Source organism: Photorhabdus sp. RW14-46 (assembly GCF_963887965.1).
GTDB classification, from domain to species: Bacteria; Pseudomonadota; Gammaproteobacteria; order Enterobacterales; family Enterobacteriaceae; genus Photorhabdus; species Photorhabdus laumondii.
In genome coordinates, this window is record NZ_CAWPHH010000002.1 from 141013 (window position 1) to 256355 (window position 115343).

Annotated in this window: 99 protein-coding genes, 4 tRNA genes, 3 rRNA genes and 1 pseudogene (1 of these 107 running past the window's edge); 45 read left to right on the plus strand and 62 right to left on the minus strand. The window is 43.6% G+C overall.

The features are described 5' to 3' along the window. The 5 genes and pseudogenes from AACQ38_RS23995 to AACQ38_RS02435 all read right to left on the minus strand — a co-directional run. On the minus strand, positions 1–38 hold the 5' portion of the coding sequence (locus tag AACQ38_RS23995) for a lariocidin family lasso peptide (protein WP_434086433.1). 76 nt of this gene lie to the left of the window's left edge; 38 of the gene's 114 nt are visible here — the first part of the coding sequence; the start codon lies at positions 36–38; its stop codon lies off the left edge, out of view. A 348-nt stretch (positions 39–386) separates the two neighbouring features. Next, a pseudogene (locus AACQ38_RS24000) lies at positions 387–533 on the minus strand (ISAs1 family transposase); the annotation flags it as partial. 173 nt (positions 534–706) lie between these two features. Further along, positions 707–1195 carry a GlcG/HbpS family heme-binding protein gene (locus AACQ38_RS02425; protein ID WP_165577336.1) on the minus strand — a complete coding sequence of 163 codons (489 nt, stop codon included), beginning with the start codon at positions 1193–1195 and terminating at the stop codon, positions 707–709. A 107-nt stretch (positions 1196–1302) separates the two neighbouring features. After that, on the minus strand, positions 1303–1929 hold the full coding sequence (locus tag AACQ38_RS02430) for a response regulator transcription factor (RefSeq protein ID WP_165577337.1): 627 nt from the start codon (positions 1927–1929) through the stop codon (positions 1303–1305). Further along, a complete protein-coding gene (locus AACQ38_RS02435) occupies positions 1929–3266 on the minus strand; it encodes a sensor histidine kinase (protein WP_165577338.1) in 1338 nt (445 codons plus the stop codon). The genes AACQ38_RS02430 and AACQ38_RS02435 overlap by 1 nt, the downstream gene beginning before the upstream one ends. Before the next feature lie 718 nt (positions 3267–3984). Between AACQ38_RS02435 and AACQ38_RS02440 the strand changes: the two genes are divergently transcribed. Beyond that, a complete protein-coding gene (locus AACQ38_RS02440) occupies positions 3985–4680 on the plus strand; it encodes a pirin family protein (RefSeq protein WP_165577339.1) in 696 nt (231 codons plus the stop codon). Positions 4681–4727: 47 nt separating this feature from the next. Here the strand turns inward: AACQ38_RS02440 and pckA are convergent, their stop codons facing one another. The 4 genes from pckA to AACQ38_RS02460 form a co-directional block, all read right to left on the minus strand. After that, positions 4728–6347: a phosphoenolpyruvate carboxykinase (ATP) gene (gene pckA / locus AACQ38_RS02445; protein ID WP_165577340.1), complete on the minus strand. Its 1620-nt coding sequence runs from the start codon at positions 6345–6347 to the stop codon at positions 4728–4730. 239 nt (positions 6348–6586) lie between these two features. Then, complete coding sequence (gene hslO / locus AACQ38_RS02450) at positions 6587–7459, minus strand: Hsp33 family molecular chaperone HslO (RefSeq protein ID WP_165577341.1); 873 nt, start codon at positions 7457–7459, stop codon at positions 6587–6589. Between the two features lie 22 nt (positions 7460–7481). Further along, complete coding sequence (gene hslR, locus AACQ38_RS02455; RefSeq protein WP_011144504.1) at positions 7482–7898, minus strand: ribosome-associated heat shock protein Hsp15; 417 nt, start codon at positions 7896–7898, stop codon at positions 7482–7484. 67 nt (positions 7899–7965) lie between these two features. Beyond that, positions 7966–10098, minus strand: coding sequence for an intracellular growth attenuator family protein (locus AACQ38_RS02460; protein ID WP_011144503.1), 2133 nt, complete (start codon positions 10096–10098; stop codon positions 7966–7968). A gap of 476 nt (positions 10099–10574) precedes the next feature. On the opposite strand from AACQ38_RS02460, the gene nudE reads away from it, so the two are divergent. Continuing rightward, positions 10575–11123: an ADP compounds hydrolase NudE gene (gene nudE, locus AACQ38_RS02465; protein ID WP_011144502.1), complete on the plus strand. Its 549-nt coding sequence runs from the start codon at positions 10575–10577 to the stop codon at positions 11121–11123. A 43-nt stretch (positions 11124–11166) separates the two neighbouring features. Here the strand turns inward: nudE and mrcA are convergent, their stop codons facing one another. Then, complete coding sequence (gene mrcA / locus AACQ38_RS02470) at positions 11167–13695, minus strand: peptidoglycan glycosyltransferase/peptidoglycan DD-transpeptidase MrcA (protein WP_165577342.1); 2529 nt, start codon at positions 13693–13695, stop codon at positions 11167–11169. A 119-nt stretch (positions 13696–13814) separates the two neighbouring features. On the opposite strand from mrcA, the gene pilM reads away from it, so the two are divergent. The 12 genes from pilM to trpS all read left to right on the plus strand — a co-directional run bounded on the left by pilM (position 13815) and on the right by trpS (position 23390). Beyond that, a complete protein-coding gene (pilM, locus tag AACQ38_RS02475) occupies positions 13815–14645 on the plus strand; it encodes a pilus assembly protein PilM (protein ID WP_011144500.1) in 831 nt (276 codons plus the stop codon). Positions 14646–14647: 2 nt separating this feature from the next. Next, positions 14648–15199 (plus strand): PilN domain-containing protein, encoded by a 552-nt coding sequence (locus AACQ38_RS02480; RefSeq protein WP_109791228.1) that lies wholly within the window; start codon positions 14648–14650, stop codon positions 15197–15199. Beyond that, the gene (locus tag AACQ38_RS02485; RefSeq protein WP_165577343.1) at positions 15186–15731 is read left to right on the plus strand and encodes a hypothetical protein; all 546 of its coding nucleotides are present in this window, start codon (positions 15186–15188) and stop codon (positions 15729–15731) included. Before AACQ38_RS02480 ends, AACQ38_RS02485 begins: the two co-directional genes overlap by 14 nt. Beyond that, positions 15724–16758, plus strand: a complete 1035-nt coding sequence (gene pilQ / locus AACQ38_RS02490; RefSeq protein WP_165577344.1) for a type IV pilus secretin PilQ — start codon at positions 15724–15726, stop codon at positions 16756–16758. Before AACQ38_RS02485 ends, pilQ begins: the two co-directional genes overlap by 8 nt. Before the next feature lie 369 nt (positions 16759–17127). After that, positions 17128–17649, plus strand: coding sequence for a shikimate kinase AroK (aroK, locus tag AACQ38_RS02495; protein WP_011144496.1), 522 nt, complete (start codon positions 17128–17130; stop codon positions 17647–17649). A 47-nt stretch (positions 17650–17696) separates the two neighbouring features. Continuing rightward, positions 17697–18797, plus strand: a complete 1101-nt coding sequence (gene aroB / locus AACQ38_RS02500; RefSeq protein ID WP_109791226.1) for a 3-dehydroquinate synthase — start codon at positions 17697–17699, stop codon at positions 18795–18797. Between the two features lie 23 nt (positions 18798–18820). Continuing rightward, complete coding sequence (locus AACQ38_RS02505) at positions 18821–19186, plus strand: hypothetical protein (RefSeq protein WP_125026196.1); 366 nt, start codon at positions 18821–18823, stop codon at positions 19184–19186. Then, positions 19090–20016, plus strand: coding sequence for an SPOR domain-containing protein (locus tag AACQ38_RS02510; protein WP_011144494.1), 927 nt, complete (start codon positions 19090–19092; stop codon positions 20014–20016). The genes AACQ38_RS02505 and AACQ38_RS02510 overlap by 97 nt, the downstream gene beginning before the upstream one ends. 84 nt (positions 20017–20100) lie before the next feature. Continuing rightward, positions 20101–20913: an adenine-specific DNA-methyltransferase gene (gene dam / locus AACQ38_RS02515; RefSeq protein ID WP_011144493.1), complete on the plus strand. Its 813-nt coding sequence runs from the start codon at positions 20101–20103 to the stop codon at positions 20911–20913. 60 nt (positions 20914–20973) lie between these two features. After that, entirely contained in the window at positions 20974–21654 is a 681-nt protein-coding gene (gene rpe, locus AACQ38_RS02520; RefSeq protein WP_011144492.1) for a ribulose-phosphate 3-epimerase, read from the plus strand. Continuing rightward, positions 21644–22348, plus strand: coding sequence for a phosphoglycolate phosphatase (locus AACQ38_RS02525; RefSeq protein WP_011144491.1), 705 nt, complete (start codon positions 21644–21646; stop codon positions 22346–22348). The genes rpe and AACQ38_RS02525 overlap by 11 nt, the downstream gene beginning before the upstream one ends. Positions 22349–22352: 4 nt before the next feature. Continuing rightward, positions 22353–23390 (plus strand): tryptophan--tRNA ligase, encoded by a 1038-nt coding sequence (gene trpS, locus AACQ38_RS02530; RefSeq protein WP_011144490.1) that lies wholly within the window; start codon positions 22353–22355, stop codon positions 23388–23390. A 265-nt stretch (positions 23391–23655) separates the two neighbouring features. Here trpS and AACQ38_RS02535 read toward each other — a convergent pair whose 3' ends face one another. Continuing rightward, the gene (locus tag AACQ38_RS02535; RefSeq protein ID WP_207631767.1) at positions 23656–23841 is read right to left on the minus strand and encodes a hypothetical protein; all 186 of its coding nucleotides are present in this window, start codon (positions 23839–23841) and stop codon (positions 23656–23658) included. A 250-nt stretch (positions 23842–24091) separates the two neighbouring features. Between AACQ38_RS02535 and AACQ38_RS02540 the strand changes: the two genes are divergently transcribed. Genes AACQ38_RS02540 through AACQ38_RS02555 form a run of 4 tightly spaced genes read left to right on the plus strand, consistent with a single transcriptional unit; the run spans position 24092 to position 26535 of the window. Then, the gene (locus AACQ38_RS02540; RefSeq protein ID WP_011144488.1) at positions 24092–24385 is read left to right on the plus strand and encodes a BufA1 family periplasmic bufferin-type metallophore; all 294 of its coding nucleotides are present in this window, start codon (positions 24092–24094) and stop codon (positions 24383–24385) included. A gap of 27 nt (positions 24386–24412) precedes the next feature. Then, positions 24413–25336, plus strand: coding sequence for an MNIO family bufferin maturase (gene bufB, locus AACQ38_RS02545; RefSeq protein WP_207631768.1), 924 nt, complete (start codon positions 24413–24415; stop codon positions 25334–25336). Continuing rightward, positions 25305–26054 (plus strand): HvfC/BufC N-terminal domain-containing protein, encoded by a 750-nt coding sequence (locus AACQ38_RS02550; protein ID WP_165577346.1) that lies wholly within the window; start codon positions 25305–25307, stop codon positions 26052–26054. The genes bufB and AACQ38_RS02550 overlap by 32 nt, the downstream gene beginning before the upstream one ends. Position 26055: 1 nt before the next feature. Further along, positions 26056–26535 (plus strand): DoxX family protein, encoded by a 480-nt coding sequence (locus AACQ38_RS02555; protein ID WP_165577347.1) that lies wholly within the window; start codon positions 26056–26058, stop codon positions 26533–26535. A gap of 10 nt (positions 26536–26545) precedes the next feature. Here the strand turns inward: AACQ38_RS02555 and AACQ38_RS02560 are convergent, their stop codons facing one another. From AACQ38_RS02560 to sodA, 4 genes are all read right to left on the minus strand, one after another. Then, entirely contained in the window at positions 26546–26746 is a 201-nt protein-coding gene (locus AACQ38_RS02560; RefSeq protein WP_112878422.1) for a hypothetical protein, read from the minus strand. Further along, on the minus strand, positions 26739–27329 hold the full coding sequence (locus AACQ38_RS02565; RefSeq protein WP_058589614.1) for an RNA polymerase factor sigma-70: 591 nt from the start codon (positions 27327–27329) through the stop codon (positions 26739–26741). The genes AACQ38_RS02560 and AACQ38_RS02565 overlap by 8 nt, the downstream gene beginning before the upstream one ends. Positions 27330–27713: 384 nt before the next feature. Continuing rightward, on the minus strand, positions 27714–28385 hold the full coding sequence (gene yiiM / locus AACQ38_RS02570; RefSeq protein WP_011144482.1) for a 6-hydroxyaminopurine reductase: 672 nt from the start codon (positions 28383–28385) through the stop codon (positions 27714–27716). A gap of 118 nt (positions 28386–28503) precedes the next feature. Further along, positions 28504–29130, minus strand: coding sequence for a superoxide dismutase [Mn] (sodA, locus tag AACQ38_RS02575; protein WP_011144481.1), 627 nt, complete (start codon positions 29128–29130; stop codon positions 28504–28506). 373 nt (positions 29131–29503) lie between these two features. Here sodA and acs point away from each other — a divergent pair, with 373 nt between their 5' ends. The 4 genes from acs to AACQ38_RS02595 all read left to right on the plus strand — a co-directional run bounded on the left by acs (position 29504) and on the right by AACQ38_RS02595 (position 35343). Then, positions 29504–31459 (plus strand): acetate--CoA ligase, encoded by a 1956-nt coding sequence (acs, locus tag AACQ38_RS02580; RefSeq protein ID WP_011144480.1) that lies wholly within the window; start codon positions 29504–29506, stop codon positions 31457–31459. A gap of 64 nt (positions 31460–31523) precedes the next feature. Further along, complete coding sequence (locus AACQ38_RS02585; RefSeq protein WP_011144479.1) at positions 31524–31835, plus strand: DUF485 domain-containing protein; 312 nt, start codon at positions 31524–31526, stop codon at positions 31833–31835. Beyond that, positions 31832–33481: a cation/acetate symporter ActP gene (actP, locus tag AACQ38_RS02590; RefSeq protein WP_058589612.1), complete on the plus strand. Its 1650-nt coding sequence runs from the start codon at positions 31832–31834 to the stop codon at positions 33479–33481. The genes AACQ38_RS02585 and actP overlap by 4 nt, the downstream gene beginning before the upstream one ends. Before the next feature lie 278 nt (positions 33482–33759). Continuing rightward, entirely contained in the window at positions 33760–35343 is a 1584-nt protein-coding gene (locus AACQ38_RS02595) for a phosphoethanolamine transferase (RefSeq protein WP_165577348.1), read from the plus strand. A 550-nt stretch (positions 35344–35893) separates the two neighbouring features. On the opposite strand, the gene rrf is transcribed toward AACQ38_RS02595, so the two are convergent. The 5 genes from rrf to gmhB all read right to left on the minus strand — a co-directional run bounded on the left by rrf (position 35894) and on the right by gmhB (position 41873). After that, positions 35894–36009: ribosomal RNA gene (gene rrf / locus AACQ38_RS02600) — 5S ribosomal RNA — on the minus strand. A 119-nt stretch (positions 36010–36128) separates the two neighbouring features. Beyond that, positions 36129–39037 (minus strand): 23S ribosomal RNA (locus tag AACQ38_RS02605). A gap of 187 nt (positions 39038–39224) precedes the next feature. Continuing rightward, a tRNA-Glu gene (locus AACQ38_RS02610) sits at positions 39225–39300 on the minus strand. Positions 39301–39382: 82 nt separating this feature from the next. Beyond that, positions 39383–40927 (minus strand): 16S ribosomal RNA (locus tag AACQ38_RS02615). The 16S, 23S and 5S rRNA genes sit together here with 1 tRNA gene alongside, the layout of an rRNA operon. Positions 40928–41306: 379 nt before the next feature. Further along, positions 41307–41873, minus strand: coding sequence for a D-glycero-beta-D-manno-heptose 1,7-bisphosphate 7-phosphatase (gene gmhB, locus AACQ38_RS02620; protein ID WP_011145074.1), 567 nt, complete (start codon positions 41871–41873; stop codon positions 41307–41309). Between the two features lie 195 nt (positions 41874–42068). Here gmhB and metN point away from each other — a divergent pair, with 195 nt between their 5' ends. The 6 genes from metN to proS all read left to right on the plus strand — a co-directional run bounded on the left by metN (position 42069) and on the right by proS (position 47716). Beyond that, entirely contained in the window at positions 42069–43100 is a 1032-nt protein-coding gene (metN, locus tag AACQ38_RS02625) for a methionine ABC transporter ATP-binding protein MetN (RefSeq protein WP_011145073.1), read from the plus strand. After that, complete coding sequence (locus AACQ38_RS02630) at positions 43093–43746, plus strand: methionine ABC transporter permease MetI (protein ID WP_011145072.1); 654 nt, start codon at positions 43093–43095, stop codon at positions 43744–43746. The genes metN and AACQ38_RS02630 overlap by 8 nt, the downstream gene beginning before the upstream one ends. Positions 43747–43811: 65 nt before the next feature. Beyond that, positions 43812–44627 (plus strand): MetQ/NlpA family lipoprotein, encoded by an 816-nt coding sequence (locus AACQ38_RS02635; RefSeq protein WP_011145071.1) that lies wholly within the window; start codon positions 43812–43814, stop codon positions 44625–44627. Between the two features lie 142 nt (positions 44628–44769). Next, a complete protein-coding gene (gene rcsF / locus AACQ38_RS02640; RefSeq protein WP_011145070.1) occupies positions 44770–45168 on the plus strand; it encodes an Rcs stress response system protein RcsF in 399 nt (132 codons plus the stop codon). Further along, positions 45165–45872: a tRNA (N6-threonylcarbamoyladenosine(37)-N6)-methyltransferase TrmO gene (tsaA, locus tag AACQ38_RS02645; RefSeq protein WP_165577349.1), complete on the plus strand. Its 708-nt coding sequence runs from the start codon at positions 45165–45167 to the stop codon at positions 45870–45872. Before rcsF ends, tsaA begins: the two co-directional genes overlap by 4 nt. Before the next feature lie 125 nt (positions 45873–45997). Continuing rightward, positions 45998–47716 carry a proline--tRNA ligase gene (gene proS, locus AACQ38_RS02650; protein WP_165577350.1) on the plus strand — a complete coding sequence of 573 codons (1719 nt, stop codon included), beginning with the start codon at positions 45998–46000 and terminating at the stop codon, positions 47714–47716. Between the two features lie 107 nt (positions 47717–47823). Here proS and nlpE read toward each other — a convergent pair whose 3' ends face one another. After that, complete coding sequence (nlpE, locus tag AACQ38_RS02655; protein ID WP_165577351.1) at positions 47824–48489, minus strand: envelope stress response activation lipoprotein NlpE; 666 nt, start codon at positions 48487–48489, stop codon at positions 47824–47826. 334 nt (positions 48490–48823) lie between these two features. Here nlpE and rof point away from each other — a divergent pair, with 334 nt between their 5' ends. Continuing rightward, positions 48824–49090: a Rho-binding antiterminator gene (gene rof / locus AACQ38_RS02660; RefSeq protein ID WP_011145066.1), complete on the plus strand. Its 267-nt coding sequence runs from the start codon at positions 48824–48826 to the stop codon at positions 49088–49090. Between the two features lie 32 nt (positions 49091–49122). On the opposite strand, the gene tilS is transcribed toward rof, so the two are convergent. The 18 genes from tilS to rpsB all read right to left on the minus strand — a co-directional run bounded on the left by tilS (position 49123) and on the right by rpsB (position 70510). Then, the gene (gene tilS / locus AACQ38_RS02665; RefSeq protein ID WP_165577352.1) at positions 49123–50451 is read right to left on the minus strand and encodes a tRNA lysidine(34) synthetase TilS; all 1329 of its coding nucleotides are present in this window, start codon (positions 50449–50451) and stop codon (positions 49123–49125) included. A 340-nt stretch (positions 50452–50791) separates the two neighbouring features. After that, positions 50792–51751, minus strand: coding sequence for an acetyl-CoA carboxylase carboxyl transferase subunit alpha (gene accA, locus AACQ38_RS02670; RefSeq protein ID WP_011145064.1), 960 nt, complete (start codon positions 51749–51751; stop codon positions 50792–50794). Positions 51752–51764: 13 nt separating this feature from the next. After that, complete coding sequence (gene dnaE / locus AACQ38_RS02675) at positions 51765–55247, minus strand: DNA polymerase III subunit alpha (RefSeq protein ID WP_165577353.1); 3483 nt, start codon at positions 55245–55247, stop codon at positions 51765–51767. A gap of 53 nt (positions 55248–55300) precedes the next feature. Further along, complete coding sequence (rnhB, locus tag AACQ38_RS02680) at positions 55301–55891, minus strand: ribonuclease HII (RefSeq protein ID WP_011145062.1); 591 nt, start codon at positions 55889–55891, stop codon at positions 55301–55303. Next, complete coding sequence (gene lpxB / locus AACQ38_RS02685) at positions 55891–57075, minus strand: lipid-A-disaccharide synthase (RefSeq protein WP_165577354.1); 1185 nt, start codon at positions 57073–57075, stop codon at positions 55891–55893. The genes rnhB and lpxB overlap by 1 nt, the downstream gene beginning before the upstream one ends. Positions 57076–57079: 4 nt before the next feature. Beyond that, on the minus strand, positions 57080–57868 hold the full coding sequence (lpxA, locus tag AACQ38_RS02690; protein ID WP_011145060.1) for an acyl-ACP--UDP-N-acetylglucosamine O-acyltransferase: 789 nt from the start codon (positions 57866–57868) through the stop codon (positions 57080–57082). 3 nt (positions 57869–57871) lie between these two features. Next, complete coding sequence (gene fabZ / locus AACQ38_RS02695) at positions 57872–58324, minus strand: 3-hydroxyacyl-ACP dehydratase FabZ (protein ID WP_011145059.1); 453 nt, start codon at positions 58322–58324, stop codon at positions 57872–57874. Positions 58325–58471: 147 nt separating this feature from the next. Continuing rightward, entirely contained in the window at positions 58472–59500 is a 1029-nt protein-coding gene (gene lpxD, locus AACQ38_RS02700; protein WP_011145058.1) for a UDP-3-O-(3-hydroxymyristoyl)glucosamine N-acyltransferase, read from the minus strand. Positions 59501–59503: 3 nt separating this feature from the next. Further along, positions 59504–60001 (minus strand): molecular chaperone Skp, encoded by a 498-nt coding sequence (gene skp, locus AACQ38_RS02705; protein WP_011145057.1) that lies wholly within the window; start codon positions 59999–60001, stop codon positions 59504–59506. 110 nt (positions 60002–60111) lie between these two features. Beyond that, entirely contained in the window at positions 60112–62505 is a 2394-nt protein-coding gene (gene bamA, locus AACQ38_RS02710; protein ID WP_011145056.1) for an outer membrane protein assembly factor BamA, read from the minus strand. A 34-nt stretch (positions 62506–62539) separates the two neighbouring features. After that, positions 62540–63895, minus strand: coding sequence for a sigma E protease regulator RseP (gene rseP, locus AACQ38_RS02715; protein WP_207631769.1), 1356 nt, complete (start codon positions 63893–63895; stop codon positions 62540–62542). Between the two features lie 28 nt (positions 63896–63923). After that, positions 63924–64772 (minus strand): phosphatidate cytidylyltransferase, encoded by an 849-nt coding sequence (gene cdsA, locus AACQ38_RS02720; RefSeq protein ID WP_165577355.1) that lies wholly within the window; start codon positions 64770–64772, stop codon positions 63924–63926. A gap of 9 nt (positions 64773–64781) precedes the next feature. Continuing rightward, positions 64782–65477, minus strand: a complete 696-nt coding sequence (gene ispU, locus AACQ38_RS02725; RefSeq protein ID WP_242685507.1) for a (2E,6E)-farnesyl-diphosphate-specific ditrans,polycis-undecaprenyl-diphosphate synthase — start codon at positions 65475–65477, stop codon at positions 64782–64784. A gap of 283 nt (positions 65478–65760) precedes the next feature. Continuing rightward, the gene (gene ispC / locus AACQ38_RS02730; RefSeq protein WP_011145052.1) at positions 65761–66957 is read right to left on the minus strand and encodes a 1-deoxy-D-xylulose-5-phosphate reductoisomerase; all 1197 of its coding nucleotides are present in this window, start codon (positions 66955–66957) and stop codon (positions 65761–65763) included. Positions 66958–67223: 266 nt separating this feature from the next. Continuing rightward, positions 67224–67781, minus strand: coding sequence for a ribosome recycling factor (gene frr, locus AACQ38_RS02735; protein WP_011145051.1), 558 nt, complete (start codon positions 67779–67781; stop codon positions 67224–67226). A 118-nt stretch (positions 67782–67899) separates the two neighbouring features. Then, a complete protein-coding gene (gene pyrH / locus AACQ38_RS02740) occupies positions 67900–68628 on the minus strand; it encodes a UMP kinase (protein WP_011145050.1) in 729 nt (242 codons plus the stop codon). A 154-nt stretch (positions 68629–68782) separates the two neighbouring features. Further along, the gene (gene tsf, locus AACQ38_RS02745) at positions 68783–69634 is read right to left on the minus strand and encodes a translation elongation factor Ts (RefSeq protein WP_011145049.1); all 852 of its coding nucleotides are present in this window, start codon (positions 69632–69634) and stop codon (positions 68783–68785) included. Positions 69635–69784: 150 nt separating this feature from the next. After that, complete coding sequence (gene rpsB, locus AACQ38_RS02750) at positions 69785–70510, minus strand: 30S ribosomal protein S2 (protein WP_011145048.1); 726 nt, start codon at positions 70508–70510, stop codon at positions 69785–69787. Between the two features lie 431 nt (positions 70511–70941). Between rpsB and map the strand changes: the two genes are divergently transcribed. From map to AACQ38_RS02770, 4 genes are all read left to right on the plus strand, one after another. Beyond that, positions 70942–71739 (plus strand): type I methionyl aminopeptidase, encoded by a 798-nt coding sequence (gene map, locus AACQ38_RS02755; protein WP_011145047.1) that lies wholly within the window; start codon positions 70942–70944, stop codon positions 71737–71739. Between the two features lie 137 nt (positions 71740–71876). Further along, a complete protein-coding gene (glnD, locus tag AACQ38_RS02760; protein ID WP_165577356.1) occupies positions 71877–74525 on the plus strand; it encodes a bifunctional uridylyltransferase/uridylyl-removing protein GlnD in 2649 nt (882 codons plus the stop codon). 171 nt (positions 74526–74696) lie between these two features. Beyond that, complete coding sequence (dapD, locus tag AACQ38_RS02765) at positions 74697–75521, plus strand: 2,3,4,5-tetrahydropyridine-2,6-dicarboxylate N-succinyltransferase (RefSeq protein WP_113025512.1); 825 nt, start codon at positions 74697–74699, stop codon at positions 75519–75521. Between the two features lie 214 nt (positions 75522–75735). Continuing rightward, on the plus strand, positions 75736–76122 hold the full coding sequence (locus AACQ38_RS02770; RefSeq protein WP_011145044.1) for a DUF3461 family protein: 387 nt from the start codon (positions 75736–75738) through the stop codon (positions 76120–76122). Between the two features lie 57 nt (positions 76123–76179). Here AACQ38_RS02770 and AACQ38_RS02775 read toward each other — a convergent pair whose 3' ends face one another. Next, complete coding sequence (locus AACQ38_RS02775) at positions 76180–76629, minus strand: flavodoxin (RefSeq protein WP_011145043.1); 450 nt, start codon at positions 76627–76629, stop codon at positions 76180–76182. Between the two features lie 370 nt (positions 76630–76999). Between AACQ38_RS02775 and AACQ38_RS02780 the strand changes: the two genes are divergently transcribed. Continuing rightward, positions 77000–78184, plus strand: a complete 1185-nt coding sequence (locus tag AACQ38_RS02780) for a hypothetical protein (RefSeq protein WP_165577357.1) — start codon at positions 77000–77002, stop codon at positions 78182–78184. A gap of 103 nt (positions 78185–78287) precedes the next feature. On the opposite strand, the gene truC is transcribed toward AACQ38_RS02780, so the two are convergent. The 3 genes from truC to syd form a co-directional block, all read right to left on the minus strand. Then, a complete protein-coding gene (gene truC, locus AACQ38_RS02785; RefSeq protein WP_165577358.1) occupies positions 78288–79058 on the minus strand; it encodes a tRNA pseudouridine(65) synthase TruC in 771 nt (256 codons plus the stop codon). A 1-nt stretch (position 79059) separates the two neighbouring features. Further along, entirely contained in the window at positions 79060–79392 is a 333-nt protein-coding gene (locus AACQ38_RS02790; RefSeq protein WP_011145040.1) for a YqcC family protein, read from the minus strand. 523 nt (positions 79393–79915) lie between these two features. Continuing rightward, positions 79916–80470, minus strand: a complete 555-nt coding sequence (gene syd / locus AACQ38_RS02795) for a SecY-interacting protein (protein ID WP_011145039.1) — start codon at positions 80468–80470, stop codon at positions 79916–79918. Between the two features lie 145 nt (positions 80471–80615). Here syd and queF point away from each other — a divergent pair, with 145 nt between their 5' ends. From queF to xni, 3 genes are all read left to right on the plus strand, one after another. Further along, a complete protein-coding gene (queF, locus tag AACQ38_RS02800; protein ID WP_165577359.1) occupies positions 80616–81464 on the plus strand; it encodes an NADPH-dependent 7-cyano-7-deazaguanine reductase QueF in 849 nt (282 codons plus the stop codon). Between the two features lie 122 nt (positions 81465–81586). Then, a complete protein-coding gene (ppnN, locus tag AACQ38_RS02805; protein ID WP_165577360.1) occupies positions 81587–82954 on the plus strand; it encodes a nucleotide 5'-monophosphate nucleosidase PpnN in 1368 nt (455 codons plus the stop codon). A gap of 63 nt (positions 82955–83017) precedes the next feature. Further along, positions 83018–83776: a flap endonuclease Xni gene (gene xni / locus AACQ38_RS02810; RefSeq protein ID WP_165577361.1), complete on the plus strand. Its 759-nt coding sequence runs from the start codon at positions 83018–83020 to the stop codon at positions 83774–83776. On the opposite strand, the gene AACQ38_RS02815 is transcribed toward xni, so the two are convergent. The 9 genes from AACQ38_RS02815 to AACQ38_RS02855 form a co-directional block, all read right to left on the minus strand. Next, positions 83773–85149: a TolC family outer membrane protein gene (locus AACQ38_RS02815; protein ID WP_165577362.1), complete on the minus strand. Its 1377-nt coding sequence runs from the start codon at positions 85147–85149 to the stop codon at positions 83773–83775. The two genes, xni and AACQ38_RS02815, sit on opposite strands and share 4 nt — an antisense overlap. After that, the gene (locus AACQ38_RS02820; RefSeq protein ID WP_041379910.1) at positions 85149–86477 is read right to left on the minus strand and encodes an HlyD family type I secretion periplasmic adaptor subunit; all 1329 of its coding nucleotides are present in this window, start codon (positions 86475–86477) and stop codon (positions 85149–85151) included. The genes AACQ38_RS02815 and AACQ38_RS02820 overlap by 1 nt, the downstream gene beginning before the upstream one ends. A gap of 66 nt (positions 86478–86543) precedes the next feature. Further along, positions 86544–88274 (minus strand): type I secretion system permease/ATPase, encoded by a 1731-nt coding sequence (locus AACQ38_RS02825; protein WP_011145033.1) that lies wholly within the window; start codon positions 88272–88274, stop codon positions 86544–86546. A 59-nt stretch (positions 88275–88333) separates the two neighbouring features. Further along, entirely contained in the window at positions 88334–88738 is a 405-nt protein-coding gene (locus AACQ38_RS02830) for a protease inhibitor Inh/omp19 family protein (protein WP_207631770.1), read from the minus strand. A gap of 54 nt (positions 88739–88792) precedes the next feature. After that, the gene (gene prtA, locus AACQ38_RS02835; protein WP_265737285.1) at positions 88793–90247 is read right to left on the minus strand and encodes a serralysin; all 1455 of its coding nucleotides are present in this window, start codon (positions 90245–90247) and stop codon (positions 88793–88795) included. Between the two features lie 395 nt (positions 90248–90642). After that, entirely contained in the window at positions 90643–90774 is a 132-nt protein-coding gene (locus AACQ38_RS02840) for a hypothetical protein (RefSeq protein WP_255562947.1), read from the minus strand. 645 nt (positions 90775–91419) lie between these two features. After that, the gene (rlmM, locus tag AACQ38_RS02845) at positions 91420–92520 is read right to left on the minus strand and encodes a 23S rRNA (cytidine(2498)-2'-O)-methyltransferase RlmM (RefSeq protein ID WP_165577363.1); all 1101 of its coding nucleotides are present in this window, start codon (positions 92518–92520) and stop codon (positions 91420–91422) included. Beyond that, the gene (locus AACQ38_RS02850) at positions 92513–92908 is read right to left on the minus strand and encodes a DUF423 domain-containing protein (RefSeq protein WP_011145029.1); all 396 of its coding nucleotides are present in this window, start codon (positions 92906–92908) and stop codon (positions 92513–92515) included. Before AACQ38_RS02850 ends, rlmM begins: the two co-directional genes overlap by 8 nt. A 60-nt stretch (positions 92909–92968) precedes the next feature. Further along, positions 92969–93889 (minus strand): transcriptional regulator GcvA, encoded by a 921-nt coding sequence (locus AACQ38_RS02855; protein WP_011145028.1) that lies wholly within the window; start codon positions 93887–93889, stop codon positions 92969–92971. A 335-nt stretch (positions 93890–94224) separates the two neighbouring features. On the opposite strand from AACQ38_RS02855, the gene AACQ38_RS02860 reads away from it, so the two are divergent. From AACQ38_RS02860 to csdE, 3 genes are read left to right on the plus strand one after another with little or no spacing between them, the layout of a single operon-like run. Further along, complete coding sequence (locus AACQ38_RS02860) at positions 94225–94407, plus strand: hypothetical protein (protein ID WP_041379909.1); 183 nt, start codon at positions 94225–94227, stop codon at positions 94405–94407. Between the two features lie 34 nt (positions 94408–94441). Further along, the gene (csdA, locus tag AACQ38_RS02865) at positions 94442–95710 is read left to right on the plus strand and encodes a cysteine desulfurase CsdA (RefSeq protein ID WP_165577364.1); all 1269 of its coding nucleotides are present in this window, start codon (positions 94442–94444) and stop codon (positions 95708–95710) included. Between the two features lie 20 nt (positions 95711–95730). Then, a complete protein-coding gene (csdE, locus tag AACQ38_RS02870) occupies positions 95731–96186 on the plus strand; it encodes a cysteine desulfurase sulfur acceptor subunit CsdE (RefSeq protein WP_011145026.1) in 456 nt (151 codons plus the stop codon). Between the two features lie 2 nt (positions 96187–96188). Here csdE and tcdA read toward each other — a convergent pair whose 3' ends face one another. Together tcdA and mltA are read right to left on the minus strand one after the other, a co-directional pair. Next, a complete protein-coding gene (gene tcdA / locus AACQ38_RS02875; protein ID WP_165577365.1) occupies positions 96189–97001 on the minus strand; it encodes a tRNA cyclic N6-threonylcarbamoyladenosine(37) synthase TcdA in 813 nt (270 codons plus the stop codon). 48 nt (positions 97002–97049) lie between these two features. Further along, positions 97050–98147, minus strand: a complete 1098-nt coding sequence (gene mltA / locus AACQ38_RS02880) for a murein transglycosylase A (protein ID WP_011145024.1) — start codon at positions 98145–98147, stop codon at positions 97050–97052. A gap of 223 nt (positions 98148–98370) precedes the next feature. Between mltA and AACQ38_RS02885 the strand changes: the two genes are divergently transcribed. From AACQ38_RS02885 to AACQ38_RS02900, 4 genes are all read left to right on the plus strand, one after another. Further along, positions 98371–98447, plus strand: a tRNA-Met gene (locus AACQ38_RS02885). Between the two features lie 89 nt (positions 98448–98536). Beyond that, positions 98537–98613: transfer RNA gene (locus AACQ38_RS02890), tRNA-Met, on the plus strand. A 29-nt stretch (positions 98614–98642) separates the two neighbouring features. Then, positions 98643–98719, plus strand: a tRNA-Met gene (locus tag AACQ38_RS02895). Positions 98720–99008: 289 nt separating this feature from the next. Next, positions 99009–99224, plus strand: coding sequence for a hypothetical protein (locus AACQ38_RS02900; protein ID WP_242685504.1), 216 nt, complete (start codon positions 99009–99011; stop codon positions 99222–99224). 196 nt (positions 99225–99420) lie between these two features. On the opposite strand, the gene amiC is transcribed toward AACQ38_RS02900, so the two are convergent. After that, a complete protein-coding gene (gene amiC, locus AACQ38_RS02910; RefSeq protein WP_011145021.1) occupies positions 99421–100665 on the minus strand; it encodes an N-acetylmuramoyl-L-alanine amidase AmiC in 1245 nt (414 codons plus the stop codon). 244 nt (positions 100666–100909) lie between these two features. Between amiC and argA the strand changes: the two genes are divergently transcribed. Next, a complete protein-coding gene (gene argA, locus AACQ38_RS02915) occupies positions 100910–102256 on the plus strand; it encodes an amino-acid N-acetyltransferase (protein ID WP_011145020.1) in 1347 nt (448 codons plus the stop codon). A gap of 231 nt (positions 102257–102487) precedes the next feature. Here argA and AACQ38_RS02920 read toward each other — a convergent pair whose 3' ends face one another. From AACQ38_RS02920 to AACQ38_RS02950, 7 genes are all read right to left on the minus strand, one after another. Beyond that, a complete protein-coding gene (locus AACQ38_RS02920; protein ID WP_165577366.1) occupies positions 102488–108838 on the minus strand; it encodes a S8 family serine peptidase in 6351 nt (2116 codons plus the stop codon). A 44-nt stretch (positions 108839–108882) separates the two neighbouring features. Next, positions 108883–109413 carry a DUF5625 family protein gene (locus AACQ38_RS02925; RefSeq protein WP_165577367.1) on the minus strand — a complete coding sequence of 177 codons (531 nt, stop codon included), beginning with the start codon at positions 109411–109413 and terminating at the stop codon, positions 108883–108885. Positions 109414–109471: 58 nt separating this feature from the next. Then, on the minus strand, positions 109472–109990 hold the full coding sequence (locus AACQ38_RS02930) for a DUF5625 family protein (protein ID WP_165577368.1): 519 nt from the start codon (positions 109988–109990) through the stop codon (positions 109472–109474). Between the two features lie 48 nt (positions 109991–110038). After that, entirely contained in the window at positions 110039–110569 is a 531-nt protein-coding gene (locus AACQ38_RS02935; protein ID WP_165577369.1) for a DUF5625 family protein, read from the minus strand. Between the two features lie 48 nt (positions 110570–110617). Further along, positions 110618–111139: a DUF5625 family protein gene (locus AACQ38_RS02940; protein ID WP_165577370.1), complete on the minus strand. Its 522-nt coding sequence runs from the start codon at positions 111137–111139 to the stop codon at positions 110618–110620. Between the two features lie 109 nt (positions 111140–111248). Next, a complete protein-coding gene (locus AACQ38_RS02945) occupies positions 111249–112664 on the minus strand; it encodes an HlyD family type I secretion periplasmic adaptor subunit (RefSeq protein WP_165577371.1) in 1416 nt (471 codons plus the stop codon). Positions 112665–112805: 141 nt separating this feature from the next. Continuing rightward, entirely contained in the window at positions 112806–114941 is a 2136-nt protein-coding gene (locus tag AACQ38_RS02950; protein WP_165577411.1) for a type I secretion system permease/ATPase, read from the minus strand. Positions 114942–115343: the final 402 nt, after the last annotated feature.

A 115343-nucleotide genomic window follows, 5' to 3' on the forward strand; every position in this document is an offset into this window, starting at 1 on the left:
GAGCCATAAATCTTAACTAAAGGTTTTTGAGTTTTCATAATTTATACTCCAGATTAATTTTAATGTAAGAACCTTAAAATCAAGTTCAAGGTTAAAGTACAATAATTCTTATCAGAGATCTATCTTAAATTGTATTATTTTTATGACACTTTTATGACTACTGCGAGTTATTTTTATATTTCAACTTAAAAACATAAGGGGCATCAATGAATGATCAAATATTATCCAGATTAGAAAATCCCGCTTATAATACTTGTTCCAGAAATTAAGTTTTCATCCAGGCTCGTATACGTTTCTTTCTTATACTTAATTTTCTGCCTTCTTATTTCAGTATATTCGATTCAATTCGTTTCAATATCGCGATATTTTCCACTGCATTTTCTCGGTTGAGTTTCTAACGCCTTTTGAATCGCTCGGTGGAGATGTTTTTGATTATCTTGGACACTTAACAAATAATCTGCCCCGGCATCAAGGAGTTCCCGCGCTATCTGGGTTTGACACTCCATAGTATCGATAGAAACCAGCGCCTCTTTCCCCGATATCCCCGTCCGCACTGGACGGGGGTTTACAACGGTTTTTGCTAAGAAACTTAAATTTATTTTTAATTTTTCATCCTATGAAAAAATATTATCTTGTAAGATATTAATTCCCTATAATAGATTAATGACATTTTAATATTATTATTAAAATTGTAGGAATTAATATTTTAGTCCAATGAAACCTTTTGAATTGCATCAAAAGCACACTGTTGATCTAAAGAGCCACTCGGAGCGCCACCAATACCGATTGCACCAATCACTTGATTATCACTAGATTTAACAGGAACACCACCACCAAGTAATAGGAAGCCTGGAATATCCCCTAAATATTGAGCACCAAGATTTGATTGCGCCGTTTTCATTACGTCCTCTGACGTTCTCTGAGTAGATAACGCGGTATAAGCTTTCATTTTGCTCGCATCAACGGTATGCAATCCGGCTTTATCCATACGCTGAACCACTTTCAGAACCCCACTTTTATCAACAACAGAAACCGTTACGTTGTAGTTATTAGCCGCACAAGATTGAATTGCTTCAGAAGCTAATTTATTTGCTACCTCAAGAGTAATATTACGTTCAGTAATTAGTGATGAAGCAAAAGCAGATTGAGCGAATAAACCTGCTACCAAAACAGTATAGAAAAGAGAATGTTTCATAGGTAAACCTCATTAAGTTTAAGTTGATGAATTATCCTGTTCTAACTTAATGAGATTTATCGGCTATAGCTATTCGGCCAATTACTTATTCGACTCAGTAGAAATACTTAGTCATAAGATAATGACTTAAATAATTCATACTCTTTGACTAACTGTGGTAAAGAATGTATATCCAATTTATGAAATATATTGGCACGATGAACCTCAATAGTACGTGGTGATAACGATAACTGTTGAGCAATTTGTTTGCTGGTTTTACCTTCCAAAATAATTTTCATCACTTCCCTTTCACGTTCAGATAATTGGCTAAATTTCGTTTTCAACTGCTCATATATCTGACGTTGCCTAAATACTTTCTGATGAAATAATAATGCACTTGAAACTGTTTCAATTAATAAATCTGCATCAATAGGTTTGGTTAAAAACTCGAAAGCACCGTTTTTAAAAGCGCGACGACAAATATCAATATTTCCGTGTCCGGTCATGATAATAACCGGTAATGTACTATTAAATTTTAAAAGATCGGCCTGCAATGCCAATCCAGGTTTTCCCGGCATACGAATATCCAATAAAATACACCCCTGAAGCACTGCAATATTCTCGCTATCAATTCTATCAAGAAATTCTTGCGCACCAGGAAATGAACTTACCTGCCAATTCATTGTTTCTAATAACATAGATAATGAGTCACGGATTGCTTCATCATCATCAATAAGATAAATTACTGTCGCCATTATTTCTCCTTACCTTTATTAGTTGGTAACCAAATAATAAAACGCGCTCCTCCTGTTTCACAATTTTCAGCATTAATATCGCCACCAAGTTTATGAATTAATGTTTCTGTTAACGTCATTCCCAACCCCATACCTTGCTGGCGTGTTGTGAAGAATGGAATAAACACGTTCTTTAAAGCTTCATCACTTAATCCAGGGCCACCATCTGTTATCATGATTTTTATCATGTCATCGATATAGGTGATATCAATACAGATCCAATTTTGATATTCTGACCGACCTTGCTCTTGCTGTGCCTGAATGGCATTGCTGATTAAATTATGAAATATTTGTTCAATCCACAGCGGTTCGGCAGATATCATTGGTAGTTCATCACAAATATGCTTTATTATCTTGATCTTACCGACCTTAATTTCATTTTCGAGCAATATCTCAACTCGACCTAATATCGTTTGAATATTCACAGGTTGTAAAATAATATTACCGGTCGTCAGTTTTTGACGGTATTGCGTTAATAAATTTGCGATGCGTTGAGTTTGCAAAATTGATGAATCCAATATTGGCGTCACTTTATCATATTGCTGCTTTTTCATTAACCGCAATGCGGTTTGGTTATAACTCATAATCGCAGTCAAAGGCTGATTTAATTCATGAACAACACCTGTTGCCACTTCATCCATTGTATTTAATCGGGTAAATTCAAAGAAATGTGCTCGTAAATCAGAAATTTTCCTCAACCTTTTATTCTTCTGAATTAAAAAGATAAAACAGATAATCACTGCCCATAAAAAGCTCAGACAAGCAATATAACCCCACGGAATTTTAGACCATTGTTGATCGTTACCCACTTTAAGCACAAAAGGCTGAAAACGATTGGTTAACTTTTTCTCCCAGCGCCAAAAATAGTGATCTTTCTCCAGTCCATACGTAATCAATGGGCGATTATTCCAATCCAGTTGTACCATTCGAAATTGTGACAATAATGATAGATCTTTTATCAGGATATTAAGATCTATTAATAACCGGATATTATCACGTTTACTATTAAGCCAATATCTTCCCTCTTCCTCTTCACTGATTATAGGGAATATTAATACATTCATTGGCATCTCTTGTAATCCGACGATTTGTGGAAAGTTTTCCTGTAGCTGCTCCAATTCGATATTAGTATCCGTTAGCGATACAATCGCGTCATGTTGTGCCAGCTTTTCACTCAGCTCTCGATAAAGAATATTAAATGAAACTGTTTGTTGTTGATAATTCTGATTTAGTGAATGATTAATCATTCCCCAAATAGTCAAACCTGTTAACACAATCCACGCCAAAAAATGCCACATATGATTACCTGAAAAAAATATCTTTCATGACGTTAAAATACAGTCAGAATATATAAAGGAAACGGCTATTAAACAGAATGAGTTGAATTCTAGAGAACATTTGGCATTGAGCAGCATATTAAAATTCATTATAGCGTGATTATTTCATCAAAACATTTCTTAAAATAAATAGTTGGCTATGGTAAATGAAACTCCAGCTCTAGCTTATTTTGTCTAAGCATATTTTAGCTCCTGATCAAATTATTTCGACAGATAGACCCCAGATATGGGTTTACGATAACCCCTGTCAAAGCTCTTAATATCATGTCAAATTTACTGAATAATATAAGATAATCACCCAATAAATCGACTTGGTGAAAGGTTTTCTTTCCCTTGGGTATCACACCGATATTTATAAAAATAGCAATATTTATCAATAAGTTGAGATGAAACCTCATCATTATTCTATATTTGACCAGAAAAAACGCTTTACAATCGATAGTGATAATTATTATCATTCGTATCGCTTTCAGATGAACTGCCTTCGGGGTACAGATGAAAGCACGACATTGCTCACATTGCTTCCAGTGTTTACTTTAGCCAGCCAAGTGCTGGCTTCTTTTTATTAATTCATCCAATCATCCATTGTTCAAAATATTTGAATTTTTAAGTCAAGTTTTTAAGCTTTAATGCTATCTCTTCTCAATTAGACTGTAAAAACCATTGAGGAGATTTGAATATGATCCATTTACGCAAAGCATCAGATCGCGGCCATGCCGATCATGGCTGGTTAACTAGCTGGCATACCTTCTCATTTGCCAGCTATTACGATACTAATTTTATGAATTTCTCAGCATTGAGAGTCATTAATGAAGATTTCATCGAAGCAGGTCAAGGTTTTGGTACCCATCCGCATAAAGATATGGAAATACTGACCTATGTTCTTTCCGGTACCGTTGAACACCAGGATAGTATAGGAAATAAAGAGCGGGTACCTGCTGGTGAATTCCAAATTATGAGCGCAGGTACCGGCATTCGCCATTCAGAATACAATCCGAACAGTGATTGCCAATTACATCTATATCAAATTTGGATCATCCCAAGTAAAACGGGTTTAACACCGCGCTATGAACAACGTCGCTTTGATGATGTACAAGGCCGCCAACTGGTGCTCTCGCCTGATGCACGGGATGGTTCACTGAAAGTATTTCAGGATATGACTTTATGGCGTTGGATACTTAAGGATCACGAAACCGCCGAATATGTCGCAGAAAAAGGCCGTTATATTTGGATACAAGTCATTCGTGGCGAAGTGACGGTTAATGGTGTCAAAGCCACCACCAGCGATGGTCTGGCTATCCGAGATGAAATCAATCTTCAACTTAGCAGCAGCAACGATAGTGAAATATTGTTGTTTGACCTTCCCCCGACATAAATATCAAATAAGCCTCACCCTAACGGATGAGGCTAAAAAATTCACAATTACAGTTTAGGACCCGCTTTCACTAAAGCTTCCCCCGCCGGGGTATCGGTATATTTATCAAAGTTGTTGACAAAACGATGAGCCAAATCTTTCGCCTTCTCTTCCCATTGAGATTTATCTGCATAAGTCTTACGTGGATCAAGAATGTCGGTATCAACACCCGGCAACGCTGTCGGAACCGCCAGATCGAAAATAGGTAATGTAATGGTATCAGTTTCTTCAATATCACCATTTAGGATGGCATCAATGATCCCACGGGTATCCTTAATCGAGATTCGTTTACCCGTCCCATTCCAGCCAGTATTCACCAGATAAGCCTTAGCACCTGCGGCCTGCATACGTTTTACCAACACTTCTGCGTATTGGGTTGGATGCAAAGTCAGGAATGCGGCACCAAAACAAGCAGAAAATGTAGGTGTTGGTTCAGTCACACCGCGTTCGGTACCTGCCAATTTTGCCGTAAAACCAGATAGAAAGTGATATTGAGTCTGTTCGGGTGTCAAACGAGATACCGGAGGTAACACACCAAATGCGTCCGCCGTCAGGAAGATGACCTTAGTTGCATGGCCCGCTTTAGAAACCGGCTTAACAATGTTTTCAATATGGTTGATAGGATAAGAAACACGGGTGTTTTCAGTTTTTGAACCATCATGGAAATCAACCGTGCCATCTGTCAGTACAGTAACATTTTCCAGCAACGCATCACGTTTAATCGCATTGTAGATATCAGGTTCCGCCTCTTTGGACAGATTAATGGTTTTCGCGTAACAACCACCTTCAAAGTTGAATACACCGTCATCATCCCAACCGTGCTCATCGTCACCAATCAGCTTACGTTTTGGATCAGTAGAAAGTGTGGTTTTACCTGTACCAGACAAGCCGAAGAAGACCGCAACATCCCCTTTCTCACCCACGTTGGCAGAACAGTGCATCGAGGCAATACCTTTCAGTGGCAACAGGTAGTTCATCATAGAGAACATCCCTTTCTTCATTTCGCCACCGTACCAAGTACCACCAATAAGCTGCATACGCTCTGTCAGGTTAAACGCAACAAAGTTTTCAGAGTTCAAACCCTGTTCTTGCCATTGCGGGTTGGTGCATTTTGCACCGTTCATCACAATAAAATCTGGTTTGAACTCAGCCAACTCTTCATCTGATGGGCGGATAAACATGTTCTTAACAAAGTGGGCCTGCCACGCAACTTCTGTGATAAAGCGGACCTTCAGTCGTGTATCTGCATTAGCACCACAGAAAGCATCAACTACAAACAAACGTTTGCCTGAAAGCTGCTTAGTTACCAAGCCTTTCAGATATGTCCATGTCTCCTGCTGTAATGGTTTGTTATCATTTTTACCTTTTCCCTGGTCAGCCCACCATACGGTGTCACGGGTGACATCATCACGAACAATGTACTTATCTTTTGGGGAACGACCCGTGAAGATCCCCGTATCGACAGCCACAGCCCCCAGGTTGGTCAGAGTGCCACTCTCGCAGCCTTCGAGTGAAGGTTTGGTTTCTTCTGAAAATAACAACTCATAGCTTGGATTATAAATAATTTCGTTAACATCATGGATTCCGTAGCCCGCGAGTTCCTGCGGGGTAATGCCTTTAACACTCATGTCATTGCTCCTGGTGGGTAGTCACACTTTTTCTGTGAGCAATAATAAATAGTTATGATTAATTAACAGCGATAGTTATCAAAAAATTGAAAACCCACCATTTTTTTAAGTTTGATCTTGGGCCAAAGGCACGAAAACAGTTTTGAGTATTATGATGGATTTGATAGAAAGGCGCGGATCCGCGCCTTAAAAGGTGAAAAAGTGTGTTTATACCCTATGGAACGGATATAGATAGAATATCAATGGAGCCGGTTCTTTTTTTCTATTCTGATCGCAGCAAGATCATCAGCATCAAAAATATAGTGCGTGCCGCAATACTCACACGCCATATCAATGTTGCCATCTTTCTGCAAAATATGATTAACATCCTCATCGGAAAGTGTCACTAATGTGTCAGCACAACGTTGGCGAGAGCAAGTACAACGGAATTCAACCGCTTGCGGTTCATATAATATGACATCCTCCTCATGATAAAGGCGGTGCAAGATCTCCTTAACTTCCAATGAAAATAACTCTTCACCTTTAATGGTTGCAGTAAGTTGCACCAGATGATCAAAAGCTTCTGCACTCCCCTGTTCCGCTGTTGGCAGAATCTGTAACAACATCCCACCAGCAGCAACTCTGCCATCTTGAATGCCAGTACGGATAAAGAGACGAGTCGGTAGCTGTTCAGACTGTCTGAAATAATCATCAAGACAATCCGCCAATGTTTCACCTTCCAGTGCAACCACTCCCTGATAACGCTCACCATGAGTTGGCGTAATGGTAATAACCATATAGCCCGTACCCACCATCTGTTTCAAGCTGCTATTTTCAGCCACTAATCCATCAATACGAACAACACCACGCATTTGTTGCTGATGATTACCATTAATAACGGCTAATTTGACCGGGCCATCTCCCTGAATCTGGACCGTAATATCGCCATCAAATTTCAGGGTTGCAGTTAATAGGCTGGTTGCTACCAACAGTTCTCCCAATAATTGCTGTACCGGCTGAGGGTAATCATGATTTTCCAAAATATGCTGGTAAGTTTCACTGGCTAAAACCAGCTCACCACGTACAGAATAATTCTTAAATAAAAAGCGGTGTAATTGGTCTTGTTTAAACATAACAATCTCTCATTCGAGCAGGTTATTCCTGCCCATTTAATTTGGTGTTTTTAAACTTAATCAGCGTGCGTCTTTCTTTTTTATCCGGCCGGCGATCAGGATGAGGCATAGTTAATGCATTCATTTTTCGAGCAATTGCCATTTTTTCCCGGTTAGTCATACTCGCTTCCGTCTCTTGGTAAAGTTGTTGCGCCTCCGGCGCACCGCGCCGATGATTGCTTAGTACAAGAACTTCAACTATACGTTCATCATTACCCTGACGCAGTTTAATTTCAGCCCCTAGCTCAACCAATTTACTCGGTTTACTTCTTTGACCATTATAGTGAACTTTACCACCGTCTATCATTTCCCGTGCAATAGCCCGTGTTTTATAAAAACGAGCCGCCCACAGCCACTTATCCAGACGGACAGCTTGATCGGAGTCTGAATTACCCTTCATTTTTCCTCCTACTATCAGCTTTGATCAGCTTTGGCAAATAACCCAAAGCCTAACATACCATTGTCGATTATCGCCAACGCGTAGGCGGAAAAAGTGTATTAAAGCAGTTATCGTAATATTGCTTGATTTTGTTTAGACGTTGTTTGTTCTGCCTATTTTTCTTAACAACCAGCACAAAATTAATGATTAAGGTCGTAAAAAGAGCCAAGAATAAAATAGTGGTACCAATACAACGAGCAAGTGTCATGGCATCTAGTTCACTATGCAGCACAATCCGACGGGTTCCATGACTATCTACGGACAATTCCGTGACAATTCCCGTTGTCTCAAAGGGTGTTTGCAATACCATATCCGATAACCGCTGTAACTCACGCCATTGTTCCAACGCACTATGGTCTTCCAACACACTATGGTCATAAGAGATGATGGCCGGCGTTATATACTCAACCAGTTGTTTGCCTTCATCACTGATAAGTAGAACTCCGCCAGGAGAAGGGCTATTAAGCAGCATTGCGACTTTATCTATTTCCCGGTAGATAAATGATGATGTCGTCGCATCAACCAATTTCCCCAAAGCTTCAGCGCCTGCCGGACGCAATAAAACATGAGTGCCATCCAGTTTGCCACTTTCTGCATTCTTTAACAAAGTTAGCCAATCAATAGCACTACCCAGGTTAACCAAAGCATTTTTCAATCGTAAACAGTCTGCTTCTTTCTCACATAATTCTTTAGTTTTCAATACAATATCAGAGAAATTATCCAATAAGATCATACCAGATTTGAAAATCTCCTGGGGAAGGTCTGGATTTATTACATCGTTATTTTCCTGTAAACGTAATTGCTTATTAACAGTTGCAATCAGTTTAGCGGCATTTTCTATAATTTCTGATTCTGGTATTGGCAGTGGATTAACTCTATTCCAATATATCCCCGAGCAATCGAACGGAGAAAAATAGGTGTCGCCTTTACCGTTCATATTGTTTGGGGGCATATAACACATACCAACCCCTTTTGCTTTCAGGATATCCCCAACTCGCAATTCCATCCCTTCCATCATATTAGCGTCAGTAATAACTTTTGTGCTGCTGCCATGCAACCAAGCAAAACTGAGTTTCATCGGTACACTAACCGGCTGATAAAAATAGAGTAGTAACATAATAAGCAAGCAGCTAGCGATCATCATGAGATTTTTTCCATAACGGCGATAAGGGTAATTTTTCTCTTCATCATGCAAAGAGAGATAATGCCCTTGCCTGACTACCTGACCGTTAGTGTAAATATCAATACTGGTTTTCTGATCAAAATAGTAAGCAACATAGGGTTCCCAATGAGGAGGATAGATTAAATCAATCCCACCAAGAGAAATATTACTCATTTGCCCTTGTTCAAATTCGCCAAATAATCCCCATCGTTTGGGTATACCGGTAAAACAGTGAATATCCTGGCGCCTGCATATTGAAAGTGGGCAAAGTAATGGCCAAAAACTGACAACGACTAAACTACCTGCAATCAACATCAGCCACGGCAAAAGCAGTGCCGGTGAAAGTAACGCAAAAAACCAAATGAAAAATCCGAAACACAAAAATCCCCCTTCCCAAATACCCGATGAGTGATTCAACCGGTATTCTTCCAAGGTCTCTTTACGAATATTTTGTAACTTTACGCTGGTTTCACCATTTTTTTGGATCGATGCCTGCTGATGCGATATATCTGCGATTACCGGAGCAGAAGGAAAATCCTGTTGAAAATCTTTCAGAAAGTGACCATTAATCGAAATAACCAGTGGTATTGTCGCGGTGTGAATAACATCAATAATATTCTGCTGTTTAATAAAAGGCTCAAGGAAAAACGGCAAATGAATTTCTGCCATATCAATATAATAACGCCAGCTATGTCGTTCATCTGAGGCAACAGAAAACCGGGTAATGGAATGACAGATAGTATAAACCATATCATTTTTACCCATCAGAATTGGCCAACTTGTTTTATTAATACGGTTTGTTACAACTGGCGGCAACACTCGATTCAAATAACATTCAATAGCCTGGTATTCATCAGCATTAAGTTTACGATAGGTCGGTGCAGCAACAGAAGGCAGATAGCGGTCATTATCATGTAGCTTCCATTTGAAGATCAGAAAGGAAGCCATGACAATCAAGCTAATTATCAAGATAGCCAATATAACGACTGTTACGCTCATTTTATCCCCATACCCATGACAATCTTACTATTGTTGTTTGCAAATTAGCGACTACACATTAAGTTCTGAATTAGGTTATTTCTATTTATTTTTTTAATTTATTTTACAATGAGTTATACCCTATGGATTTCAAGATGCATCGCGACGGCAAGGGAGTGAATCCCCGGGAACATAGATAACGATGTGACCGGGGTGAGCGAGCGCAGCCAACAAAGAGGCAACTTGAAAGATAACGGGTATATATGATAACTCGCTAAACTATATACAACATAGATCTATTTCCAGAGAGGATAAAGATAACAGTAACAACAATAACCAGCGATAATCACTATCATTTATCAAAATAATCGGCCATATTTAGTCAAGCTATGGAGTGTACCTAATTTCATCATAAAATCTAAGGTTAATGAAATAATTTAAGACGTAATAATGCACAGGCACTCAACTCAACCAATATTAAACCATCAGGGGCAATTATGAATGACCTGAAAAACCCTAAAATCCTCAACATAGAGGACATTGCCCATTCACGTTTATTTCATATTCAGTCAGTTGATCTCGAATTTAGTAACGGTGTAAAACGCGTTTATGAACGGATGCGTCCGGCCAATCGGGAAGCTGTTCTGATAATCCCGGTCATTGGGGAGGAATTGTTGCTTATTCGTGAGTATGCAGTCGGCATTGAGCAGTACGAATTGGGCTTTCCTAAAGGCGCGATCGACCCAGGGGAAAGTATCTTTGAAGCCGCTAACCGTGAATTAAAAGAAGAAGTCAGTTTTGGTGCCAGAAAAATAGAACAATTAGCCAAACTCACTATGGCCCCATCCTATTTTTCTAGCAAAATGAACATTGTTATTGCCGAAAATCTCTATCCAGAAAGCCTGGAAGGGGATGAGCCTGAACCGCTATCACAAATACGTTGGCCAATAGCAGATATGATGTCATTACTGGATCACGCTGATTTCAACGAAGCACGCAACGTCTGCGCCCTATTTCTGGCACAAAAATACTTAATACACCGTTGAAGTTCACAGGCACAACAGCGCTTCCGTTGTGCCTGCTCTATCATCAGAATAGCTCCTGACTTTCACCATTCTCAATTAAAATTGTGCCAACTTCCTGCACCGCACTTTCTGTAGGTTGAGTGCCGTCAATGAAGTATTCACTACGGGTATCTCCGCCGCCGCCAGCAAGTTTACCTGTTTTACGATCTATCACGGCAGAAACAATCCCCGGAGGAGGTGTAACTTCTTTTTCAGGAACCCCCTCCAGTGCAATTTTCATAAAATCATCCCAAATGGGCTGCGCACTCTTAGCACCCGCCTCACCGCCACTGGCTGCTGTACGACCAAGGCTTCTACGGTGATCATCAAAACCAATCCAAACCGTCGTGACAATATCCGGCCCATAACCTGAGAACCAGGCATCTTTTGAACTATTAGTTGTCCCAGTTTTGCCACCAATATCACGACGTTTCAGATCGCGCGAGGCGCGCCAACCCGTACCAGACCAACCCGGCTCACCAAAAATATTGCTATTCAAAGCATCATGGATCAAAAATGCCAACTGAGTACTGATAACATGAGGAGCATATTCTTGCGCACCTTCACGGCCATCAATGACCGGTGCTCTTTCTAATTCAGGTAACGGCAATATCTCTTGCTGGCCAACATGAGATTGAGCAACATTCTCAATCGAGTTTTCAGAAAGTTCGATTGAACGTACCGTATCCCCATAAATTACTGGAATATCGCACTGCGGACATGCAATTTTCGGTTTAGCCTCAAAGAGAACATCGCCATCTTCGTTTTCAATCTTAGTAATGAAGTAAGGATCGATCAGATAGCCACCATTGGACATGACCGAATACCCTCGTACCATTTGCATTGGAGTGAATGATGGTGATCCCAAAGCCAGAGATTCGGTACGTACAATATTTTGTGCCGGAAAACCAAACCGTTGCAGGTAATCAGCGGCATAATCGACTCCCATTGCTCGCATTGCTCGCACCATCACGACGTTCTTCGATTGCCCTAATCCCTGACGCAAACGGATTGGCCCAACATAAGCCGGTGGTGAGTTTTTCGGACGCCAGTCAGTACCAGCTCCTGCATCCCAACGACTAATGGGTAAGTCATTCAACAATGAAGCTAATGTCAGCCCTTTATCCATCGCTGCGGTATAGAGAAATGGTTTAATATTAGAACCAATTTGACGTAATGACTGAGTGACACGGTTAAATTTACTCAAGTTGAAATCAAACCCACCAACCAGCGCTTTCACAGCACCATCATTCGGATCAATAGAGACCAAAGCAGCATTAGCTTCCGGCACTTGTGCCAACCACCAAATATCCTTTACTTTCCGAACCCAAACCTGTTCACCCACTTGAACCACTTCATTCACACTACGAGGAGCCGCACCCTGTGCACTATCAGATTTGAACTTTTTGGCCCAACGGACACCCGCGATGGGCAATTCTACACTGCTGCCATCAGGCAACATCACTATCGCCTGATCAGTACCTGCTCTGGTCACTACAGCCGGCATTAACGCCCCATAATTTGGTAAGGTCTTAAGCTTCTTGACAATTTGTTCCCGATCCCAAGCAGGTTCGCCCACTTTCCACAAAACTTCCTGCGCCCCACGGTAGCCATGACGCACATCATAATCAATGAGGTTATTACGAACCGCATCCACGGCAGCTAACTGAAGTTTACGGGTAATCGTGGTATAAACCTTATAACCGTCGGTGTAAGCATTCTCACCATAACGTTCAATCATCTCCTGACGCACCATCTCGGACAAATAGGGCGCAGAGAAAGCGATCTGGGGCGCATGATAATTCGCTACCAGTTTTTCACTTCTAGCTTGATTATATTGCTGCTGAGTAATATAGCCCTCATTGAGCATACGGCTCAGAACCACATTCCGGCGGTTAATCGCTCGGCCATAAGAATAAAGCGGGTTAAACGTAGAAGGTGCCTTTGGCAAACCAGCAATCATGGCGATTTCACTCAGTGTCAACTCATTGACACTCTTACCAAAATAAACTTGAGCCGCAGCTCCAACACCATAAGCCCGGTAACCAAGGTAAATTTTATTGAGATAGAGTTCGAGGATCTCATCTTTATTCAGCAATTGCTCAATCCTGATGGCCAGAAAAGCTTCCTTGACTTTACGCATCAACGTCTTCTCAGGAGTGAGAAAGAAATTTCTCGCCAGTTGCTGAGTAATGGTACTTGCCCCTTGTGATGCATGACCTGAACTCATCGCGACAGAAGCTGCCCGGATAATCCCTACAGGGTCAACCCCGTGATGTTCATAAAAACGGCTGTCCTCCGTTGCAATGAACGCCTTCACCATAATGGGTGGAATTTCGGGCAGCTCAAGAGGCATACGGCGCTTTTCACCATATTGAGCAATCAGCTCGCCATCTGCACTGAACACCTGCATTGGTGTCTGTAATCGAACATCCTTTAATGTCGCCACATCAGGTAACTGAGGCTCGATATATTTATACATACCAAAAATCGAGGCCGTTCCCAGAAAAATGCAACTCACAACAAAGACTAGAAAATACTTTACGAACTTCACCTGAAATTTCCCATGCCATGTTAGTCGGGTGGTTTATAAACAATCGGCGCGTAGTATAAAGGTTACACAGCACCTTGAATATGGTCTTTTATTAAAATTACTGATATGGAGATCGATATATGTATTCACCAAAATGGTATGTCGGATTAGACATCCAAAATGGCATCCTTCGCGCCGTCGCAGCTATAAAACGCCGAGATGGCTGGCAGCTTCGCCACTGCTGGCAATATCTTTTATCTGATGCGGTCATGCCAGAGGGCCGTTTACAACGGCCAGAAATATTATGTGATATTTTAAATCAATGGCGCCAAGAATTACCTAAAAAAATCAGTTTCAGGCTCGCCCTACCTGTACAACAAACATTGCAGAAGAGTCTGATTTTACCTCCAGATATCAATCTTAAAGAGCCGGAACAAGGCTGGTTTATCAACGCCAGTGCCGAGAAACAATTCCCCTTTAATACCCGAGAACTGGCGCTGGATTACCGTATTATTGAACAAAACGCCTACATCAGTGCCGCTCGCCAGAAAGATCTCAACCTCTGGCTACAATGTCTTGCACAAGCAGGAATATTTCCAGACGCCATTGATATTGCCCCTTGTGCCCTACGCTATATAGCGCAATATGCCGGCGTTCCCGCTGATAGTTGGCTGTTACATAGGCAACAATCTGGTTGGCTATGGGTATCTCCTGCCAATGCCCCCTTCGCTTATGATTTAGTATCAGCAAATACGGCTGTTTCTCCACAGCAGATTATCCGTCAATTATCTGCTTCATCTATGGCTGAACAGCCGGTTTACTACAGCAGCTACCAACAAGAAGCCCTACCTGAAGGAACTTATTCTTGGGATATGTTGACAGCATTTCGTCACTATCAACCACCACTGCCAATCCAACTGATGGAATATGTGATAGCCGGTGGTTTAGCACTCAGACCGGATGATAAGTAACGATGTATCAGGTTAATTTTCTACCTTGGCGCCAAACCCGGCTAAGACATCGTTATCGTTGGTGGGCGATTCTTCTCTTATTGCAATTGATGTTGTGGCTGACAGTACTCGTCTGGATGTTATTAAAACAACAGGAAACGATTAACCAGTATCAAAGACAATGGCAGCAACTCAACCAGCAACAATTATATTTGCAACAACAGATAACTCAGACAGAGGAGGCGGTCAATCTTCACAACAAACTGGCCGATAAATTAAAACAACAACAAACGTGGCTGAAACAGAACCAACAACATTGGCAATTATTTAATGAATTACCTGAATTATTACCAGAAGGAAGTTGGTTAACCGCTTTCGATGATCAGGCAGGCCAATTAAAACTGGTTGCTAATAGTCTGGATTATTCCAGTATGACGTCTCTGCTGGATAATCTTGAAAACAACGGGCAATTGTCTGAAATTCAACTAAAAAAGATGACCACTATCGAACAACAAATCAGGCAATTTATTATTGACGCTAACTGGCAGACGGAGATATCCGATGATAAAAAGTGACTATCTATGGTGGTTTGCCAAACCAACCTGGCTGCTCTTTATCTGGCAGCAAGCTATCATCATGCTATTTCTGATTCTGTTTTATCTTTTCTTCTGGCAAGAAAGAACTGAACAACGAAGTAGCCTGGCGCAAAAAATAGCAGCCCAACAAATCAATACCAAAGCAGCCAATGAACGGCTAAATCAGCTACCGCTATTGGAAGGTATACGACAACACATCAACCAAATAGAAAATAAACTCAGTAAGCCGCGACAAAATGAGGTAAAAATTACCGCAATAAAACAATTACAACAGCCATTGATAAACTCTGGTGCGCAAGTTCTTGAGTGGCAACGTAAAAAAGAAGGGGAAAAAACGCTCTGGCAAATCACAATTTATTTGAACTACGAACAGATGCTGAGTTTTCTTGAGGCGTTACAAACGTTATATCCACCGCTGCTAATTAAACAGCTTTCCATTTCACCATCAGGTGAATCTCTAAACGTCAAAATCACCCTGTCAGAAGCCTCACATGAGGAATTTTATGACTAAAAAATTTATTCTATTCATCCTTTTTCTGCCCGCTATTGTTGTTGCAGAAATAAGAAATCCTTTTGTTCCCCCGATGATAGAGACAGAAGAGCCATCGGTTGAGTTATTTGATCAATCAGTCAATGAGACCGAAATTCAGTCCCTTTCAACCGTATTACAATATGCAGATGCAGAAAGAATCGCCATGAATCTCAGGCAAAATACGCCCGCACTGATAACAAAAGAGGGTAAAGTTGATTTTGATCCTGAAACTAACAGTCTGATTTTACAGGATACCCCCATCGCCATCGCACAGATAAAAAGCTGGCTGAAAGAGATAGATACACCACAGCAACAAGTGCAGATTACTGCACATATCGTGACCAGTAGCCGAGAAGCATTACATGAACTCGGCATTTACTGGGGTATGCCGATAGGAGAGCAGATTAATACATCAACGGGTATAAACCGCCTCAATATCAACCAAGCAGCCAACGATAACATGCATCGATTTGCGTTCAATATTGCCCGCATTCACACCAGTTTGCTGGAAATGGAGCTCAGTGCCTTAGAACAAGAAAACCAACTAGATATTATCGCTAGCCCAAGACTAACCGCCTCACATCAACAGTTAGCCAGCATCAAGCAAGGCTCTGATATTCCCTACGTCAGCCAAGAAAAAGAGAAAAGTACCGTGCAATTTAAAGAAGCTGTACTAGGAATGGAAGTCACGCCCCATATACTGAGAAAAAACAAAATCAGACTCTCTCTAAAAATCAGTCAAAACATGCCAGGGATCTCAATAAGCCAAGGAGGAGGTGAGAATTTAACCATCGACAAACAGGAAATAATAACTCAAGTTACTGTAAAAAATGGTGAAACACTTATTCTCGGTGGTATTTTTCAACAGAAAAAAGGCGAGCAAACCCAGAAGATCCCTTATCTATCAGACATCCCACTACTCGGCTCATTATTTAACCAAAAAGCTCATAAACACAGCCGACGTGAGTTAGTCATATTTATCACACCTCAATTGATGGACATTTGATCAAAAATAAAAATATAACCGTTATATCAGTGAGTTGGATATAAAAAACTTAACTATTCCGTATGATGATGCGCAGATTTTTCCAACTAATCCTGTTTATAGATTTGACGCTGAGTCCAATTTAGCATACAAGAGTTAACTAATTGAGTGGTCGGGTTTAACATCACAATAATCAGCCAATGAAACCAGAGCTTCCGTCACAAAAAGCTCGTCGTTGATTTATATAGTTGCAAAACTGGCTGATGTACTGAGATAATTTTGTTATCTGATCTCACATTACCGCTCATGAGGTTTCAGTTTAGGTCCCGCTGCTGATTTGATTAGCGGGGCGGGTTATCATTAACGAATAGTCTTAGTAATACCAAAAACATGGCAGAGAAACGTAATATCTTTCTGGTTGGGCCTATGGGTGCCGGCAAAAGCACTATTGGTCGTCAGTTAGCTCAGCAACTCAATATGGAGTTTTACGACTCCGATCAAGAAATTGAGCGACGTACCGGAGCTGACGTGGGCTGGGTATTCGATGTGGAAGGCGAAGAAGGCTTCCGCGAACGCGAAGAAAAAGTGATTAACGAACTCACGGAAAAACAAGGCATTGTACTGGCGACTGGCGGAGGTTCTGTGAAATCCAGAGAAACCCGCAATCGTCTGTCAGCCCGTGGGGTCGTGGTCTACTTGGAAACCACCATTGAAAAACAGTTAGCACGCACTCAGCGCGATAAAAAACGTCCCTTACTTCAAGTTGATGCACCAGCACGTGAAGTTTTAGAAAATTTAGCAAACGAACGTAATCCTCTGTATGAGGAAATTGCTGATGTCACTATCCGTACCGATGAACAGAGCGCTAAAGTTGTCGCTAACCAAATCATTGAGTTACTGGAAAAAAACTGATTCAAGCAAGTCTGTACAGCGATAAATAATTAAGGCGAAGGCTGCTTATGGAAAAGATCACTGTCACTTTAGGGGAACGTAGTTACCCAATTACCATTGCAAAAGGGCTATTTGACGATCCTTCTGCTTTTGCACCATTAAAAGCAGGCCAGCAAGTTATGCTGGTGACGAATCAAACCCTAGCTCCGCTGTATCTGGCAAAAGTAAAAGCTACTTTGCAACAAGCCGGGATTCGGGTAGATGAAGTGATTCTACCTGATGGTGAACAGTACAAATCTCTTTCTGTATTAAATGACGTATTTTCTGCTTTGCTGGAAAATAGCCACAGCCGGGACACAACACTTATCGCTCTCGGTGGCGGCGTAATCGGTGATTTAACTGGTTTTGCCGCTGCCTGTTATCAACGTGGTGTCCGTTTTATTCAAATGCCTACCACCCTTCTTGCCCAAGTTGATTCCTCTGTCGGAGGAAAAACCGCAGTAAACCATCCCTTTGGCAAGAATATGATAGGTGCATTCTATCAACCAGCCTCTGTGATGGTCGATCTCAACTGCCTGCAAACGCTTCCAGCCCGCGAACTCTCTTCCGGTCTGGCAGAGGTCATCAAGTACGGTATCATTCTTGACAGCGCATTTTTTAGCTGGCTTGAAGATAATATGGATAAACTCCTGGCTCTTGACAACCAAGCAATGGCTCACTGCATCCGTCGTTGCTGCGAATTGAAAGCTGAAGTTGTCGCCGCAGATGAGAAAGAATTGAGTGGCTTGCGTGCCCTGCTGAATCTTGGTCACACCTTCGGTCACGCCATCGAAACAGAAATGGGATATGGTGTCTGGTTACATGGGGAAGCAGTTTCCGCCGGAATGGTCATGGCAGCAAGAACAGCTCAACTTATTGATAATTTCTCTGAACAGGATACTCAACGTATTATCCGATTGTTGGAGCGAGCAAATCTGCCGGTACACGGGCCACAAAACATGCCACCAGAAGCCTACCTCCCACATATGATGCGAGATAAGAAAGTTATAGCAGGTAAATTACGACTGGTTCTTCCAACAAAAATAGGTAAAGCTGATCTTCGCTCAGATATTGAACACAACTGTGTTGTTGACGCTATCCTTCAGTGTTTACCGTATGAAAATGTGTAAATTTTAAGTAAGTTGTATGCTTATTGTATCATATCCTATGGATTTCAAGATGGATCGCGACGGCAAGGGAGCGAATCCCCGGGAGCATAGAGAACTATGTGACTGGGGTGAGTGAGCGCAGCCAACAAAGAGGCAACTTGAAAGATAACGGGTATAAATGTTTTTTTGCATACATCTGGTTGTTGTGTCATAAAATAACGACTCTATCAGACAAATTTCTATCTTCGTTAAGTCAGCCTGCCGGACTGACTTCAATTGCAATTGGCAGTACTTGGCTCTGTTTGGAGGGCATATGGACGAATTCAAATCAGAAAATGAACAAAGAGCAAATAACGAGTTTAGGCCAGATACCTCAGATCGCCGTCCTTCACGCTCGCGTCAGCCATTAAACAAACCCAAATTTGCAGTTTCACGTCAGCAAATGATGCTCGGCATTGGGATTTTAGTGCTGCTACTGCTGATTATTGCTATCAGTTCTGCCTTAAAAGCCCCAACTGAACATGAAAAACAGCAATCGCCAAATGTTGCTGAGAAGAATATTGATTTATCAAATTCATCATCCAACAACGATGATAATCAATCCATAACATCAGAGAATACCACCACAGATACAATCAACAGACCACAGGAAATCCATGTTCCTCCTGTCAGTGGTACTTCAACTCAACCTCATCAGCTTCAAACTAACAATGGCAAAACCCAAAATCAGCGCATTGAATTACCAGGAAATATTCCTGATGCACTGACTCAACAACAGAGTAATATAAATCACGCAGTACAGAATCTGAATCAAGCCCAACAATCACAGCCAGTAACACCACCACCGGTGGTACAGCAGAAATCAGAAAATATCCGTCCACTGAAATCAGAAACACCGGCTAAATCAAAACCATCGACAAGTCATGCTAGCAGTAAAAACAATGTGGTCAGTAGCACCAGTAGTGATCAATTAAAAACCCCGGCAAACCACTACACTTTGCAATTAAGTAGTGCCAGCCGCTCAGATACACTGACCGCTTTTGCTAAAAAGCATAATCTTACCCATTACAAAGTTTATGAAACTAAACGTAATGAAAAAGTTTGGTTTGTTTTAATTCATGGTGATTACCCTTCCGTTTCTGAAGCCAAACGGGCTGTTTCATCTCTACCGGCCGAGATTCAGGCGAAAAAACCTTGGGTTAGAACGATGCAGCAAGTGCAACAAGATCTAAGAAAATAAAACAATATTTATTAGGCGCTGATATGCTGTCCTAAACAGAGTACAATCTGCGGCTCTGGAATGATTGAGTAATTAATTGACAGCATGAAAAAAAAACGCGCTTTCTTAAAATGGGCCGGTGGAAAATACCCGTTGGTAGATGATATCAAACGTCATCTGCCAGCCGGTAGTCGTCTGATAGAGCCATTTGTTGGCGCAGGTTCTGTCTTTTTGAACACAGACTACGATTCTTATATCCTCGCTGATATCAACAGTGACCTGATTAACCTGTACAACACAGTAAAGCTCAGGGCTGATGAGTTTATAGTCCACACACGCCCTCTGTTTACCCAAGAATACAATACAGCCGAACATTTTTATCAGTTACGGGAGCAATTTAACCAAAGCACTGACCCGTTCCATCGCAGCGTATTATTCCTTTATCTCAATCGCCATTGTTACAACGGCCTCTGTCGTTATAATTCTCATGGTAAATTTAACGTACCTTTTGGCCGTTATAAAAAACCCTACTTTCCTGAAGAAGAATTACACTGGTTTGCTGAAAAAGCCCAAAATGCGACTTTTATCTGCGAGCACTACCAACACACGTTGAACGAAGCACATAAAGACTCAGTTATCTATTGTGATCCCCCCTATGCTCCTTTGTCAGCAACAGCAAACTTTACGGCGTATCACACCAATAGTTTTAACATTGCAGATCAGGAAAATCTGGCAAATATTGCATTTAAGTTATCATCAGAACGTGCAATTCCTGTTTTGATATCCAACCACGATACGCCAATGACGCGAAAATGGTACTATCAGGCTTCACTTCATATTGTCAAAGCACGTCGTACTATCAGCAGGAATATCCTTGCTCGCAGTAAGGTAGACGAACTTTTGGCATTATATCGCTGATTTATCCACTCCCCTTTTGCCTGGCAATTAAGGGATGATAGAAACGATTTGGAGAAGATAATGAAAGACTTTCTGATTGCCCCATCCATTTTATCTGCAAATTTTGCGCGGCTGGGTGAAGATACAGATAAGGTGCTGGCAGCAGGGGCTGACGTTGTTCACTTTGATGTGATGGACAACCATTATGTCCCTAACCTGACTATCGGGCCGATGGTCTGCCAGGCTCTAAGAGATTATGGTATCACTGCACCAATCGATGTTCATTTGATGGTAAAACCGGTTGACCGCATTATCCCTGATTTTGCCAAAGCAGGAGCAACTTACATTACCTTCCACCCAGAAACCAGTGAGCATATTGACCGCAGTTTACAACTCATCAAAGAGCATGGTTGTAAAGCTGGCTTGGTATTCAATCCTGCAACGCCTCTGAGTCATCTCGATTATGTCCTGGATAAACTGGATATCATTCTATTGATGTCGGTAAATCCCGGTTTCGGTGGCCAATCTTTCATCCCTGGAACACTAGAGAAACTGCGTCAGGTTCGCAAAATTATTGATGAAAGTGGTTATGATATTCGTCTTGAAGTAGACGGTGGCATTAAAGCTAGTAATATTGCCGCAGCAGCAACCGCAGGAGCAGATATGTTTGTTGCTGGCTCAGCTATTTTCAGCCAGCCTGATTACAAAACTGTTATTGATAATATGCGTAGTGAATTGTCAAAGGTATCTCATGGCAAGTAAGGTATTAAAAGGTATTCGTGCTATCGCTTTTGATCTGGACGGCACACTGGTAGACAGCGCCGGTGGTTTGGCTGATGCACTGGATCAAGCGCTGTTAGCCAAAGGTCTCCCTGCTGCGGGAAAAGAACGAGTTGCAGCTTGGGTCGGTAATGGCGCAGACATTATGGTCGAACGTGCGTTGACATGGGCTAGAACCAAATTGACTGCGCAACTGCATAAAGAAACCCGTGAGCTGTTCGACCGTTTCTATGAAACAACCGTAACAACAGGCAGCCAACTGTTCCCGGAAGTCAAAGTTACATTGGCTGAACTGGCAAAACACAACTTGCCAATGGGTATCATCACCAATAAACCAACACCTTTCATTGCTCCTCTGTTAGCTTCTTTAGACATCAGTGAATATTTTTCATTAGTGTTAGGTGGTGATGATGTTAAAGAGAAAAAGCCACATCCGGCACCTATTTATTTAACAATGGGCACATTCGGACTGCGTAAGGAAGAACTGCTCTTTGTCGGTGATTCCCGTAATGATATTTTAGCAGCACAAGCGGCTGGTTGCCCTTGTGTTGGTTTAACTTATGGATATAACTACGGTGAATCTATTGCATTAAGCAATCCAGATTGCATATTAACGAATTTTTCGGATCTACTATCCACAATTGGCCTCCCATCTTTAAAACTTCAGGAAGCATAATAAAATGAATGAACCCACTGTATCTGAAACACTAAACTCCCAAAAACCTATTGTATTCAGCGGCGCACAACCTTCCGGTGAATTAACCATCGGTAACTACATGGGGGCGTTACGTCAGTGGGTTAAAATGCAGGATGATTATGACTGCATCTATTGCATTGTTGACCAACATGCAATTACAGTGCGCCAGGACCCAAAAGAGTTGAGAAAACGCACTCTGGATACACTGGCGCTCTACCTGGCTTGTGGCATTGACCCAGAGAAAAGTACCATTTTTGTCCAATCTCATGTCCCACAACACGCTCAGTTAAGCTGGATTCTAAACTGTTATACCTATTTCGGTGAACTCAGCCGCATGACTCAGTTTAAAGACAAATCAGCTCGTCATGCCGAAAACATCAATGCAGGCTTGTTTGACTATCCGGTACTGATGACGGCGGATATTTTGGTATACCAAACAAATCAGGTTCCTGTAGGCATCGATCAGAAACAACACCTTGAATTGAGCCGTGATATTGCTCAACGATTTAATGCCATCTACGGCAATATCTTTGCTGTACCAGAGCCGTTTATCCCAACCGGTGGTGCCCGTGTTATGGCTCTTCAAGACCCAGAAAAGAAAATGTCCAAGTCAGATGATAACCGCAACAACGTTATCGCTCTGTTGGAAGATCCAAAATCAGCGGCTAAAAAGATAAAACGCGCGGTCACAGATTCAGAAGAACCTCCTCGTGTTCGCTACGATCTGGAACAAAAGCCGGGGGTTTCCAACTTATTAGATCTCCTCGCGGGTGTTACTGGCAAAACCATTCCCGAACTGGAAGCAGAATTTGAAGGCCAGATGTATGGTCATCTAAAAAGTGCTGTTGCTGATGCCGTTTCCGGTATGTTGACTGAGCTACAAGAGCGTTTCCACTATTTCCGTAATGATGAAATCCTGCTGAACAAAATCATGGCAGAAGGTGCAGCGAAGGCAAAAGCCCGTGCCCAAATTACGCTAGATAAAGTGTATGAAGCTGTTGGCTTTATTGCTCACCCTTAATTAAAAGATAAAATGTGCACGTTTACTACGTGCACATTTCAGACTACAGAAAAATCCATTTAAAAAACGAGGCGTATTTTTACATCATCGATGATAAAAAGCCTGGTAGCTTAATCAGACAGAAAAGCAATACGATTGGGCAGATTAAAACCGTGTAAAGCAAGCTTAAGCTGACCTATTTAAGGTATTCATATTTTTCATATTCGATTATTTAACTGGTTTATTAAAAAATTTATTCTGCGGTTGAAAATATTATTAAAGCGGTTTATTTTCCATTAATAGTTTTATGATGGGTAGATTTTAAACCATGATTAAAGGCCGTTGTTTTACCTTCTAGTTTTAATCGGTATAAGGTTTTGACCGTTGTTTTTACCACTTTTAACACCTGCTTTTTATGAGGTTTAATCGGAAGTTTTTTGGCATCCTGATACAAATGTACTATGACGACCACAACCCACCCCGCTTTCACGCCACTACGATGAACATATAGAAAACATCCTAAAATAAGCCTGTTTCTTGTACAGACCGATATCTGATTCACAAAAATAAGTCATTAAAAATCAGTCAACTATAAAAAAATCATTTTTTTTCTCATATTAACTGTAAGAAATTAATGTGTGGTGCGACTAATCGAGTGAAGCAAATGCTTGTTTCAGCAAAGCAGTAATTCACCTTCTACACAAATATAAAAGGAATGTTCTATGACTAAGCAAACGACAAAAGCATTACTGGCCCTGGCTTTAGGCAGCGTATTTATTACGGCAAGCACTTCAGCAATGGCGGATTCCGGCAGCAAAATGGAGAAATGCTATGGCGTTTCTCTGAAAGGGAAAAACGACTGTAAAGCAGGTGCAGGCACCACCTGTGCTGGTACCTCAAAAAAGGATTATCAGGGTAATGCCTGGAAAATGGTACCGGCGGGTTCCTGCGTAAAAATGAAGTCTCCGACCTCCCCGACTGGTTTTGGTCAACTGGACGCATTTAAAGAAGTGTAATTCCGGCATTAAACAGGAGCTCATACGATGACAGTTTCTTTGCCCTCACATAGCGTCTCTCGTGATGCTCCTGACCGCCTCATGCTAAATAGGCTTCCAGCCAGAGCAGGGATCGGGTTAAAGCCGGAGCATTTTCGCGCTATTCTGCGCAATAAACCCGACATTGGTTTTTTTGAAATTCACGCGGAAAATTATCTGGTTGCGGGTGGTCCATTTCATCAGGCACTGACCACCATTCGCCAAGATTATCCGCTCTCTATTCATGGTGTGGGCCTGTCCATCGGAGGAGAAAATCCTCTGAATCAGACCCATTTACAGCGGGTTGCTGCGCTGGTTGAACGCTACCAGCCGGCCGTTTTTTCTGAACACCTTGCCTGGTCGACTCACAACGATCTATTTCTCAATGATCTGCTGCCACTGCCTTATACCGACGTCACGCTGACGCGGGTCTGCGAACACATCGATCAAGTACAGAATGCGCTGCGTCGTCCCATTCTGCTGGAAAACCCATCCACCTACATTGAGTTCAGTGCCTCAACCATGAGCGAGACTGACTTTATCTCCGAGGTGGTACGCCGCACCGGATGTGGGCTACTGCTGGACGTGAACAATCTCTATATCAGTGGCGTCAACCATAATCGCTGCCCAAGGCAGATGTTATTAGAGCTGCCACTTCACCGTGTCGGTGAAATTCATCTGGCAGGCTATACGGAAAGCCGCGATGGGGCAAACGACCTGCTGCTGATTGATTCACACGACAGTCATGTGACCGGACCTGTCTGGGATCTCTATAACAAAACCCTGCGGAAAACAGGGCCGATCGCCACCCTGATCGAATGGGACAGCAATATTCCACCATTAGACGTGCTGCTGAACGAAGCCAGCCATGCCCAGCATTACATTACGGAGAGCAAGAAACATGCAACAACAACTGTATCAAGCACTTCTTGATCCCGACCTCATGGTACCAGAGGGGCTGACAACCTGGAACGGTAGCGATCCGGCGGTACGTTTTGCGGTTTATCGTAATAATGTCATAGCATCGCTAATCGATGCACTGGCCGAAAACTGCCCCGTCCTTCTCGCTCAGCTCGGAGAGTGCTTTTTTCGTGCGATGGCAGCGGAGTTTATACGTCAACAACCGCCTCCCTCTCCTGTTTTGGCAGGCTATGGCGCACAATTGCCGGACTGGATTGCGACATTTCAGCCGTTGGCAGACTGGCCTTGGCTGAGCGATCTCACCCGGCTGGAAATGTTGTTTATCGAATCACTGCACGCGGCGGACCCTGCCGAACAGACGGCAGAAGCGGCCCCCATTGACGATCCCGCACAGTTGCTGATGGCGCTCCATCCTTCGGTACGGCTCTTCAGTTCAGATTATGCCGTCTTCAGCCTGTGGGCCTCACACCAACAAAGTGAAAACGAGATGATGCTGGACCCATTCCAGCCGGAACATATGCTACTGTGCCGCGTTGACGACGACGTACGAATAATGTTGCTCAGCCGTGCGGAAATGCAGTTTGTTACCATGCTCCAGTCTGGTCGATGTCTTACCGAAGCCTTAGAGATCGCCGCCGAAGAGGATGCAACTTTTGAACCTCAGTCGGTTTTACAACGCATGCAACACTATGGACTGATCCTTTCTCTATATAGCAACACGGAGCGCTAAGATGGCATTACTCAAAACATTAGGATCAAAAGGGCAACATATTGCGCAGGAAAATGTTCTTCCCCTTCTGGCACGCATTAGCCTTGCCGCAACATTTTGGCTATCGGGCCAAAGCAAAGTGGTTGGATTAAACATAGATATTCTGGAGACACGCACACCCTGGCAACTAGGGATTCCGCGCGTTACCGACAGCTCCGTGTCGCTCTTTACCAACGAGTACAAGCTTCCTCTGCTACCACCTGATGTTGCTGCTATCATGGCCGCGACCGCAGAACACTTGTTTCCGCTGCTGCTGATTGTCGGATTAGCAACACGCTTCTCCGCGCTAGCATTAATGGTGATGACGCTGGTGATTCAGATATTTGTTTATCCAGATGCCTGGCCTGTCCATGCTACCTGGCTGACGGCTCAGTTGTATCTGATGACGTATGGCGGTGGGAGGTTTTCGCTTGATCGCCTGATTTACCGCCATCGTACCTGATTCCCCTTCCCTACGTTACTTTATTTTGATTCTCGTTTTCGCCACGAGCGAATGCGGAAGTGATAGTGCGCAGGTCGGCAAGCTGTTGTCTGAAGTTTCGGCACCCGTCGCATATTTTCAAATGCAGCATTAGCTGAACATGTTGAGAAAGCACGATTTTTTCATCCAGCGCCTGAGACATCAGGCGTGTAGCTTGGTAACAACTAAGCATATTTATCCTCCTGGGAAAACCAGCGTTGTGACAAACATTCACGTAAACGCATACGCGCACGCCAGAGCATCACATTCAGATTGCTGACAGAGAGCGCCATCTCCTGACAGATCTCCTGAGTCTCAAGACCAATAAATTCGCGCATCATAAATGCCCGCGCGTTTTGCGTTGGCAACTGTGTCAGACAAAGCTCGAAAATCGTCCAAAATTGCTCCTGCTCGGCCACTTCATCCGGTAAATGCCAGCACTGCGGATGCTCGTTTCGCGGCCAATGACCAGACTCATCAAACAGCGCTTCGAAATTTTGCTCATCAACATCATCAGTCAGTTGCACGCTGCTGTGCCGATAACGCATACGCAAGGCGTCCGAGATTTTGTTGCGCAGGATCGTAAACACCCAGCTTTTCCAGGCGGCTCGTCCGGCAAAAGAAGAGGCATTCTTCATCGCCCCTTCCAGCGCCTCTTGAACAACATCTTCCGCCTGATGAAAATCATTCAACTGCAAGATGGCAAACTGCAACATCTGTTTATGCAGCATGGAAAAAAACTGCGGATCCCGCAGCAGATTATTGATATCGGACATTGTGGCTTCTATCTTAACAGGATTATTCGGGATAACCGGATATTACGAAACACCATTTTGGCGGAATCGCTTAAATTCACTCACATGACTTAGGGACCGTTTGGGAAACGGGGACAATTCTAAATTAAATCTGTTTTTTGTACAGCAGGGGAAGTGTCTTTCCCCAGAGCAGCTTATTTTTCGTTCACCTCCATCAGATCATGGAGGAAAGTATCAGTAGTTCAGTAACTGCTAGCTAGCGACCTAAGTTTAACCGTCTGTTGGATCGCACGGAGGCTGGAAACATTCTTGTCGTTGCCCAACTAATAGATTAAGACGAAATGCAATGGATATCAGAAAAACAGTGTCAGCGCTAATGTGCACGTTCACCACGTGCACATTTTATTATTTCCCGAACAACCTACGGTTAAAATCCTCAATCTTTCCAAACATCACCCGCTTTTGCATAGTCAGGCTCCAACTGGCAGATAACCCAGCGGCACTCATCAACCGACGATATTGCTCTTCGTCAAATGGCATATTAAAAGCAATTGCTATCGCTTCCCTAACGAAAACATCACTATTACGGGAAACAAGAACAAGAGGTTCATCTGGGCTGACATTTCCCGCTGCAATAATTCTATAAAGCCAGCCACAACGGCCACTCTCCTGCATAATGGCAGAAAAATTGCTGATACCAGAATGACAATTAAGTTTGTAACAAGGCGAACGAGGCTGAGTTACTTGAATCATTGCCTCTCCCCAACTGAAAATATCACCAATACAAATATTTTCTTCAGTCAACCCAGTTGTGGAAATATTTTCACCAAACGCTGGAGCAATAAAAAAATCTTCTTGATCAGGAAATTGATGTTTCCAGAAATCATAGTGTTCACGAGGATAATGACAAAGTGCACGATCAGGGCCGCCGTGGAAATGGGTTTCGGCCTGCTCATCACCGTCTAATCCTAGAGAAGTCAGACGCAGGCCACCATCAACCATCCGTTTGTTAATTGCGCTGGCAGAAAGTTTTCCTGATATTTCAATTTTACCCGTATATACCTGCGGACAATACATAATTCACTTTCCTTATTGAAATCAGTCTGACATCACCATCATAAACCAACATTCAACCAATAAAAATGCCGGCAGTCATATCAGCCGGCATAGCAGAAAAGAGAAATTATTCAGCAAGTTATTTCACTTTTTCCTGATAACGCTTCGCTGCTTCATCCCAGTTAACAACGCTCCAGAACGCTTTAATATAGTCAGGACGACGGTTTTGGTACTGTAAGTAATAAGCGTGTTCCCAAACATCCAGACCAGTAATCGGATAACCAGATGCACCAGAAATCGCTTCACCCATTAATGGGCTATCCTGGTTAGCAGTCGATACAACTGCCAGTTTGCCATCATCTTTCAGTACTAGCCACGCCCAGCCAGAACCAAAACGGGTAGCCGCTGCCTGCTCAAATTTCTCTTTAAAAGAATCTATGCTACCGAAATCGCGCTCAATAGCTTCTTTTAATGGGCCTTGCAGAGTTGTGCCTAATTTCAGACCTTTCCAAAACAAGCTATGGTTAGCGTGCCCACCAGCATTATTACGAACAAAAGTACGTTTATCAGCAGGTATCTTATCTAATTGCTGAATCAGATCATCAATACCTAGTCCTGCCAGCTCAGGGAAGGCTTCTAGGGCGCTATTGGTATTATTAACGTAAGTCTGATGATGCTTGGTATGGTGGATTTCCATCGTCTGCTTATCAAAATGAGGTTCCAGAGCTTCATAAGAATAAGGAAGAGAAGGTAATGAATAGCTCATATCATGTACTCCAGTCATATAAGAATGGTTCAAAGTCCACACCTTGTGAACAACGTGATCATTATAGTTAATTAAATATTATTGGAAATGCTTATCAATACCATATTCTTATTATGGTTTTATCATACAACTGTGTTTCAGTAACTTATCAGTCAATTTGTCTATATTAAACATTATTATTGGATTAGGATTTTGAATTACTATTTTTGATTAGCAATTAAACCTAAATAAACCTGCAACACTAAATGACAATCACGTGAAAAATATTCTTTTTATTGCGTGATCTTCCGCGCAAAAAAAAAACAAAAATTCTCTTTACACTTTAGTTAACTTTGATTTGACATAATATTAACATTCGTAAGGAGAATATTACATGACCAAAATAATGAAGCACCCTATTCCTATCGCCATTGCAGAACATGCCCTGATGAATGAGCAACAATATCAGCAAGACTACCAATTATCGTTGCAAGATCCCGACAGGTTCTGGGGTGAAAAAGGAAAAATTGTTGACTGGATTAAGCCTTACACCAAGGTAAAGAATACCTCTTTTGATCCTGGACATATCAATATCCGCTGGTTTGAAGATGGAACACTAAACTTAAGCGCAAATTGTCTCGATCGTCATCTAAAAGAACGTGGTGAGCAAACCGCTATTATCTGGGAAGGCGATGATCCAACAGAATCCAAAGCAATAACCTATCGTGAACTACACCATGATGTATGTCAGTTTGCCAATGTATTGAAAAATATGGGTATTAAAAAAGGCGATGTTGTTGCTATTTACATGCCGATGGTGCCAGAAGCAGCGGTTGCCATGTTAGCATGTGCCCGCATTGGTGCTATTCACTCTGTTATTTTCGCAGGTTTTTCTCCTGATGCTGTATCCGGGCGTATCATCGATTCAAACACCAAATTGGTCATTACCGCCGATGAAGGATTAAGAGCCGGACGTACAATCCCCCTGAAAAAGAATGTTGATGACGCATTAAATAATGCAGCCGTTGTCAATGTATCCAATGTAATCGTTTTTAAACGTACTGGAAATATTGGTCACTGGCAATCTGGCCGTGACCTTTGGTGGCATGAATTGGTCGCAGACGCGAGTGCTGACTGTCCAGTTGAAGAGATAAATGCAGAAGACCCGCTGTTTATTCTCTATACCTCAGGCTCTACCGGTAAACCCAAAGGGGTACTGCACACCACTGGAGGTTACCTTGTATATGCATCTCTAACATTTAAATACGTATTCGATTATCAGCCGGGGGAAGTCTATTGGTGCACAGCCGATGTGGGATGGGTTACCGGACATAGCTACCTGCTCTACGGCCCCCTTTCCTGTGGTGCTATTACCCTAATGTTTGAAGGCGTACCAAACTATCCTGCGGTTAACCGCCTAAGTCAGATTATTGATAAACATCAGGTAAATATCCTATATACAGCACCCACAGCGATTCGTGCCCTGATGGCGGAAGGTGATAAAGCTATTGAAGGAACAAAACGTACTTCCCTGCGTATTATGGGATCAGTTGGCGAACCGATTAATCCGGAAGCTTGGGAATGGTATTACCAGAAAATTGGTAACAGCAAATGCCCAATTGTCGATACCTGGTGGCAAACAGAAACTGGTGGCTTCATGATCACACCACTACCAGGCGCAACCGAACTAAAAGCAGGTTCCGCAACGCTACCTTTCTTCGGTGTTCAGCCCGCATTGGTTGATAATCTTGGTGAACAACTAGAAGGTGTTTGTGAAGGAAACCTAGTTATTACCGATTCCTGGCCAGGACAAGCACGCTCACTATTTGGCGATCATGACCGTTTCGAACAAACCTATTTCTCTACCTTTAAGGGAATGTATTTTAGTGGTGATGGCGCACGCCGTGATGAAGATGGCTACTATTGGATAACTGGTCGTGTTGATGATGTGCTGAATATTTCCGGCCACCGTCTAGGTACTGCTGAAATTGAATCAGCTTTGGTCTCCCATCCTAAAATTGCAGAAGCTGCTGTCGTAGGTACCCCACATAATATTAAAGGGCAGGCAATTTATGCCTATGTCACCTTAAATCACGGTGAAGAACCCTCTCCAGAACTCTATACAGAAGTCCGTAATTGGGTACGTAAAGAAATCGGCCCGATTGCTACACCAGATATCCTACACTGGACAGACTCCTTACCAAAAACCCGTTCAGGAAAAATTATGCGTCGTATCCTGCGCAAAATAGCCTCCGGCGATACCAACAATCTAGGGGACATTTCAACACTAGCAGATCCAGGAGTAGTAGAAAAATTGTTAGAAGAAAAACAAACAATGAGTATTTCGTGACAAATCATGCCGCCGTAAGGCGGCTGTAATCAAAATATAATAAATATAATGAGGATATACTCCGATGAATGATGACATTTACCAAGGGATCGAGAATAACCCGCGTTTCAAAGAATTGGTTGAAAAGCGAGGACGTTTTGCATGGTTGCTATCAATAATCACATTAATTCTGTATGTCAGTTTTATTTTTCTCATTGCATTTGCACCTGAATGGCTAGGCACTCCCCTTTATAATGGTTCCAATATTACCCGCGGAATACCGGTTGGTATTGGTTTAATTGTTATTTCATTCATCTTAACCGGCCTATATGTCATCAGAGCCAATAGCGAGTTTGATCACCTTACCTCACAAATTCTCAGTGAGGTAACGAAATGAAAAATTTCCTGTTATTAGCAATAATGTTATTTCCTCATCTTACTTGGGCTAACGTAATCTCTGAAACTGGAGAAAGGCAACCTGTCAACATTCAGGCTATTATCATGTTTGTCCTGTTTGTTGGTTTCACACTCTATATCACTTACTGGGCCTCAAAAAAAACACGCTCCCGGACTGATTACTACACGGCGGGGGGACGTATTACGGGTTTCCAAAATGGAATGGCAATTGCGGGAGATTTTATGTCCGCAGCATCATTCCTCGGCATTTCCGCTTTAGTCTATACGTCTGGTTATGATGGACTAATTTATTCTATCGGCTTCTTGATTGGCTGGCCTATTATCCTATTTCTGATTGCTGAAAGATTAAGAAACCTTGGGCGCTATACTTTTGCCGATGTCGCGTCTTATCGGTTACAGCAACGCCCAATCCGTATATTATCTGCAATTGGCTCGCTGTTTGTTGTCGCCCTTTATCTTATTGCTCAGATGGTTGGTGCAGGTAAACTTATCGAATTGCTTTTTGGGCTTAATTACCATGTAGCGGTCGTATTGGTTGGTATCCTAATGGTACTTTATGTTCTGTTTGGCGGTATGCTAGCAACGACTTGGGTACAAATTATCAAAGCTATCCTATTACTAGCTGGTGCCACCTTTATGGCCCTTATGGTCATGAAAATAGTAAACTTCAATTTCAATACGTTGTTCAAAGAAGCCATTGCAGTCCACTCAAGAGGTGAAGCCATCATGAGTCCAGGAGGGTTGGTATCTGACCCAATATCCGCACTTTCTCTTGGTCTGGCATTGATGTTTGGTACTGCTGGTTTACCTCATATTATCATGCGTTTCTTTACTGTAAGTGATGCGAAAGAAGCCCGAAAGAGCGTTTTCTACGCTACTGGCTTTATTGGTTATTTTTACATTCTGACTTTTATCATCGGCTTCGGTGCTATTTTACTGGTTAGTCCAAACCCTTCCTTTAAAGATGCTACCGGCGCACTCATTGGTGGTACTAACATGGCAGCCGTTCACCTCGCTAGCGCAGTTGGAGGCAACCTGTTTCTGGGTTTTATCTCTGCTGTCGCCTTTGCCACAATTCTAGCCGTTGTTGCGGGGCTAACGCTGGCTGGCGCATCAGCAGTATCACATGACCTATATGCAAACGCCATTAAAAGCGGTAAAGCCAATGAACGAGATGAACTGAGAGTTTCAAAAATAACAGTTGTGATACTTGGGTTTATCGCAATCGGATTAGGTATTCTATTTGAGAACCAGAATATAGCTTTCATGGTTGGATTAGCATTTTCTATTGCTGCAAGTTGTAACTTCCCAATCATTCTTTTGTCTATGTACTGGCATAAACTCACTACCCGTGGTGCGTTAGTCGGAGGTTGGCTAGGATTAATTACAGCTGTCGTTTTAATGATTCTCGGTCCAACAATTTGGGTCAGCATTCTCGGTCACGAGAAACCAATCTATCCTTATGAATATCCAGCATTATTCTCAATGATTATCGCTTTTATTGGTTCATGGCTATTTTCTATCACCGATAATTCACAACAAGGTATGCAGGAAAGAGAACAATTTAGAATCCAATTTATTCGATCACAAACAGGACTTGGTATCGCACAAGGAAAAACACATTAATTACGTTTGTATGGCCAACCTCTCCTTCGGGAGAGGTATTTTCATTAAAAGCCATCTGAATTCAGAGCTATTTCACAAATTAACCTCTTGTTTTAATCCCAGGTTAATGATTAACTCTTTTATTTCAATTTATACCCGTTATCCTTCAAGTTGCCTCTTTGTTGGCTGCGCTCACTCACCCCGGTCACATAGTTATCTATGCTCCCGGGGATTCGCTCCCTTGCCGTCGCGATCCATCTTGAAATCCATTGGGTATATTAATTAAGTTATTAATCTGTATGCAAAATAAATGGCCGATTATTATTTTTTTGACTCTATCTTTACTACCGATAATCTTCATTAGTGATTTAAAAGGTGAGTATAAGTTAAAAATAATATTACTGAGTTTCTTACTAGCAAATGTTAACGCATTTTTTTATTGTTATAAATATCTTAAGCCATTGGTTTTACTTATTTCTATATTGTGGTCGCTTAATATATCCACATCATTTTTTTTCTTTAATGAACATCAGATAAATTTTTCTTCAACTATTGCCAACACTTTTATCAATACAAATAGCAATGAAGCTGTAGGTATGTTGTCCTACAATAAATACTATGTATTTTTCTTTATTTTCATGCTGTTAATATATTTTTTGTCTATTAGATGGCTCTCAAATAATATAGACAAAAGATTACTAAAATTCAGTTTATGGGTTTTTATTTTTTTCTGCCTATTAGTGCCTATTGACTACTATATCTCAGGAAAAAAATATTCAGATGATATTATTTTATCAGAACACTTTTTAATGGGAACACCATTCTATAACTCATCAGCAATGGTAAAAGCAATATATGATAATCAACAAATTAAAAATATTTCTTCTGTTAAAATGAATTTTAATTATATAAAAAAAGATAAAGATATTGATATCTACATATTACTGATAGGAGAATCAGCAAGAAGAGATCATATGTCTCTGTACGGTTATGATAAAACCACAACACCAACATTAGACACGATGCAGAAAAATATGCTGATATTCAATCAAGCTATTTCTCCAGCTCCAGTTACTATATTATCCGTACCTATTTCACTTTCTAATATTACTTTATACCAGCTCAGAAATAAGGCTCATTATGCTGACAATGTTATATCTTTAGCTAAAGATGCAGGGTTTAAGACAACTTGGATAAGTAACCAAGGAAGATCAGGTAAAAACAATAGTCTGATCACAATTATTGCTAATATGGCTGAAAGCCAAAAATGGAATGAATATATTGGATATGATGAAGAGTTACTAACCTATTTAGATGATTCATTAAAACAGAAAGGTAAGAAATTTATTATTATGCATATCTATGGCAGTCATGAGCCATCCTGTAACCGATTTCCCGAAAATAAACTAATATCTTTTTCATCGAACGAAGATGATAATTGCTATGACAGCTCAATAGTTTATACAGATCAGCTAATAGAGAAAGTTATTAATAAAATCAAAGATTATAAAGCATCTATTCTCTATTTTTCAGATCATGGATTACAACGTTTAGATAAAAATAGTGACATCCGTTATCACCACGGAGTTAGTCATCCTCGAAAAGAGGCTTATAATGTCCCCTTATTTATCTGGTATAACGATAATGTTAATCCAAGATATCGTCATACTGGTGTAATAAATACCCCTTTCTCAACTTCAGATAATTATTACCTTATCAGTGATTGGCTAGGTATTTATCATAAATCTCCAGAATACTGCCGTTCACCATTAAGCAATTGTTTCAAATCAGAGAAAGATCTAATGGTGATCGATGGTAATAAAAACTTAATAAAATATAATGATCTTCTTGATGAAAAATATATCAAAAATTCAGACAAGTGATTCCCAGATGTTTAAGTCTATTATCCTTGGCATCAACTCAAATAAATGATTCATATACATGAAAGAAGGATAACCACAATCTGTAATTTCTCAAACTTTTAATACAATAATAAGCCATAATGATGAATTAAATTTGAAATTTCACTACTGACTTTATATAAGCTTAAAAAATAGGTTTGAGTTATTTTTCGTATCAGCTACTTATAGCGGGTTTTAATTATTAACGGATAGATAAGAGCTGGCTAATTTTCTTAAAAGAATGCTCACCAGATGGAAATCCAAAATAACTAAACAGCCTTCTGCATCCATATGGGCTCTAAAAATGGTTCTCACCTTCCTACCCCTTGTATGCAACCGCCTTCAAACTCTACCTCTCAATGAGCCGTAGCCGTAACAGAAGCGATTACACATGAAGTGTGCCTAAATGATTTGGCAGTATCAGACCCCTGACCAGAAAACATGCCTAGATGAACTATGCACGCTATATCTGTATCTGGCTCATAAATGCAAAAACCCCCAGCTTTCGCTGAGGGTTTCTACGGTATTTAAAGCCTGGCAGTGTCCTACTCTCACATGGGGAGACCCCACACTACCATCGGCGCTACGGCGTTTCACTGCTGAGTTCGGCATGGGGTCAGGTGGGACCACCGCGCTATCGCCGCCAGGCATATTCGGTTTTCTTCCGGCCGTTGTCGCTCTTCTGCCACAACCACCCGAATCAATCTCTGAACAAGCGAAAAATCTCTCTCTTCTGTCTTCCGACACCAAAACACCTTCGGTGTTGTAAGGTTAAGCCTCTCGGTTCATTAGTACTGGTCAGCTCAATGCATCGCTGCACTTACACACCCAGCCTATCCACGTCTTCGTCTTAAACGTTCCTTCCGTGACCTCAGTCAGGGGAAGACTCATCTCAAGGCAAGTTTCCCGCTTAGATGCTTTCAGCGGTTATCTCTCCCGCACTTAGCTACCGGGCTATGCCATTGGCATGACAACCCGTACACCAGCGGTGCGTCCACTCCGGTCCTCTCGTACTAGGAGCAGCCCCTTTCAATCTTCCTGCGCCCACGGCAGATAGGGACCGAACTGTCTCACGACGTTCTAAACCCAGCTCGCGTACCACTTTAAATGGCGAACAGCCATACCCTTGGGACCTACTTCAGCCCCAGGATGTGATGAGCCGACATCGAGGTGCCAAACACCGCCGTCGATATGAACTCTTGGGCGGTATCAGCCTGTTATCCCCGGAGTACCTTTTATCCGTTGAGCGATGGCCCTTCCATTCAGAACCACCGGATCACTAAGACCTACTTTCGTACCTGCTCGAACCGTCACTCTCGCAGTTAAGCTGGCTTATGCCTTTGCACTAACCTCACGATGTCCGACCGTGATTAGCCAACCTTCGTGCTCCTCCGTTACCCTTTGGGAGGAGACCGCCCCAGTCAAACTACCCGCCAGACACTGTCCCCGGCCCGGTTTACGGGCCCAGGTGAGAACATCGAACATTCAAGGGTGGTATTTCAAGGATGGCTCCACGCAGACTGGCGTCCGCACTTCTCAGCCTCCCACCTATCCTACACATCAAGGCTCCATGTTCAGTGTCAAGCTATAGTAAAGGTTCACGGGGTCTTTCCGTCTTGCCGCGGGGACACTGCATCTTCACAGCGAGTTCAATTTCACTGAGTCTCGGGTGGAGACAGCCTGGCCATCATTACGCCATTCGTGCAGGTCGGAACTTACCCGACAAGGAATTTCGCTACCTTAGGACCGTTATAGTTACGGCCGCCGTTTACTGGGGCTTCTGTCAAGAGCCTCGCCTTGCGGCTAACCCCATCAATTAACCTTCCAGCACCGGGCAGGCGTCACACCGTATACGTCCACTTACGTGTTTGCACAGTGCTGTGTTTTTAATAAACAGTTGCAGCCAGCTGGTCTCTGCGACTGGCTTCAGCTCCGGAGGCAAACTCCTTCACCTACCGCCAGCGTGCCTTCTCCCGAAGTTACGGCACCATTTTGCCTAGTTCCTTCACCCGAGTTCTCTCAAGCGCCTGAGTATTCTCTACCTGACCACCTGTGTCGGTTTGGGGTACGATTCAATATGACCTGACGCTTAGAGGCTTTTCCTGGAAGCCGGGCATCAACCACTTCACCGCCGTAGCGGCTCGTCATCACGCCTCAGTGTTCACAGAAGAGCGGATTTCCCTGCTCCTCCCACCTACACGCTTAAACCGGGACAACCGTCGCCCGGATGGCCTAGCCTTCTCCGTCCCCCCTTCGCAGTCACATTCAGTACAGGAATATTAACCTGTTTCCCATCAGCTACGCCTCTCGGCCTCACCTTAGGGGTCGACTCACCCTGCCCCGATTAACGTTGGACAGGAACCCTTGGTCTTCCGGCGAGCGGGTTTTTCACCCGCTTTATCGTTACTTATGTCAGCATTCGCACTTCTGATACCTCCAGCAGGCCTCACAGCTCCACCTTCTCCGGCTTACAGAACGCTCCCCTACCCAATAACACTTGCGTGTCACTGCCGCAGCTTCGGTGCATGGTTTAGCCCCGTTACATCTTCCGCGCAGGCCGACTCGACCAGTGAGCTATTACGCTTTCTTTCAATGATGGCTGCTTCTAAGCCAACATCCTGGCTGTCTGGGCCTTCCCACATCGTTTCCCACTTAACCATGACTTCGGGACCTTAGCTGGCGGTCTGGGTTGTTTCCCTCTTCACGACGGACGTTAGCACCCGCCGTGTGTCTCCCGTGATACCATTCTTCGGTATTCGCAGTTTGCATCGGGTTGGTAAGCCGGGATGGCCCCCTAGCCGAAACAGTGCTCTACCCCCGAAGATGAATTCACGAGGCGCTACCTAAATAGCTTTCGGGGAGAACCAGCTATCTCCCGGTTTGATTGGCCTTTCACCCCCAGCCACAGGTCATCCGCTAATTTTTCAACATTAGTCGGTTCGGTCCTCCAGTTAGTGTTACCCAACCTTCAACCTGCCCATGGCTAGCTCACCGGGTTTCGGGTCTATACCCTGCAACTCTTTCGCCCAGTTAAGACTCGGTTTCCCTGCGGCTCCCCTATCCGGTTAACCTTGCTACAGAATATAAGTCGCTGACCCATTATACAAAAGGTACGCAGTCACCCTGATTAATCACGGCTCCCACTGCTTGTACGTACACGGTTTCAGGTTCTCTTTCACTCCCCTCGCCGGGGTTCTTTTCGCCTTTCCCTCACGGTACTGGTTCACTATCGGTCAGTCAGGAGTATTTAGCCTTGGAGGATGGTCCCCCCACCTTCAGACAGGATTTCTCGTGTCCCGCCTTACTCATCGAACTCACAGCCATACCATCTTCGAGTACGGGGCTGTCACCCTCTCTCGCCGGCCTTTCCAGACCGTTCCTCTGATGCTATCGCTGATGCAGGTTCTGGGCTCCTCCCCGTTCGCTCGCCGCTACTGGGGGAATCTCGGTTGATTTCTTTTCCTCGGGGTACTGAGATGTTTCAGTTCCCCCGGTTCGCCTCATTAACCTATGAATTCAGTTAATGATAGTGCAACTCATTGCACTGGGTTTCCCCATTCGGACATCGCCGGCTCTGTCGCTTCATATCAGCTCACCGACGCTTTTCGCAGATTAGCACGTCCTTCATCGCCTCTGACTGCCTAGGCATCCACCGTGTACGCTTAGTCGCTTAACCTCACAACCCGAAACTGTCTCGGACTGTTCAGCTTGAGAGACACCTCAACAATACCTCGGCGATATTATTGAGTATTTCAATTTTTCAGCTTGTTCCAGATTGTTAAAGAGCATCTATCGCTAAACAGATTCACCTAAATCCGCTTAAAGATAACCTGACAACGCCTTTCACCCGTCATCCCGCAATATGGCGTCCCCTAGGGGATTCGAACCCCTGTTACCGCCGTGAAAGGGCGGTGTCCTAGGCCTCTAGACGAAGGGGACCCGCTGGTCAGCTTCGCAGACTCATTTGCACTCTATTTTCATCAGACAATCTGTGTGAGCACTGCACTCAACCTATCTCAGGTAAGGAGGTGATCCAACCGCAGGTTCCCCTACGGTTACCTTGTTACGACTTCACCCCAGTCATGAGCCACAAAGTGGTCAGCGCCCCCCTTTCGGTTAAGCTACCGACTTCTTTTGCAACCCACTCCCATGGTGTGACGGGCGGTGTGTACAAGGCCCGGGAACGTATTCACCGTAGCATGCTGATCTACGATTACTAGCGATTCCGACTTCATGGAGTCGAGTTGCAGACTCCAATCCGGACTACGACAGACTTTGTGTGTTCCGCTTGCTCTCGCGAGGTCGCTTCACTTTGTATCCGCCATTGTAGCACGTGTGTAGCCCTACTCGTAAGGGCCATGATGACTTGACGTCATCCCCACCTTCCTCCGGTTTATCACCGGCAGTCTCCTTTGAGTTCCCACCTTCACGTGCTGGCAACAAAGGATAAGGGTTGCGCTCGTTGCGGGACTTAACCCAACATTTCACAACACGAGCTGACGACAGCCATGCAGCACCTGTCTCTCAGTTCCCTAAGGCACTTCGCTGTCTCCAGCAAATTCTGAGGATGTCAAGAGTAGGTAAGGTTCTTCGCGTTGCATCGAATTAAACCACATGCTCCACCGCTTGTGCGGGCCCCCGTCAATTCATTTGAGTTTTAACCTTGCGGCCGTACTCCCCAGGCGGTCGATTTAACGCGTTAGCTTCGGAAGCCACCGTTCAAGACCGCAACCTCCAAATCGACATCGTTTACAGCGTGGACTACCAGGGTATCTAATCCTGTTTGCTCCCCACGCTTTCGCACCTGAGCGTCAGTCTTCGTCCAGGGGGCCGCCTTCGCCACCGGTATTCCTCCACATCTCTACGCATTTCACCGCTACACATGGAATTCTACCCCCCTCTACGAGACTCCAGTCAACCAGTCTTAGATGCCATTCCCAGGTTGAGCCCGGGGATTTCACATCTAACTTAATTGACCGCCTGCGTGCGCTTTACGCCCAGTCATTCCGATTAACGCTTGCACCCTCCGTATTACCGCGGCTGCTGGCACGGAGTTAGCCGGTGCTTCTTCTGCGGGTAACGTCAAAGTCCAGCCCTCTTCAGGCTAAACCCTTCCTCCCCGCTGAAAGTACTTTACAACCCGAAGGCCTTCTTCATACACGCGGCATGGCTGCATCAGGCTTGCGCCCATTGTGCAATATTCCCCACTGCTGCCTCCCGTAGGAGTCTGGGCCGTGTCTCAGTCCCAGTGTGGCTGGTCATCCTCTCAGACCAGCTAGAGATCGTCGCCTAGGTAGGCCATTACCCTACCTACCAGCTAATCCCATCTGGGTTCATCCGACGGCGTGAGGCCCTTTCAGGTCCCCCACTTTGGTCTCGCGACATTATGCGGTATTAGCCACCGTTTCCAGTGGTTATCCCCCGCCCTCGGGCAGATCCCCAGACATTACTCACCCGTCCGCCGCTCGTCAGCAAAAGCGCAGGCGCTTTCCTGTTACCGCCCGACTTGCATGTGTTAGGCCTGCCGCCAGCGTTCAATCTGAGCCATGATCAAACTCTTCAATTTAAAGTTTGATGCTCAAAGAATTCTGACTAATTATTTCGTAATGAATTAACTGTTGTTCACTCTTCAAGACTTTAAAACGTATTTTTTTGTGATACGGTCTTGTGAGTGCCCACACAGATTGTCTGATTAATTGTTAAAGAGCAGGCTGACATAAAAAATAACATTCTCGTTCAGCCGGGCTGCGTATACTACGCTGTTCGCCCGCAGAGTCAAGCACTGATTATCGCTTTCTCTGCCCGACCTCACAATGTTTATCAGCGTTGTGTCGGTCAGTGGTGGCGCATTATAGGGAATTCTTTGACGCTGGCAAGCATTTATTTGAAAAAAACTTTTATTCGAGGATTTTTTCAACAAAATGATGATATAAAGAACAAAAAGCCTATTTTTTGATGCCTTTAATTGCTTTAGGTAAGTCTGCAAGACTATTTATTATCAAATTAGCCGCTTGTTCAGCTTCAGTGTTAACGGGTTTACCTGTGCGAACTAATACTTTAGTGCCAATTTTTGCCAACGTCGCGGCTTGCATATCTTCGAGTTTGTCACCAATCATAAAAGAAGCCGTCATATCGATACTCAGCTCCCTCTGCGCATCCAGTAACATACCCGGCTGCGGTTTACGGCAGTCACAACTCTTCTTATATTGCTCTTCAGTTGCATCTGGGTGATGAGGGCAATAATAAATGCCATCCAAATCCACACCACGGTCTGCTAGCGACCAATCCATCCATTCCGTCAGTTGCAAAAACTGCTCTTCATCGAAAATTCCACGGGCAATACCTGACTGGTTTGTGACTAATACCAGTGCATACCCCATCTTTTTCAATTCAATCATGGCTTCAATGACACCATCGATAAATTGAAAATCATCTATTTCATGTACATAACCATGATCGATATTTATTGTTCCGTCACGATCTAAAAATACGGCAGGAATACCTTGTGTCACCCGATTGCTCCAAAAATGTAAGAAGCCCCCAGTATCGCATGATTTAGCCATGAATGAGAATGCAGCAATTAATTTATTCACAGTTGACTTAGACGTCTAGACACCTTAACATCCGATTAAACGGGTGGTTTGCTTTTTCAAAAATGTTCAAGCTATCAATTTTCAAAATTTTTATAAAAATAAATAAGAATAAAAATGATAAAACTGTTTCATATCAATAAAATATTCCAGCAGGGTGCCCGTTCTATTAACGCGCTTTCAGATATCAGCCTGCATGTTCCGCAAGGGCAAATTTACGGTGTTATTGGCTCATCCGGCGCAGGTAAAAGTACACTAATTCGCTGTGTAAATATGCTTGAGCGCCCAACTTCCGGGCAAGTATTGGTTAATGGTCAGGATTTAACTATCTTGTCTGATAGTGATTTAACTCGTGCACGTCGTCGTATCGGCATGATTTTCCAACACTTCAATTTGCTCTCTTCAAGAACAGTGTTCGGCAACATAGCTTTGCCTTTGGAATTGGATAACATTCCAAAAGCCGAAATCAAAAAACGGGTAGACGAGCTATTGGAGCTTGTTGGTCTTACAGATAAGCATGATGCCTATCCAGCAAATCTCTCTGGCGGACAGAAGCAACGTGTTGCTATTGCCCGTGCTCTAGCTAATTCACCTAAAGTACTTTTATGTGATGAAGCAACCAGCGCTCTAGATCCTGCAACAACTCGTTCTATTCTAGAATTATTGAAAGATATTAATCGCCGTTTGGGGCTAACTATTCTGTTAATTACACATGAAATGGATGTCGTCAAACGTATTTGTGACCAAGTAGCCGTTATCAGTGGCGGGCAACTGATTGAACAAGACATTGTTAGTGAAGTATTCTCTCATCCCAAGACACCTATCGCTCAGGCATTTATTCAGTCAACTTTGCATCTGGATATCCCTGAAGATTATGTACAAAAAATGCAAAGCCACCCAGCACCAAATCTTAGTCCATTATTGAAATTAGAGTTCACCGGTCAGTCTGTAGATGCTCCACTGATTTCAATGGCAGTACGTCGTTTTAATATTGATATGAATATATTAAGTTCTCAAATCGACTATGCCGGTGGCGTAAAATTTGGTGTGATGTTAGCTGAATTACACGGTGAAAATGGTGGCGTTGAGTCAACGATTAAGTTTTTACAAGATCATCATGTGAAAGTAGAGGTTCTCGGTTATGTCTGAAGGAATGATGTTATTACTGGCTAAAGGCGTCTGGGAAACTCTAGTAATGACTTTTGTTTCTGGTTTCTTTGGCTTCATTATCGGGCTGCCGATAGGTGTATTGTTATATGTCACCCGTCCCAATCAAATTATGGAAAATAGTAAACTCTATCGTTTTCTTTCAGCGGTAGTTAATATTTTCCGTTCTATCCCATTTATTATTTTACTGGTGTGGATGATTCCTTTTACCAGACTAATTGTGGGAACATCGATCGGTTTACAAGCTGCCATTGTCCCATTAACCATAGGTGCTGCACCATTTATTGCTCGTATGGTGGAAAATGCTTTATTAGAAATTCCATCGGGACTCATTGAAGCTGCTAGAGCAATGGGAGCATCCCCATTCCAGATTATAAAGAAAATTCTGTTACCTGAAGCATTACCTGGTTTGCTCAATGCAGCCACAATTACCCTCATAACTTTAGTCGGTTATTCTGCAATGGGAGGTGCGGTAGGTGCAGGCGGATTAGGCCAGATTGGTTACCAATACGGATATATCGGCTATAATGCAACAGTAATGAATACCGTATTAGTGTTACTGGTTATTTTAGTTTATTTAATTCAATTAAGTGGTGACCATTTAGTCAAGGCCACAACACGTAAATAACAAGATTATTTTAATAGCAGTACCTGTGTCGGTGCTAATAAATCAGTATTCTATAGGGGTAAAGTATGTCTGTTAAATTAAAAACCATCGCAACTATCAGCGCTCTTTTAGGTTCATTAATTCTATCTGGCTGCGGGCAGGAAAAACAAGATCCAAACCATATTAAAGTAGGCGTTATCGTTGGTGCAGAGCAGGAAGTGGCTGAAATTGCAAAAAAAGTCGCTAAAGATAAATATGGTCTTGATGTAGAACTGGTAACCTTTAATGATTTTGTATTGCCAAACGAAGCTCTGAGCAAAGGCGATATTGATCTGAATGCATACCAGCACAAACCCTATATGGATCAGCAAATCAAAGATCGTGGTTATAAGATGGTCACCGTTGGCAACTCTTTTGTTTATCCAATTGCGGGTTATTCCAAAAAAATTAAGTCCTTGGATGAATTGCAGGATGGTTCCCAAATTGCGTTACCAAACGATCCAACGAACTTAGGCCGTTCTTTATTACTGTTACAGAAACAAGGTTTAATTAAATTGAAAGATGGCATAGGCTTATTACCAACGGTTCTAGACGTTGTTGAAAATCCTAAGAATTTAAAACTAGTCGAATTGGAAGCACCACAATTGCCACGTTCACTGGATGATCAAAAAATTGCTCTCGCCATCATTAATACAACCTATGCAAGCCAGATTGGTCTGACTCCAGCAAAAGATGGTTTATTTGTTGAAGATAAAAATTCTCCATATGTAAACCTACTGGTTAGTCGAGAAGATAATAAAGATGCTGAAAACGTTAAGAAATTCGTTAAGGCATATCAATCAGACGAAGTTGATGAAGCTGCCAATAAGATCTTTAATGGTGGTGCAGTGAAAGGTTGGTAATCTTTCATATTACGTTCATCGATATTAGAATAATCAGGCGGACAGATTGTCCGCCTGATTTATTATGGCATCATGTTTTCGGTATTTTTTGTTAACCTGATCGACTCGCTTAACTCTAACAGTAAAAATTCGAGGATCTATCATGCGTAGGCTACTTGCCTCTTTATTAGCACTGTCCATAACAGGATGTTCAGTACAACAAGCAACATTTCCTGACGCTTCCCAGTTATCAGATATGAAGTACACAAAACTATCAACCGGAGAAAAAAAACATTTCTCTTCATCCGTAAAGTTATATACCAAAAGTGAAGAATTATTAGGTGTCTCATTTAAAGATTTAGGGATTGTTTCTGGTCAATCGTGTCGTAGTTCCTTACAGGATCCACCCGCGAATATCATCGTGGCTCGCAACCAGATGATGACCAAAGCAGCTTATTTGAATGCTAACGCTGTTTTATTGCATCAATGCGAAATATTATCAGGCCAAGGATGCTACCAGATAGCAATATGTGAAGGTTCAGCCTTGCTTATCACCCAATGACCGATTTCCATTTCACGCAGATAGGGGTTATCCACTCCCCTTATAAAGAAAAATTTGCCGTTCCCCGCCAACCCGGTCTTATTGAAGATGGTGGTGGGAAACTGGTACTTCTTCCTCCCTATAATCAACCGGATGCAGTTCGTGGTCTGGAACAATTTAGTCATCTGTGGGTTATTTTCATCTTCCATCAAACAATAGAAGGCGGCTGGAAGCCAATGGTGCGTCCTCCTCGTTTAGGTGGCAATGCAAAAATGGGCGTATTCGCAACCCGTTCGACTTTTCGGCCTAATCCAATTGGCATGTCTCTGATTGAACTTAAAGGAATCGAATACAGGAAAGGTCGAGTTATTCTGGAACTGGGTAGCCTGGATTTAGTTGATGGTACGCCGGTTATCGATATTAAGCCTTATCTGCCTTTCGCTGAATGTCAGCCACATGCAATGGCGGGTTTTGCGCAGCAAGCTCCTTCTACCGATATGGAAGTGGTATTTTCGCCTGCCGCTGAGCAACAGCTAATCTCAATTCAAAATATTTATCCGAATTTACGCCGTTTTATCAGTCAAGTTTTAGCCCAAGATCCTCGTCCAGCTTACCGGAGAAGAGAACAGGAAAATCGGGAATATGCTGCTCATTTACTGGATTTTAATGTGCGCTGGAAAATCTGTGGCACATTGACCGAAGTAGTCTCCATAGATCCCCATTAAAAATCAGCATATACCCTTTTGGCATCTTAAACTCACTGGTAGACTAAAGACTTATTTTCGTTTTTTTATTGGCTGGCAAATTTCTGCCAGTCAGAAGCAATTTGCTGCTCTAATGGAACCTAACAATGCGTACTAGCCAATATCTGCTCTCTACATTAAAAGAGACTCCTGCCGATGCGGAGGTTGTCAGCCATAAGCTGATGCTGCGTGCGGGCATGATCCGTAAGCTCGCTTCAGGTCTGTACAATTGGATGCCTACAGGTATCCGTGTACTCAAAAAAGTCGAAAAAATTGTTCGAGAAGAGATGAACAATACCGGAGCGATTGAAATATCTATGCCCGTCGTACAACCGGCAGATCTATGGCAAGAAAGTGGCCGCTGGGAACAATATGGTCCAGAGTTACTGCGTTTTGTTGACCGAGGTGATCGTCCTTTTGTACTAGGCCCAACTCATGAAGAGGTCATCACTGATCTGATCCGCAATGAAGTCAGCTCATATAAGCAGTTACCACTGACTCTATTCCAGATCCAGACTAAATTTCGCGATGAAGTTCGCCCTCGTTTTGGCGTGATGCGCTCCCGTGAATTCCTAATGAAAGATGCTTACTCTTTCCATGCTACCCAGACATCATTACAAGAAACTTACGACAACATGTACGAAGCCTACAGCAAAATTTTTACCCGTATAGGTTTGGATTTTCGTGCTGTTCTGGCTGATACCGGTTCCATCGGTGGTAGTGCTTCTCATGAATTTCAGGTTCTGGCAGCCAGTGGAGAAGATGATATCGTCTTCTCCACTGAATCCAACTACGCAGCCAATATTGAATTAGCCGAAGCTGTTGCCCCCGCTCATGATCGCGCAGTACCAACAGAAGAGATGCATCTGGTAGATACCCCAAACGCAAAAACAATTGCTGAACTGGTTGAGCAATTCAATCTACCAATTGAGAAAACAGTTAAAACCCTGATGGTTCACGCAGCAGAAGGAACAAGTCATAAATTGATCGCCTTACTGGTTCGCGGCGACCATGAACTTAATGAAATCAAGGCAGAGAAATTATCTTTAGTTGCCAGCCCACTGACTTTCGCTACCGAAGAAGAGATTCGCTCAATTGTTGGTGCAGGCCCGGGTTCATTGGGACCTGTCAATCTGCCAATACCTGCTATTATTGACCGCAGTGTGGCAGTGATGAGTGACTTTGGCGCAGGTGCCAATATCAATGACAAACACTATTTCGGTATTAACTGGGAGCGTGATCTACCAGTACCAGAGGTTGCTGATATCCGTAATGTTGTTGAAGGTGATGCCAGCCCGGATGGTAAAGGTACATTGCTCATCAAACGTGGTATTGAAGTGGGTCATATCTTCCAGCTTGGCACCAAATATTCTAATGCCATGAAAGCGACGGTTCAAGGCGAAGACGGCCACAATCAGATAGTCACTATGGGCTGTTATGGTATTGGCGTCACTCGTATTGTCGCCGCAGCGATTGAACAAAATCACGATGACCGCGGTATCATCTGGCCTGATGCAATTGCACCATTCCAAGTTGCTATTTTGCCAATGAATATGCACAAGTCATACCGTGTTAAAGAAGTTGCAGAGAAACTGTATGCCGATCTACACGCTAGCGGTATTGATGTTATTTTTGATGATCGCAAGGAACGCCCAGGCGTGATGTTTGCCGATATGGAGCTTATCGGTGTACCACACACTGTCGTTATTGGTGACCGTAATCTTGATAATGGCGAAGTAGAATATAAACATCGTCGCGATGATGAAAAACAGATGCTGAAACTAGACAATGTTGTTGATTACCTGAAGCAACAACTTGGTTGTTAATTAGGATTATTCAGTAACTTATTGAATAACTTGGTGATAATGGTCATATCGCAACAGAGCATTTTACGCTGCTTAGCCCATTATCACCATTCATACTGAAGCTAGAATTATTTCTTCATATTACAAGATTTCGATTTATCGAAATGGATTTTACCTGTCTGAATCAAGGCAGGATCAAATTGCCCATCTTCCATTGAAGGGCGGACGCTGTAATAGCCTTCAACTTCAACATAAACCGGCGCTCCACCTTCCACACCGACTTGGTGATAGCCTTGCTCCAAATCCAGACTTTCCGTTACAGCATACCGCTTACCCGTACTACAATCTGTAAACAAAGCAGCATCAGCCATATAACTGTATTCACCCGCCAATTTCTTCGGTTTTACCCGTTGCAGTTCATAATTGAATGATGATTCAATTTTATTGCCTTCAATATCCAGCATTACCAGGTTTTCACCTTTCGACAGATAATAAGATTTCTGGTCGTCTGATTTTGTCAGGCGAATTTTCTCTCCATCTTTCGCCCATAGACCGGATTCAAAGAACGACTGGTCACCATCACGAGCGCCAATATAAGTTTGTTCCAGAATATAAGTACCGTCATTATCCAATAACAGTGTGGTATCAATACCAGAACAATCAGCACAAGGAAGAGCACCATGAAAAGTCTGATCTACTGGCTGTGAACTCATTTGCTGTGCTGAGTTACCTTTACATCCCATCAAAGTAGATACGCCCACAGCAACTAACGCTGTCAAAAGTTTTTTATTCACATTTATCTCCACACAGTATAATGAGCTTTATAATTCTCATCTTATAAGTAACACAAGGAACATAGCGATTATTCAAGCTTAATAGCGTAAATACTGTCCTTCTTAAGGATGTTACTCAATAATAGCAAAATAACGTGGGCCGATTTTAATACTTCTGTCAGGAACTTGCTGTGAAATAAGACTTTTATTTACTTACTGTTCAGAATGAATAACCAAAGTTATTCATTAATCACGATTGATTTCCTGTGCTATAGTCATTAATAGTGCTTTTGAGTTACAATTTTTAACAACCACGGGCGGCAATAACCGCCACTAACCATAGTGGTGAGCGAATATGTCTATAAATACTGAATATCAACCAATTAACTGTGACGACTACGACAATCTTGAGTCAACTTGCCAACATCAGCTCCACCTCCACATAAAGTTGCGGGGTGGGGAAGTTATTGAAGGAAAAGCCTGTGATTTGGTTTTAAGAAAAAAAGTTGAATACTTGATCATTGAAACAGAAGGTAAACCTTGTGAATTGCGGTTAGATCATATTGCTAGTTTCAGTCACCCTAAGATTGGCACTATTATTATTGAACCCTCTGAATCTTGATAGAAAACAGCCGCCTTTGGCGGCTTAACTTTTTATTTTAACAGCGTTTTATGCCAGTTCATTGTTAACATCTTCCTTCCTTCTGCCGCTTCACTTTCCTTGGTGACAAAAACACCTAACGCCGCTATCAATTGTTCGTTGTAATAAAGCAATGGAATTCGCTCTCTAAGCCATGGAGCAACCCCAAGCTCTTGCCACAATTTTTTACTATGCCGGGAGTGTTGACGCCCCACAATACTTATCATTCCCTGGACACCAAAGCGAATAGTCACTCGTTCATTATCAGCCGGGGCCCTTACTTGAATACCGCGGTCAGCAATATTCAATTCTCCTAAGCGATCCGGTAATACCAAAGTATTGCAAATATCCCACTCAAGAATAGTCTCTCTCAAAGATTGCCATTGAGGAACCAACCAGAGTTTTTGCTTATAACGGCGTACATCATATTTACCAAATTGTAGCCGAGGCTCCGCATCAGTACGAGCCAGAGCCACCTCATACCAAAGCCGGTTAATCTGCTCTCGTGAAGGCATTTTCATCTCATGGTAACCAAACCAACGGCGTAACAAAGCATTTCGTTTAGCTTCTGAACATACAGCCAAAGACAAAATACCCAAAGCACCATCTTGGGTTATTAACTCTTTCAAAGACTCATTCAGTAACTCATCTAGAAGCTGCTCTTGTTCACCACATAAACTTGCACTACGAGCAGCAGCTTTAGGGAAATGCGACCAACGTTGATTTAGTAACGGCATGATATGTAAGCGCAGAAAATTTCTGTCATAACGATCATCTTGATTACTATCGTCTTCAATCCAATTCAGACGATGTTTACTGGCATACTTTTCCAATTCATTCCGGCTATAGTCAAGTAACGGACGTAACAATAATGTATCAGCAAATACAGCGATTGAAGGCATAGAAGCAAGACCTGCCGGACCACTACCTCGCTTTAATGCCAGTAAAAAAGTCTCCGCCTGATCATCAAGATGTTGAGCTGTTACCAAAACTTCATCTTTTTGTAATTCGCTCTTGAATACCTGATATCGAGCATCACGAGCAGCAGCCTCAATCCCCTTTTGACGAGCATCTATCGTTACTCTTGCAGAATGAAACTCCACTTGCCAGTCATCACAGATCAGCTGACAATGTTCAATCCACTGATCTGCTTTTAGGTTTAAACCGTGGTGAATATGTATTGCCCTTAGTTGAATTTTCTGATTATGTTGATTACGCCAATTAACCAACAAATGAAGCAAAACAGAGGAATCTAGCCCACCACTGAATCCAACCAAGATTTTCTTATATTCACCAAGCTGTTTAGCCAAGGTGACAAATAGTCTCTCATCAATGTTTGCCATTATAGATTCAAGAGTTCCTTAGCTTGCAATAATATGAATTCATTATTATACCCGTTATCTTTCAAGTTGCTTCTTTGTTGGCTGCTCTCGCTCACCCCGGTCACATAGTTATCTATGCTCCCGGGGATTCGCTCCCTTGCCGCCACGATGCATCTTGAAATCCAGAGGGTATATCTACTTTAGTAAGTTTAAAACCTCTGTCAGTCAGATAATGTTCTTCACTACTTTCATTAACAATATGAAATGATAAAAAGAAGCAGAAACAGTAAAGGATGGAAGTGGCTGAAATTTATCATTTCCAGTCAGTTACCATCCCTTATCCAAACAATTAATTCAAATATCAGCAATAACCATATTGCATCAAGCGCTGATATCGGCGGTTGACTAATTCTTCAGATGTCAAATGATCAAGCTCTGCCAGGTCAATCAACAACTGAGCTTTCAACGACGTGGATATTGCTTCATAGTCACGATGAGCACCACCTAATGGCTCTGAAATCACAGTATCGACCAACTCCAACTCTTTCAAACGAGGAGCAGTGATCCCCATAGCTTCTGCCGCCAAAGGTGCTTTTTCCGCGCTTTTCCACAAAATTGAGGCACAACCTTCTGGGGAGATAACAGAATAAGTACTATATTGCAGCATATTCACTTTATCACCAACACCAATCGCCAATGCACCACCAGAGCCACCTTCACCAATCACAGTACAAATAACAGGCACAGACAGGCGGGACATTTCACGCAAGTTGCGAGCTATCGCCTCAGATTGACCACGTTCTTCTGCACCAACCCCAGGATATGCACCAGGAGTATCAATGAAAGTAATAATTGGCAGTTTAAAACGCTCTGCCATTTCCATCAGGCGCAAAGCTTTACGATAACCTTCTGGCGCTGGCATACCGAAATTACGGCGAATTTTTTCTTTGGTTTCACGGCCTTTTTGGTGACCAATCACCATCACTGGACGTCCATCAATACGAGCCAGACCACCCACAATTGCTTTGTCATCAGCATAAGCACGATCACCAGCAAGCTCTTCAAAATCAGTAAAAATATGCTGAATATAGTCCAACGTATAAGGACGACGTGGGTGACGAGCAAGCTGAGCAATTTGCCAGGCACCTAAATCTGAAAAGATTTTGCGAGTCAATTCCAGACTTTTTTCCCGCAAACGTTGTACTTCTTCATCCAGATTTATATCTAATTTTTCACCTTGACGGCTAACTGCGGTTAGCGAATCAATTTTCGCTTCCAGCTCGGCAATCGGCTGTTCAAATTCAAGAAAATTCAGACTCATAACATTCCTAATTTTAGTCAAATTCTAATTCTACCTGCTCATTACCCAGCAGAGTTCGCAAATCTGTCAGAAGGTTATCCGTTGGCGTTACCCTCCACGTCGCGCCAAATCTTAAACGGGCGCGGGCGTCTTCCCTCTGGTAATAAAGATGAACCGGTATCGTTCCCGAACGATGTGGTTCCAATGCACTACGAAGACGGCTCAACAATTGATCATCAATTTGCCTGTCTGACAGCGAGATAGCAAGCCCACGCGCATATTTTTCACGCGCTTCACTAATATCCATTAATTCACGGGCTGTCATTTTAAGACCGCCATTGAAATCATCAAAGCTGACCTGACCTGTAGCGATTAATATCCGGTCTTGTTCTAGCAAATGCCGATATTTCTCCAAAGCATCGGAAAATAACATAACTTCTAGACGTCCTGAACGATCATCTAAAGTACAAATACCAATCCGGTTACCTCGTTTGGTTATAATCACTTTGGATGCCAGCACCAAACCTATCACAGTTGTTACTTGACCGCGTGGGGTTGGATTCACATCTTTTAACCGCAATCCACTAGTATAACGCTCAATTTCTTTTAAATAACGGGTGATAGGATGCCCAGTTAAATAGAGACCTAGCGTTTCCCGTTCACCATCAAGAACAATCTGTTCCGGCCATTGAGAAATATTGGCATAAGAGCGTTCCACTTCTTCTGGCGCTTCAGCTAATACACCAAACATATCAGTCTGACCAGTAGCTTCTGCTTTAGCATGTTGATCTGCCGCTTTTAGCGCATCTTCCAACGAAGACATCAGTGCTGCACGGTGCGGCCCTAAACGGTCAAATGCCCCTGACATGATCAGTTTTTCCATCACTCGGCGATTTAACTTCTTGGTGTCAACACGGGCACATAAATCAAACAGTTCTCTAAAATAACCATCTTTCTGACGAGCTTCGATGATCGCTTCAATCGGCCCTTCACCTACCCCTTTAATTGCGCCGATTCCATATACGATCTCCCCATCATCATTAACGTGGAAATGATACAAACCACTATTAATATCAGGTGGTAAGATTTTCAGCCCCATGCGCCAGCATTCATCAATCAACCCAACGACTTTTTCTGTATTATCCATATCCGCAGTCATTACCGCAGCCATGAATTCAGCCGGGTAATGCGCTTTCAACCATAAAGTCTGATAAGAAACCAAGGCATACGCAGCAGAATGAGATTTATTAAATCCATAACCGGCAAACTTCTCTACCAGGTCAAAGATTTTCATTGCCAGTTCGCCATTAATACCCAGTTTCTTTGCACCGTCTTCAAAAACAGAACGCTGCTTAGCCATCTCCTCCGGCTTTTTCTTACCCATCGCCCGTCGGAGCATATCTGCACCACCGAGAGTATATCCCGCCAGCACCTGAGCAATCTGCATCACTTGTTCTTGATAAAGGATGATGCCGTAAGTTGGCTCCAACACAGGCTGTAGAGATTCGTGCTGCCACTGTATATCTGGGTATGAGAGCTCTTCCCGGCCATGTTTGCGGTCAATGAAGTTATCCACCATGCCTGACTGCAAGGGACCTGGACGGAATAAAGCGACAAGCGCGATCATATCTTCGAAGCAATCGGGACGCAGACGTTTAATCAGATCCTTCATACCACGGGATTCCAGCTGAAATACTGCTGTTGTTTCAGCGCGTTGCAACATATCAAAGCTTTTAGCATCGTTCAGCGGAATCGCTGCAATATCAATCGGCTCTAGACCTTTCTTCGTTCTACGCGCGTTGATCATCTCCAATGCCCAGTTGATAATGGTCAGTGTTCTCAGCCCGAGGAAGTCAAATTTCACCAACCCTGCATATTCCACATCATTTTTATCAAACTGAGTAACCGGGTTCAAACCTTCCGGGTCACAATAGAGAGGCGAAAAATCGGTGATCTTAGTTGGGGCGATAACCACCCCACCCGCATGTTTCCCTGCATTACGAGTGACACCTTCCAATTTACGCGCCATATCTATCAGTGCTTTAACTTCCTCATCCGCTTCATAGATTTCAGGAAGTTGTGGCTCAGCGGCAAATGCTTTCTCCAACGTCATACCGGGATCAAGCGGTATCAATTTGGAAATCCTATCAACAAATCCGTATGGATGCCCTAGCACGCGGCCAACATCCCGAATTACTGCTTTCGCTGCCATTGTACCGAATGTAATGATCTGAGATACGGCATTACGACCATACATATCAGCCACATGATCAATCACTAGATCGCGTTTTTCCATACAAAAATCGACGTCAAAATCGGGCATGGAAACACGTTCAGGGTTAAGGAATCGTTCAAAGAGCAGATCAAATTCCAAAGGATCGAGATCGGTTATTTTTAGGGCATAAGCCACCAGAGAACCTGCTCCCGAACCACGTCCCGGACCAACAGGAACACCGTTGTCTTTCGACCACTGAATGAATTCCATCACGATCAGGAAGTAGCCCGGGAATCCCATTTGGTTGATAACCCGAAGTTCAATATCGAGTCTCTCATCATATTCAGGACGTTTTTCTGCGCGTACTTTAGGATCCGGGTAGAGAAATGCTAAACGTTCTTCCAACCCTTGTTGAGATCTATTTATCAGATAATCTTCGGTACTCATTTCTCCCGTAGGGAATTGCGGCAGGAAATATTCACCAAGGCGAATAGTGACATTACAGCGCTTAGCAATTTCTACACTGTTTTCCAGCGCTTCAGGAATATCAGCGAATAGCTCACACATTTCCTGCTCACTACGCAGATATTGCTGAGGGCTGTAATTTTTCGGACGTTTAGGATCAGCCAAGGTATAGCCATCATGAATCGCTACGCGAATCTCATGAGCATCGAAATCTTCGCCATCAATGAAACAAACGTCATTAGTTGCAACAACAGGCAGGCTTTTTTCCGTTGCCAATGCCACCGCCGCATGAAGATAACTTTCTTCATCTGCACGGCCAGTACGGATCAGCTCCAAATAATAACAGCCGGGAAAATGTTCCTGATAAAACTCAAGGCATTGGTCCACCATAGCCTGATTACCACGCAACAAGAACTTACCCACATCCCCCATACGACCACCGGAGAGCAGAATTAGCCCTTCTTTATAGTTTATCAGCCATTCCTGTTTAATTGTCGGACCAATCGCACCATATCCCTTCTGATAAGCCTCTGATATCAGCAATGTCAGGTTATGGTAACCCGTATTATTGCGCGCAAGAATGGTCAGGCTAGCGTGCTCATCACCAAGCAGTTCATTTTCTACATAAAAATCAGCACCAATAATCGGTTTTATTCCTGCTCCATGAGCACTGCCGTAAAATCTCACCAGCCCACACAAATTAGTAAAATCAGTGATCGCAAAAGCCGGCATACCTAATTGCGCAACCTTTTTCACTAAAGGGCTGGTTTTGGCTAAGCCATCAATCATTGAATAGTCGCTGTGAACACGTAAGTGCACAAAACGGGGTTCGGCCATATATTTATCCAGATGATATTAATTTGAAGAATAGCTGTATTCAGTTAACAAGTTTATTTAAGGCCAATTGCTCTCTTAACCGGCGCAAAACTTTTACGATGATGTTCTGTCGCTCCCAACTGAACCAACTTTTCTAAATGAAATGCCGTCGGGTAGCCTTTATGCTTAGCAAATCCATATTCAGGAAACAGCTGATCAAGTTCAGCCATTTCCCGATCTCTGGTAACTTTCGCCACAATAGAAGCGGCACTGATTTCAGCAACCAGTCCATCGCCTTTTATCACCGCTTGTGCCGGCATAGGTAATTTAGGGCAACGGTTACCATCAATCAGCACATATTCAGGAGAAATAGGCAAATTAGCCACAGCCCTTTGCATCGCAAGCATAGTTGCATGCAGGATATTCAATTGGTCAATTTCTGCCGGTTCTGCACGCCCCAAACTCCAGCACAATGCTTTTTCTGTAATTTCCAGATACAGTGCCTCGCGGCGTTTTTCACTAAGTTTTTTAGAATCAGCCAAACCAACTATCGGCTGCAATGGATCTAAAATAACAGCCGCAGTCACAACTGCACCCACTAACGGACCTCGACCAACTTCATCAACTCCAGCAATCAGACTTGCCTGAGGATATATAAATTCCATTATTTCCCTGCCAATTCCAACACGGCTTGTGCTGCCTGTTCGTCAGCATTACAACGAATGCTTTTATGCAAATGTAAAAATGTCTGTTTCAATGCTCCAACTTTTTCACTGCCTTGTAGTAACGGCAACAACTCATCTGCAAGTTTTTGCGGCTGACATTTTTCCTGCAATAATTCTTTAACTAACTCTTCACCGGATAATAAGTTAGGCAATGAAACATAAGGTGTTTTTACCAGGCGTTTTGCCAGCCAAAAAGTCAATGGCTTCATCCGATAACCAACTACCATTGGACATTTTGCCAGCATACATTCCAGAGCAGCAGTACCAGAGGCCAAAAGTGCGGCATCACTTGCGATCATAATTTCTCTCGCTTTGCCATCGACAAGATGAACATTCAGCTCTGGCGCAACTTCTTGCTTAATGCGCTCAAATTGTTCACGCCGTTTAGCATTCACCAACGGCACAAATACATGCAGATCAGGTATGTTTCGCTTCAATAACTGAGCAGTTTTAAGAAAATCCGCACTCAGCATCTCAACCTCAGAATGGCGACTCCCCGGCAATAAAGCCAAGCAAACAGACTCTGGCAGAATACCTAATAGCTCACGTGCCGTCGCTTTATTGGGTTGCAATGGCATAGCATCCGCCATGGTATGTCCAATAAACCGGCACGGAACATTAAATTTATCGTAAAACGCTTTTTCAAAAGGTAAGAAAGCCAGAACCATATCTGTGGCTTTACCAATTTTGAAAACGCGTTTCTGACGCCAAGCCCATACCGACGGACTAACATAATGAATGGTGCGGATGCCTTGCTGTTTTAACCGACCTTCTAATGTAATATTGAAATCCGGCGCATCGATGCCCACAAACACATCAGGCTTTAGTTCCGTGAAACGGGTTGTCAGATCCTTACGTATTTTCAACAAACGAGGCAAACGTCCGAGAACTTCGACAATCCCCATTACTGCTAGCTCTTCCATCTCATACCAAGCTTCACAACCTTCAGTCTGCATAAGAGGGCCTGCTACACCAACAAAACGGGCATTAGGTACTTTAGCTTTTAATGCACGAATTAAACCTGCTCCAAGGATATCACCGGAAGTTTCTCCGGCGATTAATCCAATAGTCAACGGACGCAGACTATCAATAGAAGAAATGGTAGCCAAAGGAGTATCCTTCATCTACTTAACGGACGATGCCGCGGGTAGAATTTGCCAGAAAATCGCTGAAAATTTTTACATGCTGATTATTTTCAGCCAGCTCAGCAATTTCTTGTTGTGCTTCTTCTAACGTTTTTCCATTACGATACAAAATCTTGTACGCATTTCTAATTACATTCAATGAATCTTTATCAAAACCACGGCGTTTCAAGCCTTCGACATTAGTGCCAAAAGGTGTTGCATGATTCCCCTGAGCAATAACGTATGGCGGAATATCCTGTACCACACCGGAACACCCGCCCACCATAGCATGAGAGCCAATCTGACAAAACTGATGAATCGCACTCATACCACCAATGATGACATAATCACCCAAGATAACATGCCCCCCCAAAGTACCATTATTAGCAATGACACAACGGTCACCGACAATACAGTCATGAGCAATATGGGCATTAACCATCAACAAATTATCATTACCGATTTTCGTTACACCGCCACCCTGCACAGTGCCACGATGAATGGTGACACTTTCGCGGATACGGTTACGATCACCAATTTCAACTCGGGTTGGTTCACCGTGATATTTCAGGTCCTGATTCATTTCACCAATAGAAGCAAACTGAAAAATCTGATTATCACGGCCGATTTTGGTTATTCCATTGACAACAACATGAGACTTCAGCTCTGTACCTTCGCCAATTTCAACCTGAGAGCCAATACAACAAAACGGCCCAATACGAACATTGGCACCAATAACCGCACCATCTTCTACAATAGCGCTGGGATGTATATAAGCGGTTTCATCAATCATGGACTAAACCTCACGACGGCGAGCACACATCATTTCTGCTTCGCAAGCTATTTCTCCATCGACTTTCGCTACGCCTCTACAACGCGCAACCCCTCGACGCTCCTTAATAAATTCTACTTCTAATATCATTTGATCCCCAGGCACTACCGGGCGTTTAAAGCGGGCACCATCGATAGCGGCAAAATAATAGAGCTCATTTGGCTCTAGCTTGCCCACACTCCTAAATGCCAGGATTCCGGTGGCCTGTGCCATAGCTTCAAGGATCAGAACACCTGGGAAAATAGGTTTGCCGGGAAAATGCCCCTGAAAGAAGGGTTCGTTAAAAGATACGTTTTTTACTGCACGTAAGAATTTACCTTCCTCAAAATCAAGCACGCGATCCACTAATAAAAACGGATAACGATGTGGAAGTAGATCTAAAATTTCTTCAATGTGCAGAGTATGATTATCACTCATCTAAATACTCTTCCTGTCAAAAGGACTAATTGTATTAACGACACGGCCCGCTTAAACCCCAAATCCAGAGTTCCCAGGCAGGCCGCAAAATAAGACACAACCAAAAATATAGTGCAATTAAATATAGTACAATTAAATATAGTGCAATTACTCGTTTTCGTCTTCCAGCTTACTCTCCATTGACTTAAGACGTTTATTCATTTCATTGATATTCATGACTAAAGCTGCCGTCTTACGCCAAACTTTATTTGGTTGTGCTGGAATCCCAGAGGAGTATACACCAGGTTCAGTGATAGGCCGCATCACCATACTCATCCCCGTGACTGTTACCTTATCACAGATTTCCATATGCCCATTAATGACACTGGCACCACCAATCATACAGTAACAACCAATTTTCAGACTACCGGCCATGATCACACCGCCAGCAACCGCCGTATTGTCACCAATGATAACATTATGCGCAATCTGACACTGGTTATCGATAATGACGCCATTGCCAATAATGGTATTATCTAAAGCTCCTCGATCGATAGTTGTACAGGCACCAATCTCAACTCGGTCACCAATAATGACTGAACCTAATTGAGGGATTTTAACCCACTTGCCACGATCATTCGCATAGCCAAAACCATCAGACCCAATCACTGCTCCTGACTGGATCAAACACTGTTCACCCATTTCAACATTATGATAAACAGAGACATTCGCCCAAAGACGGCTTCCTGCTCCAATACGCGTATTTTTACCAATAAAGCAGCCTGCACCGATAACAACATTGTCGCCAAGAACAACGCCAGATTCGATAACCGCATTGGCTCCGACAGCAACGTTTTTACCCAAAGTTGCCTGAGGTGAAATCACCGCAGAAGAGTGAATATCCTGTGCGGGAATCGGTGTTGTATCCATAATCTGAGCCATATAGGCATATGCCAGATAAGGATTGGCGACAACCAACGCTGGAATATTGCAATAAGGAAGATCTGACGCCTGAAGAACGACAGCGGCAGCCTGACATTCACCCAAACGTTCACGATAACGACTGTCAGACAAAAAAGTGATCTGTTCGCCATTGGCCGAATGCATTGGTGCAATACTGGTGATAACAATATCGCCATCACCATGTAATTGTGCATTCAACTGCTGAGCTAAATCAGCCAATCGAATTGAAGACATTTGTTATTTAACCTGTTTCAATACACTTGTAGTAATATTTTTGCCAGATACTGAATAAGCAACAGCATTCGCATCAATAACGACATCATAGCCTTCTTTGCCAGCAACCACTTTGATTGCGTCCTGAATACGACTTAGAATTTTGTTGCGTTCTTCCATCTCGCGACGACGATGATCTTGTTCAAAAGCTTGGGCTTTTTTGGCAAATTCTTCACGCTTAGCCATCACCTCTTTTTCCAGATTAGTACGTTCACTGGATTTCATAGTGGAGCCATCACGCTGTAATTTCTGGATCTTGGACTGCAAGTCAGTTTCCATCCGTTGCAATTCAGATGCGCGGTTTTTAAACTCATTTTCCAACTGCTTCACAACAGCTTCGCGGGCTGGCAGCTGCTGGAAAATCTCACCAACATTTACAACGGCAATTTTGTCTGCTGCCTGAGCACCAACAGAGAAAGCTAATGCAATACCAAAGCTTGCTGCACACAACAATTTTTTCACTATAAACTCCTTAAACCACGCTATCTGTAACCTATTGGAAAACTTAGTTAATGCTCTGAAACCTACGATTTCAGAGCTTGCTCTATCAATAATAAGATAAAAACGCATTATCACCAGGTTTTGCCAATATTAAATTGGAATTGCTCTGATCTATCACCTTCGTAATCTTTGATCGGCTTAGCATAAGAGAACACCAGTGGACCTAAAGGAGACACCCATTGCAATGCAATACCCGCTGAAACGCGGATATTACCTGGTTTACCGTAATCAGGTATACCACTGCCTTTCATCGCAGCAGAATCATTCCAATAAGTATCCCAAACCGTACCTGAATCAATAAAGAATGAAGTTCGGACAGAATTCGAATACTTACTATCAAGGAATGGCGTCGGAGTAATCAACTCAAGGCTGGCTACCGCCATTGCGTTCCCCCCCACGGCATCGCGAGATGGGCTATCTTTCTTAGGGTCATCTTTTCCATTCATATAAATCGCTTTAGGGCCGATATTGTTAGAACGGAAACCACGAACCGTACTGGAGCCACCTGCATAAAAGTTTTCATAGAATGGTAACTCTTTACCACCTAATCCATCACCATAACCTAAACGGCTGCGCCCCAAAATCACCCAAGTACGATCGTCATTAATCGGATAATACGCAGAGGTATCAAAAGTTACTTTATAGAATTCGTTATCCGAACCAGGAATAGTCACTTTACCATTCAGCGTCGATTTCACACCGGATGTTGGGAAGAAGCCACGGTCAAGGTTGTTATATGTCCAACCTACATTCAAAGCAAAGTCATCTGCTTTGAACTCAGCTTTACTTTTATAATCTGGTTTCTCTCCCATGGAATTCAAATAACGCCACATTGCAGCCTGCGGAAGCATATCAGACAGCGAGTTATGAACATAATTTAATCCAAAACGCAGAGAGTTATTTTCATTAATCGGAAAACCGAGGAAACCATCTATACCGTAGCTTTGGTTAGTATAGCCGGATAATTCAGCATCATCAGCCCTGAAATCGTTGTAGAATACCCGACCACCAAGGCTCACACCATTAACCGTGAAGTACGGATCAGTGAAGGAGAGCTCTGCATAGGTTGAATAATCGTTCTTACTGGCATTAACCCCCACAGAATTACCTGTACCCAACCAGTTATCCTGCTGAGCACCAATCTGGAAACTAACGCCACTTTCTGTACCAAAACCAACACCAAAGTTCAAAGAGCCGGTATTACGCTCTTTAACTTTATAAACAACATCTACCTGATCAGGGCTGCCTGGTACACGCTGAGTTTCAACATCTACCGTTTCGAAATAACCCAAACGGTTAAGGCGCTCTTTACCCAGTTCAATCAGATCACTTCCTAACCATGCTCTTTCCATCTGACGCATTTCACGACGCAGAACAGAATCTTTAGTGGTGTCATTACCAGAGAAACGAATTTTACGAACATAGAAACGGTTACCTGCATCAATATTGACATGCAGTTTTACTGTCTTGCCTTGATCATTGATTTCAGGTTGCGTCATCACTCGTGGGTAAGCATAACCATAGCGACCAAGCAAGTTCTTGATGTCATTTTCCATTTTAGTCACCTGAGTCCCGTTATACAGAGATCCAGGCTCAATGGCAGCCAGTTTAGTAATTTCTGACTGATAACCCGCCATATTACCGTTCAGGTCAATACCTGATATTTTGTATTGATCACCTTCAGTTATATTTATCGTGACATAAATACCTTTTTTATCTGGCGTCAAACTGACTTGAGTCGAATCAATGTTAAAACGGGCATAACCGCGATCAAGGTAAAAACTGCGCAATGCTTCAAGGTCACCAGTCAGTTTTTGTTTCTGATATTTCTGATCGGCAGTCAAATTCCACCACGGCACATCATCTCTAAGTTGGAAACGATTCAATAACTCATCAGAAGAAAATGATTTATTACCAACAATGTTAATTTGCTGGATTTTTGCCGAGACACCTTCAGCGAAAACCAGTTTTAAATCGACACGGTTACGTGGAAGTGGCGTAACAACCGCTTTTACACTGGCGTTGTATTTACCCACACTGTAATAGAAATCCTCCAACCCTCTTTCGATATTGGACAGCATCGTGCGGTCAAGGGCTTCGCCGATCCGAACATGAGATGCCTCAAGGTTTTGTTTCAACATGTCATCTTTCACCGATTTATTGCCGGAGAAAGTGATGCTGGCAATAGTCGGCCGTTCTTTTACTTGAACAATAAGTGTATTGCTATCACGCAGGACACGAACGTCTTCAAAGTTACCAGTAGCAAATAGTGCATGAATGGTACGACCGATATCTTCATCGCTGACCGTATCACCTACGCGAACTGGCATATTCAGTAATGCTGCACCTACGGCGACGCGTTGAAGACCCTCAAAGTGAATGTCCTGAACTACGAATCCGTCTGCACCGTATGCAGTGGCGCTGCCAAACAGCAGCGACGCTATGAGTAACTTTTTCATCGCCATCGTTGTAATGCGTCTTCCTAACTAGTCTTCCGCTTTAAAAACGGGAGAAATCATTGAAAAGTGCAAGCCCCATCAATAACACCAGTACTATGGCACCGATGCGATAGCTGAAGTCTTGTACACGCTCGGAAACTGGCCCACCTTTTATCTTTTCGATAAACAAGAAGAGCAAGTGTCCACCATCTAACACAGGTAATGGGATCAAATTAATAACCCCAAGATTGACACTTATTAGCGCCAAAAACATCAAATAATACACCAAGCCGGAATCAGCCGACACCCCTGCCCCTTTAGCGATAGAGATAGGCCCACTCAGGTTGTTAATTTTCACATCACCAACGATCAGCTTACCAATCATACTGACAGTTAATCGCATCAGTTGCCAAGTCTTCTCTCCTGCCTGATACATGGCAGAGAAAGGCCCGTATTGCTGAACGATTCTGTATTCATCGGCTAATGGCACAACTCGCAGTTCCACACCGGCAAAACCAACTTTCCTGCCACCAGACTGTTGTCTTGCTTCCGGCGTCATAGAGAGAAAAATAATATGACCAGCCCGATCCACGGAAAGTTCCAGCGGGACATTTGGATTATTGCTGACAAAGGATGTAAAAGTATGCCAAACATCTATTTCCTGGTCACCGACTTTAACTATCCTATCCCCCTTTTGCAAACCCGCTTTTTCTGCTGCGGAGCCAGGGATAACTTTTTCCACCAGAGAATCCAAACGAGGACCGACGGGCATAATTCCTAATGACAACACAGGATCCTGTTTATCCGGATCAAAGCTCCATTGCTGCAAATCCAGAGTTTTCTCCACCGAATATGATGAGCCTGGAGAAATAACCTGAACAGTCATGTTATCGTCACCTATCTTACCTACCAGAGCAAAACGAACTGAATTCCAATCAGGCGTTTCGATACCATCTACGGATTTTAGTTCCATTCCCGATGAAATATTTGCTTGCGCAGCGATAGAATCTGGTTTGATATCCGCAACAACAGGACGTATTGCTGGCACACCAATAATAAACACCAACCAATAAACCACAGCCGCCAATAAAAAGTTAGCAATTGGCCCGGCACTGACCACCGCAGCACGCTGACCAAGTGTTTTATTATTAAATGCCATATGACGGTGTTCAGGAGAAACAGGTGAAACACGCTCATCAAGCATTTTCACATATCCCCCCAGTGGAATAAGGGCTATAACATATTCAGTTCCTTGATGATCTGTACGCCGCCATAGAGCTTTACCAAAACCAATGGAGAAACGTTCAACGTGAATACCACACTTTCTGGCCACCCAAAAATGGCCAAACTCATGCACAGTGATCAATATCCCTAGCGCAATAATAAAAGCCGCCAGATTCCAGAGAATTCCCATCATATTCTTCAAACGCCGTCAAACATAGAGATCAAAATACCAGCAACATTAGGCCAGTAAAAACAGGTATCGCAGCCGTCAGGCTATCAATACGATCCATAACACCGCCATGTCCCGGAATTAGCTGGCTGCTATCCTTAATACCCGATTCACGTTTGAACATACTCTCAGTCAAATCACCAAATACAGAAGCGATAACAACAATAGCAGAGCACAACATGAGTTTTTCAGGCATTGCAGGTACTGGAGCATATTTTCCAAACAACCATGAAATAATGGCCGCTGTCATTACCCCCCCCATTAATCCTTCCAACGTTTTTCCTGGAGAAACTTTCGGTGCCATTTTACGTTTACCTAAAGTACGTCCGAAGAGATAAGCACCGGAATCCGCTCCCCACACTAGCAACATGACATACAGCAACCACCATGCACCATAATATGAATTATCATCATATCCCTGAGTCCGTAACACCATCATTCCACAATAAAATGGCACTAATGTCAGGACACCAAACAAAAGGCGCAATAAAATGGATCTCTTCCAAATTACAGCGGAAGAAGGATAGGTAACAACCAGAAGCGTCGCGACAATCCACCAAATCATTCCCCCCCATAGGATAAAAGTGATTTGTGGTTGTCCAATCAAATCAGTGAAATCTGGCAGAGTATATTGTAAGGCCAATAAACCAATAGCAAACAGAACTGCCAAAATAGCTCGTTTCTTTTGGTTAAATAAGCCAGCAAATTGCCCCCATTCCCATGCAGCAAGGGCTGAAACAACAATAATCACCAGCCCAAACGCTACTGGTGGCAGCAAAAACAGGGCGGCAATCACAAGAGGGATTAATATAACAGCCGTTATAAGGCGGTACTTCAGCAAGAGTTCCTCCTATGATCCCACATCGGCATCGTCTGGTATTGTTCCGCCAAACCGGCGTTCTCTTTTGGCAAAGGCATTAATTGCACCTTCAAAAACGTTTTCATCAAAATCAGGCCAGAGTATATCGGTAAAATAGAATTCTGCATAAGCTATCTGCCATAACAGAAAATTACTGATACGATGTTCACCTCCGGTTCTGATGACCAAATCCACCTGAGGCTGCTGGCTTAGATTCATATAATTATTAACTAATTCTTCAGTAATATCCTGTGGCTCAAGAGAATTATCCTTAATCTGCTGAGCAATTTTCTGAACACTTTGAACAATATCCCAACGACCACCATAATTTGCAGCAATATTAAGTTGCAGACCCGTATTATTAGCGGTCAACTTAACTGAGCGATGGATTCGATCCTGTAAACGCTCACTGAAGCGGCCGATATCACCAATAACAGATAATCTAATATTATGCTTATGTAAGCTTTTGATTTCGCTATCTAGTGCAAAAATAAATAATTCCATTAAAGAGCTGACTTCTTGTTCCGGCCGATTCCAGTTTTCACTACTGAAAGCGTACAACGTCAGTGACTCAATGTTATGTTTAGCCGAGAAACTCACCGCACTACGTACCGCTTTAATCCCTGCACGATGACCAAAGGCTCTTAATTTCCCTCGTTTCTTTGCCCAACGGCCGTTACCATCCATAATAATGGCAACATGTTTAGGTAATAATGACGATAAATCGTTCTGATGATGATCGCTGGATAATATCACTCAATTAATCCTTTGCTGGTCAGGGTAATTCTCTTACATGTTCAGGCATCCAAACATAAAAAAGCCGTGTCTGGTATCCACGGCCTGGGTAAAAGCCTAATTATCCGGAAGAGAACTTCCAAAATCTGAACCGTTAATTATATCAACCAACAGTTATACGCAAACTATACCATCAGGTAAAAATGCGGACAAATACCCATTTGCCAATCAAAGACTATCTGATAAATGAACGAATAGTCTTTATGGCTAAATCTCTTGCGAGATTATCAATCTGTAAGACTTCCTCAATGCTCTGAGGTTCCGACAAATTTAGTTTTTCTACAACCTGCCGGTTTATAATTGCAATATCTGTGAAAGAGATTCCATTTTGTAAAAAAATCTTAACGATTTCTTCATTCGCTGCATTCAACACCGTCGTTGCAGCCTGACCTGCGTGGCAAGCTTCAATAGCCAGTTTCAAACATGGATACCGTTCATAATCTGGTTTCGAGAACGTCAGTGTACCTAAAGAATAAAAATCAAGAGGTTCAACACCAGAAGCAATACGATTTGGGTATGCCATTGCATAGGCAATGGGTGTACACATATCCGGTGTTCCTAATTGAGCAATAACGCTGCCATCCTGATAACGGACCATAGAGTGAATAACTGACTGAGGATGAACTACCACTTCCATTTCCGCAGCAGATGCATTGAACAGACAACACGCCTCAATATATTCCAGACCCTTATTCATCATTGTCGCAGAATCTACCGAAATCTTACGCCCCATCGACCAATTCGGATGAGCACAAGCTTGGTCCGGTGTTACAAAAGCTAATTGCTCTAAAGGGGTATGACGAAAAGGCCCGCCAGATCCTGTCAAAATGATATTAGCAATTCCATATTGTTTTAGATCTCCGCGCCCAAGGTTTCGTTGTATTACCTCTGGTAAGCTCTGGAAAATAGCATTATGCTCACTGTCAATGGGTAATAATTGAGCATTATGTTTCGCTACAGCATCCATAAAAAACCGACCGCTGGTGATCAGCGACTCTTTATTAGCAAGTAAAATCTGTTTACCCGCCCGGATGGCAGCCAGCGTTGGCAATAAACCAGCCACACCAACAATCCCAGACATAACCTGATCAACATCATTCAAAGCAGCCAAATCACACGCAGCCTGTTCCCCGAAAAATACCTCGGTTTTACAACCTTGTTCAATAAGCAGCTGACGCAACTCTTTTGCGGAAACTTCATCTGCCATTGCAGCATATTGAGGCCGAAACTCCAGACATTGCTCAGCCATAACTTGGATATTTTTTCCAGCGGCAAGCGCTGTTACTTTGAATTTATCAGGATTATTGCGAACTACAGTAAGTGTACTTTTGCCCACGGAACCTGTGGAACCAAGGATGGTCAACCTTTTCATACTGATGCTCTGAATTGTTTTATTTGATGTGTATTGATACTTGTCTGATTCGCCTGGCTATGAACGCTCATGACCTCAGAGAAATGCCGAATAAAAATAGCGCCACAAGATAGCGGCGCTTGATATACCCGTCATCTTTCAAGTTGCCTCTTTGTTGGCTGCACTCACTCACCCCGGTCACAGAGTTATCTCTGCTCCCGGGAATTCGCTCCCTTGCCGCCGCGAAGCATCTTGAAATCCATAAGGTATATATCTCATGAAAGAGATTAGAACTCCATCAGTTCTTCTTCTTTCTTTGTTAAAGCTTCATCAACTTTTTTGATGAAATTATCCGTCAGCTTTTGAATATCATCCTGCGCACGACGCTCATCATCTTCACTGATCTCTTTGTCTTTCAGCAGTGCTTTGATTTTGTCGTTAGCGTCACGACGAATATTACGTACAGAGACACGCCCCTGCTCAGCTTCGCTACGAACCACCTTAATCAGATCTTTACGACGCTCTTCTGTCAATGGTGGTAAAGGAACACGAATTGTTGTCCCCGCAGAAGATGGATTCAGCCCTAAATCAGAAGCCATGATTGCCTTTTCAATCGCCGGCGTCATAGTACGATCAAATACCGTGATAGCCAAGGTACGCGCATCCTCAGCGATGACGTTAGCAAGCTGACGCAAAGGCGTTGGTGCACCATAATACTCAACAATGATACCATCCAGCAGACTAGGAGAAGCTCGGCCAGTACGAACCTTGCTGATTTGGTTTTTAAGTGCTTCGACGCTCTTTTCCATACGGTCTTGTGCGTCTTTTTTGATTTCATTAATCACGTTACAAACCCTTGGGAACTGGTTGTTTTAAAGCCATAAGCTATTATGACCATGTTTGTTAAATTTGGCGTATCAGGCGACTCATCATACCGCCAAACATCTCTGGTGTCTTTGAACATTACTCGTGAAAAATCAGGGTGCCTTCATTTTCTCCCATTACCACACGACGCAACGCTCCCGGCTTATTCATGTTAAATACGCGAATGGGTAAGCTGTGATCACGAGCCAACGTGAATGCCGCCAAATCCATAACTTTCAATTCACGCTCTAATACCTGCTGGTAAGAGAGCTTATCGAACAATACCGCTTCCGAATCTTTAGCCGGATCAGCCGAATAAACACCATCTACTTTAGTTGCTTTTAGCACAACATCTGCTTCAATCTCAATACCACGCAAACACGCTGCCGAATCTGTAGTAAAGAACGGATTGCCGGTACCCGCAGAGAAAATAACAACACGACCATGACGTAATAAACTAATTGCTTCTGCCCAACTATAGTTATCGCAAACGCCATTTAAAGGAATCGCAGACATTAGACGGGCGTTCACATAGGCGCGATGTAATGCGTCCCGCATTGCCAGACCATTCATCACTGTTGCCAACATGCCCATGTGGTCGCCGACTACACGGTTCATCCCTGCTTCTGCCAAGCCAGCACCACGAAACAGATTACCACCGCCAATGACGACACCGACTTCTACGCCTAACTCAACCAGTTCTTTGACCTCCTGAGCCATGCGATCTAACACGCTGGCATCTATACCAAAACCTTCTGCACCTTGCAGGGCTTCTCCACTGAGTTTAAGCAGGATACGCTGATATACGGGTTTTGCATTGGTTGCCATGATGTTCTGTCCTAAGCAGAAAAGTATATTGGGGGATTTACATACATCCGGGCCATTCTGGCCAGATGCAAAAACTCAACACCTACTGGGATAGGCGGTTTAGATTAGATAAAACAGAACCGCCATTTGGCGGCCCTGTTTGTAAAAATTAAGACTATTTACTCATTGCAGCAACTTCTGCTGCGAAATCAGTCTCAACTTTCTCAATACCTTCACCCACTTCATAACGGATGAAACTGGTCACTGTAGCATTGTTTTCTTTCAATAGATCGCCAACTGTTTTGCTTGGATCCATCACGAAATTCTGACCTGTCAGAGAAATCTCACCAGTGAATTTATTCATACGACCAGAAACCATTTTCTCTGCGATTTCGCGTGGCTTGCCAGACTGCATTGCGATATCCAGTTGGATTTGGTGCTCACGATCAACAACATCAGCCGGTACATCACTTGGGTTAACATATTCTGGCTTGCTTGCGGCGATGTGCATAGCCACATGCTTAATCAGCTCTTCATTAGCGCCTTCAGCCGCAACCAGAACACCGATACGTGCACCATGCAGATAAGTACCCAGTTGTTCACCTTCTAATACAGAAACGCGACGAATGTTAATGTTTTCACCGATCTTAGCAACCAGTGCAGTACGCTGTTCTTCAAACTTAGCTTTCAGAGTTTCAATATCAGAGATTTTATCAGCCAATACTGTTGCCATAACTTCTTTACCGAAAGCGATGAAGCCTGCATCTTTGGCAACGAAGTCAGTTTCACAGTTCAGCTCAACCAGAGCGCCGAATTTGCCATCAGCAGCCACTTCCGCCAAGATGATACCTTCAGCAGCAACACGGCCAGCTTTCTTAGCCGCTTTCGCTTGACCTGATTTACGCATGTTGTCAATCGCTAATTCGATATCACCATTAGCTTCAACCAGCGCTTTTTTACATTCCATCATACCTGCGCCAGTACGCTCACGCAGTTCTTTTACCAAAGCAGCGGTAATTCCAGACATTTGTTTTATTCCTCGATGTATCCCGCAGGAAGAGAGTATTCCGCATGGATAGTTCTTATATCAGATACGTAAAAGGGGGCCATAACAGGCCCCCCTAACCAATATATTTCAATACCTGGTTAATAAGGGCTCAATAATGAGCTTGCCTTATTATTCAGCTTCTACAAAGCTTTCTTCTGCCTGAACAGCCAGATCTTGAGAACGACCTTCACGAACAGCAGTAGCAACAGCACCTAGATACAGTTTTACTGCACGGATTGCGTCATCATTACCAGGGATGATGAAATCAACACCATCTGGATCAGAGTTAGTATCAACAACAGCGAATACCGGGATACCCAGGTTGTTTGCTTCTTTGATAGCAATGTGTTCATGTTCAGCATCGATAACAAACAGAGCATCAGGTAAGCCGCCCATATCTTTGATACCGCCCAGACTATTTTCTAACTTACCAAGTTCACGAGAACGAATTAACGCTTCTTTCTTGGTCAGTTTGTCAAAAGTACCGTCCTGAGACTGTGCTTCTAAATCTTTCAAACGTTTGATGGATTGACGAACGGTTTTCCAGTTAGTCAGCATACCGCCCAACCAACGGTGATTAACGAAGAATTGATCACAGTTCTGAGCTGCTTCTTTAACCGCTTCGCTCGCAGCACGCTTAGTACCAACAAACAGAATTTTGCCTTTGCGTGAAGCAATTTTGTTCAGTTCAGCTAACGCATCGTTGAACATTGGAACAGTTTTTTCCAGGTTGATGATATGCACTTTGTTACGAGCACCAAAGATGAATGGTTTCATTTTTGGGTTCCAGTAACGAGTCTGGTGACCGAAGTGAACGCCCGCTTGCAGCATATCGCGCATGGAAACAGTTGCCATTGTAAACCTCTGTAAAATATTAAGTTGGGGTTATGCCTCCACGAGCCCCATAACACCGACTCTTTAGCTGCATGTTCTGCATGAGAGCACCCCGGTGTATGTGCCGACCCGTGTGTGTTATTTACACAGTGAGTATGTTTAACGCCACTCTGTTTTGCCTCAGTGGCAAAGACATAGAACGCCGGCGCGCTTTATATCATAAACCCGCCTAAGACACCAACTTTTGTTGCCATTTTCTGATAGCTCAATGTGAAAAGAAAAGCCCGGTTACGAACGGTATTCTTGATGGGTAAATAAAGGTAACGAGGGAAATAGGGCTGCCAACTGTTATTGGCAGATATTCTGTAGGCTGATACCATTAGTTCAATAATTTTTTCCTTGTTGAAAAACAGACAACCAGCAGATTCGCTGGTTTTGAATGGATAAGTTTCATGGCAATCTCAATTAAAACCTCTGAAGATATTAAAAAAATGCGCGTCGCCGGTCGGCTGGCGGCGGAAGTGTTAGAAATTATTGAACCTTACGTCAAACCCGGTGTAACAACAGGTGAATTAGATCGTATCTGTCACGATCACATTACCAATAAACAACAGGCTGTCTCTGCCTGCCTTGGTTATCACGGTTTCCCAAAATCTGTTTGTATCTCTGTTAATGACGTAGTGTGTCATGGTATCCCTAGTGATGATAAGACCTTGAAAGATGGCGATATTGTTAATATCGATGTGACTGTCATCAAAGAGGGCTTCCACGGTGATACATCAAAAATGTTCATAGTTGGTAAACCAACCATTCAGGGTGAGCGCTTGTGTCGCATCACTCAGGAAAGCCTCTATCTAGCCTTGAAAATGGTGAAGCCCGGTATTCGTCTGCGCACCCTCGGTAGAGCCATCCAACAATTTGTTGAAGCCAACGATTTTTCTGTGGTCCGTGAATATTGTGGTCACGGCATCGGCGCAGGCTTCCACGAGGAACCACAAGTACTGCACTATGATGCAGATGATAGTGGTGTTGTTCTGCAAAAAGGGATGGCTTTCACTATTGAGCCAATGGTTAACACCGGTGACTACCACATCCGTACCATGAAAGATGGCTGGACAGTCAAAACCAAGGACCGCAGCCTGTCTGCACAGTATGAACATACGATTGTTGTTACTGATAACGGCTGTGAAATCATGACATTGCGTAAAGAAGAAGAGCCAGCACTTTCCTCAGTATTAGTAAATGAATAATTAAAACAGTAAACGATGAAGCCTTGTTGAAATCATACAAGGCTACTCATCTCTCCTCCGCAATATCCCCTTGTTCAACACCCTACTTTCTCAGTAATCTGACTGTTATGATTCGCCTTTCTCATAGGTTTATACTTATGTCAGCAGATATCGCCACAATTCAAGCCCCTATTCCACCACTTTCCCCCGCTGATTTTTCTAGTGAAGATCTTCGCTACCCTGTGTTGAAACAGCACCTCGAAGAATTTCAGCTTTGGCTGGAACATGCATTTAAAGCGGGTATTTCCGCAGAAGCCTTGATTTCTGCACGCAGTGATTACATAGACCAGTTGTTACAGCAATTATGGTATGCCTATAGATTTGATAAAATTTCATCACTTTCATTGATTGCCGTCGGCGGATATGGCCGGCGGGAACTGCATCCGCTATCTGACATTGACGTGCTGATACTCAGTGAACAACCACTCACACCGCCTCAAGCTCAAAATGTCGGGCAATTTATCACTTTACTATGGGATATCCGACTGGAAGTCGGCCACAGTGTTCGCACACTTGAAGAGTGTTTGCTGGAAGGGTTATCAGATCTGACTATTGCGACGAATTTAATCGAATCACGGTTAATTTGTGGCGATTCCTCCATTTTTCTTCGATTACAGCGACATACCTTCAGTGATGGTTTTTGGCCTTCCACTGAATTCTTTGATGCCAAAATTGTCGAACAACACGAACGCCATCAGCGCTATCACAGCACCAGTTATAACCTGGAACCTGATATCAAAAGCAGCCCCGGAGGATTGCGAGACATTCATACCTTACTATGGGTTGCCCGCCGCCATTTTGGTGCAACCTCCATAGATGAAATGGTCGATTTTGGTTTCCTGACAGCAGAAGAACGTAATGAATTAAATGAATGCCAAAGCTTCCTTTGGCGTATCCGCTTTGCTCTTCATCTGGTAGTCAATCGTTATGATAATCGCCTGTTATTTGATCGCCAGTTCAGTATTGCTCAATTACTAGGCTATCACGGAGAACGTAATCAACCGGTAGAACGAATGATGAAAGATTTCTACCGGATGACACGCCGCGTTAGCGAACTTAACAATATGCTACTGCAACTGTTTGATGAAGCCATTCTGGCATTGGAAACCAATGAAAAATCCCGCTCGCTGGATAGTGAATTCCAGCTACGGGGGCAACTTATTGATCTCATCGATGAAACCCTGTTTATCAAAGAACCCGCAGCTATTATGCGAATGTTTTATCGCATGGCGGAACATGAAGAAGTTCAAGGTATTTATTCTACTACGTTACGCCACCTCCGTTATGCACGCCGCAACTTGTCTCAGCCATTGTGTGAATTACCGGAAGCTCGCCAAATCTTTATGGACATCCTACGTCACCCAAGAGCAGTTGAAAGCGCATTTGTACCCATGCATCGCCACAGTGTCCTTGGCGCTTACACACCGCTTTGGGGCAATATCGTCGGTCAGATGCAGTTTGATCTGTTTCACGCCTATACCGTGGATGAACATACCATCCGCGTACTGAGAAAACTGGAAAGTTTTGCCAATGAAAATAATCGTCCAGCCCATCCACTCTGTGTTGAGCTATACCCTCGTCTGCCTCAACCAGAGCTTCTACATCTTGCTGCACTATTTCATGATATCGCCAAAGGGCGTACCGGCGACCATTCTGAACTTGGCGCTGACGATGCGCTAGCGTTTTCACTGCAACATGGGCTTAACTCACGAGAAGCTGATTTGGTAGCCTGGCTAGTTCGTCATCATCTATTAATGTCAGTCACAGCTCAACGGCGAGATATTCAGGATCCAGAGATCATCAAGCAATTTACCCATCAAATCCTCAATGAAACCCGGTTACGTTACCTGATCTGCCTGACAGTCGCTGATATCTGCGCCACCAATGTCAACCTATGGAATAGTTGGAAGCAAAGTTTGTTACGGGAACTCTATTTCTCTACAGAGAATCAATTGCGCCAGGGAAATACGCCAGATTTTCGGGAACGCATCCGACATAACCGTTTTCAGGCACTTGCTCTGTTGCGCCAAGATAATATTAACGAACAGAAGCTTCATCAGCTTTGGAGTCGTTGTCATGCAGATTATTTTCTTCGGCATACGCCAAAACAACTTGCCTGGCACGCCCACCATCTCGTGCAGCATGATTCTCAAGAGTCACTGATACTAATAAGTACCAAGCCAACCCGCGGCGGTACAGAAATTTTTATCTGGAGCGTAGATCGTCCTTCCCTGTTTGCGGCGGTTGTCGGCGAACTGGATAGACGTAACCTGAGTGTTCATCATGCTCAGATCTTTACCAATCGTGATGGTATGACAATGGACACTTTCGTGGTACTGGAACCCAATGGTCATCCTTTAGCATCAGATCGCCATGAAATAATACGTAACGCACTTTTACAAGTTGTTCTAGCTCCCCATACCAAAACACCGAAAACACGAAAATTGCCAACCAAACTGCGTCACTTCAACGTACCAACAAAAGTCACCTTCTTACCTACCCATAACGAACGACGAACCTATATGGAACTATTTGCCCTGGATCAACCGGGGTTGCTGGCAAGGGTCGGTAATATTTTCGCCGAAATGGGGGTTTCACTGCATGGTGCACATATCACCACCATCGGTGAACGTGTCGAAGATTTTTTCGTTCTGGCGGATAAAGACCATAAAGCATTAAATAAAAAAGTCAGAGAAGAATTATCAGAAAGGTTGACAGCAACCCTAAATCCAAAGGATAAAATATAACTCAATATATACCCAATGGATTTCAAGATGCATCGCGGCGGCAAGGGAGCGAATCCCCGGGAGCAGAGATAACTCTGTGACCGGGGTGAGTAAGTGCAGCCAACAAAGAGGCAACTTGAAAGATGACGGGTATAAGCCCATGATTCGGACGATAACCAAGGAACCGATGCAATGCAGCAATTACAATCCATTATCGAAAGTGCATTTGAAAACCGCGCAACGCTTACTCCAGCAACTGTCAACCATGAAACACGTGATGCTGTTACTCAAGTCATCAACCTGCTGGATAGTGGAAAACTGCGCGTTGCAGAGAAAATTGACGGTCAGTGGGTCACTCATCAATGGCTAAAAATGGCTGTACTGCTCTCTTTCCGTATTAATGAAAATCAGATCATCGATGGCACAGAAAGCCGTTATTTCGATAAAGTCCCGATGAAATTCTCTGACTATGATCAGACAAGATTTGAAAAAGAGGGCTTTCGTGTAGTGCCTCCTGCGGCAGCACGTCAAGGGGCCTTTATTGCCCGTAACTGCGTACTGATGCCTTCCTATGTCAACATCGGCGCTTATGTTGATGAAGGAACAATGGTAGATACTTGGACAACAGTCGGCTCCTGTGCCCAAATTGGTAAAAATGTCCATTTATCTGGTGGTGTCGGCATCGGCGGCGTATTAGAACCATTGCAAGCGAACCCAACCATTATTGAAGACAACTGCTTTATTGGTGCCCGTTCTGAAATTGTAGAAGGTGTGATTGTCGAAGAGGGTTCAGTGATTTCAATGGGTGTTTATATTGGTCAAAGCACCAAAATCTATGATCGTGAAACAGGAGAAATCCATTATGGTCGAGTCCCTGCGGGTTCTGTTGTTGTCTCTGGCAACCTCCCATCAAAAGATGGTAGTTACAGCCTGTATTGTGCTGTCATTGTCAAAAAAGTGGATGCCAAAACACAAGGAAAAGTGGGCATTAATGAACTACTCAGATCGATAGATTAAACTTTAAAATAGCGGATAATAAATAAGTCCGCTATTTTTTTGCTTTTTATCATCATTACCGACCTCAGTTAGTGTTATTAATATAAGCAGTTTGAATACGGACAACGTGTACGCTCCGAAACATATACAGAGTACGTAAGGTATTCGGAGACGATCCGGATTCAAAATGACGCATAGAATAACCTACTGGGAAAAATACCCTTAAGGTGGTGCCATGTACGATAACTTAAAGAGTCTGGGGATCACATATCCCGAAGAAATTGACCGCTATAGTCTGCGTCAAGAAGCTAACAACGATATTCTGAAAATCTATTTTCGTAAGGATAAAGGTGAATTCTTTGCTAAAAGCGTGAAATTCAAATATCCGCGCCAGCGCAAAACTGTGACTGCAAACAATGCAGAGCAAGGATACAAAGAGATCAACGAAATCAATACCAACCTGCGTTATGTGATTGAAGAGTTGGATCAGATTTGCAAACGTGACCAAGTAGAAATCGACTTGAAACACAAAATCCTCGATGACCTACGTCATCTTGAACACGTTGTTGCCAACAAAATTGCCGAGATTGAAGCCGATCTGGAAAAACTAACCCGTAAATAAAACAGTTCTATTAATTACACCGCTTATATCCTATTCGATATAAGCGGTGTATTGTAATTATTCAATTAATTCTCCCCATTGCCTGATCCAAGGCTGAGCAAAAACTTCCGGTTCAGCTTCTTCCACTGCATCCACCATCAAAACTTCACCGATTCTTATTGCTCCTTGCTCTTGAAGCAACTCATCAAAAGTGCGGCCACCACCACAAAAATTCTCGTAACTGCTATCACCCAAAGCGATCACGCCATAGCGTAATTCTGGCTGATACCCCTGCTCATCTCGCAAAGCATAGTAAAGAGGCCGAATATTATCAGGCAAATCCCCTTGCCCGGTTGTTGAAGTGATAACTAAAACCATTTGATCAAGATAGGATTGCCACTGTTCCAGCTCCCCTTCTTCAAAGACTTCTACATCATGACCTTGTTGTTCAAGGATCTGCTGTGCTTCTTCTGCGACAGCAAGCGCGTTACCATAAACAGTACCAACAAAAATACCTATCTTTGCCATAATTATTATCTCTTTTTAAAGGAATTATTAGTTATCCTCGCTGGCAACAGCAGAAAACTCAACCCTTCCCAAATCAGGGATAATTACCTTTACCAGCTAAGTCGTCGTATCAAATCAAATATTGCCACTATTAAGTTCACTCTGTCATGTAAACAGGATCGTGACTGCTCCCCGCCGTAAAGACGTCGTCTTAAATCAAGTTATTTAATCAATAATAATTCAGTGTTAAAATCACTTTTTTAAACAACTTTAGTTGATGATATTGATATTAATATGAAAAATGACTATATCCTTTTCTTCAAGATCAATAATAGCATAATGAGATTAATAGAATGGCAAAAATAAGCACTAAATAAGGAAAATCATCACCATGTTTAACAATAGAGCTGTTGTGCTAAGTATACTATTAAGTGCCGCAAATATTACTGGCTCATCTGGCCTGATGATTTGGGTAGATACCGTGCTTAAAGATGGAAGCATGATTTTAAACGCTTATATTCCTGTTTTTTCCTATTTATTGGGGTTATCTCTGGGATGTATGACCGTATCCTTTTTTATTCGAAAAATGAATATTGCTTTTTTTGAAAGAAATATTTTTGGCTTCTTTTTATTACTAACAACGATAAACTGCATTCTCTTTGCAAAAGAAACAATATTTATTCCAGTTTGGCTGGATACTCCGCATAGAATATTATGGGGAGTAATAAGTGGATTTATTGTTATAATGGGAAGAAATATTCTTATAACCGCAGGCAATGAAAAGAAAACGAATAGTGATTTTTCTATTTTAAGCTTGGCGTTATTAAGCCTGCCATTTTTAATCCCTGTTATTTTCTCTCTTTTAGGTTTAAATTCCCGTACATCAGCAGATTTTTTTGCTGCTTTTATTTATTCTATTGCTTCAATTATCTATTTCACTGGCTTTAAAAGCTATAATTTAAAAAAACAAAAACAGGATATTAAAGATTCTGTGAAAACAACCAATAAATTAGTTATTTTCTTTGCCTTTTCCAGTTTAGTTATCATCAATGTTTGCTTTTTTCTATCCCTAATGATTATGCCAGCAATGCGAACAAAATATTTTGAACATATTAACATGATTCAAATGTATATCATATTACTGATTATATGGTTCCCTTGTGCAATTGGCATCATGAAAATCATTAAATCCGCACTTTTAACCAAAAGAATCATGGTAGGTAATATCATGCAATTATTTTCCCTCGGATTCTGTTTACTTGGCATTATGATAAATTCTGGCATACTCTATTTACTATTCACAATTATGGTATTTTTAGCTAATACCATTATGCAACCTGTTTTTTTCTCTTATTTGGGATTACATTCAAAAAACTCTCTTTATACTTTGGGTATGCAGTCAGGGATTTATGTCTTTATTACTATGATCATCCTTTTTTATACTATTTATTTAGGTGTTGGCATTGAAGAAATCATTGCTGGATTTACAATATTATTTATCTCTTCAATAGTTATCTCGACTATTTTTCTTTCAACAATCAATTCAAATAATAATATAATCAGCAAAAACCAATAAATTTATATATTATCAACCTTTGCTAATAATATATTAATATTGCCTTTATCTCTTAATTAAAATAATTAAGAGATAAAGGCAACAGGTATTCTTTGAAAATATCCTAATCTATAAAATTTTCTATCTTACTCGCTTCATCATATTCCAAATCGGGGATAATACCTTGCCAGCCAAATTGTTGTATTAAATGCTGCCATGATGCATCCCATTTTGCCGTAAGCGATAATTTCGCCCCCGTAACAGGATGATCCAACTCAAGATAACTGGCATGAAGCATTAACCGGCTGGTTTGATAATGAACAGCAACGCCTCTGTTTTGCCGTAAATCGCCATGTGTTGTATCACCAATAATGGGGTGACGAATATGTGCCATATGGCGTCTTAATTGATGTTTTCGACCTGTTTTCGGTGTCAATTCCAACAAACTAAAACGCGATGTAGGATAACGACCTATTTCTACCGGACACTCCACCGTTGCCAGTGGTCGGTAATAAGTCACGCAGGATTGGGCCTCTTTATCACCCTCTGCAAATTTATCGGCGATCTTATCCAGCTCCTCAACCAAAGCGTAATCAATAATAGCTGATTCCAACACATAACCGCGCACGACAGCATGATAAGTTTTTTGTAATTGATGATGTTCAAACTGTTGAGAGAGCTGGCGAGCAACATCGCTGGAAAGCGCCATCAGCAATACGCCAGACGTTGGTCTATCCAGACGGTGTACCGGAAAAACATGCTGACCAATCTGATCACGCAATGTCTGCATAACAAAGACCGTTTCATGACGCGCCAACCAGCTACGATGAACTAACCACCCCGCTGGCTTGTTAACTGCCACAATATGATCATCCTGGTATAACACTTCCAACATATCAGACGTTATCCTGCATAAATAAGCGATCCAACGCACGAAGATGTTCAAACAGTTGCTGGTAACGCCCGGTAGTATCTTCTTTATAAGACTCCTCAAAGTAAGGCGCGATAGCAAATGCCGTAGGCAACGCCAATCCCTGCTCCAACAATGCATACATTCTCGGAATCAATACCCACTGCAACCACTCTTCAGCTAACATCCGATCAATGGAAAACGGCTCAACACTTTCGAAAGCTTCCGGTTTGGGCGGATGGCTCTGCCACAGGTCAATTTCCCTCATGGCTTCTTCAATTAACTGTAATTTATGCAGAATTTGTTTTGCAGTACTCATATTTTCAGCCTGACTCAGTTTTTACTCAAAACAACCCAGTTAGCAAGAATACCATCGATACCCCTTAAGCTGAAAATTTGCTTGCTCCAGTGAATAAGAGAAGGGAGCGCACAAGCGCTCCCCTTAAGTTGATTTTATAGCAATCCCGCTAATAATATGCTCCCTGCTCACTCCTTGACAAATTGTCCCTAATTGGTTATCCGTTACCCATCATTTTATTTATGTTGCATACGATCCTGTTATGCATTTGTCATCCTGACCATCATCACTCATCTGTCCTTGAGAAATTGTGCGCAATGATTCCTTTCCTGCTGAGGACAGAATGAATTAATTCATTCGATGAAACAAGCTACACATAATGGAACCAGTAAGTCAGGACAGAAAACAAAATCTGTGATTATTTATAGCCTATTGAAATAAAATGAAAATAATAAACTAATGTGAAACTCACAAAAGTAAACAATGATATCTCTTACATGAAGTGTAAGAGATATCTCACAAAGGCAGCGTTAAAAATCGGGGCCTAACGCATAAAGACAGGCTCAATTGCGCCAAGAAACCCAACTAAGTCGGTAAATAAGCGCTCTCGTTTATGACTGCCAAACTGTTCCAAGATCACTTCACCGGTCAAATTACACAGAGAAATGATACCCATATCATCTGATTCCATCGTCGCAATAAATGCCGTTGGCGACAGTTTCAGCCGTTTCTGCGTCACTAAATGTCCTATCAGGTTTTCCTGTAAACGGATAAAATCATCCTCACTCCAAACCTGAATCAAACTAAGCCGTTGACCTTCAAACGTTACCGTCATATCACCGGCCAATTGTGATGTATAAAAATCATGAATTGCCGGTTGTAATTGAATATCCAGTGCAACTTCGACGCTATTCAACTTTTCCTCTAAAGGAAAAGGCTGTGGCAGCCAATAAACGATGTTGTCACCAGTCTGGGTAATACAAGGTGATGGCACACCATAAAGTTCACGGCTGGCAGGAGGGGCCCCGGTTTCCTTTTGCCACAAATCAACATAACAACGGGTAAAATTAGACAACGCTTCTGTAACATTAGAAATCATATTATTTTCAACCGGTAACTGTTAGGGGTGATTATCATGTCATGGTAAACCAAATATAATGAATTGAGCGCATAAATAAAATTCAGACAAACGCGCTAACTTGCTAAACTTAAGCCATCACTACTATCAGATTTTGAGGAATAACATGTCGTTATATCGGGATCACCAAGCTCTTGAGCAGCTTACGCTAGGTAAAACCACTTTATATCGTGACCAATATGATGCCAGCTTATTGCAAGCTGTACCCCGCAATATGAACCGTGAACCGCTGGAAATTTTCCCTGATAATTTGCCGTTTCATGGCGCTGATATCTGGACACTGTATGAGCTGTCATGGCTGAATAGCCGCGGTTTGCCACAAGTTGCTGTCGGGCATGTTAGTTTAAATGTAGCAAGCACAAACCTGATTGAATCTAAAAGTTTTAAGCTCTATCTGAACAGCTTTAATCAGACTCGTTTTGAAAACTGGCAAGCCGTCGAAGAAACACTACAGCGCGATCTGGCTGCTTGTGCTGAAGGTGAGGTGGAAGTGGCACTTCATCACTTAGATCATTTCAATAATCAGCCAATCTCCACTTTTACAGGTGAATGTATTGATGATCAGGACATTGAAGTGACTGAATATGATTTCAATCGTCATTATCTGCAAGATGCAGCACAAGGCCCGCAGGTAGAAGAAGTTTTGGTTAGCCATCTGCTGAAATCTAATTGCCTGATCACTCATCAACCTGACTGGGGATCTGTCCAGATTCACTATAAAGGGTCAAAAATCAATCGGGAAGCATTGTTACGTTACTTGATATCATTCCGGCATCACAATGAGTTTCACGAGCAATGTGTCGAGCGTATCTTCAGCGATTTACAACAATTATGTGCCCCCGAAAAGCTCTCAGTCTACGCTCGTTATACCCGTCGTGGGGGGCTAGATATCAATCCGTGGCGTACAAATAGTGAAAGCTTTGTTCCAGCAACAGGCCGATTGGCACGTCAATAAATCCATTTTAAATCTGCTTTCCTAAGCGCAATTTGTGAAAAATAAGCTGAAATAGGGCATGTAATACATTCAGTTTAGTGATATTGATATGTAATCCATACACGGTATACAAGGAGTCATTCTTGATCACACATATCAACCCACTCGGCTCGATGGATTTATTATCTCAACTTGAAGTAGATATGCTAAAGAGTACCGCAAAAAGTGATCTGTATCGCCTGTTCCGTAATTGCTCACTGGCCGTACTCAATTCAGGTAGCCAAACCGATAATAGCAAAGAGCTGCTCTCTAAATACACCGATTTTGAGATTAACGTATTGCGCCGTGAGCGCGGGGTAAAACTGGAGCTGGTGGATCCACCAGAAGATGCATTCGTTGATGGAAAAATTATTCATTCACTACAAGCTAACCTGTTCGCAGTGCTGCGGGATATCTTGTTCGTTCATACACAGATTACCGATCCAGAACAACAGGATTATTCCGATTCAGAGAATGGCGCACATATCACCAACAGAATATTCTCTATTCTGCGCCACGCCAGAGCACTGCATACCGATGAAGATCTCAACATGATCGTCTGTTGGGGAGGCCACTCAATTAGTAAGCAAGAGTATCAGTATGGCCGTAAAGTCGGTAATCAACTTGGGTTACGTGGACTGAATATCTGTACCGGCTGTGGCCCCGGAGCAATGGAAGCACCAATGAAAGGCGCGGCTGTCGGCCATGCCCAACAGAATTACAAAAATAGCCGTTTTATTGGTATTACCGAGCCTTCAATCATTGCGGCTGAACCCCCAAATCCATTAGTGAACGAGCTAATTATCATGCCAGACATCGAAAAACGTCTGGAAGCTTTTGTTCGTATTGCTCATGGTATCGTTATTTTCCCAGGTGGTGTTGGTACAGCAGAAGAATTACTTTATTTGCTAGGTATTCTGATGAATCCAGAAAATCAGGAGCAAATACTGCCATTGATTCTTACCGGACCGAAGCAGAGTGAAGCCTATTTCCAAGTTCTGGACGAATTTATTGTTCATACATTGGGCAAAGAGACTCGACGCTATTATCACATCATCATTGATAATGCGCCTGAAGTTGCCAGAATAATGAAAAAAGCGATGCCATTAGTGAGAGATAATCGCCACAGTACCGGTGATGCATACAGTTTTAATTGGTCAATGAAGATCAATTATGATTTGCAACAACCGTTTGAACCATCACATGAAAACATGGCTAACCTCAATCTCTATCCTGATCAGTCACCTGAAAAACTGGCAGCGTCATTGCGCCGGGCTTTTTCCGGAATTGTTGCAGGCAATGTAAAAGAGATGGGTATTCAATCGATTGAACAACAAGGTCCATTCAAAATCCACGGGGATGTTAAAATAATGCGCCATATGGATAAACTACTGAAAGACTTTGTGGAACAGCACCGAATGAAACTACCGGGAGGTACTGCCTACGAACCTTGCTACGAAATCATCAAATAAAATTATCTGAAAAAATATCCACGCTCCACGGATGGAGCATTACGTTATTTAAAGTGATCCCATATGATACACCTTCTTATTGTTGATGCTCTTAACCTTATCCGACGCATTCATGCTGTACAGGGCAGCCCATGCATTCCTGCTTGTGAACATGCGCTAAGGCAACTTATCCAACATTCTCATCCCACACATGCCGTCGCAGTATTCGATGAAGAGAATCGCAATCACAGTTGGCGTCACCAGATATTACCTGACTACAAAGCTGGTCGTTCACCCATGCCTGACAATCTGCAACAAGAAATGCCGCAAATCAGAGCGTCGTTTGAGCAACAAGGAGTCACTTGCTGGCATGCCAAAGGGCATGAAGCTGATGATCTGGCAGCAACACTGGCAGTAAAAGTCACTGCGGCCGGTCACAACGTAACGATTGTTTCTACTGATAAAGGCTATTGCCAATTACTTTCACCCAATATCCGTATCCGTGATTACTTCCAGAAACGCTGGTTGGATATGCCCTTTGTTCAACAAGAATTTGGGGTTTTACCGGAACAATTGCCTGATTATTGGGGGCTGGCGGGGATCAGTAGCAGTAAAATTCCGGGGATCCAGGGGATCGGCCCGAAAACCGCTGCCACTTTACTGCAACAGGCCGGTACACTGGATAATCTGTTCCAACACCTCGACCAACAACCCGATAAATGGCGCAATAAACTAGAATCCAATCAAGAAATAGCGTTTATCAGCCGGGAAGTTGCGTCATTACGTACCGATCTGGCTTTAAAGGGTAATTTGCAACAACTCCGGCTGACAATAGCAACCTAACGAAAATACTTCGCTACCTTATCCAGATGTTCGCCTTTTAATTCTCCGGCCTCACTAAGCAGGCCGATCCAAGCCTTAATATAATTATATTTTGCTTGTGAGAGATCACGTCGGGCAGTATATAACTGCTGTTCAGCATTCAAGACATCCACATTAACCCGCTGCCCAAGCGCAACGCTTTTACTGGTTGCGTCTACCTGTAAGCTAGCTGATTCAACTGCCATTTCATAAGCACTAATTCGTTTTTCACTATTTAAGTACTGATTATAATTGCGGCGTAATGCATTAAGGATTTCTCCCGCCTGAGCATCAAGATCATATTTAGTCCTGCCATAGTGGGCCGCCGCCTGACGTACAGCGGCAGACGTAGCACCACCATTATAGATATTCATGCTCATCCGCAAGCCAATGGTATCGGTGCGATATTTTTGATCTATGGTATTATCGCTGCTGGATTCGTTTTCAGAGTGGGAAGCGTACAACTCCAGCCTGGGTAAATAGCCCGCCCGATTACGTTGCACTTCATGGTACGCGGCTTTCACTTCCTGACGCGAAGCGGACAGAAGCGGATTGTTGGCTAATGCCAACTCTTCCCACGCCTCATAACGTTCAGGTAACAACTTCAATATCTGGAATCGTTTTTTATTTGATAACCGTTGCACCGGTAAATCAACCGGGAGAGAAACCCCCACAATGAGCTGTAAATTTCGGATTGCTGCATCCAAATCATCTTTGGCCGCTATCTCATCGGCAATCGCCTGACTGTAACGCGATTGTGTTTCTACCACATCAGTGCGCGTCCCTTCACCAGAAGTAAACAACTTCTTATTCAGTTCCAGTTGTTTTTCATAAGCCATTTTCTGCCGTATGACTAAATCAATCTGATCCTGTGCATAAGCCACATCTACGTAAGCATTCACGACCCGAACAGCCAGTTGCTGAAAATCTGCCCGAAAACGCTCATTGCTCATCAAAGTGTGAGCCTGGCTGGCTTTATAACGCGCCCATATTTCAAAATCGATCAACGGCTGAGTCAACACAACAGCCGCGTTATAACTGCTATATTGGCGATCCCGGCTGCTAGTTGTCTTCCTGCCCCAGAGGTCATACCCAACAGACTCCATATGTTGCCAATTCCGCGGTGAATTTTGGTAAGACATGATTACTTTAGGTAACAATTCTGCCCTACCGAGCTTTTCATACTCTTCACCACCTTCCCGCTCTTTCACGGCGGCAAGAAAAGTCGGATCATTTTCTAACGCCAGCGCATAAACTTCAGTCAAACTCAATGCCCATGCAGGAAAAGAGAACAGATTGACACAGACAAGAATCAGAAAACCCATTGATAAAGAAGCATTATTCCGTTTCATCATTACTCCTCTATCAACGATGTTGAAGCCCGATCCAGCAATGGCTTAAACAGATAACTTAACAGAGAGCGGGAACCCGTCTTGACAAAAACCTCAACCGGCATTCCTGGCCTGATATCCAACCCTTTCAGTTTTTCCATTCCCTCAGGAGAGACAACCACTCTCATCTGATAATAAGGTTGACTGGTTGCGGGATCGACCAACCTATCTGCGGAAATCACGGCAACTTTTCCTTCAACTTTTGGCGTCCGATTCTGGTTAAAAGCGGTAAACATCAGATCCACATTCAACCCTTTACTAATCTTATCTGCCAAATTAACCGCAACACGCGTTTCCACTTCAAACGCCCTCTGGTCCGGCAGAATTTCCATCAGTTTTTCGCCGGGAGCAACAACCCCCCCTTGGGTAAAAATATTTAATCCCACAACAGTGCCATCAACCGGCGCAACAATTGAGGTATGAGTCAGTTCAAACTGGGCTGTATCCAGCTTATTTCTATATTCACTGGCAGAGACCTGCACCTCGGCTAATTGTGTGCGCACTTCCCGCTGATAGTCTGCTTTGCGCTGAATAATACGCTGCTGTGTTTCCTGTAATTGTTTTTCAAGCTGACCGGCTCGTCCTTCCATTTCCGCTATGCTGCTGTTGAGCTCAGCCTGTTCACGCAGCAGTTCCAGATAACGATTACGCGGAAAATAGCCCTCATCCGCTAAAGATTTCAGATTAGTTATTTGCTCTTTAAGCGCCGCCTGCTGCATGCGTTTATTGAGAAAAGAAGATTTCAGCCCTTTAATTTGGAAATCTATTCCTTCGACAGACTGCTCAAGCCCTGCCAAGTCGCTTCTCAGCACTTCACGGCGTGATACAAACAGTTGCTTTTGCAGTTCAATAATCTCATTCACCCGCGGTTCAGAGTGTAATTGCTGTAATAGGTCGGGGAAAATTAACGCTTCATCACCATGCTGCTCGGCTAATAAACGGGCTTCCGTTGCCAGCGTGGTATGCAGTTGATCTTGAAGTGCATCAACCTGTGCCTTTGCCTGCACCTGACTGAGCTGGACGAGTGTCTGACCCGCTTTTACTGTTTCGCCTTCAACAACCTTAATCTGACTGATAATCCCGCTTGCCGGGGCCTGAACTGTTTTACGATTACCATCCACCACCACCACACCTGAAGATGCCACCCCTTTATCTAACGGTGCTAACGCGGCCCAAATGAGAAATCCCAAGATCCCCACACCAATCACGAACCATCCTAGTCGTAAAAAATGCCTTTCTTCCAAAGGCAATAATCCTTTTTCCTCTCTTACCGGCGTAATCTGATCAGACATATCCACTCCCGGACAGAAATCTCCGTCTCAGCTATTTGATATTATTATAATTAAATGCACATTTACCTATGATGCCTGGGCGACTGCCTTGGTTGCAGAATGTTCCTGACTATTATTCCTTTGTGATAAAGCGGCCATCACCTGTTGAGATGAACCGAACATCTTCATTTTCCCCTGAACCAGTAGCAATATTTTGTTTGTCTGTGATAGCAATGAGGTGCGGTGAGTAATCACAATCACTGTCTTTCCTTGTGCCTTTAACTGAGAAATCGCCTCATTCAATGCTCTTTCCCCTGCCTCATCCAGGCTGGAATTAGGCTCATCCAACACCACCAATGACGGCTCGTCATATAGCGCACGAGCAAGGCCAATGCGCTGTTTCTGCCCACCCGATAATCCCACTCCGCCAGCACCAATCACGGTGTCATAGCCCTTATCAAGTGCTAATATCAGCTCATGAACACCCGCTTTCTTTGCCGCCTGAACCACCTTTTCGGGTTCTACTGCATTAAAACGGGCAATATTTTCAGCAATAGTGCCGCCAAATAGCTCAATATCTTGCGGTAAATAACCGATTGAGGAGCCCAGTTCATCTTTATTCCACTGATAAATATCGGCATTATCCAGACGAACAACGCCTTCCTGTGTCGGCCATATTCCGACCAGTAACCGGGCAAGCGTCGATTTCCCAGACGCACTGGGACCAATTAATCCCATCACATCACCGGCATCCAACGAGAAGCTAATATCCTGCAAAACAACCTTACTGTTTCTTCCCGGCGGCGCTGCGGAAACTTTATCCACGGCTAAATTTCCTTTTGGCGCAGGCAATGACATGCCCGGTTTGCGTTCCGGTTGTTGTTCCAACAGGTGGGTTAACCGTTGCCATGACAAACGAGCACCACTCCAGCCTTTCCAGGCTTGGATCAATTGTTCAATCGGTGAAAGTGCACGTCCCATCAAAATTGAAGCCGCAATCATCATGCCCGGCGTAATATGCCCACCAATCGCTAACCAGCCCCCTAATCCCAGGATCAGTGACTGCAAGGCCAAACGCACTGTTTTAGTGACTGAATTAATCACTGAAGCCCGCTCACTCGCAATGCGCTGGAAATCAAGGAAACGCTCATGTAATCCAAACCATCTCCGACGTAGCACCGGCAACATCCCTAACGCCTCTATGACTTCGGCATTACGTAAATTAGTGCTGGCAAGACTTGCTGAACGTAGAGAGAGTTTACTGGCTTCGGATAACGGCTGACTTGATAACCACTGATTCAACACAGCCAGGGCAATCAATACCAGTGCACCGCCCAATGACAACAGACCAAGCCAGGGGTTAAAAAGAAAAATAACCAGCAGATAGATTGGAAACCAAGGGGCATCAAAGAAGGCAAACAAGGCGTTACCCGTCAAAAACTGGCGGATATTGGCTAAATCATTGAGCATCTGACCGGCATCAGTCGTGCCATTTTTCAGATTCGATTCATAAGATGCGGTATAAACCCGGTTATTCAGCTTCATATCAAGCTGGCTGCCAATACGGATAACAATCATGCTACGGATATATTCCAGCATGCCCATCATGGCAAACATGCCGAGGGTAATCAGCGTCAACATCAGCAAAGTGATTTCATTGCCCGACGGCAATACTCTGTCATAAACCTGCAACATATAAACAGATGGAACTAACATCAGCAGGTTAATAAAAGCAGTGAACAACCCGATAGCCCAAAATACCCGACTACGAGCACGAATGACATCAGTAATTTCATCCTTTGGGAGTAGTAATTTCACATTATTTCCTTATTTTTATTTTTTAAAAATATAACTATCTGATGTTAATGTTTCCTGCTTTATTCATTTTTCTTACTCGTCTTATTGGGCTTTATCATTAATTCCCGACCATCGGCAAAACGAGCAAACCAACCATCCGGTTCATGAGCAAAAAAAGCCAAACCACTCCCCTGTTCATCAGTAATTGTGAGCCCATCTGGTGTTGGTCGCCAACCGGCAGGCACTTCGCCAAACATATACGCTAAACAATCGTTATCACCATTAAGTGACCAAATTGATCCCTCTGGTAAGGGATGGTCAGTCAATAACACATCGCATTGTTGATGTTTATCCGACAATTGCCACACGCCTTTCAATTCACTGGCGTGTGGGAGAACAAGACTACTCGCCATACTTCCTCCGATAATGCTGAATGTCAGAGCAACAAAGCCTGCAAATTTCAGATACCAAGCCGCAAAAACCATGCCGCCTCCAAACAAATAACCGCATCCAAAATCAGATGCGGTTGTGTTGTTGTGTTATGAAAGAATGAAATCAGACTCTAAGATTGGCTCTCCGACTATCTTCACCCAAAAATCATCGTAGGAAAATTCACCGCCCAAATTAATGGCGAAATCATTCACCTTATCAACCGTGTTATAACGAAGCACCGCTTCTCCGACTTCACCCGTGAATTCCCTTACAAATTTAACGCCCCCCTTCCCGGCTTCACCCAGATCGAACAGTGACACATCGATCTTGTCTTTACCGGAAACAAAGTCATGGATCCAATCACGCTCAAGAGGCGGTGATTCCTTGGCGCTCAGGTAGACAAATGTATCGTTGCCCTCCCCGCCCCAAAGATTATCCGCTCCCAAGCCGCCGTAAATGATGTCATCACCCGCTCCACCTTTCAGAGTATTGGCGGCATCATTCCCGATTAAAACGTCATTACCACTGCCACCAATTGCATTTTCAATCGTGACGCCACGGGCAATAGAGACGTTCCCTTTCAACCCACCGACATCAGAGAAAGACGCTTCATTCAGATTGATACGTTGATCCTGAGTAAATCCAGAGAAATCAAACGTATCATTCCCCCCGGTATCCCAAGCGGTGAACAACAGTTTGCTGTTCTCGTCTTTTGCGGTATAGAAGTCACGATCTGTGTTGGAATTAAAACCATATACGGTGTCATCAGCACGGATGGTATTATTCGCGCCGTATACCGCCTGAATGGCAGAAATATCGTTAAGTAATGGTGCGGAAGAATAAATACCTTTAAAGTCCTGACCGGTATTTTTCTCACCAAAATAACTCATGACGGTATAAGCACGGCTATCTTCAAAATAAGTCGCACTGTTCTTATAAGTCGGGCTTACCTTGTCAGACGCATTATAATCAGCCGGATGTTGCAACCCTAGAGTATGGCCAATTTCATGAGTAAACGTCTGACGGCCATAACCATTCACGTCAATATCGTTGTTTAAGAAAGTACGGCTTTTCGCGTTATACCAAGTTCCTACCTGTGTCTTCTCGGGGGTTGGCAGATAAGCAAACGCATAACTCCCCGTCAAGCTAACATCAAAGAATCCAAAGGTAACATTTGCCTCTTTGGCATCAGTGGTTTCAACGAAATTAATATTAGCAACATCAGCCCAAGATTGTATTGACAGTTTTGCAGCAGCTTTTTGTGCTTCATTAAATGCTGAAAATTCAGAAATATGCCACGGCATATTATCCGGCTTACTCTCCAGGAAAGAATACTTTAATTGGAAAGCTTTAGATTTATCGTCATCCTGATGCCCCCAACGATAATCACCCCGGATTAATTCTTTAGCAGCATCTTTACTGGGCTCATGCTCAACGACAATATTAGAGTCTTTACCTGGTATATAAGCCTGTAACCATTTCAGCAACTCATTTGCTTTTTCTGAACCGCTAACGTCTTCCGAGTATGAAATTTTCTTCTTTAAAGACATATATTTCTCCATAAAATCAGGACTTAGATATAAAATTCTTTTTATTTAATTAAATACAAGTCAATAAAACCTGAAAACAACAGACCGCCCCTGGTCATACAAATTAACAACTAAAATCCCTTTCGCATAAACGTAACACTAAAGTTAATTATGTAAAAAGCAATTAACATATTTTTTTAATATAAACGTGATAAAAATAACATAAAACAAATAAGCGATTGTTTTATATAACATAACCATTTAAGACGAAAAAAATACCGCTAATTTCTTAGCGGTATTTTATTATGAATCAATTATCTATTTATTTAACTATATATGAAGTAAACTTTAAAACACTTATAACATTATTCTTGATAATTTTAATCGGAGATTATCCCAAGCCGTTATATGAATATACCCGTTATCTTTCAAGTTGCCCCTTTGTTGGCTACACTCACCCCGGTCACATAGTTCTCTATGCTCCCGGGGATTCGCTCCCTTGCCGTCGCGATCCATCTTGAAATCCATAGGGTATATATTATTAAAAAATTAATAACCACTTGATTAAATCAATAAAAAACATATATCACAGAATAGTTAATATTTCCTTTATTATAAAGCACTCAGTCCCAATATAATAAAATTATATTTTTGGTTTTTGAATATAAAATAATATTATCAACATAGCTGATTAATTCAAAAACATATTAAATATAAAACAGCGATTTAAATTTATATTAAATAAATATTATTTACATTTAATAGCAAAATTAAATGCTATACTTAAAACATTAATTAAAATAATTAAAAAATAATCTCTTTCATTATTTTCCATTTTATAATATTAATTCATTTAATTATTTAACATTAATTTCACGTTTAATTAAACGCTTATAATAATATATTTATTTTTTATATTTACCTTAAGTAAAGTGAAAAAATCAACAATTTTACCACATAAGTCATACAATATTCATTGTTACATTAGATCATAATTACCTCACACATGGAGTATTATGTAATACTTTCTTAGCTGAAAAAATGAATTAAATCATTCTAATACACCCATTTTACTCCGCACGGTATAAGAGATAAAATGCAATAATGTCATTCAATACTGAAAAAAACGCCTCAGGATATAACTGAGGCGTTTTAAGAAATCTTATTTTATGAGTTATTCCAGAATGATAATGAACAACCGTGAATCAGTAATCATTCCGGCTAGCTGCATAAGCAGACCAAATACGACGAACATGAACCGTTATTTCTTCCCTGTCATGATAAAGGTGTTTTGCCTGAATTTGTGCATTTATACCCCCTTCTTTTAATTGCAAGTTCATTTTCTGCAAATTATGAGCAACTTCTTCATAACGCTTTTTCATGGGTAATTTGAGATTAAAAATAGCTTCCCGGCACCAGCCATTAACTAACCAATCTACCATTAACTGCGTCACTTTTGCTGGTTTTTCCACCATGTCGCATACCAGCCAATAAATGTTCTTTGCCGAAGGCTCAAACTTAAAACCATCAACTTTGTGATGTTTAACTTGCCCCGTATCCATCAAACTTTTCGACATCGTGCCATTATCTACCGCATGAACCATCATACTCCGTTTCACCAGTTGGTAAGTCCAACCACCAGGGCATGCACCTAAATCAACTGCATACAAACCGCTAGCCAATCGCTCTTCCCATTCGTCATGTGGGATAAAAACATGAAAGGCTTCTTCCAGTTTTAATGTTGAACGACTTGGTGCATCCGAAGGAAATTTCAACCGAGGAATACCCATATAAAATGGCGAATTATTGTTACTGTAAGAATAACCAACATAACAGCAACCCGGAGCGATAAAGAAAACGTGTATCACCGGGCGGTTAACGTTTTCCCGAATCAGCAAGATCTTTTCCTGACGCATAGCATTACGCAACGGAACAGTAAATTTTCGACAGAATTTTAATAACTCTTTACTTTCATTAGTATCAGGCACCTCAACCCGTAATTCACCTGCACGTTCAATGACACCATGCAACATACCTACAATCGGGCTTATCCGATCTTCAGGAGGTAAATCTCGCAATAATTCACCCACGACCAGCATCTGGCGGGCAAAAATCAGCTCCCGAAATGGGATCTCACGAATCAGCCGATCGGCATCTTCATATTGATAACACTCAAACAGGACATAACCACTGTTGTCTTTCACCCGGGCAAAACCGTAAATCTCTTTTTGGCCCGCCTTATCGGTGATTTCTGCTGCACACTCTTTTTCAAAACCAGGGCGGCAATATAAAGCAATTTTATTCATGGCGAAGCGCCGATTTCCTTAGACGCAAAGCGCCAATTAATACTAAAAACCAGCCAATAAGAAAGCTAAATCCTCCAACTGGCGTAATATAAGCGAAAAATTTAACCTGCAATAAGGCCATACAATAGAGACTGCCACTAAACAACAAAATACCTACTGCAAAAAAAACGCCACTCCAGTAAAACCAGAGCACAACTTTACGCATTAGCATGGCAGACATCGCCATCATTGCCAGAGTGTGAATACCCTGATATTGCAGACCAAGATCAATCCAACTTATCTGATATTTTTCCATCATCGGAGATAATAAATGTGACCCTACAGCACCAAACGCCACATAGAAAAACCCACTTAAGCCAGCAAAGATAAGCATTAGGCGACTATTCACTGTTATCTTCCTTTTTCTTCTATCTGAGAGCTTTTACAGCTCGAATACCTTATTCCGCTCTTACTCATTGGTAATAAAGCCCAATTTTTCCTGCTCACTGGCTGCCTGTGCCAAAACCCATTGTCTGAATGCAGCAATTTTCCCCAATTCAGCCTGATTGTCATGACAAACAAGGTAAAATGCATTCTTACTCACTAACACATCATTAAATGGGCAAACTAAGCGCCCCGCATCAATTTCAGTCCGAGCCATGACATTATTTGCCAATGCAATACCTTGCCCATGAACAGCGGCTTGGATCACCATTGCACTATGGCTAAATATCGGTCCTTGCTGAACGTTTATCTGCTGCTGCATATCAAGCTGGCGCACATACGCTTGCCAGTCACGACGAGAAGAATCGTGTAACAACGTATGACGCGCCAAATCTGCGGGGGTCTTCAAAGAATTTTCTCCAGTCAGTAACGAAGGAGAACAAACGGGAAGCAAATATTCTGCGTAAAGACGATCAGTGCGTAACCCCGGCCAATTTCCACGACCATAAAATATGGCAACATCAACATCATCAGCAAGCTTATCTTCTTCTCTATCTACCGCCTGTATCCTGACATCAATGCCGGGATAAGCTAAATTAAAGCTGGACAGCCTTGGAACCAACCACTGGATAGCAAAGCTAGGTGAAAGGCTAACCGTCAAAGCACCTTTAGCACTTCTAGCTTGAAGTTTACGTGTTGCTTCATTTATCGCCGTGAATATCTCTTTAATGTCCAGATAGTAGCTTTGACCTTCTTCAGTCAACAATAGTGATCGATTGCGGCGGCGAAATAACTTCAACCCAAGAAAATCCTCCAGACTTTTCATCTGATGGCTAACTGCGGCCTGCGTCACAAATAATTCTTCTGCCGCCTTAGTAAAACTTAAATGGCGCGCTGCGGCATCAAAAACCCGCAACGCATTAAGTGGAGGTAAACGTTTGGACATGTGAGCCCTTATGTAATGTTGGAGATACCGGTAACTCTTTATATTTAGTTATTAGTTTTTGTAATCCGAATCATTATAAATTGTCCATTGAGGATACACCAGTAAATCCCTATAGTGGCGCCACTTCCTAAGCCGGAACGAAAAGTGAATCAGCTTAACGCTATGAAACTTTTGGCTTTGTGGTTGTGATGTTGTGTTTGCAAGTTGTCTGGGAAACCGGACCCTGTAGCTCAAGCTACTGTTTTTTCACTTCCTGTACATTTACCCTGTCTGTCCATAGTGATTTTTTAATGCACCGCAGTTGCGGTGCTTTTTTTTGGCATAAGGCGTGGAACATGGCAATATTATTCCATGTAATAACCTATACCCTATGGATTTCAAGATGCATCGCAGCGGCAAGGGAGCGAATCCCCGGGAGCATAGATAACGATGTGACCGGGGTGAGTGAGCGCAGCCAACAAAGAGGCAACTTGAAAGATGACAGATACATCCATTTTCAGCCAGAAACAAATGGTTAAGCACCATCACCACTAAAACAAAATTAATACTTCTATGAAAAAGTTCGAACCAGAACAGTTCCGCCAGCAATTTCCAGCGCTACAGCAATTTCCATCACAACAATTACCATCACAGCAATTTCCATCACAGCAATTACCATCACAACAACAGACGGTATTTCTGGATAGTGCAGCCACTGCTCTCAAACCACAAGCCATGATAAAGGCAACTCAAGATTATTATCGAAACAGTAGCGCTACCGTACATCGTAGCCAACACCACGCAGCGCTGGAAATCACCTCCCGCTATGAACAAGCCCGGCAACAAGTTGCTGAATTCATCAACGCTCCACAAGCTGAAAATATTATCTGGACAAAAGGAACAACAGAATCCCTCAATCTAGTGGTTCAAAGTTATTTCCGCCCTCATCTCCAGCCCGATGATGAAATTATCGTTAGTGAGCAGGAACACCATTCCAATCTGATACCGTGGTTAATGTTGGCAGAGCAAATCGGTGCCAAGGTTATTAAATGGCCTTTAGGCAATGGCAAATTGCCTGATATCCACATGTTGCCTGAACTGCTAAACAAACACACCCGCTTGATAGCCATCAGCCAAATGTCCAATGTGACTGGCGGAGCAGTTGATCTTGCTGCAATAACTGCAATAGCACACCAACATGGCTGTCTGGTCGTTGTAGACGGCGCACAAGGCGTTGTTCACAATCCCATTGATGTTCAACAATCAGATATCGATTTCTACGCATTCTCTGCTCATAAACTCTATAGTTCGAACGGCGTTGGTATACTTTACGGCAAAAGTGAGCTTCTTAATGCTATGCCTCCCTGGCAAGGGGGCGGAAAAATGCTCTCCCACACGTCATTCAGCGGTTTTATACCCGAAGCGGTACCTTTCCGGTTTGAAGCGGGCACACCGAATGTTGCAGGTATTATTGGTTTTTCTGCCACGCTGGAATGGTTAAAAGATATTGATATTGCCAAAGCCGAAACCCATGCAGTCACACTGGCTGATTATACCGAAGAACAACTCTCCGCTTTACCCGGATTTATCAGCTATCGCATTGCCGGTTCCAGCTTATTGGCTTTTAATTTTACCGACATTCATCACAGTGATTTGGCCGCCATTCTGGCAGAACAAAATATTGCTTTACGTTCCGGTCAGCATTGCGCTCAACCCTTGATCGAAGCGTTAGGTATCAGCGGCTGTTTGCGCGCCTCCTTTATGCCTTACAACAACCAACAAGATGCCGATGCTTTAATTCAGGCAGTAAAATTTGGCCTTTCTCTATTACAGGATGAATGAATTACAGGACGAATGACATTATGACTCAAGCCACTGAAAACCGGATTGCACCACACCCATTTGGCCGGGAAATCAGCCAACAACAGCTCATTGCAACCTTTGACCAATGCCGCCAATGGGAAGATCGTTATCGCCAGTTAATCTTACTAGCAAAGAAACTGCCCGCATTACCAGAGAACTTGAAACAGCAAGACACTGAAATGTCCGGCTGTGAAAACCGGGTTTGGTTAGGGCATCAATTACTGCCAGATGGCTATTTACATTTTTATGGTGACAGTGAAGGCCGCATTGTAAAAGGCCTGCTGGCAGTGATCTTAACGGCCGTAGAAGGCAAGACACCGGAACAAGTTTTAACAACCAATCTATTGGCGCTGTTCCAACAACTTGGGCTGGAACAACAGATAAGCGGCTCACGGCTAAACGGCGTCAAGTCGCTGATTAATACCGTGCAAAACGCCGCAAGATCTTATATGTAAGATTAAAGATCACCCTGACGTTGCGCTTTAGCTATCATTTTTTTCAGAGCATGGGAAACCGCAACAAATCCAAATGTCGCCGTGACCATCGTTGCGGCACCAAAACCAGAAGCGCAATCCATACGCTTAGTTCCCTCTGCGGTACTTTTCGCGGCGCAAACAGAACCATCACTCTGCGGATAAACTAATTGCTCGGTTGAAAACACACAATCAATGCCTAATTTACCTTTGCCATTCTTCACAACACGATAATCAGATTTCAGCCTTTCGCGCAGTTTAGCCGCTAAAGGGTCCTGAACCGTTTTTGCCAAATCAACAACCTGAATCTGTGTAGGATCAAGTTGCCCTCCTGCTCCACCGGTTGTCACCAGCGGAATTTTATGGCGACGGCAATAAGCCAACAGCGCAGCTTTCGGCCTGACACTATCGATAGCATCAATCACATAACTGAATCCAGCCGCCATCATCTCTTCAACATTATCGGGTGTGAGAAAATCATCAACACAAGTCACTTTGCACTCTGGATTAATTGCCAGAATACGCTCGGCAATCACTTCAGTTTTTGGTTGCCCAATATGCTGTTTTAAAGCATGTAATTGGCGATTAGTATTGGTGATACAAACATCATCCATATCAATCAGAGTGATCGCACCGACTCCTGTACGAGCCAGAGCCTCAGCCGCCCAAGAGCCAACACCACCGATACCCACAACACAAACATGAGAATGGCAAAACAAAGAAAGCGCTTTTTGTCCATATAAACGGGCAGTCCCGGCAAAGCGCTGCATATATGCATCAGAAAGAGAAGTTTGCATTACTGAATATCAATCCTGAAAACCTGTTATAAAATTTATGAAGAGCAATCACTGACTTACCATCAACATGGTAGGCTGCGCTTTTTTTAACACCCAAACCCGACCGTAGTGGTTATAGAAACCTGCCGCTATACCCGCCTCCCCACCAATACCATGATAGATATCGAAATGATGTCCCTTTATCGCCCCACCAACATCCAATGCAACCACCAGCCGCATCTGGTACTGACCGGTAAACTTACCCTCTCTATCCAACAGAGGTATCTCTGCTAACAGGGTTGTTCCTGGTGGAATAAGCATTTTATCAGCAGCCACAGAAGCTTTTGCAATTAAAGGAACACTACTCGCACCACGTACCGGTGCATAGTTTTCAGGTTTAAAGAAAACAAATGATGGGTTCTGCTCCAACAGTTCACGGACTTCTGCCTCACTGTGAGATTCTGTCCATTTACGAATCGCCAGTATGGAGATATCTTCCTGCGCAATTTCTCCGCGCTCAATCAGCAACTTGCCAATGCTCCGGTAAATATGGCCATTCTTACCGGCATAACCCAAAAGAGTCAGTGGCCCACCATCACCAAAATCGACATAGCCACTCCCTTGTACCTCCATAATATAATTATCAATCAGTGAACGACTATAACCAATAATCAGACTGGGGCTAAGGGCGCCATTGTCTATTTCAGTTCGGCTTGGTAAACGGTATTTACTCTTAGGCGGCATCCGGTACAGAGGATATTTAAATTCTCCCTGTTTAACACGACGAGCTTGTAACACTGGCGTATAGTAGCCGGTAAATTGGACATTACCGTAATTATCCACACCTTCCATCTGGTAAGCGCGTAAATTAAACAGATGCAACTTACTGGTTTCACCACCCGCTAGCATCCAGTTTTGAACAGCGTCAAAAGTTAAACTATTACGATTATACAGACGAGGAGCAGACTGACTAATCAGCGCAACCTGCTCTGAAAAATCCTTTGCATTAACTGGCTTACCCTGCGCATTAGGTTGATTAACCAACCGTAAATCCTGAGCAATATGACCATCTCTATATTGTTGGCCCTGTGCTGTTGGGCGAGAATGACATCCAACCAACAGTGAAATCACGGTTCCACACAACAGATACTTACCCCAGTATTTCATTGTTGTTTTCTCTCTTACCAACATAACTCTGTGGCGAACAAAATACTAAACCAATAGAAACGATGAAACTTACCATAAAAAAAATAACTTAACAAAACAACGACACAAACGAATAGAAAAACATCGATACGCAGAGTAACTAATCAAAAACGTAACGAAACAAACAATAATTAATAAAAAAACTTGCAACAGATCTTATCCTGAGTATAGTGCCCGCATCGGACGCGGGATGGAGCAGCCTGGTAGCTCGTCGGGCTCATAACCCGAAGGTCGTCGGTTCAAATCCGGCTCCCGCAACCAACACTATAAAGTAGTTCAATATTTGCGAATGGAACCGATTCCAGCAGGCGTTAGTGATGCAGGAAAATACAAAGTAGGTTCTAAACGGACGCGGGATGGAGCAGCTTGGTAGCTCGTCGGGCTCATAACCCGAAGGTCGTCGGTTCAAATCCGGCTCCCGCAACCAATTTTCGCTAATCAAAATATCAAAACGGACGCGGGGTGGAGCAGCTTGGTAGCTCGTCGGGCTCATAACCCGAAGGTCGTCGGTTCAAATCCGGCCCCCGCAACCAATTCTCTATGCATTTCAGCATACAAACTCCAAAAGCAACTTCATAATGACTTTTAGATAATTTTTTCGTCATCGTATCTGCTCTCGGTTTAATGATAAATATCCACATATAGTCATTTCTGGCTTTGTTATCGTTTATAAACGATAACAAAGCCATGAATGAGATACGACACTATATCGACAACAACGGACGTGATGTCTTTGAAGAATGGCGAGAACATAGTACGTGACACCAAGGCTCAAATTGCCATTGACCGACGCATTATGCGCATGGAACTGATCACAAACCCTTGTCCGAGGGTGTCTGGGAACTGCGCATTGACATAGGGCCAAGGTATCGGGTCTATTACGCCAAATCTGGCTTAACTGTAGTTCTTCTGCTCTGCGGCGGCGACAAACGTAAGCAAAACCCAGAGCGTGTGAATACTGGCGTGAATGGAAGAGTAGAAACAGATAGGAGAACACTTTCGGCGGAGTTCGTAACGTGGTCAAGGAAGCTGAGTTGAATCCGAACCAGCTCTATCGCACCTTGTCAGCCGAGGGCAACCCGGAAGTTAGAAGTCTAAGCACGATTCTGCGTGTCATGGGCTTGCGCCTGGCAGTTCAACCTATCACTACCCACTAAATAGGGCAGGGAGTATAGGCTAAAGGAAAATAGCCTCCTTCCCTGTTTAACAGCAAAAATTACCCATAGCGGCAAGCTCAAATTGCCAAATTACCCCCATTCTTGAAATAAGCTTTGATACCCGCAAAAATTGACTCTGCGATTTGCTGCTGGAAACGTGCGGTTTTCAGTTTCCGCTCCTCTTCCAAATTGCTAATAAACGCAGTCTCTACCAGAATCGAAGGGATATCTGGTGCTTTCAGTACCGCAAATCCAGCTTGATCCACCCGATTTTTATGTAATTTATTCACTTTGCCCATACGCTTAAGCACTTCGCTACCAAATTTAAGGCTGTCATTGATTGTCGCAGTTTGTAACAAATCAAACATCGTATGATCCAGATACTTATCACCGCTTTTACTCACTCCGCCAATTTGGTCAGCTTCGTTTTGCGTCTGGGCTAGAAAACGTGCGGTATTACTGGTTGCACCTTTAGTCGAGAGTGCAAAAACCGAAGAGCCACGGGCAACTCGGTTAGTAACAGCATCAGCATGAATAGAAACGAAGAGATCAGCCCGCATCTTACGCGCTTTTGCCACCCGGACTTTGAGCGGGATAAACACATCTTCATTACGGGTCATATAAACTTTCATACCCGGTTCACGCTGAATGAGCGTTTTCAATCGACGAGCAATTTGCAAAACAATATCTTTTTCACGAGTTTTATATTTGCCAATAGCACCAGGATCTTCACCACCATGTCCAGGATCGAGCATGATAACAATTGGCCTGTCTTTACCTGCTTTGCCCGACTTTGGTTTTTCTACTGGCAGATCTTCTGCTAAATGACCTTTATTATACTCTTCAAGTAGGGCAAGCAATGGATCATCATCCGTATTAACCCTCTCTGCCGGATAAATATCCAACACCAGACGATGTTTAAATTTCGCCACCGGTTTCAAAGTAAACATATGTGGGCTGACCGATTGCTTAACTTCAAACACCAAACGAACCGTTTTAGGATTAAACTGCCCTACCCTCACCAGTTTAAGATAAGGATCACGAGATTGAATCTGCTCCCCCATCCCACTTAGAGTATGATTCAGTTGTATACCTTCAAGATCAACCACAATTCTATTTGGATTTTTTAGCACAAACTGGCGATATTTGAGTGGAATATTGGACTCAAGCGTCACACGGGTATAACTAGAGGCCGGCCAAATACGTACTGCGATAATTTTTGCTGACGCTGCGTAACCCACCTGGCTAACGCTAAGCAACCACATCGCTGCGGCTCCCTGCAACAAACGACGTCGTGACAGATTATGATCTGAATGACTCATCTACTAATATTCCATTCATAAAATATAAACATTCAGGGTGATATTCACCAAACGAAACGATCAAGTGAAAAACGCTAACCAATCAGCATTATGCTGTCGTCAATGAAAAGCATTTTATATTTTGCAAATTATTAACGTCTACAGGTATATCAAAATGTTTTTACCTGAATTGCCTCTTGCCATTTTCTCTCAAAAGGAATAAAAAAGCATAAATTACGAATAAAAATTCAATCGAGAGCCTATTATGAAAGAACGAAGCACCGAGTTAGTTGAAGGATTTCGTCATTCTGTTCCGTACATCAATGCACACCGTGGTAAAACTTTTGTTATCATGCTTGGTGGAGAGGCTATTGCTCACGAAAATTTTACCAATATTATCAACGATATAGGATTACTGCATAGTTTAGGCATCCGCCTGGTCGTCGTTTATGGTGCCAGACCTCAAATTGAGCAAAACCTTGCAGACCATCATTACGAACCGGTTTACCACAAACACACCCGTGTTACCGATAATAAAACATTAGAATTAGTCAAACAATCTGCTGGCTTGCTGCAACTGGATATCACTGCACGCCTTTCTATGAATTTGAATAATACCCCGTTACAAGGTGCCAACATTAATGTTGTCAGTGGTAACTTCATTATTGCTCAACCTCTTGGCGTTGATGATGGTGTGGATTATTGCCACAGCGGAAAAATTCGCCGTATCGATGAGCATGCCATAAATCGTCAATTAGACAATGGCGCAATCGTGCTAATTGGCCCTGTCGCAGTTTCTGTCACCGGAGAGAGTTTTAATCTGGCATTTGAAGATGTTGCTACTCAATTAGCTATCAAACTACAGGCTGAAAAACTGATTGGATTCTGTTCTACTCAAGGTGTACAAGACAAAGACGGAAAAATTCTATCGGAAGTTTTTCTTAATCAAGCACCGGAACTGATTAAAGAGCTAGAAGTTAAAGGTGACTACTATTCAGGCACAGTCTGTTTTTTGCGGAGTGCAATAAAAGCTTGCCGTCGTGGCGTTCGTCGCAGCCATTTATTAAGTTATCAGGCAGATGGTTCTCTACTTCAAGAATTATTCTCCCGAGATGGTATTGGCACTCAAATAGTGATGGAAAGTGCGGAACAAATACGCCGAGCTAATATCAATGATATTGGTGGTATTCTCGAACTTATTCGCCCACTGGAACAACAGGGTATTCTGGTTCGCCGTTCAAGAGAACAACTTGAGAGAGAAATTGATAAATTCATCATTATCGAACGCGATAACCTAACTATCGCCTGTGCCGCGCTCTACCCTTATCCTGAAGAGAAAATTGGCGAAATGGCTTGTTTAGCGGTGAATCCTAAATACCGCAGCTCTTTAAGAGGTGAAGTATTACTGAATCGCATTGCGGAACACGCCAAACAGCTCGGACTGGAAAAACTGTTTGTTCTGACTACCCGCAGCATTCACTGGTTCCAAGAGCGGGGTTTTGAGCCCGCAGAACTCTCAATGCTACCGATTCAGAAACAAGTATTATACAACTATCAGCGCCGTTCTAAGATTCTTATGCTGAATTTGGAACCACAGCCTGGATTCACATAATAAGCGCAACACCGTTAATCTGTTTTTAATTCCACACTGACTGACATACTTGGCGATTAAATAAATGGTTATTTTGTATTTTCCATTCATATTAAATTGTGAAACGCGCCCCAACAGTTAGACATTTTGCCTGTCGAAAGGCAGAAGTCCCCATATGGGGCGCTTACATTTAAACGGCGCAATTCACCTATTTATAAGGCCCGCGATAACCATCGCGGGCCTTGTTACCGATCAGTGCCAGTTGGCTGCCAGCACAGGTTGCAGCCGCTGTTGCTCGACATCGCCGAGCATTGTGGTCGCAGGTGTCGGCGGCGCGAAGGCAGCCATCGCCTGGACAAGATTTTCGACATCACTTTCCATCAACCGATGACCATCACCGGCCATGATGTTACGTGGTCGTTCGGTGGAATTGGCATACCAATTATGCAGCGTTACCTCCTGCTTGCTGCCAATGACCGAAATTTGCAGATCCTGTCCTTCATGCTGGAACCACAAACGCTCAGGGCTGATGTCCTTTCCAAACACCAAGTTCCCCATATCACCACTAAATTCCAAATCGTTGTCCCCATGCCCGACTTCTACCGTCGACATAGTACCACTGGTCACAATATGGTTATTACCCTCCCCGACTTTTACTTTCGACATAATACCGCTGGTCATGATATGGTTATCACCATTCCCGACTTCTACCGTCGACATCTCACCGCGGGTCACGATATGGTTATTGCCATCCCCGACGTTTACTTTCGTGAAGGTTCCCGACGCTTTAATGGTGTTGTTGCCATGTCCAACTGTTAGTTTGTCGATATTGCCAACAATGACGTTTTTACCATTACCTAACGTGATATCGGCAAAGCGGTCCATCACATTAACCTTATTGTCACCGTTACCGGCAACTATTTTGCTATCCATAGCTTTCACATTGATAGTCTTGCTCTCGTCCCCCAACGTAACCTCGGAAAAGGGATTTTTGACCGTAATGGAATCAGGGTCAGTGGTCACCGGTGTAGATTCCACTGCTGGCTCAATTTTCGGAACGTTAAGTGTTGTGCGCGGCTCAACAGGAGGAGTGCTAATCGGCTTCCGGTCAATCAGTGACATCCGGTCAACATTCTGGTCAAAACGCGACCTCAGGTCGACAAGGCCAGTGTTAATTCTGGTCGGATTCAGCTCAACAGGGGTAACTTTAATCATATCCCGGTCAATATCAATAGAAGAAATTTTAGTCAGACTCCAGTCAATAAGGGGAATGCTAACCGGCTTCCTTGGGGGAATACTAATCGGCTTCAAGTCGATAGGGGAAAGTGGTAAAGGCTTATCAACGCCAAGGGGGTCGACAATTGGTGTCAATGAACCCGGTACAGTCACCGTCGGTTTATCAAGAGATTGCGTCACCACTGGCTTGACCGTTGGGACCAAATCTGGTGTAAGCTCCGCAAAAAGGAAGTCGGCCGCATCGACCTGCGAAGTATCCAGAGTATCGAGATACAGCAACTTCACGTTTGAATCAGTACCGCTGACCCCATTAAAGACCACCTCAACGCCATGAATTTGTGACAGACCGTTGATCGTGCCACGATGACTCTTAGCAATTGTGAGTTGGCTGAAATCAGTGACGCCGGTTTGACGCAAATCAATTTTATCTATGCCGTGACGGAACCCACGTAATGCATTCTTGTAGTCCTTGACACCCGGTTGGGCTGCCACCACAAAAACGTCTGACGCCGCACTGTCATGGCTATAGATCGTTCCATTCAAGCTAAATTTCATCTGACCCTGAGCATCGCTGGTGAGCATGACGCCCTTGCCGCCGCCCTTAAGGATCACGGTTCCCAAGCCTTCTTGTGGCTGGAGCGTTGCGGCGTCGCTATTCGTGTAAGCCACCGGGGCGATAAAGGTGTCCTGGAACTTGAAGTTCGCCGCACCGATCCCGGCGAGTGGCTGATTTTTCAGGACAATGCTCTGCCCCTTACCCAGATCGACCTTAACATCCGCCCCCTGCTGCGTCAGCAACAGATCGGCAAACGTTTTTCCACGAAATCCGACCAGATCGATGATTTCGCCACGAGCCGCCTCGAAGTTGCTGATAACATCGCTGCCTGCCTCACGGTGGTGGACCACAAAGAAGTCCTTGCCCGCACCACCTGCCAGTGTGTTGTTTCCACGCCCGCCATCAAGCAATGCATCGGCATTACCCGCGACCAGCGTATCGTTGCCATCACCGGTGACGATGTTCTGAATGCCCGACGGATTCTTTATTGTCAACGCTGTGCCGCCAATGCTGGCAACACCGGTCAGCAAGTTGACCGAGGTATCCCGCGAAACAGCCGCCGCATTGAGGGTATTACGCCCTCCCGCCACGCCATTGACCGCATCATCCAACACTGCGCGGTTGGCCTGCCCGACCACCGATTGGATATATTCGTCGGTGTAAAAGTAAGTGTCATCCGGCGTGCTCTTGCTGCCGTACAAACGTAACGACCAGGCATTTAATGTGACCGGCAGGCCGGAATGCGCATCGCTCACCTGTAGGGTCCAGTTGCCAGCCGAGCGTTCACCCAAATCATGGGTCGACATAAAGCTGTATTTGAACGTCCCCGACTGGCTACTACCCAGATCGGTCGCACTCGCGCCCGGCATGCCGTCTGGAACCTTACCCTGACGATTGAGCAAGATGCTCTGAGTGCCATCGGGAGAGATCAGTTTGAGCGTCAGATCACCAAGACGGCCTGCCTGGGCGTCAAAATCGATCTCGACATGCTCGACATTCAGACCGGCATTCATGGCGATGGACGACGTCAGCGTCTCACCCGCTGCCAAAGTTTTCCCCAGAGGGCCGCTGGATGCGCTATAGACGTACTCGTTGGCAGCGGTGCTTTGAGTCATCCAAGACTCAGCCAGGCGAACAGCGGCTCGCGCATCGATTTGACCGAAACCGTAATCGTTGCTGGTATGCATACCGCCGCCATTCCAGCTATGGCTACTATTATCGCTCCATGCGGTAGAGGGGTCATTGATCTTGCGAGCGGACAGAGCAAGGATCTGCTGCACATCCCGATAGCCTAAGTTCGGGTTAGCCTCCAGCATCAACGCAACAACACCGGAGACTATCGGAGCGGCAAAGCTGGTGCCTTGCATGCTGGTGTAGTCATTGCCGAAAGTTGAGCCACGTTCGGTTTTCAGCATATAGCTGGTAGACACGACATTGCTGCCCGGTGCCGAAACCAACAGGCTGGCTCCCGGATTGGAGAAGGGTGAAGAGCCAATCTGCAACGTCGACAAATCGCCCTGTGCATTGATTGCACCGACTTCCACCGAAAAGCGGTTGTTATTGGTCAGCGACCCTTGGGCATTGCCGCCTTCTGCACGATGGTTGCCGCCCGCCGCCACGATGACGGTACCCAATCCGCCACGACCATTAGCCGCCGCATACTGCGCATTCATGCTCAGCGACGCGGCAGTATTGATGGAGCCGCCCTGAAAGCTGCTGAGCGCGAAATCGTTGGCAAATCCCCAGCTATTGTTGGCAATATCAAAACTGACCATATGCCCCAGTCCCGCAAGATCGGCACCGTCATTGGCCAGATAATAGCCGCCCAACGTCGCATCATGGGCAACCCCGACGCCACCCGTATTATTCTTCGCCGCGACCATCACACCCGCCACCATTGTCGCGTGGTTGGAGACCACATTCGGCAAGGTGCCATTGGTTTGTTGAGTCTGCAACCAGGCTTTGTCGACATTCGCCGCAAGGTCGGGGTGATTGATATCAAATATTTCAGGCGCGGTGGCAAACTTACCGCCCGGCTCGAACTGACCAATGCGTACGCCCTTGCCGGTGTAGTCCTTCCAGACCGGCAGAATGTTGGCATCGCTCAGATACCATTGTTGAGCAGCTAATGGATCGAGCGGGACTTCCGGGGTCAATAATGTCGCCACGGCGCGCATCGGCGCGGTTTCCCCACTGCTCAGATCGACTACCGATGCTGACGGATTCCCGGCTGCGTCAGTTACCCCATATTTAAAGCTAATGACACCGGTGTAATCTGCATCCGGCGTAAACAAGACATCGCCCTGGGCTGTGAGGCTGACCGTACCGCCTATCGCATCCCCAACATTGGCAATGCGCAGGGCACCCTGACTGTTAAGGTGTTGATCGTTAGCCAACAGACTTTCTGCGGCAATCAGATGTGGCTGAGTACGATCAAAAACCTTGCCGTCCTTGTCGTGAGTGAGGACATCCTCGACAGGCATCGCATTGGGTGTTTGTAAATCAACCGCCGAAATATCTGAAAAATTGAGTTTCTGGATATTTTTCAGCGTTACCGTACCGTCACGCCCAGCAACCTTGTCGGCCACTACATACCCACTGTCGGTACGGGTAATTTGATAATCACCGTGGTTACCGTGCAGACTGACGATGTTGACCCCTCCGTCCCCATCAATCGTAGCATTGCCGTGACCCACTTCGATCACGTCGTCACCAAAGCCGCCAAAAATCTTATCATCGCTGCCGCCAGCGTGAATGATGCTGCCGCCTTGGGAAGCATAGATTGTGTCGCCCTGAGGACCGGCATAGATAACCGACTTGCCACTGCCACCAATGATAGTGTTGTGCCCGCTGCCGCCGACCAGGACGTCGTTACCCATGCCACCGACCAGCACCGAATCACCGGAACCGCCCTTGATAAAGACACCATTGGCTCCACCGCTTCTGATGACATCACTGCCGCTCCCGCCTTGAGCCATAGTTAAACCGGCTTGAGCCATGTTCAGCTCCACGCCTTTTTTGCCGACAATGATCGCCGTATCGTGCCCGCCATTGCCGTGAATGTTTTTCGTATCGTCAGAAGCGCTGATAACAAAAACGTCATCGCCGGTACCACCGACATAGGTATTGCTCCCTGCGCCCCCGACCAGCCAGCTACCAGTTTTTGCCGCAATCAACGTATCATTGCCGCTGCCACCATACAGATTGCTGACTCCCAGTTGCTCCGCATTTAGGGTTTCATCTGCTTCACTCTGGCTGGCGTAAGCCGTGGTTGTGATATCGTTGGTGGTGGAAGTCACTTTTGTACCAGCCCCCTGATTGCTCAGGGTGTTGCTAACGGTATCACCAAGAAAATCAACGGCCAGCATTTCCTGAGTTTTACCATTGATAGTAAACGACCCACTGGCAACGACCTTATTCCCATCACGGACGTCTGTTTTGTTCGAAGCCCGGACGTTTATCTGGGTAATACCCCATTCCGCCAGTGTCTTGAGTTCGCCCGCATCGACTTTTGCATCTCGGGTACTGTCGACCCAAACCCGCAGCTTGCTCCAGATCGGGTCAGTCGGATCAATCACTCCGTCTTTATTAGCATCTTCACTGGCTAAAGCACCGAAACCCTCCTTGAATTTTTTTTCGCCAGCGGCACCGTTTATTCCGGCCTTACCACCGTAGTATTCGGAAAACATCTGGCTGGCATTTTTTATCTGACCACTACCATCGTCGATCACCAGTATTCCCGTATTGCGATCCGCCCAGCCGCTACGCTTAAGCGTGCCACTGTTATCCATGTCGAACAGCACGCCGTCACGGATATCAGTCATGTGCACACCATTGCCGCTCAGATCCAATAACAGCGGGTCAACATAGGTGTTGAACGTCGTCATCGCCGATAAGCCGTTCAACGTCACAGCATTGCGCAGGCTGGCATCCTGTTTATTGCTGTTCAAGGTCAGGTCGAGGTAGAACTGTGACAAATAGGCGTTGGGCCGGACATTAGGGTCGAGCTGCATTTCACCGGGACGAATGCCGCCTGTGGCAAGGCTAGCCATTTGGGTTGAAGCGAAATCGGTTTTATTGAGAATGCCCGCGAGGGTGAATATTTTATGGGTCGCTGAATTTTGGATATAACCGTTAGCAACATCCTGCTGCGCTTTGTTTTCGCCCTGAATATGTTTCTGCGGCTGTGGGGAGGAATTGATATCAATGTTAATTAAGTTTGTCGATGGTGGGCGAGGATGTATATCGTCTACGCCAAGCCATAAACATTGCATACCACCTTTTTCTTCATAATACTCACCATGACGAGTCAGGTTATCACGGATAATTTGAGCTCCTTGAGTTTTTAACATGTCATTCATACGATGAATATTATGCTTGGGAAGCGGATTTCCTTCAGAACCATACTTGTTATATCCAATGACTTTTAATGATGCATATGCGAAATCCACACAACTATTGGTGAACAAGTTGTAACGTGTAACGTCAAATTCTTCTGGCTTTGGTTCTTTTGAAAATTCGCGTAACTTGGTGTATTGCTCTTTCGTCAACGCAATGGTGACTTCGGAAACAGTCTCTTGGTAGGCGGCATTATCATAAGGGGTCATGTTCCCTTCACCAAATGGTGAGCCATATTTTGACTCGAAGCCAAAACTCTCTTTATTCCCGTCGCCGTCATTTAAAACATACCACATATGGCCGCCGGATGAAGAATGCACATCTCCTGTTTTGTGCTTTCCTTTATCAGACTGATAAATATATTTCGCTCCCGACTTAGCTACTTTATAAGTTACGGTATAATTCTTTGCCATTTTTTATATTTCCTCTATTTATATTGATATCATTTAAAATCTTCTTAGATCTTCGGATTAAAATATGAGAGTTCTACAAAACTCTCAATGCCATTAAAAGCAGGCACATCTTCCAGGGTAGTAATTACCGCAGAGTAACGTCCGGGGAGCAATTCAAGTGTTTTAATATCGCGCACAGTCGTATTTATTAATCTCTTTTCGTAATAGAAGGCTTGCCACCCATCGAGCCTTACCGCATTTACCTTCTTGTCAAAAAAAACCTTTCCGTCTTTAACCAGACGAAGAGAAACGGGAATAGCAATCCCATCCTTATCAACACTCCCAAATATCTTAGATCGCCTGTCTATTTCATTATAATCACCCCCAGTAGCAAACAGCAGAGCAAATTGATAATTTCCAGCCTTGCGCTTGCTGAGTTCAAAATTAATCTCGACCGATTGTCCCGAATGCGACACATCAATCGGCTTGCGTATAGCATCAATGTAATTAGAGCATGCTACTAACCAGATACAACTCATAAAAATAATAATATTTCGCCAATTTTTAAACCTTTCATATATACGTAACAATTTCATTTCTTCACTCCAAATTTTTATATTTCCTTTGTTTATACTGATACCATTTTAAATCTTCTTAAATTTTCGGATTAAAATAGGTGAGCTCTACAAAACTCTCAATGCCATTAAAAGCGGGAACATCCTCCAAGGTGGTAATGACAGCAGAATAACGCCCAGGGGGTAACGAAAGTGTTTTAATTTCTCGCACAGCCGTAGTTATCCTTCTCCCTTCGTAATCAAAGCTAAGTCCCCAGCTACGTCCCCCTGCGTTTATTTTCTCGTCAAGAAAAACCTCGCCGTTTCTAACCAAATGAAGCGAAACGGGGGTTATCACTCCGTCCTTATCAATATAACCGAATAATTCAAGCCGCCTTTTCATTTCATCATCATCCCCTTTATCAAACAGCAGAGCAAACTGATAATCTCCAACCTTGCTGATTTCAAAATCAATTTTTACTGATTGACCAGACTTCGATACGTCAATCGGTTTGTATATATCAATGGGCTTAGAGCAGGCCATTAATAATGTACAGCTCATAAAAATAATCATATTTCGCCAGTTTTTGAATCTTTCATGAACCTGTAAAACTTTCATCACGTCACTCCAAATTTTTATATCTTCTTTGTTTATACTGATATCATTTCAAATCTTCGGATTAAAATATATGAGCTGTACAAAACTCTGAATGCCATTAAAGACTGGGACATTCTCCAGAATAGTAATGACTGCAGAGTAGCGTCCGGAGGGTAACGAAAGTGTTTTAATTTCTCGCACCGCCGTATTTATCCTTCTTTTTTCGTAATCAAAGGTACGTCCCCAGCCATATCCCCCAGCATTTATTTTCTCATCAAAAAAAACCTTACCATCTTTAACGATATGGAGTGAAACAGGAGTTATTACCCCGTCCTTATAAATATCCCCGAACAACTCAAGCCGCCTTTTCATTTCCTCATAGTCATCCCCTTTATCAAACAACAGGGCAAACTGATAATCCCCAGCCTTTCGCTTACTGAGTTCAAAATTAATCTCGACGGATTGCCCCGAATGCGACACATCAATCGGCTTATATATAGTATCAATGTGCTTAGAGCAGGCCATTAATAAGGTGCAGCTCATAAAAATAATAATGTTTCGCCAGTTTTTGAATCTTTCGTGTACCTGTAATATTTTCATCACGTCACTCCAAATTTTGATATTTCCTTTGTTTATACTGATACCATTTTAAATCTTCGGATCGTAATAGGTGAACTCGACAAAACTCTCAATTCCATTAAAAGCAGGCACATCTTCCAGGGTAGTAATTACCGCAGAGTAACGTCCGGGAGGTAATGAAAATGTTTTAATTTCTCGCACAGTCGTATTTACCCTTCTCTCTTCGTAATCAAAGGTACGCCCCCAACCACTTCCCACAGCGTTTATTTTCTCGTCAAAAAAAACCTTACCGTCTTTAATCACACGAAGTGAAACGGGGATGGCAACTCCGTCCTTATCAATACTCCCGAACAACTTATCCCGCCTTTCCATTTCATAAAAACCATCCCCATTAGCAAACAACAGGGCAAACTGATAATTTCCTTTCTTGCTGATTTCAAAATCAATTTTGACTGATTGACCAGACTTCGATACGTCAATCGGTTTATATATATCAATGTACTTAGAGCATGCCATTAATAAGGTGCAACTCATGAAAACAATCATATTTCGCCAGTTTTTGAACCTTTCATGTATACGTAATTCTTTCATTTCATCACTCCAAATAAAGCAAGGCGGCGAAAAACATTAACGGTCATTTATCTCAACCCCGGAAAACGGTGAGTATGGCGAGCCGAGTTCACAGAGCTGCCCTCACAACCTACCGTTCTCTCAGACTTTCATCTATATGCTGCTGCAATGGGCTCAAGAAATAATCGATCACGCGACGCTGATCAGTTTTTATTTCTGCCGTGATCGACATGCCCGGAGACAGTGCGACTCGCTGACCATTGACCATCACATGATCAGACTTCAAGCGAATGCGGCTGCTATAGATGAGCCCATGCTTTTCGTCCTCGATAGCGTCGTTCGATACGTTGAGCACTTCGCCGTCAACGGTGCCGTACTTGGTAAAAGTAAAAGTTTCCACCTTAACAGTGACCGGTTGACCAACATGGACAAAACCCACATCCTTGTTTTCCAGCCTGGCCTCCACTTCTACCGATTGGTCTGCGGGGACGATGACCATCAGCGGCTGAGCCGGTGTCACCACGCCACCAACGGTATGGATAGCGAGTTGTTGAACTGTGCCGGCCACCGGAGCTTTGAGGCTGGTCAAGGTTTCCTGATAGCGGGCCTTCGCCAGCTCCTGAACCAGGGTCGCTGCTTTTTTGTTGGCTTCCTGTTGCAGGTCGAGCATGGCGCGGCGATTTTGCGCAACAACAGTCTCACGCCGACGTCGCGCCTCGTCCTGAGCGGCGGTGTACTGCAAGACACTGGCCTGTTGTACGCTTAACTGACGTTGCAGATCCAATCGCGTCTGCTCTTTTTCCAGATATTCATGCCGCGACACATACTGTTTCTTCAATAACCGTTGGTAATCCTCGGCCAATCGTGTCGCAATCGGCAGCGTTTTTCGCAGACTAGCCACCTGGGCCTGGGCAGACTGGATTTCGGCGCTGCGTTGGAGGATTTCTGCATCCACCAACTCCAGGTTGCTGCGGTATTCCTGATATTGTCCTTGAAGCCAGCGTTGGGCACTGAGTACCTGCTCAGGGTTGGCGTTGTCAATCGTTCCTACCAGCGACGCCGGCGACTTTTGTTGATTGATCGCGTCGAGCATGGCGGCACTCCGCGCACTGTCGATACGAGCAGCCAGCAGCTCGCTCTGGATCCGGCTGACATCGGCGCTCGCCGCCGTCGGGTCGAGCTCAACCAACAACTCGCCAACTTTCACCGACTGGCCGTCATTGACGTGGATCGCTCTGACCACCGCCGTTTCACTGGATTGAATCAACTTGGTCTTGCCATTGGGAACGACCTTTCCCGGGGCGATAGCCACGACCTCGATTTTGCCGATGTAGGCCCAGAGCAACGCCAATACAGCAAAACCCAGAATGGTCCAGGTGAAAATTCTCGGTGCTGGGTGAACCGGTGTTTCCTGCAACTCTAAAGCCGTCGGTAAAAACTGTAATTCATGAGCCAGTCGCGGCGACACGTCCATGTTTTTACGTTGGTGCCAAGACTCACGCCACGCGTGACGATAACGCTGCAATAAGGAAAGGGTAGCGCTCATTTGAAATTATTTTCCTTGAATCGGAGTATGTTTATCTTGGTCACATCTGCCTCTGATGGTGTTATTAACCATTGATTATGTTATTAACCATTGATTGCGTGATTAGCCGTTTTGATCGTACTTTCCAGAAATGGAAGCCTGTCATCCCTGCTGCATTCGATGCAGTCGTGAATAGTGGCCGTCCTGACGTGCCAGTAACTCGGCGTGGGCGCCCTGTTCAACGATCTGCCCGCGATCCATTACAAGGATACGATGCGCGTCGCGTACAGCGGACAACCGATGAGCGATAATGATGACCGTGCGCCCCTTGCAAATGCTTTGCATGTTCTGCTGAACCACCCGCTCAGACTCGTAGTCCAGCGCACTGGTCGCTTCGTCGAAAATCAAAATGCGAGGATTGCCGATCAAGGCGCGGGCAATGGCTACCCGTTGCCGTTGACCGCCTGAAAGTGACGCGCCGTGTTCTCCCACAATGGTGTCGTAACCTTCGGGCAGTTCAAGGATGAATTCATGAGCTCCAGCCATGCGGGCGGCGTGCATGACCACTTCGAGCGGCGCACCCGGATCGCTCAAGGCAATGTTTTCGCGAATGCTGCGGTTGAATAGCATATTGTCCTGCAACACCACGCCGATCTGCCGGCGCAGCGAGGACACATCAGCCAATGCCAAGTCCATGCCATCGACCATGACCCGTCCGCGCTCCGGAACATAGAGCCGCTGCAACAAGCGGGTCAGAGTGCTTTTGCCGGAACCAGAGCGGCCCACCACACCAATGATTTCTCCCGCGCCAATGACCAGATTGACGCCGCGCAGCACCTCAGAACCATCAGCCCGATAACGAAAATGCACCTGCTCGAACTCTACCTGCCCCTTGAGCGGCGGTACTGTGCTACGTGTAGCCTGAGACAATTCCGTACGGGAATTGAGGATATCTCCCAGGCGCTGCACTGAGACTCCGGTCTGCTGGAAGCTGGTCCACAGTTGCGCCAAACGCATGATAGGGCCGCTGACACGGCCGGCCAGCATATTGAATGCGATCAGTTCCCCCACCGATAGCTGCCCCTCTATCACGAGGCGGGCACCTAGCCAGAGTGTGGCAACCGTCACTAACTTGCCGATAAGCGAAACACTTTCATTGGCGATAGTGGATAAGGTCTGTGTTTTGAAACCGGCGGCAACATAAGCCGCCAGTTGGTTGTCCCACTTGCGGATGGCCTGCGGTTCAACCGCCATTGACTTTAGGGTATCAATGCCATTGACCGTTTCGACAAGGAATGCCTGATTCTCAGCGTTGCGGGTGAAACTATCCTGTAATCGCTTACGCAAGAGAGGTGTAACCAACCCCGAGACGAGTGCATAAAGCGGCAATGATAACACCACAATGAGAGTCAGCCAGCCGCTGTAATAAAACATCACAAGGATGAACACCAGAGAAAAAAGCACGTCGAGCATCAGGGTAATGGCGTTGCCGGTAAGGAAGCTGCGGATATTTTCCAGTTCACGTACACGAGCCACAGAATCACCGACTCTCCGGGCCTGGAAGTAAGCCAGCGGCAGATTAATCAAGTGCCGAAACAGATTCGATCCCAACTGCACATCAATACGGCTGGTCGTGTGGGCAAACACGTAGCTACGCAGACCGCTCAGGGCCGACTCGAACAGCATGATGCCCAGCAATCCTGCCGCGACCACATCCAGTGTGGTTAGGCCGTGGTGCACCAGTACTTTGTCCATGACCACCTGAAAGAACAACGGAGTCACCAGGGCAAACAACTGCAAGGCAAAAGACCCCAGCAAAACTTCACCCAACAACTTGCGGTATTTGACGATAGCCGGGATAAACCAAGTGAAGTCAAAACGAGAAGTCTCTCCGGGCAGACCGTTACTGGAACGCACAAGCACCAATTGCCCTGTCCAACGCTGCTCAAGCTGCTCGAAGCTGATAACTTCGGGGCGCGCCGAACGTGGATCCTGAATCAGAGCCTGTTCTTTATCCAGTTTAGCCAAAATAAAAAATTGCCCATCTCGGTCAATGGCAATGGCGGGCAAGGGAGTATGTTCAAGTCTGGCCAGTGTTGTGTGCACAGCCCTGGCTTTCAGCCCTGAATGACGAGCAGCCAGCAGCAGCTCTTTCAGGGTAAAACCTTGGCTGGCAGTGGAAAATTCGTGTGAAAGTTGTTCAGTCGATATAGCGATGTTGTGAAACCTGGCCAACATTGCCAGGCAAATCAGGCCGGTGTCCAGCCCCGGGGAAGAGTGGGGTGACTCAGTACTCATTTCATTATCTTGCATCAGACAACTTAATCCTTAAATCAAAAATCTGGATATTCATCTCACCCCTAGCAAGCTATCCAGACATATCCGCAATCCGTTTAGTAAACAAATCACAATTCATATAATTAGGCGTTTATATCATCAAATAATAATAAATTTCATTTAATATATTCACAAACTGTGACATTAACCACACAATAATATTAAAATTTATTAAATTTATAATTTTATTGTTTACATTGATAACAAAACATAAACATCAGCAATTTGATTCAGTCATTGCAACTATTTTTGAATCTTTTGAATCGGTGAAATTAAGATATCGATCAGTATATAGCCATCACGATGAAACTACTCGGTATTGCTGACTGAACGATTACGACTCACAATCAATCAACATGAAGG

What these genes read in the sequence shown, in the direction of transcription:
- AACQ38_RS02425 (WP_165577336.1), bottom strand. Translation starts at nt 1,195, where the DNA reads ATGAAACATTCTCTTTTCTATACTGTTTTGGTAGCAGGTTTATTCGCT.
- AACQ38_RS02430 (WP_165577337.1), bottom strand. Translation starts at nt 1,929, where the DNA reads ATGGCGACAGTAATTTATCTTATTGATGATGATGAAGCAATCCGTGAC.
- AACQ38_RS02435 (WP_165577338.1), bottom strand. Translation starts at nt 3,266, where the DNA reads ATGTGGCATTTTTTGGCGTGGATTGTGTTAACAGGTTTGACTATTTGG.
- AACQ38_RS02440 (WP_165577339.1), top strand. Translation starts at nt 3,985, where the DNA reads ATGATCCATTTACGCAAAGCATCAGATCGCGGCCATGCCGATCATGGC.
- pckA (WP_165577340.1), bottom strand. Translation starts at nt 6,347, where the DNA reads ATGAGTGTTAAAGGCATTACCCCGCAGGAACTCGCGGGCTACGGAATC.
- hslO (WP_165577341.1), bottom strand. Translation starts at nt 7,459, where the DNA reads ATGTTTAAACAAGACCAATTACACCGCTTTTTATTTAAGAATTATTCT.
- hslR (WP_011144504.1), bottom strand. Translation starts at nt 7,898, where the DNA reads ATGAAGGGTAATTCAGACTCCGATCAAGCTGTCCGTCTGGATAAGTGG.
- AACQ38_RS02460 (WP_011144503.1), bottom strand. Translation starts at nt 10,098, where the DNA reads ATGAGCGTAACAGTCGTTATATTGGCTATCTTGATAATTAGCTTGATT.
- nudE (WP_011144502.1), top strand. Translation starts at nt 10,575, where the DNA reads ATGAATGACCTGAAAAACCCTAAAATCCTCAACATAGAGGACATTGCC.
- pilM (WP_011144500.1), top strand. Translation starts at nt 13,815, where the DNA reads ATGTATTCACCAAAATGGTATGTCGGATTAGACATCCAAAATGGCATC.
- AACQ38_RS02480 (WP_109791228.1), top strand. Translation starts at nt 14,648, where the DNA reads ATGTATCAGGTTAATTTTCTACCTTGGCGCCAAACCCGGCTAAGACAT.
- AACQ38_RS02485 (WP_165577343.1), top strand. Translation starts at nt 15,186, where the DNA reads ATGATAAAAAGTGACTATCTATGGTGGTTTGCCAAACCAACCTGGCTG.
- pilQ (WP_165577344.1), top strand. Translation starts at nt 15,724, where the DNA reads ATGACTAAAAAATTTATTCTATTCATCCTTTTTCTGCCCGCTATTGTT.
- aroK (WP_011144496.1), top strand. Translation starts at nt 17,128, where the DNA reads ATGGCAGAGAAACGTAATATCTTTCTGGTTGGGCCTATGGGTGCCGGC.
- aroB (WP_109791226.1), top strand. Translation starts at nt 17,697, where the DNA reads ATGGAAAAGATCACTGTCACTTTAGGGGAACGTAGTTACCCAATTACC.
- AACQ38_RS02510 (WP_011144494.1), top strand. Translation starts at nt 19,090, where the DNA reads ATGGACGAATTCAAATCAGAAAATGAACAAAGAGCAAATAACGAGTTT.
- dam (WP_011144493.1), top strand. Translation starts at nt 20,101, where the DNA reads ATGAAAAAAAAACGCGCTTTCTTAAAATGGGCCGGTGGAAAATACCCG.
- rpe (WP_011144492.1), top strand. Translation starts at nt 20,974, where the DNA reads ATGAAAGACTTTCTGATTGCCCCATCCATTTTATCTGCAAATTTTGCG.
- AACQ38_RS02525 (WP_011144491.1), top strand. Translation starts at nt 21,644, where the DNA reads ATGGCAAGTAAGGTATTAAAAGGTATTCGTGCTATCGCTTTTGATCTG.
- trpS (WP_011144490.1), top strand. Translation starts at nt 22,353, where the DNA reads ATGAATGAACCCACTGTATCTGAAACACTAAACTCCCAAAAACCTATT.
- AACQ38_RS02540 (WP_011144488.1), top strand. Translation starts at nt 24,092, where the DNA reads ATGACTAAGCAAACGACAAAAGCATTACTGGCCCTGGCTTTAGGCAGC.
- bufB (WP_207631768.1), top strand. Translation starts at nt 24,413, where the DNA reads ATGACAGTTTCTTTGCCCTCACATAGCGTCTCTCGTGATGCTCCTGAC.
- AACQ38_RS02550 (WP_165577346.1), top strand. Translation starts at nt 25,305, where the DNA reads ATGCAACAACAACTGTATCAAGCACTTCTTGATCCCGACCTCATGGTA.
- AACQ38_RS02555 (WP_165577347.1), top strand. Translation starts at nt 26,056, where the DNA reads ATGGCATTACTCAAAACATTAGGATCAAAAGGGCAACATATTGCGCAG.
- AACQ38_RS02560 (WP_112878422.1), bottom strand. Translation starts at nt 26,746, where the DNA reads ATGCTTAGTTGTTACCAAGCTACACGCCTGATGTCTCAGGCGCTGGAT.
- AACQ38_RS02565 (WP_058589614.1), bottom strand. Translation starts at nt 27,329, where the DNA reads ATGTCCGATATCAATAATCTGCTGCGGGATCCGCAGTTTTTTTCCATG.
- yiiM (WP_011144482.1), bottom strand. Translation starts at nt 28,385, where the DNA reads ATGTATTGTCCGCAGGTATATACGGGTAAAATTGAAATATCAGGAAAA.
- sodA (WP_011144481.1), bottom strand. Translation starts at nt 29,130, where the DNA reads ATGAGCTATTCATTACCTTCTCTTCCTTATTCTTATGAAGCTCTGGAA.
- acs (WP_011144480.1), top strand. Translation starts at nt 29,504, where the DNA reads ATGACCAAAATAATGAAGCACCCTATTCCTATCGCCATTGCAGAACAT.
- AACQ38_RS02585 (WP_011144479.1), top strand. Translation starts at nt 31,524, where the DNA reads ATGAATGATGACATTTACCAAGGGATCGAGAATAACCCGCGTTTCAAA.
- actP (WP_058589612.1), top strand. Translation starts at nt 31,832, where the DNA reads ATGAAAAATTTCCTGTTATTAGCAATAATGTTATTTCCTCATCTTACT.
- AACQ38_RS02595 (WP_165577348.1), top strand. Translation starts at nt 33,760, where the DNA reads ATGCAAAATAAATGGCCGATTATTATTTTTTTGACTCTATCTTTACTA.
- metN (WP_011145073.1), top strand. Translation starts at nt 42,069, where the DNA reads ATGATAAAACTGTTTCATATCAATAAAATATTCCAGCAGGGTGCCCGT.
- AACQ38_RS02630 (WP_011145072.1), top strand. Translation starts at nt 43,093, where the DNA reads ATGTCTGAAGGAATGATGTTATTACTGGCTAAAGGCGTCTGGGAAACT.
- AACQ38_RS02635 (WP_011145071.1), top strand. Translation starts at nt 43,812, where the DNA reads ATGTCTGTTAAATTAAAAACCATCGCAACTATCAGCGCTCTTTTAGGT.
- rcsF (WP_011145070.1), top strand. Translation starts at nt 44,770, where the DNA reads ATGCGTAGGCTACTTGCCTCTTTATTAGCACTGTCCATAACAGGATGT.
- tsaA (WP_165577349.1), top strand. Translation starts at nt 45,165, where the DNA reads ATGACCGATTTCCATTTCACGCAGATAGGGGTTATCCACTCCCCTTAT.
- proS (WP_165577350.1), top strand. Translation starts at nt 45,998, where the DNA reads ATGCGTACTAGCCAATATCTGCTCTCTACATTAAAAGAGACTCCTGCC.
- rof (WP_011145066.1), top strand. Translation starts at nt 48,824, where the DNA reads ATGTCTATAAATACTGAATATCAACCAATTAACTGTGACGACTACGAC.
- tilS (WP_165577352.1), bottom strand. Translation starts at nt 50,451, where the DNA reads ATGGCAAACATTGATGAGAGACTATTTGTCACCTTGGCTAAACAGCTT.
- accA (WP_011145064.1), bottom strand. Translation starts at nt 51,751, where the DNA reads ATGAGTCTGAATTTTCTTGAATTTGAACAGCCGATTGCCGAGCTGGAA.
- dnaE (WP_165577353.1), bottom strand. Translation starts at nt 55,247, where the DNA reads ATGGCCGAACCCCGTTTTGTGCACTTACGTGTTCACAGCGACTATTCA.
- rnhB (WP_011145062.1), bottom strand. Translation starts at nt 55,891, where the DNA reads ATGGAATTTATATATCCTCAGGCAAGTCTGATTGCTGGAGTTGATGAA.
- lpxB (WP_165577354.1), bottom strand. Translation starts at nt 57,075, where the DNA reads ATGAAGGATACTCCTTTGGCTACCATTTCTTCTATTGATAGTCTGCGT.
- lpxA (WP_011145060.1), bottom strand. Translation starts at nt 57,868, where the DNA reads ATGATTGATGAAACCGCTTATATACATCCCAGCGCTATTGTAGAAGAT.
- fabZ (WP_011145059.1), bottom strand. Translation starts at nt 58,324, where the DNA reads ATGAGTGATAATCATACTCTGCACATTGAAGAAATTTTAGATCTACTT.
- lpxD (WP_011145058.1), bottom strand. Translation starts at nt 59,500, where the DNA reads ATGTCTTCAATTCGATTGGCTGATTTAGCTCAGCAGTTGAATGCACAA.
- bamA (WP_011145056.1), bottom strand. Translation starts at nt 62,505, where the DNA reads ATGGCGATGAAAAAGTTACTCATAGCGTCGCTGCTGTTTGGCAGCGCC.
- rseP (WP_207631769.1), bottom strand. Translation starts at nt 63,895, where the DNA reads ATGATGGGAATTCTCTGGAATCTGGCGGCTTTTATTATTGCGCTAGGG.
- ispU (WP_242685507.1), bottom strand. Translation starts at nt 65,477, where the DNA reads ATGGATGGTAACGGCCGTTGGGCAAAGAAACGAGGGAAATTAAGAGCC.
- ispC (WP_011145052.1), bottom strand. Translation starts at nt 66,957, where the DNA reads ATGAAAAGGTTGACCATCCTTGGTTCCACAGGTTCCGTGGGCAAAAGT.
- pyrH (WP_011145050.1), bottom strand. Translation starts at nt 68,628, where the DNA reads ATGGCAACCAATGCAAAACCCGTATATCAGCGTATCCTGCTTAAACTC.
- tsf (WP_011145049.1), bottom strand. Translation starts at nt 69,634, where the DNA reads ATGTCTGGAATTACCGCTGCTTTGGTAAAAGAACTGCGTGAGCGTACT.
- rpsB (WP_011145048.1), bottom strand. Translation starts at nt 70,510, where the DNA reads ATGGCAACTGTTTCCATGCGCGATATGCTGCAAGCGGGCGTTCACTTC.
- map (WP_011145047.1), top strand. Translation starts at nt 70,942, where the DNA reads ATGGCAATCTCAATTAAAACCTCTGAAGATATTAAAAAAATGCGCGTC.
- glnD (WP_165577356.1), top strand. Translation starts at nt 71,877, where the DNA reads ATGTCAGCAGATATCGCCACAATTCAAGCCCCTATTCCACCACTTTCC.
- dapD (WP_113025512.1), top strand. Translation starts at nt 74,697, where the DNA reads ATGCAGCAATTACAATCCATTATCGAAAGTGCATTTGAAAACCGCGCA.
- AACQ38_RS02770 (WP_011145044.1), top strand. Translation starts at nt 75,736, where the DNA reads ATGTACGATAACTTAAAGAGTCTGGGGATCACATATCCCGAAGAAATT.
- AACQ38_RS02775 (WP_011145043.1), bottom strand. Translation starts at nt 76,629, where the DNA reads ATGGCAAAGATAGGTATTTTTGTTGGTACTGTTTATGGTAACGCGCTT.
- AACQ38_RS02780 (WP_165577357.1), top strand. Translation starts at nt 77,000, where the DNA reads ATGTTTAACAATAGAGCTGTTGTGCTAAGTATACTATTAAGTGCCGCA.
- truC (WP_165577358.1), bottom strand. Translation starts at nt 79,058, where the DNA reads ATGTTGGAAGTGTTATACCAGGATGATCATATTGTGGCAGTTAACAAG.
- AACQ38_RS02790 (WP_011145040.1), bottom strand. Translation starts at nt 79,392, where the DNA reads ATGAGTACTGCAAAACAAATTCTGCATAAATTACAGTTAATTGAAGAA.
- syd (WP_011145039.1), bottom strand. Translation starts at nt 80,470, where the DNA reads ATGATTTCTAATGTTACAGAAGCGTTGTCTAATTTTACCCGTTGTTAT.
- queF (WP_165577359.1), top strand. Translation starts at nt 80,616, where the DNA reads ATGTCGTTATATCGGGATCACCAAGCTCTTGAGCAGCTTACGCTAGGT.
- xni (WP_165577361.1), top strand. Translation starts at nt 83,018, where the DNA reads ATGATACACCTTCTTATTGTTGATGCTCTTAACCTTATCCGACGCATT.
- AACQ38_RS02815 (WP_165577362.1), bottom strand. Translation starts at nt 85,149, where the DNA reads ATGATGAAACGGAATAATGCTTCTTTATCAATGGGTTTTCTGATTCTT.
- AACQ38_RS02820 (WP_041379910.1), bottom strand. Translation starts at nt 86,477, where the DNA reads ATGTCTGATCAGATTACGCCGGTAAGAGAGGAAAAAGGATTATTGCCT.
- AACQ38_RS02830 (WP_207631770.1), bottom strand. Translation starts at nt 88,738, where the DNA reads ATGGTTTTTGCGGCTTGGTATCTGAAATTTGCAGGCTTTGTTGCTCTG.
- prtA (WP_265737285.1), bottom strand. Translation starts at nt 90,247, where the DNA reads ATGGAGAAATATATGTCTTTAAAGAAGAAAATTTCATACTCGGAAGAC.
- rlmM (WP_165577363.1), bottom strand. Translation starts at nt 92,520, where the DNA reads ATGAATAAAATTGCTTTATATTGCCGCCCTGGTTTTGAAAAAGAGTGT.
- AACQ38_RS02855 (WP_011145028.1), bottom strand. Translation starts at nt 93,889, where the DNA reads ATGTCCAAACGTTTACCTCCACTTAATGCGTTGCGGGTTTTTGATGCC.
- AACQ38_RS02860 (WP_041379909.1), top strand. Translation starts at nt 94,225, where the DNA reads ATGGCAATATTATTCCATGTAATAACCTATACCCTATGGATTTCAAGA.
- csdA (WP_165577364.1), top strand. Translation starts at nt 94,442, where the DNA reads ATGAAAAAGTTCGAACCAGAACAGTTCCGCCAGCAATTTCCAGCGCTA.
- csdE (WP_011145026.1), top strand. Translation starts at nt 95,731, where the DNA reads ATGACTCAAGCCACTGAAAACCGGATTGCACCACACCCATTTGGCCGG.
- tcdA (WP_165577365.1), bottom strand. Translation starts at nt 97,001, where the DNA reads ATGCAAACTTCTCTTTCTGATGCATATATGCAGCGCTTTGCCGGGACT.
- mltA (WP_011145024.1), bottom strand. Translation starts at nt 98,147, where the DNA reads ATGAAATACTGGGGTAAGTATCTGTTGTGTGGAACCGTGATTTCACTG.
- amiC (WP_011145021.1), bottom strand. Translation starts at nt 100,665, where the DNA reads ATGAGTCATTCAGATCATAATCTGTCACGACGTCGTTTGTTGCAGGGA.
- argA (WP_011145020.1), top strand. Translation starts at nt 100,910, where the DNA reads ATGAAAGAACGAAGCACCGAGTTAGTTGAAGGATTTCGTCATTCTGTT.
- AACQ38_RS02920 (WP_165577366.1), bottom strand. Translation starts at nt 108,838, where the DNA reads ATGGCAAAGAATTATACCGTAACTTATAAAGTAGCTAAGTCGGGAGCG.
- AACQ38_RS02925 (WP_165577367.1), bottom strand. Translation starts at nt 109,413, where the DNA reads ATGAAATTGTTACGTATATATGAAAGGTTTAAAAATTGGCGAAATATT.
- AACQ38_RS02930 (WP_165577368.1), bottom strand. Translation starts at nt 109,990, where the DNA reads ATGAAAGTTTTACAGGTTCATGAAAGATTCAAAAACTGGCGAAATATG.
- AACQ38_RS02935 (WP_165577369.1), bottom strand. Translation starts at nt 110,569, where the DNA reads ATGAAAATATTACAGGTACACGAAAGATTCAAAAACTGGCGAAACATT.
- AACQ38_RS02940 (WP_165577370.1), bottom strand. Translation starts at nt 111,139, where the DNA reads ATGAAAGAATTACGTATACATGAAAGGTTCAAAAACTGGCGAAATATG.
- AACQ38_RS02945 (WP_165577371.1), bottom strand. Translation starts at nt 112,664, where the DNA reads ATGAGCGCTACCCTTTCCTTATTGCAGCGTTATCGTCACGCGTGGCGT.
- AACQ38_RS02950 (WP_165577411.1), bottom strand. Translation starts at nt 114,941, where the DNA reads ATGAGTACTGAGTCACCCCACTCTTCCCCGGGGCTGGACACCGGCCTG.